Annotated in this window: 105 protein-coding genes, 2 tRNA genes and 1 other RNA gene (2 of these 108 running past the window's edge); 39 read left to right on the top strand and 69 right to left on the bottom strand. The window is 63.2% G+C overall.

The genetic code is table 11. The features are described from left to right. The 5 genes from IPM06_08730 to IPM06_08710 all read right to left on the bottom strand — a co-directional run. Positions 1-135 carry the start of a DNA polymerase III subunit gamma/tau gene (locus tag IPM06_08730; protein MBK8770499.1) on the bottom strand. 1,557 nt of this gene lie to the left of the window's left edge, so only the first 135 of its 1,692 coding nucleotides appear in the window; it begins with the start codon at positions 133-135; its stop codon lies beyond the left edge, outside the window. A gap of 366 nt (positions 136-501) precedes the next feature. Beyond that, an RNA gene (gene ffs / locus IPM06_08725) (signal recognition particle sRNA small type) lies at positions 502-599 on the bottom strand. 73 nt (positions 600-672) lie between these two features. Further along, complete coding sequence (locus IPM06_08720; protein MBK8770498.1) at positions 673-1,338, bottom strand: DUF3883 domain-containing protein; 666 nt, start codon at positions 1,336-1,338, stop codon at positions 673-675. A 32-nt stretch (positions 1,339-1,370) separates the two neighbouring features. Further along, entirely contained in the window at positions 1,371-1,514 is a 144-nt protein-coding gene (locus IPM06_08715) for a hypothetical protein (protein MBK8770497.1), read from the bottom strand. Then, positions 1,511-1,717 carry a hypothetical protein gene (locus IPM06_08710; protein ID MBK8770496.1) on the bottom strand — a complete coding sequence of 69 codons (207 nt, stop codon included), beginning with the start codon at positions 1,715-1,717 and terminating at the stop codon, positions 1,511-1,513. Before IPM06_08710 ends, IPM06_08715 begins: the two co-directional genes overlap by 4 nt. Positions 1,718-2,127: 410 nt before the next feature. On the opposite strand from IPM06_08710, the gene IPM06_08705 reads away from it, so the two are divergent. Then, entirely contained in the window at positions 2,128-4,098 is a 1,971-nt protein-coding gene (locus tag IPM06_08705) for a hypothetical protein (GenBank protein MBK8770495.1), read from the top strand. Positions 4,099-4,421: 323 nt separating this feature from the next. Continuing rightward, entirely contained in the window at positions 4,422-4,916 is a 495-nt protein-coding gene (locus IPM06_08700; GenBank protein ID MBK8770494.1) for a winged helix-turn-helix transcriptional regulator, read from the top strand. On the opposite strand, the gene IPM06_08695 is transcribed toward IPM06_08700, so the two are convergent. Next, positions 4,900-6,288: a PLP-dependent aminotransferase family protein gene (locus tag IPM06_08695; protein ID MBK8770493.1), complete on the bottom strand. Its 1,389-nt coding sequence runs from the start codon at positions 6,286-6,288 to the stop codon at positions 4,900-4,902. The two genes, IPM06_08700 and IPM06_08695, sit on opposite strands and share 17 nt — an antisense overlap. Before the next feature lie 115 nt (positions 6,289-6,403). Here IPM06_08695 and IPM06_08690 point away from each other — a divergent pair, with 115 nt between their 5' ends. Beyond that, entirely contained in the window at positions 6,404-6,667 is a 264-nt protein-coding gene (locus IPM06_08690; GenBank protein MBK8770492.1) for a DUF1127 domain-containing protein, read from the top strand. 144 nt (positions 6,668-6,811) lie between these two features. Here the strand turns inward: IPM06_08690 and IPM06_08685 are convergent, their stop codons facing one another. From IPM06_08685 to dnaK, 11 genes are all read right to left on the bottom strand, one after another. Beyond that, the gene (locus IPM06_08685; GenBank protein MBK8770491.1) at positions 6,812-7,657 is read right to left on the bottom strand and encodes a fumarylacetoacetate hydrolase family protein; all 846 of its coding nucleotides are present in this window, start codon (positions 7,655-7,657) and stop codon (positions 6,812-6,814) included. Position 7,658: 1 nt separating this feature from the next. Further along, positions 7,659-8,246: a hypothetical protein gene (locus IPM06_08680; protein MBK8770490.1), complete on the bottom strand. Its 588-nt coding sequence runs from the start codon at positions 8,244-8,246 to the stop codon at positions 7,659-7,661. Next, entirely contained in the window at positions 8,243-9,445 is a 1,203-nt protein-coding gene (locus IPM06_08675; GenBank protein ID MBK8770489.1) for an alpha-hydroxy-acid oxidizing protein, read from the bottom strand. The genes IPM06_08680 and IPM06_08675 overlap by 4 nt, the downstream gene beginning before the upstream one ends. 101 nt (positions 9,446-9,546) lie before the next feature. Next, positions 9,547-13,005, bottom strand: coding sequence for a TonB-dependent receptor (locus IPM06_08670; GenBank protein MBK8770488.1), 3,459 nt, complete (start codon positions 13,003-13,005; stop codon positions 9,547-9,549). Further along, positions 13,002-17,747, bottom strand: a complete 4,746-nt coding sequence (locus tag IPM06_08665) for a DUF11 domain-containing protein (protein ID MBK8770487.1) — start codon at positions 17,745-17,747, stop codon at positions 13,002-13,004. Before IPM06_08665 ends, IPM06_08670 begins: the two co-directional genes overlap by 4 nt. A gap of 18 nt (positions 17,748-17,765) precedes the next feature. Further along, positions 17,766-18,752, bottom strand: a complete 987-nt coding sequence (locus IPM06_08660) for a hypothetical protein (GenBank protein MBK8770486.1) — start codon at positions 18,750-18,752, stop codon at positions 17,766-17,768. Positions 18,753-19,248: 496 nt separating this feature from the next. Then, entirely contained in the window at positions 19,249-19,998 is a 750-nt protein-coding gene (locus tag IPM06_08655; protein MBK8770485.1) for a M48 family metallopeptidase, read from the bottom strand. Between the two features lie 5 nt (positions 19,999-20,003). After that, entirely contained in the window at positions 20,004-21,233 is a 1,230-nt protein-coding gene (locus tag IPM06_08650; protein ID MBK8770484.1) for a polyhydroxyalkanoate depolymerase, read from the bottom strand. 160 nt (positions 21,234-21,393) lie between these two features. After that, the gene (locus tag IPM06_08645; protein ID MBK8770483.1) at positions 21,394-21,918 is read right to left on the bottom strand and encodes an SCO family protein; all 525 of its coding nucleotides are present in this window, start codon (positions 21,916-21,918) and stop codon (positions 21,394-21,396) included. A gap of 83 nt (positions 21,919-22,001) precedes the next feature. After that, positions 22,002-23,177 carry a molecular chaperone DnaJ gene (gene dnaJ / locus IPM06_08640; GenBank protein MBK8770482.1) on the bottom strand — a complete coding sequence of 392 codons (1,176 nt, stop codon included), beginning with the start codon at positions 23,175-23,177 and terminating at the stop codon, positions 22,002-22,004. Positions 23,178-23,340: 163 nt separating this feature from the next. After that, complete coding sequence (dnaK, locus tag IPM06_08635) at positions 23,341-25,251, bottom strand: molecular chaperone DnaK (protein ID MBK8770481.1); 1,911 nt, start codon at positions 25,249-25,251, stop codon at positions 23,341-23,343. Positions 25,252-25,413: 162 nt separating this feature from the next. Between dnaK and IPM06_08630 the strand changes: the two genes are divergently transcribed. The 3 genes from IPM06_08630 to IPM06_08620 are packed head-to-tail and all read left to right on the top strand — an operon-like array spanning position 25,414 to position 27,089. Continuing rightward, entirely contained in the window at positions 25,414-26,055 is a 642-nt protein-coding gene (locus IPM06_08630; GenBank protein MBK8770480.1) for an alpha-ketoglutarate-dependent dioxygenase AlkB, read from the top strand. 57 nt (positions 26,056-26,112) lie between these two features. Further along, positions 26,113-26,688 (top strand): DUF4893 domain-containing protein, encoded by a 576-nt coding sequence (locus IPM06_08625; GenBank protein ID MBK8770479.1) that lies wholly within the window; start codon positions 26,113-26,115, stop codon positions 26,686-26,688. Positions 26,689-26,705: 17 nt separating this feature from the next. Further along, the gene (locus IPM06_08620) at positions 26,706-27,089 is read left to right on the top strand and encodes a hypothetical protein (GenBank protein ID MBK8770478.1); all 384 of its coding nucleotides are present in this window, start codon (positions 26,706-26,708) and stop codon (positions 27,087-27,089) included. An 88-nt stretch (positions 27,090-27,177) separates the two neighbouring features. On the opposite strand, the gene IPM06_08615 is transcribed toward IPM06_08620, so the two are convergent. The 3 genes from IPM06_08615 to hrcA form a co-directional block, all read right to left on the bottom strand. After that, positions 27,178-27,483, bottom strand: coding sequence for a DUF1508 domain-containing protein (locus tag IPM06_08615; GenBank protein ID MBK8770477.1), 306 nt, complete (start codon positions 27,481-27,483; stop codon positions 27,178-27,180). Between the two features lie 120 nt (positions 27,484-27,603). Next, positions 27,604-28,197: a nucleotide exchange factor GrpE gene (gene grpE, locus IPM06_08610; GenBank protein ID MBK8770476.1), complete on the bottom strand. Its 594-nt coding sequence runs from the start codon at positions 28,195-28,197 to the stop codon at positions 27,604-27,606. Positions 28,198-28,321: 124 nt separating this feature from the next. Further along, positions 28,322-29,410 (bottom strand): heat-inducible transcriptional repressor HrcA, encoded by a 1,089-nt coding sequence (gene hrcA / locus IPM06_08605; GenBank protein MBK8770475.1) that lies wholly within the window; start codon positions 29,408-29,410, stop codon positions 28,322-28,324. Positions 29,411-29,490: 80 nt separating this feature from the next. Here hrcA and rph point away from each other — a divergent pair, with 80 nt between their 5' ends. Genes rph through IPM06_08585 form a run of 4 tightly spaced genes read left to right on the top strand, consistent with a single transcriptional unit; the run spans position 29,491 to position 32,358 of the window. Continuing rightward, positions 29,491-30,204, top strand: coding sequence for a ribonuclease PH (rph, locus tag IPM06_08600; GenBank protein MBK8770474.1), 714 nt, complete (start codon positions 29,491-29,493; stop codon positions 30,202-30,204). Continuing rightward, positions 30,204-30,602, top strand: coding sequence for a VOC family protein (locus IPM06_08595; GenBank protein MBK8770473.1), 399 nt, complete (start codon positions 30,204-30,206; stop codon positions 30,600-30,602). Before rph ends, IPM06_08595 begins: the two co-directional genes overlap by 1 nt. After that, the gene (gene rdgB, locus IPM06_08590; GenBank protein MBK8770472.1) at positions 30,602-31,222 is read left to right on the top strand and encodes an RdgB/HAM1 family non-canonical purine NTP pyrophosphatase; all 621 of its coding nucleotides are present in this window, start codon (positions 30,602-30,604) and stop codon (positions 31,220-31,222) included. The genes IPM06_08595 and rdgB overlap by 1 nt, the downstream gene beginning before the upstream one ends. Beyond that, positions 31,219-32,358: a coproporphyrinogen III oxidase gene (locus IPM06_08585; GenBank protein ID MBK8770471.1), complete on the top strand. Its 1,140-nt coding sequence runs from the start codon at positions 31,219-31,221 to the stop codon at positions 32,356-32,358. Before rdgB ends, IPM06_08585 begins: the two co-directional genes overlap by 4 nt. Here IPM06_08585 and IPM06_08580 read toward each other — a convergent pair. The 5 genes from IPM06_08580 to IPM06_08560 form a co-directional block, all read right to left on the bottom strand. Next, a complete protein-coding gene (locus IPM06_08580; protein ID MBK8770470.1) occupies positions 32,355-34,010 on the bottom strand; it encodes a dihydroxyacetone kinase subunit DhaK in 1,656 nt (551 codons plus the stop codon). The genes IPM06_08585 and IPM06_08580 overlap by 4 nt on opposite strands. A gap of 140 nt (positions 34,011-34,150) precedes the next feature. Beyond that, the gene (locus IPM06_08575) at positions 34,151-34,351 is read right to left on the bottom strand and encodes a hypothetical protein (GenBank protein ID MBK8770469.1); all 201 of its coding nucleotides are present in this window, start codon (positions 34,349-34,351) and stop codon (positions 34,151-34,153) included. A gap of 267 nt (positions 34,352-34,618) precedes the next feature. Beyond that, positions 34,619-35,596, bottom strand: a complete 978-nt coding sequence (locus IPM06_08570) for a hypothetical protein (protein ID MBK8770468.1) — start codon at positions 35,594-35,596, stop codon at positions 34,619-34,621. 73 nt (positions 35,597-35,669) lie between these two features. Next, positions 35,670-35,744, bottom strand: a tRNA-Gly gene (locus IPM06_08565). 13 nt (positions 35,745-35,757) lie between these two features. Continuing rightward, a complete protein-coding gene (locus IPM06_08560) occupies positions 35,758-36,894 on the bottom strand; it encodes a 2'-deoxycytidine 5'-triphosphate deaminase (protein ID MBK8770467.1) in 1,137 nt (378 codons plus the stop codon). Between the two features lie 87 nt (positions 36,895-36,981). Between IPM06_08560 and apaG the strand changes: the two genes are divergently transcribed. The 3 genes from apaG (at position 36,982) to IPM06_08545 (ending at position 39,164) form a co-directional block, all read left to right on the top strand. Further along, positions 36,982-37,374 (top strand): Co2+/Mg2+ efflux protein ApaG, encoded by a 393-nt coding sequence (gene apaG, locus IPM06_08555; protein ID MBK8770466.1) that lies wholly within the window; start codon positions 36,982-36,984, stop codon positions 37,372-37,374. An 8-nt stretch (positions 37,375-37,382) separates the two neighbouring features. Further along, positions 37,383-38,531 carry an acetylornithine deacetylase gene (gene argE, locus IPM06_08550; GenBank protein ID MBK8770465.1) on the top strand — a complete coding sequence of 383 codons (1,149 nt, stop codon included), beginning with the start codon at positions 37,383-37,385 and terminating at the stop codon, positions 38,529-38,531. A 153-nt stretch (positions 38,532-38,684) separates the two neighbouring features. Then, complete coding sequence (locus IPM06_08545; protein MBK8770464.1) at positions 38,685-39,164, top strand: YccF domain-containing protein; 480 nt, start codon at positions 38,685-38,687, stop codon at positions 39,162-39,164. Here the strand turns inward: IPM06_08545 and IPM06_08540 are convergent. Genes IPM06_08540 through IPM06_08530 form a run of 3 tightly spaced genes read right to left on the bottom strand, consistent with a single transcriptional unit; the run spans position 39,142 to position 42,190 of the window. Continuing rightward, positions 39,142-40,074: an Hsp33 family molecular chaperone gene (locus IPM06_08540; GenBank protein ID MBK8770463.1), complete on the bottom strand. Its 933-nt coding sequence runs from the start codon at positions 40,072-40,074 to the stop codon at positions 39,142-39,144. The two genes, IPM06_08545 and IPM06_08540, sit on opposite strands and share 23 nt — an antisense overlap. Further along, a complete protein-coding gene (argF, locus tag IPM06_08535) occupies positions 40,071-40,991 on the bottom strand; it encodes an ornithine carbamoyltransferase (GenBank protein ID MBK8770462.1) in 921 nt (306 codons plus the stop codon). Before argF ends, IPM06_08540 begins: the two co-directional genes overlap by 4 nt. A 17-nt stretch (positions 40,992-41,008) precedes the next feature. Then, complete coding sequence (locus tag IPM06_08530; GenBank protein MBK8770461.1) at positions 41,009-42,190, bottom strand: aspartate aminotransferase family protein; 1,182 nt, start codon at positions 42,188-42,190, stop codon at positions 41,009-41,011. A gap of 376 nt (positions 42,191-42,566) precedes the next feature. On the opposite strand from IPM06_08530, the gene IPM06_08525 reads away from it, so the two are divergent. Both IPM06_08525 and IPM06_08520 read left to right on the top strand, forming a co-directional pair. Then, the gene (locus tag IPM06_08525; protein ID MBK8770460.1) at positions 42,567-43,100 is read left to right on the top strand and encodes a GcrA cell cycle regulator; all 534 of its coding nucleotides are present in this window, start codon (positions 42,567-42,569) and stop codon (positions 43,098-43,100) included. Between the two features lie 84 nt (positions 43,101-43,184). Further along, positions 43,185-44,162 carry an alpha/beta hydrolase gene (locus IPM06_08520; protein ID MBK8770459.1) on the top strand — a complete coding sequence of 326 codons (978 nt, stop codon included), beginning with the start codon at positions 43,185-43,187 and terminating at the stop codon, positions 44,160-44,162. A gap of 80 nt (positions 44,163-44,242) precedes the next feature. Here IPM06_08520 and IPM06_08515 read toward each other — a convergent pair whose 3' ends face one another. The 4 genes from IPM06_08515 to gap all read right to left on the bottom strand — a co-directional run bounded on the left by IPM06_08515 (position 44,243) and on the right by gap (position 49,021). Continuing rightward, positions 44,243-44,848, bottom strand: coding sequence for a L,D-transpeptidase (locus tag IPM06_08515; protein ID MBK8770458.1), 606 nt, complete (start codon positions 44,846-44,848; stop codon positions 44,243-44,245). 140 nt (positions 44,849-44,988) lie between these two features. Further along, positions 44,989-45,654, bottom strand: coding sequence for a ribulose-phosphate 3-epimerase (locus tag IPM06_08510; protein ID MBK8770457.1), 666 nt, complete (start codon positions 45,652-45,654; stop codon positions 44,989-44,991). 68 nt (positions 45,655-45,722) lie between these two features. After that, positions 45,723-47,846, bottom strand: a complete 2,124-nt coding sequence (locus IPM06_08505; GenBank protein ID MBK8770456.1) for a hypothetical protein — start codon at positions 47,844-47,846, stop codon at positions 45,723-45,725. A gap of 161 nt (positions 47,847-48,007) precedes the next feature. Beyond that, a complete protein-coding gene (gene gap, locus IPM06_08500) occupies positions 48,008-49,021 on the bottom strand; it encodes a type I glyceraldehyde-3-phosphate dehydrogenase (GenBank protein MBK8770455.1) in 1,014 nt (337 codons plus the stop codon). A 140-nt stretch (positions 49,022-49,161) separates the two neighbouring features. Between gap and IPM06_08495 the strand changes: the two genes are divergently transcribed. Then, positions 49,162-50,487 carry a DUF3422 domain-containing protein gene (locus IPM06_08495; protein ID MBK8770454.1) on the top strand — a complete coding sequence of 442 codons (1,326 nt, stop codon included), beginning with the start codon at positions 49,162-49,164 and terminating at the stop codon, positions 50,485-50,487. Between the two features lie 21 nt (positions 50,488-50,508). Here IPM06_08495 and IPM06_08490 read toward each other — a convergent pair whose 3' ends face one another. The 12 genes from IPM06_08490 to IPM06_08435 form a co-directional block, all read right to left on the bottom strand. After that, on the bottom strand, positions 50,509-52,101 hold the full coding sequence (locus tag IPM06_08490; GenBank protein ID MBK8770453.1) for an NAD(P)/FAD-dependent oxidoreductase: 1,593 nt from the start codon (positions 52,099-52,101) through the stop codon (positions 50,509-50,511). A gap of 84 nt (positions 52,102-52,185) precedes the next feature. Next, positions 52,186-53,367 (bottom strand): Gfo/Idh/MocA family oxidoreductase, encoded by a 1,182-nt coding sequence (locus IPM06_08485; GenBank protein ID MBK8770452.1) that lies wholly within the window; start codon positions 53,365-53,367, stop codon positions 52,186-52,188. 12 nt (positions 53,368-53,379) lie between these two features. Continuing rightward, a complete protein-coding gene (locus IPM06_08480; protein MBK8770451.1) occupies positions 53,380-54,438 on the bottom strand; it encodes a sugar phosphate isomerase/epimerase in 1,059 nt (352 codons plus the stop codon). A gap of 23 nt (positions 54,439-54,461) precedes the next feature. Then, positions 54,462-55,769 carry a xylose isomerase gene (gene xylA / locus IPM06_08475; GenBank protein ID MBK8770450.1) on the bottom strand — a complete coding sequence of 436 codons (1,308 nt, stop codon included), beginning with the start codon at positions 55,767-55,769 and terminating at the stop codon, positions 54,462-54,464. Further along, positions 55,766-57,226, bottom strand: coding sequence for a xylulokinase (gene xylB / locus IPM06_08470; GenBank protein ID MBK8770449.1), 1,461 nt, complete (start codon positions 57,224-57,226; stop codon positions 55,766-55,768). Before xylB ends, xylA begins: the two co-directional genes overlap by 4 nt. A gap of 30 nt (positions 57,227-57,256) precedes the next feature. Beyond that, positions 57,257-58,279, bottom strand: a complete 1,023-nt coding sequence (locus IPM06_08465; protein ID MBK8770448.1) for a LacI family DNA-binding transcriptional regulator — start codon at positions 58,277-58,279, stop codon at positions 57,257-57,259. A gap of 143 nt (positions 58,280-58,422) precedes the next feature. After that, positions 58,423-59,349, bottom strand: coding sequence for an erythrose 4-phosphate dehydrogenase (locus IPM06_08460; GenBank protein MBK8770447.1), 927 nt, complete (start codon positions 59,347-59,349; stop codon positions 58,423-58,425). Positions 59,350-59,358: 9 nt separating this feature from the next. After that, complete coding sequence (locus IPM06_08455) at positions 59,359-60,027, bottom strand: HAD-IA family hydrolase (protein ID MBK8770446.1); 669 nt, start codon at positions 60,025-60,027, stop codon at positions 59,359-59,361. Between the two features lie 66 nt (positions 60,028-60,093). Then, positions 60,094-61,392 (bottom strand): acetoin dehydrogenase dihydrolipoyllysine-residue acetyltransferase subunit, encoded by a 1,299-nt coding sequence (locus IPM06_08450; protein ID MBK8770445.1) that lies wholly within the window; start codon positions 61,390-61,392, stop codon positions 60,094-60,096. A gap of 14 nt (positions 61,393-61,406) precedes the next feature. Further along, positions 61,407-62,624: a hypothetical protein gene (locus IPM06_08445; protein ID MBK8770444.1), complete on the bottom strand. Its 1,218-nt coding sequence runs from the start codon at positions 62,622-62,624 to the stop codon at positions 61,407-61,409. A 33-nt stretch (positions 62,625-62,657) separates the two neighbouring features. Further along, on the bottom strand, positions 62,658-63,662 hold the full coding sequence (locus IPM06_08440; GenBank protein ID MBK8770443.1) for an alpha-ketoacid dehydrogenase subunit beta: 1,005 nt from the start codon (positions 63,660-63,662) through the stop codon (positions 62,658-62,660). A gap of 21 nt (positions 63,663-63,683) precedes the next feature. Then, the gene (locus tag IPM06_08435; protein MBK8770442.1) at positions 63,684-64,670 is read right to left on the bottom strand and encodes a thiamine pyrophosphate-dependent dehydrogenase E1 component subunit alpha; all 987 of its coding nucleotides are present in this window, start codon (positions 64,668-64,670) and stop codon (positions 63,684-63,686) included. Positions 64,671-65,043: 373 nt separating this feature from the next. On the opposite strand from IPM06_08435, the gene IPM06_08430 reads away from it, so the two are divergent. Next, a complete protein-coding gene (locus IPM06_08430) occupies positions 65,044-65,964 on the top strand; it encodes a MurR/RpiR family transcriptional regulator (protein ID MBK8770441.1) in 921 nt (306 codons plus the stop codon). Between the two features lie 79 nt (positions 65,965-66,043). Here the strand turns inward: IPM06_08430 and IPM06_08425 are convergent, their stop codons facing one another. The 9 genes from IPM06_08425 to IPM06_08385 all read right to left on the bottom strand — a co-directional run bounded on the left by IPM06_08425 (position 66,044) and on the right by IPM06_08385 (position 75,810). Next, positions 66,044-67,765 carry a carbohydrate ABC transporter substrate-binding protein gene (locus IPM06_08425; protein ID MBK8770440.1) on the bottom strand — a complete coding sequence of 574 codons (1,722 nt, stop codon included), beginning with the start codon at positions 67,763-67,765 and terminating at the stop codon, positions 66,044-66,046. A gap of 77 nt (positions 67,766-67,842) precedes the next feature. Beyond that, positions 67,843-68,124, bottom strand: coding sequence for a DUF2160 domain-containing protein (locus IPM06_08420; GenBank protein MBK8770439.1), 282 nt, complete (start codon positions 68,122-68,124; stop codon positions 67,843-67,845). Between the two features lie 13 nt (positions 68,125-68,137). Beyond that, positions 68,138-69,019, bottom strand: a complete 882-nt coding sequence (locus tag IPM06_08415; protein ID MBK8770438.1) for a carbohydrate ABC transporter permease — start codon at positions 69,017-69,019, stop codon at positions 68,138-68,140. A 9-nt stretch (positions 69,020-69,028) separates the two neighbouring features. Then, positions 69,029-69,895, bottom strand: coding sequence for a sugar ABC transporter permease (locus IPM06_08410; protein ID MBK8770437.1), 867 nt, complete (start codon positions 69,893-69,895; stop codon positions 69,029-69,031). 2 nt (positions 69,896-69,897) lie between these two features. Then, positions 69,898-70,968: an ABC transporter ATP-binding protein gene (locus IPM06_08405; protein ID MBK8770436.1), complete on the bottom strand. Its 1,071-nt coding sequence runs from the start codon at positions 70,966-70,968 to the stop codon at positions 69,898-69,900. Between the two features lie 10 nt (positions 70,969-70,978). Next, entirely contained in the window at positions 70,979-72,082 is a 1,104-nt protein-coding gene (locus IPM06_08400; protein MBK8770435.1) for an ABC transporter ATP-binding protein, read from the bottom strand. 96 nt (positions 72,083-72,178) lie between these two features. Then, positions 72,179-72,976, bottom strand: a complete 798-nt coding sequence (locus tag IPM06_08395) for a DeoR/GlpR transcriptional regulator (GenBank protein MBK8770434.1) — start codon at positions 72,974-72,976, stop codon at positions 72,179-72,181. A gap of 164 nt (positions 72,977-73,140) precedes the next feature. Continuing rightward, positions 73,141-74,685, bottom strand: coding sequence for a carbohydrate kinase (locus IPM06_08390; GenBank protein ID MBK8770433.1), 1,545 nt, complete (start codon positions 74,683-74,685; stop codon positions 73,141-73,143). Between the two features lie 246 nt (positions 74,686-74,931). Next, positions 74,932-75,810 (bottom strand): SDR family oxidoreductase, encoded by an 879-nt coding sequence (locus tag IPM06_08385; protein MBK8770432.1) that lies wholly within the window; start codon positions 75,808-75,810, stop codon positions 74,932-74,934. Between the two features lie 248 nt (positions 75,811-76,058). Here IPM06_08385 and IPM06_08380 point away from each other — a divergent pair, with 248 nt between their 5' ends. Continuing rightward, the gene (locus tag IPM06_08380) at positions 76,059-76,460 is read left to right on the top strand and encodes a hypothetical protein (protein MBK8770431.1); all 402 of its coding nucleotides are present in this window, start codon (positions 76,059-76,061) and stop codon (positions 76,458-76,460) included. A gap of 178 nt (positions 76,461-76,638) precedes the next feature. After that, a complete protein-coding gene (locus IPM06_08375; protein ID MBK8770430.1) occupies positions 76,639-77,481 on the top strand; it encodes a hypothetical protein in 843 nt (280 codons plus the stop codon). Between the two features lie 46 nt (positions 77,482-77,527). On the opposite strand, the gene IPM06_08370 is transcribed toward IPM06_08375, so the two are convergent. From IPM06_08370 to IPM06_08340, 7 genes are all read right to left on the bottom strand, one after another. Beyond that, positions 77,528-78,520, bottom strand: a complete 993-nt coding sequence (locus IPM06_08370) for a TIM barrel protein (protein ID MBK8770429.1) — start codon at positions 78,518-78,520, stop codon at positions 77,528-77,530. 28 nt (positions 78,521-78,548) lie between these two features. After that, on the bottom strand, positions 78,549-78,995 hold the full coding sequence (locus IPM06_08365) for a fucose-binding protein (protein ID MBK8770428.1): 447 nt from the start codon (positions 78,993-78,995) through the stop codon (positions 78,549-78,551). Between the two features lie 9 nt (positions 78,996-79,004). Continuing rightward, complete coding sequence (locus tag IPM06_08360; protein MBK8770427.1) at positions 79,005-79,883, bottom strand: ribokinase; 879 nt, start codon at positions 79,881-79,883, stop codon at positions 79,005-79,007. 88 nt (positions 79,884-79,971) lie between these two features. Then, positions 79,972-80,048 (bottom strand) — tRNA-Arg (locus tag IPM06_08355). A 94-nt stretch (positions 80,049-80,142) separates the two neighbouring features. Then, positions 80,143-81,609, bottom strand: a complete 1,467-nt coding sequence (locus IPM06_08350) for a HAMP domain-containing histidine kinase (GenBank protein MBK8770426.1) — start codon at positions 81,607-81,609, stop codon at positions 80,143-80,145. Positions 81,610-81,622: 13 nt separating this feature from the next. Further along, positions 81,623-83,029, bottom strand: a complete 1,407-nt coding sequence (locus IPM06_08345; GenBank protein MBK8770425.1) for an FAD-dependent oxidoreductase — start codon at positions 83,027-83,029, stop codon at positions 81,623-81,625. After that, positions 83,026-83,829: a TVP38/TMEM64 family protein gene (locus IPM06_08340; GenBank protein ID MBK8770424.1), complete on the bottom strand. Its 804-nt coding sequence runs from the start codon at positions 83,827-83,829 to the stop codon at positions 83,026-83,028. The genes IPM06_08345 and IPM06_08340 overlap by 4 nt, the downstream gene beginning before the upstream one ends. Positions 83,830-84,085: 256 nt before the next feature. Here IPM06_08340 and rpmH point away from each other — a divergent pair, with 256 nt between their 5' ends. The 9 genes from rpmH (at position 84,086) to dapE (ending at position 91,316) form a co-directional block, all read left to right on the top strand. Then, the gene (gene rpmH, locus IPM06_08335; GenBank protein MBK8770423.1) at positions 84,086-84,220 is read left to right on the top strand and encodes a 50S ribosomal protein L34; all 135 of its coding nucleotides are present in this window, start codon (positions 84,086-84,088) and stop codon (positions 84,218-84,220) included. A 15-nt stretch (positions 84,221-84,235) separates the two neighbouring features. Then, a complete protein-coding gene (rnpA, locus tag IPM06_08330; protein MBK8770422.1) occupies positions 84,236-84,592 on the top strand; it encodes a ribonuclease P protein component in 357 nt (118 codons plus the stop codon). Positions 84,593-84,609: 17 nt separating this feature from the next. Next, positions 84,610-86,400, top strand: coding sequence for a membrane protein insertase YidC (gene yidC, locus IPM06_08325; GenBank protein MBK8770421.1), 1,791 nt, complete (start codon positions 84,610-84,612; stop codon positions 86,398-86,400). A gap of 3 nt (positions 86,401-86,403) precedes the next feature. Next, on the top strand, positions 86,404-87,042 hold the full coding sequence (locus tag IPM06_08320) for a YihA family ribosome biogenesis GTP-binding protein (GenBank protein MBK8770420.1): 639 nt from the start codon (positions 86,404-86,406) through the stop codon (positions 87,040-87,042). 116 nt (positions 87,043-87,158) lie between these two features. After that, a complete protein-coding gene (gene argB, locus IPM06_08315) occupies positions 87,159-88,055 on the top strand; it encodes an acetylglutamate kinase (protein ID MBK8770419.1) in 897 nt (298 codons plus the stop codon). Beyond that, a complete protein-coding gene (locus tag IPM06_08310; GenBank protein MBK8770418.1) occupies positions 88,052-88,747 on the top strand; it encodes a pyrimidine 5'-nucleotidase in 696 nt (231 codons plus the stop codon). Before argB ends, IPM06_08310 begins: the two co-directional genes overlap by 4 nt. Continuing rightward, positions 88,744-89,580, top strand: coding sequence for a 2,3,4,5-tetrahydropyridine-2,6-dicarboxylate N-succinyltransferase (gene dapD / locus IPM06_08305; protein ID MBK8770417.1), 837 nt, complete (start codon positions 88,744-88,746; stop codon positions 89,578-89,580). The genes IPM06_08310 and dapD overlap by 4 nt, the downstream gene beginning before the upstream one ends. Positions 89,581-89,661: 81 nt before the next feature. Then, positions 89,662-90,072, top strand: coding sequence for a DUF805 domain-containing protein (locus tag IPM06_08300; GenBank protein MBK8770416.1), 411 nt, complete (start codon positions 89,662-89,664; stop codon positions 90,070-90,072). 77 nt (positions 90,073-90,149) lie between these two features. Further along, positions 90,150-91,316 carry a succinyl-diaminopimelate desuccinylase gene (gene dapE, locus IPM06_08295; protein ID MBK8770415.1) on the top strand — a complete coding sequence of 389 codons (1,167 nt, stop codon included), beginning with the start codon at positions 90,150-90,152 and terminating at the stop codon, positions 91,314-91,316. 15 nt (positions 91,317-91,331) lie between these two features. Here dapE and truA read toward each other — a convergent pair whose 3' ends face one another. The 4 genes from truA to IPM06_08275 all read right to left on the bottom strand — a co-directional run bounded on the left by truA (position 91,332) and on the right by IPM06_08275 (position 96,526). Further along, entirely contained in the window at positions 91,332-92,072 is a 741-nt protein-coding gene (gene truA / locus IPM06_08290) for a tRNA pseudouridine(38-40) synthase TruA (protein MBK8770414.1), read from the bottom strand. Beyond that, a complete protein-coding gene (locus IPM06_08285; GenBank protein MBK8770413.1) occupies positions 92,072-92,977 on the bottom strand; it encodes a methionyl-tRNA formyltransferase in 906 nt (301 codons plus the stop codon). The genes truA and IPM06_08285 overlap by 1 nt, the downstream gene beginning before the upstream one ends. Before the next feature lie 5 nt (positions 92,978-92,982). Next, positions 92,983-93,501, bottom strand: a complete 519-nt coding sequence (locus IPM06_08280; GenBank protein ID MBK8770412.1) for a peptide deformylase — start codon at positions 93,499-93,501, stop codon at positions 92,983-92,985. A gap of 97 nt (positions 93,502-93,598) precedes the next feature. Next, complete coding sequence (locus IPM06_08275; GenBank protein MBK8770411.1) at positions 93,599-96,526, bottom strand: M10 family metallopeptidase C-terminal domain-containing protein; 2,928 nt, start codon at positions 96,524-96,526, stop codon at positions 93,599-93,601. 251 nt (positions 96,527-96,777) lie between these two features. On the opposite strand from IPM06_08275, the gene IPM06_08270 reads away from it, so the two are divergent. From IPM06_08270 to IPM06_08250, 5 genes are all read left to right on the top strand, one after another. Beyond that, on the top strand, positions 96,778-98,790 hold the full coding sequence (locus tag IPM06_08270; protein MBK8770410.1) for a CocE/NonD family hydrolase: 2,013 nt from the start codon (positions 96,778-96,780) through the stop codon (positions 98,788-98,790). Positions 98,791-98,858: 68 nt separating this feature from the next. Then, positions 98,859-99,434, top strand: a complete 576-nt coding sequence (locus tag IPM06_08265) for a sigma-70 family RNA polymerase sigma factor (GenBank protein MBK8770409.1) — start codon at positions 98,859-98,861, stop codon at positions 99,432-99,434. Further along, the gene (locus IPM06_08260) at positions 99,431-100,084 is read left to right on the top strand and encodes a cupin domain-containing protein (GenBank protein MBK8770408.1); all 654 of its coding nucleotides are present in this window, start codon (positions 99,431-99,433) and stop codon (positions 100,082-100,084) included. The genes IPM06_08265 and IPM06_08260 overlap by 4 nt, the downstream gene beginning before the upstream one ends. 3 nt (positions 100,085-100,087) lie before the next feature. After that, positions 100,088-100,843, top strand: coding sequence for an SDR family NAD(P)-dependent oxidoreductase (locus IPM06_08255; protein MBK8770407.1), 756 nt, complete (start codon positions 100,088-100,090; stop codon positions 100,841-100,843). A gap of 6 nt (positions 100,844-100,849) precedes the next feature. Next, positions 100,850-101,287, top strand: coding sequence for a DedA family protein (locus IPM06_08250; GenBank protein ID MBK8770406.1), 438 nt, complete (start codon positions 100,850-100,852; stop codon positions 101,285-101,287). On the opposite strand, the gene IPM06_08245 is transcribed toward IPM06_08250, so the two are convergent. Genes IPM06_08245 through IPM06_08235 form a run of 3 tightly spaced genes read right to left on the bottom strand, consistent with a single transcriptional unit; the run spans position 101,288 to position 104,610 of the window. Then, a complete protein-coding gene (locus IPM06_08245; protein MBK8770405.1) occupies positions 101,288-102,478 on the bottom strand; it encodes a class I SAM-dependent methyltransferase in 1,191 nt (396 codons plus the stop codon). A gap of 30 nt (positions 102,479-102,508) precedes the next feature. Then, on the bottom strand, positions 102,509-103,243 hold the full coding sequence (locus IPM06_08240) for a DUF1365 domain-containing protein (protein MBK8770404.1): 735 nt from the start codon (positions 103,241-103,243) through the stop codon (positions 102,509-102,511). Beyond that, a complete protein-coding gene (locus IPM06_08235; protein MBK8770403.1) occupies positions 103,240-104,610 on the bottom strand; it encodes an FAD-dependent oxidoreductase in 1,371 nt (456 codons plus the stop codon). The genes IPM06_08240 and IPM06_08235 overlap by 4 nt, the downstream gene beginning before the upstream one ends. 253 nt (positions 104,611-104,863) lie before the next feature. Between IPM06_08235 and IPM06_08230 the strand changes: the two genes are divergently transcribed. From IPM06_08230 to IPM06_08215, 4 genes are all read left to right on the top strand, one after another. Next, on the top strand, positions 104,864-106,456 hold the full coding sequence (locus IPM06_08230) for an ABC transporter substrate-binding protein (GenBank protein MBK8770402.1): 1,593 nt from the start codon (positions 104,864-104,866) through the stop codon (positions 106,454-106,456). A 179-nt stretch (positions 106,457-106,635) separates the two neighbouring features. Beyond that, positions 106,636-107,616 carry an ABC transporter permease gene (locus tag IPM06_08225; GenBank protein MBK8770401.1) on the top strand — a complete coding sequence of 327 codons (981 nt, stop codon included), beginning with the start codon at positions 106,636-106,638 and terminating at the stop codon, positions 107,614-107,616. Next, positions 107,613-108,551, top strand: coding sequence for an ABC transporter permease (locus tag IPM06_08220; protein ID MBK8770400.1), 939 nt, complete (start codon positions 107,613-107,615; stop codon positions 108,549-108,551). The genes IPM06_08225 and IPM06_08220 overlap by 4 nt, the downstream gene beginning before the upstream one ends. Further along, entirely contained in the window at positions 108,541-110,193 is a 1,653-nt protein-coding gene (locus tag IPM06_08215) for an ABC transporter ATP-binding protein (GenBank protein MBK8770399.1), read from the top strand. Before IPM06_08220 ends, IPM06_08215 begins: the two co-directional genes overlap by 11 nt. Here the strand turns inward: IPM06_08215 and IPM06_08210 are convergent. Beyond that, positions 110,190-111,710 carry a cryptochrome/photolyase family protein gene (locus tag IPM06_08210; GenBank protein MBK8770398.1) on the bottom strand — a complete coding sequence of 507 codons (1,521 nt, stop codon included), beginning with the start codon at positions 111,708-111,710 and terminating at the stop codon, positions 110,190-110,192. The two genes, IPM06_08215 and IPM06_08210, sit on opposite strands and share 4 nt — an antisense overlap. Before the next feature lie 53 nt (positions 111,711-111,763). On the opposite strand from IPM06_08210, the gene IPM06_08205 reads away from it, so the two are divergent. Both IPM06_08205 and IPM06_08200 read left to right on the top strand, forming a co-directional pair. Then, a complete protein-coding gene (locus IPM06_08205; GenBank protein MBK8770397.1) occupies positions 111,764-113,152 on the top strand; it encodes a deoxyribodipyrimidine photo-lyase in 1,389 nt (462 codons plus the stop codon). Further along, on the top strand, positions 113,149-113,697 hold the full coding sequence (locus IPM06_08200; protein ID MBK8770396.1) for an NAD(P)H-dependent oxidoreductase: 549 nt from the start codon (positions 113,149-113,151) through the stop codon (positions 113,695-113,697). Before IPM06_08205 ends, IPM06_08200 begins: the two co-directional genes overlap by 4 nt. Positions 113,698-113,711: 14 nt before the next feature. Here IPM06_08200 and IPM06_08195 read toward each other — a convergent pair whose 3' ends face one another. Further along, positions 113,712-114,129, bottom strand: partial view of a tetratricopeptide repeat protein gene (locus IPM06_08195; GenBank protein ID MBK8770395.1) — the 3' portion only. It continues 395 nt past the right edge of the window; 418 of the gene's 813 nt are visible here — the last part of the coding sequence; its start codon lies beyond the right edge, outside the window — the gene reads right to left on this strand; its stop codon occupies positions 113,712-113,714.

Genomic DNA, 114,129 nt, shown 5'->3' with positions numbered 1-114,129 from the left:
GGTGAGCATGTAGGCCTGGGCCACGCGGCCGGTGGCGAAGGCATTGGTGAGGGTGCGCACCAGCGCCTCCTGCCCGATGAGGGCGGAGAAATCCGTGGGGCGGTACTTGCGCGCCAGCACACGGTAGGCGGGCATGGGAGAAGGAGAAGCCATCGGGAGAGGATTTAGGGATTTTCGCCGCCGGATGAAAGCGCAGAAGCGCCGCTGTTGCAGGCCGGGGAGAAATAGTGCGGGATGGATGGCGACCCGGTCAAATTGGGCTGGTTGGGGTGAGACAAGCGGCGGACCGGTCCGGCACATCATGCCGGGCGATGGGAGCTTGAACGCCTGAGCGCCCCCGAAGGCCGGGGCAAACTCAAATGGGGGAAAGTGGGGAGGACGGCAACCCGTCAAAAGCTCGTTGGGGTGAGGCGGGTCCCGCACAGCCAGTGGCATGATGTGCCGCTGAACGCCTGAGCGCCCAGGCGAAGGCCGGGGCGGACAAACTCAAGGCTGGGGGACAGTGGAAGGCTGGACGGCAACCCGTCAAAATCTCGTTGGGGCTGCTACCTTCCGGTCCTGACCCGGTTGGCGAGCACGACGCCTGCCACCAACCTTCCGCCGCCGCATATGGGGGAAGGAGGGGGAAAAGGCAAGTGGGGCGGGGTGCTCCTGCCCCAACGGGAGTTTCGGCTATCGAAAAGACGCCTGATAAACAGCGGGCGACAAATTAACCCATTCTTCAAGAGGAGGAGCAAGCTCGAAAGCTTTGGGTTGCTTCGCAAAGTCATAAAGTCGCAACAGGCGATAATGTTTCTGACGTTCAATAGAAACCGCACGTTCGTTGGCTGTTACAAAGAAGGGTGTTGCTATTGATCCAACAGTTGTCTTGACTTCAATGAGGCGATCCGAGCCGCCTTCATCATATGAATGGATATCATACCCTAAGCCATCACCGTCTTCTTTAGCGACGTGCCTTACCTTCTTGGCAAAGTTTTTGTATCCCGCGTTCCAGAGTCTGGAAATTTCGCTCTCCAAAACCAATTCCTCGCCCTTCAGACCAAGTTCTCTGTTGCGCGCATCTCGCGTAGCGGGGTCAAACTTTCTCAGGAGACTGCCCATGTCAGCAATAAGCCGCGGCAGCTTGCTCAATCTCTGCGGCGGCGCTCCAACCAGCAATGGACGCTGTTCTGCCATACCGATCTGCAGAATGTTTTTCATGTCTGGCAGTCCGTGTATCGCGAGGTAGTTCTCGACGCCGTCAACGAGTGCTTGTTGGAAATTGGAAAGTGGCTTGTAGCCTTCGATGTAGGGCAGCCCCAGCAAGTCCAGAACCGCACTTAGATTCTGACGCTTCATTTCAATGGAACCATCAGTGCGTCGGACCACCTTCAGGAGCAACCGGCGACGCTCGGATTTGTTATAGGCTTGCCCGCCAACTCAAGATTCAGCATGTGGAAGTAGTCATCAATTACCAGCAAGACCTCTTCCATATGCCAAGCGCCAGTGATTGAATTGAATGTGGCATCATTCATGGGAAGTCTTCCAATAGGCCAAACTTCTCGCCAAACCAATCAACGAATTCCCGTGCCGTTTCCCCATTCTTGAAACATGAAAGCAAGCGATCTTCGTCGATTCCGGCCATATTGATATCGATAAGATACTTTTTCAACAGCTGGGCATCCACTGCTGCACGCCAGACAGAATAATCTCGTTCTGCGTTTTCGATAGCCACCATTGATGTTGCCCTTCTTTGACTCGAATCTTGAACTCAATTCCCTTCGGTTTCAACTGTTGCAAGACTCGGATTGAGCGTCGCACGGCATCTGAATTAGGCGCTCACGAGTCTCCGAATTGACCGCCTCGTGCACTCCACCAGACGTACCGCGAGGCGCAGCTGGCTTGGCTTTGGGAACTTTCGCAGCTCATTGCGCTAGTCAAGCATCGGGATGCGTATTGATCCGCAAAGGCGGCAAGCAGGGCGATGAGAAACACAACCATCCCCCAGCCCTAGCACCTTCCCCTCCCCGCTGTCAAGTTTTTATTCCTAACACAGGACTTTCAATATTTTTCCCGCCCCATTCTTGCCTTGCGGCATTTGCTATTGCAGGGCGCTCCTGCAAGCCTTGAAACGGGACGGTGGTTGACGTGCGGACGGTTGTTTTTCTTTTGCTTTCTCTCCTGGCGCTCAGCCCCGCTGCCGGGGCGCAGACGCTCACCTCCTCCAACGTGCAGATCAACTGGCAGGTGGAGAACCGCTTCCGCCTGTTCGCCGAGCCGCGCGATTTCCAGGCGCATGAGCGCGCCTGGCGGCAGTATCTCATCCATGTGGACGGCCAGCACCTCAGCCCGCCGGAGACGGAGCGCCTCGTGGCCAACTCCTCCGTCCTCGGCAGCGAGCATGTGCTGAACGACCGCTACATTCCGTTCACGCGCATCCTGCGGCGGACCTATGACTGGAAGGGCTGGGCGGCGGGCATGGTGGGGCGGCTGTGCTGGAGTCCGTCCACGCGCCTGCATGATGCCTGCGGCGGCGTCGGGAACTATGTGGTGCCCGTCAGCCACCGGGTGAAGCTGTGGCTCAAGCCGCGCAGCAAGGATACGCTGTTCGCCGAATACAATTGCGAATGGCGCGCCGGCGCGGCGGCGCCCGTGGTGGCGCCCTGCGATGAACCGGTGAGCCTCGACATTCCCTGGCCCGCGGGTGCGACCATCTCGGTCGCGGCGGAAGGCGAAGCCGGCATTTCCACCGACATCGCGGTGAAGGACCTGCTGATCGCGGGGCTGGGCGACAGCTTTGCCTCGGGCGAAGGCAATCCGGATGTGCCCGTCGCCTTCTCGGCCGAGGGGCGTTTCCGCAACCTCTATCCGCGCCGCGCCCGCAATGATGGCAGCGGCAGCGCGCAGTGGATGGACGAGACCTGCCACCGCTCGCTCTATGGCCACCAGTTGCGCGCGGCCCTGCAGATCGCGGTCGAGAATCCGCACAGCGCCGTCACCTTCCTGGGGTATTCCTGTTCGGGCGCATCGGTGGATGAGGGCATCATCGGGCCGCAGGAGCATGTGGAATACGAGAGCCGCAACGGCCAGGTGATGGCGGTCACGGGCGGCACCAAGGATACGCAGTTGCGCTGGCTGCTGCGCGAATTGTGCGTGGTGAAGCCCAAGCAGAAGGATGGCTACTGGGTCTGCCCGGGCAACCAGTTCCGCCGCGACGTGGACCTGCTGTTCCTCTCGATCGGCGGCAACGACATCGGCTTCTCCAGCCTCGTCACCTGGGCCACACTGCGCGACAACGTGACCTCGAAGCTCGCCAAGTATTTCGGCGCCACGGTCTCGCCCAAGCAGTTCGCGGCCAACATGAAGAACGACCTGCCGCGCGACTATGCCCATCTCGCCAAGGCGATCGAGCTTGCCGTGCCGGTGCGCGATCCGCAGTCGGGGTTTGATCCGTCTCGGGTGGTGCTGAGTGCCTATCCGGATATCCTGGAAGACGAAAAGGGCCAGGTTTGCCCGGCCGGCGAGGAAGGAGCGGATGAGGATCTCTATGCCGCCAACCAGTCGCTCGATGTGTGGTCGTCGTGGCTGGTGGTGACGCCCGGCCGTCTGGCGGCGGCGCATGACCAGCTCACTGGCCTGCACCGGCGCATGGGCGAACTCGCCGAGGATTACGGCTGGCGCTTTGCCGGCCGTGCCTATGAGGACCGTCCGTTCCGGGGCCACGGCTTCTGCGCCCGCAACGCCGGGGCGGGGAATGATCCGGCGGAACAATTGATGATGCCCTGCATCGGCAAGGCGGAACGGCCGACCGCCACCTGCACGCAAAGCTGGTCGGGCAAGCAGCGCGACTGGCGGCCCTACAATCCGGCGACGGAAAACTATCCCTATGCGCTCCGCCAGCGCTGGGTGCGGAGCTTCAACGACGCCTATCTCGCCATCAACCAGAAGGTCATCACCCGCGACGGCTTCGTCGATGCCGGGGCTTCGGAATCGGTGTTCGTGGAAACGACGGGGGCCATGCATCCGTCCGCGGAAGGCCATGCGGCCATGGCCGATGCCATCCTGATGGATGTGCGGCCGGAAGTGGCGAAGCTGCTGGGCAATACGGGCGAGGAATAGCCGCCAGGTGGACCGATGATGTCTAGGGAACATCACCGGTCCGGGCCCGTCCGCAGAGCGCCCCTTGCGACCGGGCCACTGACATGTTCCCAAAACAGACCCACCATCGCCGCCGTTTCTGGGGACGGCCGCAAAAAAGATCCGCGTTGAAGGAACAGCAAGTCAACTCAAGTTGACAGGCTACATATGGTGCACCGCAACGCATCTGTCAACCGAAATTGCCGGAAAATGAGGGTTATTTTAACCCACAGCGCTTTGAATTGAGGTTTTTTGTGGTTTTTCCGCATCTTGACTGTTCAGATCGCGCGGACTATGTGTCAATCATGGTTGATATAAGTCAAGGCCTCGCACCCGGATCGATGGGCGAAAACATCCGCACCCTGGTCTACCTGTTCGGCCAGGAACTGGATGAACGCATTAGCCTGTTCCGCCAAGGCACCGCCTACGAAAACGTGCGGGCGTCCGACATCCGGGTTTTCGTGCACGCCGCCGACGGCGGCAGCAGCATTTCCGAAATTGCGCGGCGGCTCGGCATATCCCGCCAGGCCGTGCACATGTCGGCGCAGCGCCTGAAGGAACTCGGCGTCATCGAGATGCAAGCCCTGCAGACCAGCCGCCGCGACATGGCGGTGAAGCTGACCCAGCACGGCCGCGATGCGATGCGGCTCGCCAATACGCAGATCAACAGGCTCGAATCCGAACTGGCCGAAATCATCGGCGCGGAAGGTCTTGAGGTGTTGCGCAAGACCCTTCGGGTGCTCATCACCCATACCAAGGGCAAGTCCGCCAATGGCGGCACATTCACGCCACCGGCGTGAAATCGTCTTCCGGTTCGGAATTCATCAGTTCACGGATGATCTCGAAACCCTTGCGGGTGAGGTGGCCTGATTGCGGCCCGCCGAAACAGACGCGCACGTGGCGGCTCGGCTTTCCGGGCGTCAGATTGAACGAGGTGCCGGGCGTCACCCGCACCTGCCGTGCAGCAAGCGCACTGGTGAAACGCCCCGCTGACCAGGCTTCCGGCAATTCCACCCAGGCATAGGGCGCGCCCGGTTCGCAGCGCCAGGGCATGCCCTTGAAGATGTCGACAAAGGCCGCGCGGCGGGCCGCCAGTTCATTGCGGGAGCGGGTGAGGATGGTGCTCGCCGTATCGGTCTCGATCCAGTAGCGGGCCAGCTCCCCGCTCAGGCCCACGTTCCGCGAGGCCATGCCGCGGATATGGGCGCGCAAGGCCCGGTCCTGCCCCGGCGGCGAGACAACGATGCCGAGGCGCAATCCGGGCGCCAGCGTCTTTGACAGGCTGGTGATGTGATAGGTGCGTTCCGGCGCCAGCGCCTGGAATGTGGGTGGCTGCACGCGTTCATCGAGCAGGCGGAAGATGTCGTCCTCGATGATGGTGATATCATGGGCGCGGGCAATGGTGACGATGGCGTCGCGGCGGCGGCGGCTCATGGTGTTGGTGGTGGGGTTCTGCAGCGATGGCACGAGATAGAGCAACTTCGCCTGGCCGGCGCGCGCGGCCTTCTCGAAGGCATCGGGGACAAGGCCATCCTCGTCCATGGCGAGTGGCACGGGCGTCAGGTGGGCGTTGCGGAAGGTGGTGCGCAGAAGCGCGTAGTTCACCTCCTCCGCCATCACGCCTTCGCCCGGTGACGTGAGGGATTGCAGCACCGTGACAAGTCCGAGGTGGGCACCCGCGGTGATGAAGACCTGCGCCTCCGGCACGTCGATGCCGCTTCGTTTCAGCCATTGGCTCGCCATGGCGCGATGCTGGGGAAAGCCATCAGGTGGAGCATAGTCGAGAAGATCGAGTTTGCGCGGATCGCGCATCACGGCGCTGAGGGCTGCATCGAATTCTTCGGCCGTCACCACGGGCGGCGCAATTGCCGTGCCGAGGTCGATGGTGCCTGCCTCGTCGGCCTGCGGCATGGAGATCGGTGCCGCGGCCTTGTGACGGCGGATGTAGCTGCCGCGCCCCACTTCTCCTGCCAGCAGCCCGCGTTCCTCCGCCTCCCTGTAGGCACGCGTGACGGTGCCCAGCGTCACGCCCAGCTTCCAGGCCAGTTCGCGTTGCGGCGGCAGGCGCGCGCCATCCGGCAATGTGCCGCCATCCACATCGCGGGAAATTGCATCGGCAATGGCGAGGTAGAGCGGTTTGGAGCGATCGAGAACGGGAGTCCAAATTGTCATGGTGACAATGTTCCGATTGATTGGCTTGAGGCCTCATTGTATCTATGAATGAGCAGGAATCAAGGGGGCAATTGCTGCCGATACACAGATACAATAGATACAAATGAGGTTCACCATGCGCGAGTACATTCTGGAACAGTCTCAAGGCCGCCTTCCCTACGGCAGCTTTTCGATGCTCGTTCGCATGGTCAAAAACTGGCGCGCCCGCCGGCAATTGCGCCAGCTCCGCAGCCTCGATGACTACCTGCTGCGCGACATCGGCCTGTCCCGCGAGGAGTTGGATGTGTTGCGCAAGCAGCCCCTGACCCTGGACCTGCAGTGGGAGGCGGACCGCTTGCGGCTTATCTCCGAGCGGTCGCCGGGCACGCGGGTCGGGTAATTCCCACAGGCCCGGATCTTGCTGTCACCCCGACGGCGGGAGCATCCAGATTTCAAACTGCACAACAGTTGAAAGTCCGGATGACGCCCGGCGCCGGGTGACGGTTGTCACTTGATATTGCCTCGGGGATCTCCGGCCCACGGCTCACTTGTCGCGGAGCACGACCTGCTGCTGGGTGCCCAGTCCGTCGATGCCGATCACCATGCGGTCGCCGGGCTTGAGGAAGCGTTGCGGCTTCATGCCCATGCCGACACCAGGCGGCGTGCCGGTGGTGATGATGTCGCCGGGCATGAGGGTGAAGAACTGCGAGAGATAGGCCACGATGTGAGCCACGCCGAAGACCATGGTCTTGGTGCTGCCGTCCTGCACGCGCTTGCCGTTGAGTTCGAGCCAGAGATGCAGGTTCTGGGGGTTCTTCACTTCATCGGACGTCACCAGCCACGGCCCCACGGGACCGAAAGTGTCGTAGGACTTGCCCTTGGTCCACTGCCCGGCCCGCTCGGCCTGGAATTCGCGTTCGGAAAGATCGTTGATGGTGCAGTAGCCGGCGACGTGCTTCAGCGCGTCCGCCTTCTTGATGTTCTTGGCGCGGGTGCCGATGATGACGCCCAGTTCGACTTCCCAATCCGACTTCTTCGACTTGGGCGGAATGGTCACGTCGTCATTGGGACCGGAGAGACAGGAGACCTGCTTGGTGAAAACCACAGGTTCCGGTGGCACGGCGAGGCCGCTTTCGGCGGCGTGGTCGGAATAGTTGAGGCCGATTGCAATGAACTTCTGCGGGTTCGCCACGCAGGCGCCGATGCGCGGCCTGCCCTTCACCAGCGGCAGTTTTTCCGGATTGAGCTTGCGCAGCTTGTTGAGGCTTGCAGGCGAGAGCACGTCTCCGCCGATATCTGCGACGACCTTCGACAGGTCGCGGATGCGGCCCTCCCCATCCAGCATGCCGGGCTTTTCCTTGCCCTTGGGTCCGTAGCGGAGAAGTTTCATGTCAGTCGTCCCATTGTTGTGCGGTCGGATGCCAGCGCGGTTGATAGCCTTGCGCCAAGATGGCGGTGATTGCGGGCGGTGTCAAAAGCTTCGCCTTCATATCAGGCGTGATGTGCACAGGATCGCTGTAGCCAGCGAAACTCCAGCGCAGCAGCTTGCCGCCGCGGCGGGCATGGGCCGCACCCTGCCATTCCACCATGGCGCCCGGCGGAAGATCGCGCACCATCACGTCTGACGCAGGTGCCTTCCGTTCGGCGTGAAGCTGGCGGTCGAATGCTGCAAGGGGGCGGTCGCCGAGAAAGGCCTTTGCCTCGGCCCGGCGGCATTCGAAACAGGGCCTATGGCCTGCTGCAAGGGCCGTCACTTCATCCAGGAAAAAAAGTTCGGTGTAGCTGCTGCCCCACACGTGCCTTGGCGGCCGATCCCTGAACGCCAGTTCGCAGGCAATCCAGCGGTTGCCCGCCCAGCGGCGGCGCCCCAGCGTCTGGTCATCGCGATGAAACCGCCCGCCGCGGTTGCCCATCAGCGTGCCCTTGGCGTCGACCGCGTGCAGGTTGCCCCGGGGATCGACGCGGTTCTGCAGCGTCATCGGCTTTTCTTTGCAGCCTTGCGTTCAGGTGCTGGCACGGTGAAGGGCGGCGGCGGCATGAGGAGATTATGGCGGCCGACCTTGGTGATGTCGGTCTCGCCGCACAGTCCCAGCGTCGTGTCCAACTCGCTCTTCAAGATTTCCAGGGCGCGGGTCACGCCGGACTGGCCACCCGCTCCCAGGCCATAGACATAGGCGCGGCCGATGAAGGTGCCCTTGGCCCCCATGGCCATGGCCTTCATCACATCCATGCCGGTGCGAATGCCGCTATCGATGTAGACGTCCGTCTTGTGGCCCACGGCATCGACGATGGGCGCCAGCATGTCGATGGTGGCGGGGGCGCCATCGAGCTGGCGGCCACCGTGGTTTGACACGATGATCCCGTCCGAGCCCAGTTCGGCAGCCGTGATGGCATCATCAACGTCATTGATGCCCTTGAGCAGCAACTTGCCGCCCCATTCCTTGCGGATGAACTCCACCGACGACCAGTCCAGCGTCTGGTCAAACTGGCTGTTGGCCCAATGGGAGAGGTCGGCGATGTTGGCCACGTCTTTCACGTGGCCCATGATGTTGCCGAAGGTCCGGTTGCGTGTGCCCATCATTCCCAGGCACCAGCGCGGCTTTGTCATCATGTTGATGATGTTGGCTGCCGTCAGGCGCGGCGGGGTGGAGAGCCCGTTGCGGATGTCCTTGTGGCGCTGGCCGAGGATTTGCAGATCGAGCGTCAGCACGAGGGCCGAGCATTTCGCATCCTTGGCGCGCTGCACGAGGCGCCGGACATAGTCGCGGTCGCGCATTACATAGAGCTGGAACCAGAAGGGTTTCCTGACCTTGCTGGCGACCTCTTCCAGCGAACACACGCTCATGGTGGAGAGCGTGAAGGGTACGCCGAAGTCCTGCGCGGCGCGGGCCGCAAGGATCTCTCCATCGGCATGCTGCATGCCGGTCGATCCCACTGGTGCCAACGCCACCGGCATGGTCACCTCTTCGCCGAGCATTTCGGCCTTCAGCGACCGCCCTGAAATGTTGCGGGCCACGCGCTGGCGCAGGCGGTACCTGGCGAAGGCGGTGCTGTTCTCGACAAAGGTGCCGGTGGTGTAGGAGCCGGTCTCGCAATAGTCGTGGAACATGCGCGGCACGCGGCGGCGGTAAAGTTCGTAGAGATCGGCAATCGAAGGGGCTTGCGTGGGGGTCAGCATGGGGTCCTCAAAGCTGGAGGTGGTCTATCACACAGCCGCGCAAGTCTCCAGATTCAATGACCACCGCTCCGGCGCAAGCCGGTGTGCGTGCTGGACAAGCCTCAGAACTTGCCGATGACGTTCATGAAGATGCCGTGGTCATCCTGGGTGAGATCGCGCAGGTCATCGCTGAAGCGGCCGAAGTTCCAGCCCACGCCCAGCTTGAGGTTGTCGCCGAACTGGCGGTACAGGGCGGCGACGGCGCCGAAATCCTTCTGGTCGGTGGTCGGCGACCACATCAGGCGGCCTTCCAGCACGGCATCCCATTCCTTCACGATATGCATGTCGGCGCGAACGATGCCGAGGTGCACCTGCGAGTCGATCCAGCCGGAACCGGCGGCGCGGTCCTTGGTCTCGCCGATGCGCACGCCATACTTGGCGCCCAGGGTGAGTTGCGGCAGCACGTCGTAACTCGCATCGACCGAGGCGATGTGCGAGCGCTGCGCCGGGCTCGAGGTGGTGCCATCCACGCTCACCTGGTCCTTGCCGGGCAGGTCGTAGAGGTAGGTGTACTTGGCGAGCATGTTGAGACGGTCGCCCTCGGCCGGACGGTAGGCAAAGCCCAGCGATCCCTCGGCGTAGTCGCCGTCACGGGTCGTATCGGTGGCATCGGTCAGCACGCCATCGAAACTTGCCAGTGCGCGCCAGTCCTCGTCGATCTTCACGCCGGCGCTGGCCTGCAGCAGATAGGCCTGCATGTCGCGCGTATCATCCTGGCTGTCGTCGATGCGGTATTCGCCCTTGACCTTGCCTTCGAGGCCGTTGTCCGTCTTGTAGGCGACGGCGAGCGACAGGGCGACGCGGTCGAAATCGGGATTCTTCAGCAGCGTGGCCGGATCGATGGTGTTGTCGAAGACCTGCCCCACTTCCGTGCCGGCGGTGATGTTCCAGGCGGCGTCGGGCGTGTAGGTGACGCCATAGACCTGGGCGAGCGAACGGTGTTCGCCAAAGGCATCGAAGTTGTCTTCGGAATACATCAGCCACTGGTCATTGAAGCGGTGGCGGGCGCCTGCGACGAGCGTGCCCATGTCGTCACCCACCAGCTGGAAGGGCCAGTTCTCGGCAAGGTCACGGTCGGGATCGAGGGTGTAGCCGATGTAGTATTTGTCATCCGCCGTCGGTTCGTAGGTCAGGCGCGCATCGGCGCCGATGCCTTGCGTGCCGTAGGAGACCTCGCCATCGGCTGTCACTTTTTCGCTGAGACGGAAGGTGCCGCCCGCGCCAGCGCGATGATCCTTGTGCATGGTGCCGGTGTGCGTGGCCGTGCCTTGCCCGAAGATGAAGGCTTCCTGATCTTCGTTCCAGGCATAGAGTACCTTGATGCCGGCATCGGCGCGGTGGCCCTGCTCGGCTGTCGACGTGCTGTTGCCGGTCTTGCGCGTGTAGACGCCGTAGGGCTGCACGGTCACGTGTTCGCCGGTCTTGACGCCGATCTTGGCCAGCACTTCCGAGGTGTGCGTGCCATCGCCCACCTTCTCGTCGCTGAATGTTGCAGCTGCCGTAACCGAATCCGTGACTTCGAAGTCCGCATCCGCGCCCATCAGGCGCTTCGTGTCCTTGGCGTCGACCTCGAGGGAGGAGAAGCCCTTGCCGTGATGCTCGTAGCGCGCACCCACATGACCCTTGGCGGACGAGGTGATGTCTTCCAGCGCCACGCGGCCTTCGACGCGCCAGGCTTCCGCTGTCTTGTTGGGCACGCCCGAGGAGGCATTGTCCTGAATGGTGAGGCCGCCATCAGCAGAATAGGAAGAGCCGAAGCCGGGGCCTTCCGAGCGGGCCACTTCGCCTTCGAGCCAGGTGCCTTCCGAGTGCTGTACGTGAACGTCGGCACCGTAAAGCAGCTGGTCAGCGCCTTCGGTGTTTTCCTTGAGGCCGGTAACGCCGACGCGGATGTGATCACCCACCCATTGCTGGGCGCGGCCACCGGTGACGTAACCGTTCACATCGCGGGCGGCGGGTGTGAATTCGTAGCTGGCCACGAGATAGTTCTCCGTGCCCACGCCACTGGTGGAGGGCAGCGGGTTGCGCAGGATCACCACGCCCTGCACGTAGTCGAACTCATAGTCGGTGCCGTAGGTGAGCGTGCGGCGCTCCACCACCCAGCCCGTGACCGTGTTGCGGACCTCGATGGTCACGGTTTCCGAACCCGGCGTCACGTCCTGGTGCTTGATGAAATAGGCCGAACCGCCGGTGCCCCGGAACACGTCGCGCTGCGGCACGGTGCCGGGCATGGCGGCATGGATTTCGACATTGGTGCGGGCACCGCCATCGGGAGCGGCTGTCCCGGACTTGTAGACGCCTTGCGCACCATACAGGGCGCGCTGATGGCGCAGGAAGGTGGTGCCGGTGATGTTGGACTTGAAGTTGCCCCACATCACATGGCTCGGGCCGCGGTCGAGGCGGACGTAGAACTTGCCCTTGGTGGGCGCGTCCTCGATGGCCTCGGAGTCGTCGCCGTAGACGGGATAATAATCGTCGGGGTCGAGGCGCTTCAGGAAGGTGCGCGGGTCCTTGTCGTCCAGGCCCTTGAAGATGGACTTGAGCTTCTGCTCGCCCGTATCGGCGGCGGCGGTGAGGATGTAGCGGCCCTGGATCTTGCCCTTGAGATAGAAGGCGAGACGGCCACGCGTGTAGACGTCATCGCTGAATTCGCCAGGACGAAGCGCTTCCACGTGCTTGTTGAAATTGCGGCCGGCGGTGAAGTCGGCGAGGCCGACGTAGAACCATTCGTTCTCCGGAATGGTGACGTCGCGGGTGAAGTCGAGGCCCTCGCCGCCGTCTTCCACCTTGACGTTCACCGCGTGGGAACCCTGCGGCAGGATGCGCTCGACGACGAAGCTGCCATCGCCATCCACGGGCACGGGTTCACCCATGACGTAGACGTCGTGGCCCGCCGGCACGTTGCGGCCATAGACGGTGATGGCGCCGCCATGCACATCAATGTTGCGGATTGCCGTGCGGTCTTCGGAATAGCCCGGTGCGGCTGCCTTCAGACCGAAGTCGTGGGTGGGCAGGTCGAGGGTGGTGCGCGAGAGCGGCAGCGGTTCGGTTTCGTCGAAGCGGCCTTCCTCGTCATAGACGCGCACGACATATTCCATGTCTTCCGGACCGTCCGCAGGCATCACCCAGTCGGCGGTCGCGAGGTTGGAGAGCGGCAATATGCTCACCATGCCGTTCTGGGAATTGTCGCCACGCTTGAAGATGCGGACCTCGCCGCGTTCCACCCAAGCGGCATAGTTGAGCGAACCGAGGAACTCGATCTCGTCGCCTGCCTTGAACGAGGCGCGCATGGGCACCGTCGAGACGTTCAGCATGGGGCGCACACCGAGGCCATCGAACTTCACGTCCACCTGCACGGCATCCGCGTCGGGCAATGCCGGCAATGTCTCACCCGCCACTACCTTGCCGTCCACCTTGATCTGGAACGGCAGGGTGGCATCCTGCGCCTGAACGCCGCTTGCCAGCGTGATGGCGAGGAGGCTTGCAGCGGAGGCGGCACGGAGAATGAGGCGCTTCATCATTTGCCGCACTCCACACGCGTGCTGATCTTCAATGGCTTGCGATGGCCCGTCTGCTGCCAACGCTGCGCGACGAGATCCTTCACCACCAGCACGCGGTCTTCGGCGACCGGGTTTTCCTCACCGCAGCGATAGACAATCGAAAGCTCGCCGCGGCCCTGTTCAAGAAGGCCAACGAGGCGGTCCACGCCGGTGAGCCACTCATCCTTCAGGTCCACGCCCGTGCCCACGAAGGCATCGCGCCGGAGTTCGAGTTCGAGGTCGCGGTTGCGGGCCGCACCGAAATTGAGCTTGGTCATCTTGCCGCGCGTCAGGCGCACGTCGCGCGGGTTTTCCGTGGTCAGGCGATAGCCCACGGGCAGTGTGCGCGGATCCAGCTTCATGAGGAAGTTGGAACCGATGGCCGCATTGGGCACGTCGGCGCAGGGCACGTGGAAGCGGCCATGCTTGTCGGTGGTGACGAGGAGACCCTTGACCGTGACCACGCGCACGCCCGGCAGGCCCGGCTCGCCGTCATCCGGATAACCGTTGGCGTTGAGGTCGTCGAAGACGCGGCCGATGATGTCGCCGCAGTCGAAGACATGCTCTTCCTTGATCGTCACGCCGACCTGGGCCGTGGCGAGAACGCCACTGGTGGCGGGGTCGATGAAGCGGGCGCGGTTGATATAGGTGCCCGTGTTCAACTGCGCCGGTGCCGTGAGATAGAGCTTGATGATGATGCTGTCGCTGACCGGATCAGGCATCAGGCCGGCGAAGGTGAGGACATTGCCCGCCGCCACCGGAGCCGTGGCGACGCCGTTCACGGTCGCGGTGCCGCTCACATAGGTGAAGCCGGGCGGCATCACGTCGGCGATGTCGTAGGGGCCGTTCCGCACGTTGTTGGCCGTGATCGTGTATTGCACGCGCTCGCCGCGATAGATTTCCGACTTGGCCACCGTCTTGGTGAAGGCGGGTGGCGGCGCGGAAACGGCCGTCACTGTATTGGCATTGCCCATGACATCGGACGGATCGGACAGATCAGCCACCGGGTTGTCAGATGGATCGTTGCCCGTCGCTTGCGCCTGGTTGACGACCTGCTCGACGTCCTGGTCGGCCAGCGTCACGATGTGGGTTGCGGTGAAGGTGGTGGAGTCCACCGCACCGGCTGCAAGCGCCGCCAGCGGACCGCCCGCCATCGTGGCGTTGCCATCTGTCACAGCGATGTTCGTGAGGGTGACGTTGCCGATGTTGTGGACAGCAAAGCCGTAGTGAATGACGTCGCCCGCATCGACCAGCGCGTTGCCATTGACGTCTTCCAGTTGAGACACGGTCTTGATCAAGGCCAGGCGCGGCACCTGGGTGAGCGAGGTGAAGGTCGGGTCGTTGTCGGTGAGGTCGGATTCATCCGACAGGTCGGTGATGTCGCCTGCAGGGCCGGTCGCGGTCACGCGCGCCTGGTTGCTGACGCCGCCAACGTTCACGTCATTGGCGGTGATGACGTGCTGGCCCGTGAAGGTGGTGCTGTTCGTGGCACCGATGGGCAATGTTGCGATCGGGCCGCCGGCAATGGTGGCGTTGGCATCGTCAACCCGCACATTGGTGAGGGCCACGTTGCCCATGTTCACCACGTTGAAGGCGTAGCTGATGATGTCTCCGGCGTCATTCATGCCGTTGCTGTTGACGTCAGTGATCGAAGAGACGGTCTTGACCAGGCCGATGGCGGGGGCGTTGGCGATGTAGGTGATCGTCCAGTCATCATCGGTGAAGTCGGATTCATCCGAGACGTCGGAGAGGTTGGTGCCGTTGGCGGCGGTGCCGCGGACGGTGGCACTGTTCGCCACCTGGCCCGCTGTCACGTCAGCCGGTGTGATGACATAGCTTGCCGTAAAGGTCGTGGTGTCGGTGTCGCCCGCGTCCATCTGGGCGATGGGTCCTCCCAGCACCGTCACGCCAGCCAGGGCATCATCGAGGGTGACATTGGTCACGGGGATGTTGCCCGTGTTCTTCACGGTGAAGCGGTACTCGATGGTGTCGCCTGCATCCACCATGGCGTTGCCGTTGGTGTTGGTGATGCCGGTGACTTGCTTGATGACGGCAATGGCCGGCTGGACGACGGTCGGTGTCACCGTGGCGTCGTTCTCGTCAGGATCGTTGGTGTCGGAGAGATCGGTCACGGGGCCGCTCGACGGCGTGTTGGCGGTGGCGGTGGCCTGGTTGGTCACGCGTCCGGCCAGCATGTCGCCCGCGTTGATGACGTGCGTTGCGGTGAAGGTCGTGTTGTTGAACAGGCCGGGATCGAGCTGCGCCAGCGAGCCACCCGCCATGGAGGCGTTGGGATCGGAGACGTTGATCCCGGTCAGCGTAACGTTGCCTGTATTGATGACCGTGAAGGCATAGTGGATCACGTCGTTGGTGTCGTTGATGCCGTTGCTGTTGACGTCGTCGATGCTCTGGACGGTCTTCAGCAGGGAGACAGCGGGCTGGGCGGGAATGTCGAGTACGGTCGGCGCGTTCTGCGTGAGCACGCCGGGGTCGGATTCATCCTGCACGATGGTGCCGTTGGGATCGGTGCCATAGGTGTCGGCGGTGTTGTTGAAATGGCCCGCGTCCACATCGGCCTGGGTCAGGGTGTAGATTGCGGCGAAACTTGCGGTGTCGGACGCACCCGGGGCCAGCGAGATGCCCGTGGGCGGCAGCGGCGTGGTGATGATCGAGGGATTGCGATCCTGGACATAGACGTTGTTCAGGGTGACGTTGCCGACGTTGTGGACCTCAAAGGCGTAGTGCACGCGGTCGCCCGCATCATTGAGGCCGTTGCCGTTCACGTCTTCCACGGCGGTGGGATAGGTGGAGGTGTCGAGCGTCTTGAGCAGCGCGATCTTCGGTGCCGCCGTCAACGGAACAACCGTCACCTGGTCTTCCGTCTCGCTGTTGTCGTCGGAGAAGTCGGAGACGGTGCCGCCGCCCACGGGAACCGTGCCCGTCACCTTCGCCTGGTTGTCGGCGTGACCGGCGTCGAGGTCAGCCTGCTGCAAGGGATAGGTGGCCGTGAAGGTGGTGGAGTCGACCGCACCCGGTGCCAGCGAAGCCAGTGTGGCAGGAGCGAGCGTAAGGCCCGGCACCGGATCATCGAGGGTAATGTTGGATAGCGTCACGTTGCCGGTGTTGTGGATGGCGAAGGCATAGGTGACGACGTCACCGGCGTTGGCCACGCCATCGGCACCCGGATCAACAGTGCCCTGCTTGACAATGGCGATGGCCGGCACGGCCGGAATGGGTGTCGAAGCGCTGCCGGGCGCGGTGATTGTCGCGTTGAAGGGATCGGTGCCCGTGGCGATGGCGGAGTTGTTGACGACTCCCGCATCAATGTCCGCCTGGCTCAGCACCAGCGTTGCATTGAAGGCCGTGGAGGCACCCGGCGCGAGGCTGGGGAAATTGGCGGGCGTGATCGTGGCTGTCGCCAGTTCTTCCATGCCGGAGATGGCAGCGAGCGGCATGTCTTCCGTTAGTGCGAGGGTTGCACTCCGGCCGCGGGCATGGGCCCGGACAGTGGCAGGTGCGCTGATCTGGCCGGCGGTGATGTCGTCGTCGGTCAGGGTGCGCGAGAAGATGATGGAGGCCGCGTCCTTGCTGTTGGCCGGCAGAATGTCGAGGGCGCTGCCGAAGGCTTCGGCGCCGGTCTGGTCGACGGTGATGGCGGTGAGCGGTCCCTCGCCCGTGTTGATGAGTTCGAAGTAGATGCCGAGCAGATCGCCCGCCTTTGGCGCACCCGGATCGCCGGAGAGCATCACGAGCTTGCGTTCGGCATGGAGCGACACGGCCAGCTGCGGCACGTCGCGGGCCGGCGTGTAGGCGGCCGCCGTACGGGTCGCCACCGGCGCATAAAGCATGGACGCGCCCTCGAACACCTGCGCCGGGTCGAATGGCTGGGAGGTCGAGGCGGTTGTCATCATGTCGGCGCCGGACGCGGCAGCGGCCATCATCTGGAAGGCCTGGGCACGGCCCGGCAGGCTGGCGACGTTCAGCAGCGGATCCGACACCGAGACATTGTTCTGCGTCACGGTGCCGGTGTTGGTCACGGTGAAGGCGTAGGAAATCGTGTCGCCCGCGTTCACCACGCCATCACCGCCATCGTTGATGGTGGCGACCTTGGCGAGGGAGAGGGAGGAGACGACGTTGAGCAGCGTCGTTTCCGTGTCGGTGCCGGTGATGGGCGCGCCGGGAACCGTCGTCGCCGTGGCGGTCGCGGTGTTCACGACCTGGCCTGCATCCACGTCGGCGGGCTGGAGAATGTATGTGGCGGTGTAGGTCAGCGTATCGCCGGGGCCGAGGACATCCCAGCCGGCAGAGAGGATGCCGTCGCTTGAGTCGCCGCCCACGCCGCTGTCGGTCAGGGTTGCGGCAGACAGGGTGACGCGGGGATCGGTCAGCACCACGTTGTTGAGAGTGACGTTGCCGCCGTTGGTGACGGTGAAGCTGTATGAAATCGTATCACCCGGATCGTCGGTGCCATCGCCGCCATCGTTGACGGTGGCGGTCTTGACGACGGTGAGCGTGGGATTGGCGTCGATCAGGTCGACGCTGACGGTGTCGCTGGCCGAGATGGGTTGGCCGTTGGCGAAGCCCGTGGCCGTGGCGGTGTTCACAAGTGCCGCCGAGGCCGGAGAAACGAGGCCCCACGCGAATGCGCATGACGCAAGGAGGCCCACAAGCTTGCGCTTGTGTCCTCTTGCATCCGGCATCCGCGTGGCGGCGTTTTGTGTCATCGACGCGTCCGGTTGCGCTTACTGCAACGTGTTCACGTCAGACTGCGTGACGGTGTAGGTCGAGGAGTAGACAGCGATCGAACCCGGATTGAAGGTGTTGATCGTGTTCCCCGTCACCGACGAGCCATTCTGCGTGGTCCAGGACGCGAAGTTCGGGCCGGTCAGAGAACCGGAACCGTTTTCCACGTCAGACACCGTGACCGCTGTGATCGGCACGTTGCCCGTGTTGGTCAGCGTGTAGGTGTATGTCACCACATCGCCAATCGCACGATCGGTCGTGTCGTCGGCCACCTTGTCGAGGGTGAAGCGCGGCGTGTTGTCGAGCGGCACGAAAGTGCTGCCCGTCGAAGCCGTGACCGGCGAGCCATTGTACAGCGACGCCACCGTTGCGGTGTTGTCGATGTCGCCATCGCTCGATGTGCCGGAGGTGAAGTCACCCGCGCCGACCGTATAGGCCGACGTGTAGGTGATGACGTCACCCGGGCCCAGCACGTCCCAGTCATTGTCGGTCCAATCGACGTTGCTGGAATCACCGGTGGTGCCCGTCACGTCGCCCGCCACCGTGCCGTCGGTCGTGACGACCGTCGGCTTGGTGAAGACAAGCGCGCCGTTCACACCGTCATGGGCGTCGGTCAGCGACACGTCTTGCAGCGTGACGTTGCCCGAGTTGGTGACGGTGTAGGTGTAGACGACAGCGTCGCCGGGATCGACGTTGCCGTCGCCATTCACGTCGCCGCCGGGGCTTGCGAAAGCCCAGGACTTGGCGACGGTGGTGGCGGGAGCGGCATCGATCACGTCAACACTTACCGAGTCAGTGACCGGCGTCATGGGGCCCGAAGGACCCGTGCCGTTCGCCGTAGCGGTGTTGTCGATGGTGGCGAAGGCCGGTGAGGCCTGCGTCACTGCGAGGGCGGCGGCGACTGCCACCGATCCCCAGAGCCTGGTCCGCAACTGCGGGCCCGGCCAAGACCGCGCGGACTGGCGCGGCAGGTTGTAGACGTCCATATCAATTCTCCGTCGAGAGTTGCAAAACACGTTTCTTGGTTTTGATGGGCTGGGTTGAACACAATTGGAGCGCACTCCGGTTCGCAGCCGCGCAACCGGCGGCCACAGCGCCTCCCGAAAGAGGGTTGCTGTTACTGCAGTCTTCACAAGGCGGGTCGCAGGCCTCCCAGCTGTCGAGCTTGCCCCACTTTGCGGACGTGATTCTCCGCCACCACAACCCGCGAGGGTTCCGGAGCGAAGACCAGCCTTCATATTTTGACTGCGCGTCAAACCTGAGTTTCTCCAAAAAACTCACGCAAAAACAAACATTTGATGGAGAAGTGCGGACAGGGTGATGAACCCTGAGTATGCAAGTGCCCCGATCTTTCCTGGACGCGCGACAGCACAAGGCTGCGCAACAGGAGTACGCTCAGGCTTAGGTTTTGCTGGTTAATGATGCGTTAAGGTTGTGCCAAAAAGGGCCACGCTATTAAGCACTTGTACCGTTTACGGCGGGTCAGCCCAGGGCGTGCAGTCGCGTACCGTGCAGCTTCAGCCAGGTTTTGGCGCTGCGGCTTCCGGGACAATGGCTGAGGACCAGCCGCCAGAAGCGCGTGGAATGGTTCATCTCACGCAGGTGGGCCACCTCATGGGCGGCGACATAGTCCAGCACATAAGGTGGTGCCAGCACGAGTCTCCACGAATAGTTGAGCACACCATCGGTTGAGCACGAGCCCCACCTGCTCTTCTGGTCGCGGATATTGATCTTGCGGAATCGCGCCGCCATGGCGGCAGCGTATTTGGTGGAGGCGACGTCAAGATCGTGGGCCGCTTCGGCTTTCAGCCAGTCCAGAAGGCGGCGCCTCAGATGTTGCGGGGCGCCGGGCACATGAAGGATGCGTTCCCCGGCATCGTGAATCACCTGTCCACGGGCCTTGCCGGTGGCGGCAATCACGTGTTCGACGCCGCGCAGCATGATGACGGCACCGGGGGCCACATCGACCTTGGGCACGCGTCTCGCGAGAACCCTGAGCATCCAGCTTTCCGACTTGAGGGCGAAGGCGCGCGCATCGGCCATGCTGGCGCGGCGCGGCATGGTCATGGCAAAGCCCGCTCCATCGCGCATCAGGCGCAAGGTGAAGCGGCGGGCGGAGGCGTGGCGCTTGAAGGTGAGCTGCACCTGCTGGTCGGCCACCAGCATCATTTCCGTGACGGGCGGGGGCAGCGGTGAAGTCTTGCGTTGGGTGAATGCGCGCAAGAGGCGCATCGGCGTCAATCCTTGTGGCGGGCAATCACGTCGGAAATCACCGGTACCACATCCTTGCGGAATCGTGAACCCGAGAACACGCCGTAGTGCCCCACACCCAGCTGGAGATGATGATGCTTCATCTCCGCCGGCAGGCCTGCGAGGATCGTGTGTGCGGCATGGGTCTGGCCGACGCCCGAAATATCGTCTTTCTCGCCCTCGACCGTCAGCAGCGCGGTGCGCTTGATCTTCTGCGGCGCGATGGTGTGGCCGCGGTAGGCATAGGTGCCGGACGGCAGGTCGTGGTGGATGAAGACGCGCTCCACCGTCTGCAGGTAGAAATCGGCGTCGAGATCCATGACCGACATGTATTCGTCATAGAAATCCTGGTGCTTGTCGACGCTGTCACCGTCGCCTTCGACCAGGTGCCAGAACAGCTCGCGATGCGCCGTCATGTGGCGGTCGAGGTTCATGGTCATGAAGCCGGTGAGCTGCAGGAAGCCCGGATAGACCATGCGGCCCATGCCCGGCAGCGGGAAGGGCACGGTCATGATCACGTTGTTGCGGAACCAGTCCACGCCCTTGTTTTCGGCCAGCTTGTTGACGCCGGTCGGGTTGCAGCGCGTGTCGATGGGGCCGCCCATGAGGATCATGGTCTTGGGCACCAGCGGATCATCGCGCTCGCTCATCAGCGAGACGGCGGCCATCACGGGCACCGAGGGCTGGCACACCGCCATCACATGGGCGCGTTCGCCGAGGTGATGCAGCATGTTGATGACGTAGTCGGTATAGTCGTCGAGGTCGAAGCTGCCTTGCGCCAGCGGCACATTGCGCGCATCCGCCCAGTCGGTGATGTAAACATCATGGCTGGGCAGCATCGCTTCCACGGTGTTGCGCAGCAGCGTGGCGTAATGGCCCGACATGGGGGCCACAATCAGTACCTTCTGCTGGTTTTTTCCCAGGCGGCCATCTTCCTTGCGGAAATGGAGGAGGTTGCAGAAGGGCATTTGCCAGATCACGTCCTGATGGATCGCGACCTGGCGGTTGCCCACGAAGGTTTCATGGATGCCGAATTCCGGCTTGCCGTAGCGGCGCGTCATGCGCTCGAAGAGGTGGAGCGAAGCGGCAGCCGATCGGCCGAAAGGGGTCTGCGCAAAAGGATTGGCGGTGCTGTCCCAATAGGCCATGCCCGCCTCCACGGCGGTCCGCCAAGGTGCCACGGCAGCGTGGTTCATCTCATAGAAATGGTAGAGCATTTTGTGGTCGCCCGTGTTGGGGCGCCCCCAAAACCCTGCGCCCTGCTGCCTATGATGCACCGCAATATAGCTCTTTATGCAACATTTCTCAATGGCGCAGCGAATTGGACCATGGGAGGGGGCGGTTCTGGCCGGGACGCAGCGCTGCCCGAGACGGGGGTTACCGCCCCAAGGCCGCCGCTATACCGTCCGCCAGGGCCTTGGCATCGGTGGAATAGGTGAAGTGTTTCAGGAACTTCCCGTCTGCGCCCATGAGGTAGATGATGGAGGAGTGGTCCATCAGGTAGCCCGTGGGATCGTCCTTGTTCTCGACCTTGGCGTAGAAGACGCGATAGGCATCGGCGATCACCTTGACCTGCTCGGGCGTGCCGGTGAGGCCCACGAACTGGTCGCCGAAATTGCTGACATACGAGGCGAGCACCTCAGGGGTATCGCGGGCGGGATCAATGCTGACGAGGATGGGCTCGATATCCTTGCCCTTGTCGCCCAACTGTTTCAGCGCCTCCGCCATCACCTGTAATTCCGTGGGGCAGACGTCCGGACAGTAGGTGTAGCCGAAAAAGAGCAGCATGGGCTTTCCGGCGAAGCTCTTCTCGGTCACGGTCTCGCCCTTGTGGTTCATCAAGGTAAAGGGACCACCCACCAGCGCTTCACCCGTGGATACCGGACCATGGGGCCGCGACATCAGGGCGTAGGTGCCAAGTGCTGCCGCAGCAAGAATGATGAGCGCAGCAATGGCGATCCGGCGGGTGAGGATGTGGGGGCTGTTCACCCGCCAAATCCATCCCAGAAGGCCTTGGCCTTGGCGAAGAAGCCTTCCGACTCGGGCGAGTTGTTGCGCGCCTCGGTGTCGAACTCCTTCAGCAGTTCACGCTGGCGGCGGGTCAGGTTGACGGGTGTTTCCACCGCCACCTGGATATACATGTCGCCCGCCTGAGAGGAGCGCAGCACCGGCATGCCCTTGCCCTTGAGGCGGAACTGCTTGCCGTTCTGGGCCCCTTCGGGAACGTTCACGCGCGCCTTCTTGCCGTCGATGGTGGGCACTTCGATTTCGCCGCCCAATGCGGCCGTCGCCATGGAAATCGGCACCTTGCAATAGAGGTCGGCACCGTCGCGCTGGAAGAACTCGTGCGGGCGCACGGAAAGGAAAATGTAAAGATCACCGGAGGGCCCGCCGCGCAGGCCCGCTTCGCCTTCGCCTGCAAGGCGGATGCGCGTGCCATCTTCCACGCCCACGGGAATGTTGACGGAAAGGGTGCGCTCCTTGGTGACGCGGCCCTGGCCACCGCAGACGTTGCAGGGATCGCTGATCACCTGGCCACGGCCCTGGCAGGTAGGGCAGGCCCGTTCCACCGTGAAGAAGCCGGACTGCGAGCGCACCACGCCGGCGCCGGCGCAGGTGGTGCACTGTTTCGGGGCCGTGCCGGGCTTGGCGCCGGAGCCCTTGCAGTTGTCGCATGTGACTGACGACGGCACGCGCACCTGCGCGGTCTTGCCGGTGAAGGCTTCCGTCAGATTGATCTCGAGATTGTAGCGGAGGTCGGAGCCGCGCTGGGCGCCGCCGGCACCGCGTCCGCGCTGCTGGCGTCCACGGCCACCGCCACCGCCACCCATGAAATCTCCGAAGAGGTCTTCGAAGATGTCGGACATGGAGGAGGAAAAGTCGGGGCCGAAGCCCGCGCCGCCCGGTCCGGGGCCGCGTCCGCCGCCCATGCCATTCTCGAAGGCCTGGTGGCCAAAGCGGTCGTAGGCGGCCTTCTTCTGCGGATCCTTGAGGACATCATAGGCTTCGTTCAATTCCTTGAACTTGGCCTCGGCCTCCTTGTTTCCGGGATTGGCGTCGGGATGAAACTTCTTGGCCTGATTGCGAAAGGCGCTTTTCAACGCCTTTTCATCGGCACCCTTCTGGACGCCCAGTATTTCATAGTAGTCGCGCTTGGCCATGGTGGTGTTACAGGTTCCGTTACCCAGGGGTTCCGATCACCCCAATTCTCGCCATGACCGGCCTTGCGCCGGTCACCCGTTTCAGATGTGACCAGTCTGGATGGCCGGGTCAAGCCCGGCCATGGAGAGTGTGTGTGGTGTGAGGTTGCGCAAGACCGCGACCTTACTTCTTGTCGTCGTCCCGGACTTCCTCGAAGTCGGCGTCGAGCACGTCATCGTCAGGCGACCCGCCACCGTCACCGGCGCCAGCGTCGGCGCTTGAGGCACCGCCTGCCTGCTTGTACATGGCTTCGCCGAGCTTCATCGCAGCCTGCGCCAGCGCCGTGGTCTTGGCGGTGATCTCGGCGGCATCGCCCGCCTCGATCGCTGCCTTCACGTCGGCCATGGCGCTCTCGGCCGCAGACTTGTCGGCTTCGGACACCTTCTCGCCCATTTCGGCAAGCTGGCGCGTGGTCGAGTGGATGAGGCCTTCGGCCTGGTTCTTGGCTTCCACCAGATCCTTGCGCTTCTTGTCTTCGCCGGCGTTGGCTTCGGCGTCCTTCACCATCTTTTCGATCTCGGCGTCGGACAGGCCGCCCGAGGCCTGGATGCGGATCTGCTGCTCCTTGTTCGTGGCCTTGTCCTTGGCGGACACGTTCACGATGCCGTTGGCGTCGATGTCGAAGGTGACTTCAATCTGCGGGATGCCGCGCGGCGCCATGGGAATGCCCATGAGGTCGAACTGTCCCAGCATCTTGTTGTCGGCAGCCATTTCACGCTCGCCCTGGAAGACGCGGATGGTCACGGCCGTCTGGTTGTCGTCAGCGGTCGAGAACACCTGGCTCTTCTTGGTGGGGATCGTGGTGTTGCGGTCGATGAGGCGCGTGAACACGCCACCCAGCGTTTCGATGCCGAGCGACAGCGGGGTCACGTCGAGAAGGAGAACGTCCTTCACTTCACCCTTGAGAACACCGCCCTGGATCGCGGCACCGATGGCCACGACTTCGTCCGGGTTCACGCCCTTGTGGGGCTCCTTGCCGAAGAACTGCTTCACCACTTCGATGACCTTGGGCATGCGGGTCATGCCGCCCACCAGCACCACTTCATCGATCTGGCCGGCGGTGACGCCCGCGTCCTTCAAGGCCTGGCGGCACGGCTCAACCGTCTTCTGGATGAGGTCATCCACAAGGGCTTCGAGCTTGGCGCGCGTCAGCTTGAGGGCAAGATGCTTGGGGCCGGAGGCGTCCGCCGTGATGAACGGCAGGTTCACTTCCGTCTGCATGGACGAGGAGAGTTCGACCTTGGCCTTTTCAGCGGCTTCACGCAGGCGCTGCAGGGCGAGCTTGTCCTTGCGGAGGTCGATCGCCTGTTCCTTCTTGAACTCGTCGGCGAGGTAATCGACGATGCGCATGTCGAAGTCTTCACCGCCGAGGAAGGTGTCGCCGTTGGTCGACTTCACTTCGAAGACGCCGTCGCCGATTTCGAGAATGGAAATATCGAAGGTGCCGCCGCCAAGGTCATAGACCGCGATGGTGCCTGCCTGCTTCTTGTCGAGGCCGTAGGCCAGCGCCGCCGCCGTCGGTTCGTTGATGATGCGCAGCACTTCGAGGCCGGCGATCTTGCCGGCATCCTTGGTGGCCTGGCGCTGCGAGTCGTTGAAGTAGGCCGGAACGGTGATGACGGCCTGGGTCACGGGTTCGCCGAGATAGCGTTCCGCCGTTTCCTTCATCTTGGTGAGGGTGTAGGCCGAGATCTGCGAGGGCGCGAACTTCTGGCCCCGGCTCTCGACCCATGCGTCGCCGTTGTCGGCCTTGACGATGTTGTAGGGGACGAGCTTCTTGTCCTTGGCCACCATGGGGTCTTCCATGCGGCGGCCGATCAGGCGCTTGATGGCGAAAAAGGTGTTTTCCGGGTTGGTGACACCCTGGCGCTTGGCGGGCTGCCCCACCAGATTTTCGCCGTCCGCCGTGAAGGCGACGATCGATGGCGTGGTGCGCGCACCTTCCGCGTTCTCGATCACCTTCGGGTTCTTGCCTTCCATGACGGCAACGCACGAGTTCGTGGTGCCGAGGTCGATGCCGATCACTTTAGCCATTTCAGTCCTCCTGTGGCAGGCGGCTGTGGACTGCTCCTTGGAGCCTCCGTCCGGTGCCGCCTCCGATACCTAAATCTCCGAAAAATCCGCGGGGTTTTCCCGCCTCTTTCCGGCGTTCGGGGCGTATATAGTGAGGGGTTCCCGGCCTATCAAGGATTCGTGATGACGGAAAGGCAGCTGCATTCACGCCATGGACTGCGACCGGGTGTCACCATCTGGCCGGGCCGCTTTGACCGGGCGGAACAGGAATCCCTCCTCGCCCTCCTGCGGGCGTCGGTGGCGGAGGCGCCGCTGTTCACGCCAGAGATGCCCAAGACGGGCAAGCCCTTCAGCGTGCGCATGACCAATATGGGGTCTCTGGGCTGGGTTTCCGACCGCGCCCGTGGCTACCGCTACCAATCCGCCCATCCGGTGACGGGTGCGCCCTGGCCTCCCATTCCGCAGATGCTGCTGGACCTGTGGGCGGAGGTGGCGGACCACCCCCACCCGCCGCAAGCCTGCCTCGTCAATTTCTATGCGGACACCGCAAAGATGGGCCTGCACCAGGACCGTGACGAGCAAGACCTCTCCGCCCCGGTGGTTTCCGTGTCGCTGGGCGACACCGCCCTCTTCCGCATTGGTGGAACGGAGCGGGGCGGCAAGACGCAATCGGTGAAGCTGGAATCAGGCGATGTCCTCACTTTCGGCGGACCGGCCCGCCTCGCCTACCACGGCATCGACCGCGTCTACCCCGGCACGTCAACGCTGCTGAAAGATCGCGGGCGGATCAATCTGACACTGAGAAGGGTGACGCCGCCGGAATGATTGCGCGCGAGGAACCAATCCTGCACACTGAACGTCCTGTTCTGTTTGGAGATCGTCATGCGTCTTGCCGGCATCGTCGTCCTGATTTCCTGCCTCACCGTCGCGGCTCACGCCGATGGCGTGCTGCCCACGATCATCACGGTTGATGACACGGCGCGGCTTGCCCAATTCGATCAGGTCAAGGCCGCGACACTTGCCGAGGCGCGGGCCAAGGGTGCGCCTGCGGATGTGAAGGTTCTCGATGCGGCACTGGCCGGCACGCCGCTCAAGACCGAAGACGGCTTTGATGCCACGGGCAAATGGACGTGCCGCACCATCAAGTTGGGTGGCGGCTTGCCGCTCGTGGTCTATCAGCCGTTCAAATGCGTCATCAGCGATGATGGCGCGGGCTGGTTCCTGAAAAAGGTTTCTGGATCACAGCGTACGCAAGGACGGTTCTATACGGACTCCGCCACGCGCATGATCTATCTCGGGGCGGGGCATATCTGGGATGAACCCCCACGCAAGTATGGCGAGAAGGCCGAGGAGAACCAGGTGGCGGTGGTAGAACGCCTTGGCAAGGACAGGCTGGTGCTGCAGTTCCCCAAGCCGGTCCTCGAATCCGATTTCGATTTGCTGGTGCTGGAGCGCTAGGGCAACGGTACGGCGAGATGAATATCCTGGAGAAACTCAGGGCATGGGTGCAGCGCACCGGTGCCCCACCGGACAGTGACCATGAACTCCGCATCACCACGCCCGTGGCCGCACCCACCGATGAGGCAGCGGCGGCGCTGGTGAAAGCCCTGACGCAAGCCGTCAACGCGTCAGGCGCGGGGCGTTTCGATGAGTCTGAGATGATCGGCGATGACTCGCTCCTGTGCCTCTATTTCCTCGGTCCCAGCGCCGATGCGCTGCTCGATGCCGTAACCCCGGTGTTGCGGGCGGAACGCTGGACGCACGGTGCGGAGATCTATCAGGTCTACGGCAATCCCATGGACCCGGCGGCGAAGGAAGTGATCCGTACATTGACCTTTGATGCCGGGGCCAGCGCATGACTCCAGCTTGACAATCGCAAAATGGCCCGCGTGGGGCGGGCCATGATGATTGAGTTGTGAAGCTGATGCGAAACGGGCCGCGGGGGCCTCAGCCCTTCCAGCCGTTCATCTTCGCGTTGTTCTTGGCGTTGGCGGGAGAGGAGAAGGCCTCCGTCGACTTGCCGACCTGCTTGCCGTTTGCCGTGGAGAAGCAGCGCCAGCGGCTCTTGCCGGCCTTGTCCTTGTAGAATTCCCACTTGTCATTGGCGGTGTTGCGGTTGGCGTTGGCCTCGCAATCCTTCCTGGCGGCGTAGCTTTCCGACGAGGCGCCGACGATTTCGCCGTTGGAGGCGGTGCGGCGCCAGCGGAATTCGCCCTTCTTGTCCTTGTAGATCTCGAGCGTGTAATCAGCCATGGTCATTCCCCTGATGTGGATTTTTGGCCCCCGCAACAGTGTTCGGGCCGGCAGCGCACACCTGTCCAGCGGGGTTCATCAGGTTCTCAACAGGAAAAAGGGATAACGGAGAAGTGCCCTTCAGGAGGCCTTGGCCACGCCGACGAGGGCGGGACGCAGGCAGCGTTCGCCCACGGCATAGCCCGCCTGGACTTCCTGCATGACCGTGCCCGGCGGCTTTTCAGCCGTCGGTACTTCGAACATGGCCTGGTGGAAGTTGGGGTCGAACTTGGCGCCCACTGTTTCCAGCTTGCGGATGTTGTGGCGCTGGAACACCGAGAGCAATTCGCGCTCGGTCAACTCGATGCCTTCGAGGAAGCGCTGGGTCTTGTCGTCCATGCCGAGGCGGTCGTCCGGCGCCACGGTGGCCAGGGCGCGGCCCAGGGTATCGGCAACGGACAGCAGGTCGCGGGCGAAGTTCGAGGCGGCATAAAGGGTTGCCTCAGCCTTCTCGCGCTCGAGACGCTTCTTTGTGTTCTCGGATTCAGCGGCAAAGCGCAGCAGGCGGTCCTTGCCTGCAGCCACTTCTTCCTTCAGCGCCACGATTTCCGCATCGCGCGGATCGGCTTCCGGCTCCAGCAGCGTATCAGCCTCGGCGCGGGCCAAAAGTTCATCGGCCGCAGCTTCGAGATCGGCGCTGGCCTGTCCGTTGGCCTGAGAAGGAGTGTCGTTCATGTCGTCTTCCGCAATGTCGTGGAATTTGGCCGCATATCGGGGTTTGCAGCGCAAAAATCAAGAGAGGAGCTTGCCTGCCGCGTGGCGGCAACACGCGCCGAAGCTCCGGCAGTGGACTTTCACGTCAGGAAATCAGGCGTCCCACCACCTTGGCGGTATAGTCCACCATGGGAATGATGCGGGCATAGTTGAGACGGGTTGGCCCGATGATGCCGAGCACGCCCACGATCTTTTCCTGTTCATTGCGCAAGGGGGCGGCCACGAGCGAAGAACCAGACAGCGAGAACAGCCGGTTTTCAGAGCCGATGAAGATGCGCACGCCATCGGCATTCTCGGCGAGGCCCAGAAGTTCGGCCAGATCACGCTTGTTCTCGATGTCGTCGAACAGGCGGCGCATGCGGTCGAGGTCGGTGACTGCGCTGGCGTTCTCCAGGAGGTTCGCCTGTCCGCGCACGATGAGCGAACGGTTGTCGCTCGCCGCATCACCGCCCCAGACGGCGAGGCCATCCTGCACGAGGCGGGCGGAAAGCTCGTCCAGTTCGGCGCGGAGATTCTGCACCTCCTGCGTAATCAGCAACTGCACCTCATCCAGCGAACGCCCTTGCGCCACGCTGGAGAGATAATTGGTGGCGCGGATGAAGGCGGCGGCCGGCAGGCCCGTGGGCACATTCACGACGCGGTTTTCCACCGTGCCATCCTCACCCACCAGAATCACCAGGGCGCGGCCCGAGCCGAGGTTGACGAATTCGATGTGCTTCAGCCGCGTGTTGAGCTTCGGCGCCAGCACGACGCCGGCGCATTGCGACAGGCCCGAGAGCAGCGTCGTCGCCTCGCCCAGCACGTCTTCGGTGCGGCGCTGGCGGTTGGAGGCGCGGATCTGGGCATCGATGGAGGCCCTCTCGGAGGGACTGATCGCCCCCACTTCGAGAAGCGAGTCCACGAAGAAGCGCAGGCCCACCTCCGTTGGCACGCGGCCTGCAGAGGTGTGCGGGGCATGGACAAGGCCCGCCTCCTCCAGGTCGCTCATGACGTTCCGCACCGAGGCGGGCGAGAGCGAGGTGGGCAGGACCTTGGAAATGGTGCGCGAGCCCACGGGTTCGCCCGTCTCCAGGTACGTGTCGACCAGACGCCGGAAAATGTCGCGGCTACGCTGGTCCAGGCCAGCGATGCCGCTCAGTTTTTCATCCAGGGGTTTGGCCGGAAGCAGGGTCATGCCGGGAAAGATAGAAAGCGGCTTGGCCTTGGTCAATGTTTGAGGCTAAACCGCCGCTTTCATCGAAAGGGAAGTCCATCATGCGTCCATCGGGGCGGAAAACAGACCAGTTGCGCGCCGTGAGTTTCACGCGCGGATTCACCAAGCATGCGGAAGGTTCGTGCCTCGTCAAGTTCGGCGATACCCATGTGCTGGTGACAGCCTCGCTCGACGAAAAGGTGCCCCCGTGGCTCAAGGGCCAGGGCAAGGGCTGGGTCACGGCGGAATACGGCATGCTGCCGCGCGCCACCCATGACCGCACCCGCCGCGAGGCGGCGAGCGGAAAACAGTCTGGCCGCACACAGGAAATCCAGCGCCTCATCGGCCGCGCGCTTCGTGCCGTCGTTGATCTCAAGGCACTGGGCGAACGGCAGATCACGCTGGACTGCGACGTGCTGCAGGCCGATGGCGGCACGCGCACAGCCGCCATCACGGGCTCGTGGGTGGCCCTGCACGATTGCATCGGCGTGATGATGAAGCGTGGCCTTCTGCCGGCCTCGCCGCTTCGCGACCATGTCGCGGCGATCTCCTGCGGCATCCATGGCGGTGAAGCGGTCCTCGACCTCGACTACATCGAAGATTCCTCGGCCGGAACCGACGCCAATTTCGTGATGACGGGCACCGGCGGCATCGTGGAGATCCAGGGCACGGCGGAAGGTGAACCCTTCAGCGAAGCCATGCTGCACGACCTTCTGGCGCTGGCCAAGCAGGGCATTGCCGACCTCGTGGCATTGCAGAAGCTGGCGATTGCGTGATGCGGGCCGGGCCTCTCCTTGAAACTGTTCTGTATGCGGATGATATACCCGCCGCGCAGCGGTTCTATGGAGAGGTTCTCGGTCTTGAGACCTATCGTGCCATGGCGGACCGGTTTGCCTTCTTCCGCTGCGGGGCGCAGATGCTGCTGGTGTTCAACCCCGCCTTCACCCGGACGCAAGCGGGCGACGGTCCGCCGGCGCATGGTGCGTCAGGAGCGGGGCATGTGTGTTTTCGCGCCAGCCCCGCTGAACAGGCGGCGTGGAAGGAGCATCTCGCAGTCCGCGGTATCGCCACCGAGAGAGTGATGGATTGGCCGGGCGGCGGGCAATCCTTTTATGTGCGCGACCCGGCGGGCAATTCCGTCGAGTTTGCCGAAGCGAGAATCTGGAAGCTGTGATGACGAAAAGCCTCAAGGGGGAAACCCTGCTCATTGCCACCCACAACAATGGCAAGCTCGACGAGTTCCGGCAGATTTTTGCCCCGCTGGGCGTTTCCGTGACGAGTGCCGGTGAACGGGGGCTGGTGGAGCCTGCTGAAACGGAGAGCACCTTTATCGGCAATGCGCGCATCAAGGCCAAGGCGGCGATGGAGGCCTCGGGCCTGATCACGATCGCCGATGACTCCGGATTGTGCGTCGATGCGCTGGATGGCGCGCCGGGCGTCTATACCGCCGACTGGGCGGGGCCTTCGCGTGACTGGACCATGGCAATGCGCACGGTGGAGGAGAAATTGCAGGCACGCGGTGCGACATCGCCGGACAAGCGCGGTGCCACCTTCAACTGCACGCTCGTGGTGCTGTGGCCTGATGGCAGCGAGCGGGTGTTCGTGGGCCAGGCGCCTGGCCACCTCACCTGGCCGCCGCGCGGGGCGCTGGGTCATGGCTATGATCCGATGTTCGTTCCCGACGGACAGGCCAACGGTGGCGCGAAGACATTCGCCGAGCTGACTTCAGCCGAAAAGAATGCCATCTCGCACCGGGCGCGGGCGCTGGCCTTGCTGATGAAGGATCTCTTGTGAGCGCCTTCGGCGTTTATGTGCACTGGCCCTTCTGCAAGGCCAAATGTCCCTATTGCGATTTCAACAGCCATGTGCGGCACGCGCCCGTTGATGCAACGGGCTTCGCGCAATCCCTTGTGGATGAATTGCGCTGGATGAAAGCGCGCACGCCTGGGCGCACCGTCACCAGCATCTTCTTCGGCGGGGGCACGCCATCGCTGATGCCACCGGCCGCCGTCGGCACCGTACTGGATGGGATTGCCGCCCTCTGGCCCGTTGCACCTGATGCCGAAATCACGCTCGAGGCCAATCCCACCAGCGTGGAGGCCGAGCATTTTCGCGGATATCGCAGCGCAGGCGTGAACCGTGTGTCGGTTGGCGTGCAGGCGCTCAATCAGGATGATCTCACGGCACTCGGCCGCCAGCACACTCCCGAGGAGGCACTGGCCGCATTCCGTCTTGCGGCGTCGATCCTCCCGCGCGTGTCCTTCGACATGATCTATGCAAGGCCTGGCCAGACGCTGGAAAGCTGGCGGGAAGAGTTGGGCCGCGCGCTCACCGAGCAGCAGGGCCACATGTCGCTCTATCAGCTGACCATCGAACCCGAGACGCGCTTTGCCGACCTTCACGCGGCGGGAAAGCTTCTGGTTCCCGGCGATGACCTGGCGGCGGACCTCTATGATCTCACGCAGGAGATGACGGAGGCGGCGGGGTTGGCGGCCTATGAAGTTTCCAATCACGCGCGTGCCGGAGACGAGAGCCGCCACAATCTTCTCTACTGGCGCTACGGCGAATATGCGGGGGTCGGTCCCGGCGCGCACAGCCGCCTCATCGATGGCGGCAACCGTCTTGCGCTCGCAGCCGAAAAACATCCGGAGACGTGGCGCAGTCTCGTCACCGCGCGGGGGCATGGGATCGCGCATGAAGAAACTGTTTCGCCCGAAGAGCAGGCGCGCGAGATGCTGCTGATGGGCTTGCGCATCAGCGAGGGCATTGACCTCCAAGCCTATGCGCGGCTCAGCAACCGGCCGATTTCATCCGGGCGAATTGCAGCGCTCATTGATCTCGGCCTGGTGCGGCACGAAAACGCCCGGCTGAGGGCAACCCCAGCCGGGCGGAAAATCCTGAATGCGGTGATTGCCGAGTTGGCGGACTAGCCCTTCGCCAATCCTTCCAGCAACAAGGCCACAGCCTCCGCGCCCGGATCGGTGACGCCCGCGAGGTTCGACGCGGAGACGTATGTTGAGCGTCCGGCGCGGGCTGACTTCATCCTTGCGGTTGCATCGGCACCCACACGCGCCGCCGCGGCGGCGGCATCCACGCCCTTCACCAGGGCTGCGAGGGCCGGCTGCAGCGCATCGATCATGGTGCGGTCGCCGGGCTTGGCGCCGCCATAGGCCATCATCTTGTCGAGGCCTGCGACGAGCGACCTCTGCCAGCTTGCGCCCCCTGCGGCGGCCTGGCTTGCGGCGGAGAAGAAGATCGCCAGCAGCACACCCGACGAGCCGCCCATGGTGCGGGTCAGCGCTTCACTGGTTGCGTTGAAGAACTGATCGAGTTTCGCCAGCGGCATGAGCGGCAATGCCGTCTGCACATGGCGCGCGGCGGTGGCCATGGTGGAGCCCGTATCGCCGTCGCCCACCTTGGCATCGAGTGCGTTGAGGGTGGCCTCCGACTTGATGATGATGCCGCAAGCCTTCGTCACCAGCGCCGACAATGCCGGGTTCTTGCTGGCCTTGGGCGACTTCGTCTTCATCTCCTTCGGCAGCTTGATGAGCTTGGGCTTCACATGGCTGCGGACCGCGGGCCAGACCAGCGGTGCGGCTGGCGAGAGCAGCGCCTTCTCGAAATCAGGCGTGAGCGGAAGCAGCGACAGGGAGAAGCCGTGCATGTCGAGCGACGAGACGAGCATCGCCGGGCCGAGGACCAGCTTCACCTTGGCGCCGTGCTTGCTGGCCAGCACCTCGTTGGTGAGGAGACTCATTTCCAGCGCGGTGGTGGAGCCGAGGTTGTTGACGAGAAGCGCGTAGCTGCGCGCGGGCTTCGCCGCCGCAAAGAGACGGTCGGCGACAACAAGTGCGGCCTGGCGCGCGCCTTCGAAGTTCATGAGGTCGACACCGGGCTCGCCATGAAGGCCAAGGCCCAGTTCCGCCTTGCCCTGCGGCACACGATCCTCGCGGCCAATGCCCGGCAGCGTGCACGACGAGAGCGAGATGCCGAGCGAGACGAGACCATCGGCGGCCTTCTGAGCCATGGCCGCAACCGTCTTCAGGTCCGCGCCCTTCTCGGCATAGTGGCCTGCAACCTTCTCCACGAACATGACGCCCGCGATGCCGCGCGGCTGCGGAATGTCGGGCAGCGCGATGTCGTCCTTGACGATCACCACTTCGACCTTCTTGCCAAGGGCGCGGGCGCGCTCCACGGCGAGGCCAAAGTTGAGACGGTCCCCCGTGTAGTTCTTGAAGATGACGAGGCAGCCGGCCTTGCCGGTCACCGCCATGATGGCGGCGAAGACGGCATCGATGGCAGGTGAGGCAAAGACCTCGCCGCACACGGCGGCGGTCAGCATGCCCTTGCCGACGAATCCGGCATGTGCCGGCTCATGGCCCGATCCGCCGCCGCAAATCACCGCCACCTTGCGGTTGGGATTGTGATCGGAGCGCAGGACAACCTTGATTCCGGGATAACCATCCAGCCGCGCCAGGTTGGCGCCGCCGCTTGCCCGCAACAACCCGTCGATGGCATCGACGACGAGGCTTTCCTTCTTGTTGATGAACTGGACCGCTGTCTTGAGCGCGTGCGTGGACATGTGACGTTTCCCATATTGATCTGTCGTGCGATCACAACTCTACGCAGGCCAGCGGGATTGGCAAGTCTGGCAACGTGCATCCGCAACGGAAAAAGGCGCCGCAAGCGGCGCCTTTCCCGTTCCGTACCGTGCACGGATAATTATTCAGCGTCGGCCGTGGCCTCGACTTCCATGCGGTAGTTGCGATCATTGTTTTCGTTGTTCTGGTCCTGCACCGGACAGGTGAAGCCCGAGGCATTCACCCAGTTCTGCTGGGCCGGCGTGCAATTGGCAGGCGTGTCGGCGAAAGCCGAAGCAGCGGAGAGAGCGGTGAAGGCGAGAGCAAGAGCGAAGCGTGTCATGGATCATGTCCTTGTTTGATGTTGCAGTCGTTGAATTCTGGCCGCCGCCGTGCGGACAGGCCGGTCACACCAACGTCTTTCCCTCACGCCCCGAAGAAGAAGACCTAACGCGTTGGACCGTCATCACTGACAGTGAGCGGGATATGGCCCCTGCCGGGCACGTTTCAATTGCACAAAATCGTGTGCGGGCCATGCACCCCAACCGTCCCGGCGTTCATCAGGCATTCAGTTTGCCGGACGGTCGCGGCGATCAAATTGCAGGCCCTGTCACAGCCATTTGCGCCAGCCCGCGAGCAGCGTGAGGCTGGCAAGAAAAAGAGCGACAGCGGTGAGCACCGCCCAAAATCCCGCTTCGCCCATGTGGGCAATGCGGGTGTCGAAGTTCATTCCGAAGATACCAGCGACCGCGCCCACGATGCCCAGCATCACGCTGAGGAAGGTCAGGCGGCGCACCAGCGCGTTGGTGTTCTCGGCGAGGCGCGCAGTGTGGAGGTCAAACGAGCCGCGAATGAGATTGCGGCCACCCTGAATGACATCGAAGGTGCGTTCAAACCGCCGCGCCAATGATTCCACGTGGGACTTGGCATCTTCGTCCAGCGCCACCTCGATGTCGGCGCGCGCAAGGCCGTAAAACACCGGGCGCTGCACTTCGAGCAGGCGCAGGAGAAAGGCAACGTGGCGGCGTGCCGTGACGATTTCGCGCAACACCTCTTCTCCGGCGCGCGCGCCCGCAAGGATGCGCACGTCGATGTCATCGCAAAGCGTCTCGATGGAGGCTGCCGCCGTGAGGAAAGTATCAAGATGCCAGTCCAGCAGCGATGACACGAGGCCCGCTCCGGTAAGGCCGCCGATCAGCGTTTCACCGCGGTCCTGCTGGCGGAATTGTTCGAGGTACGGGAGTTCGCCCTCATGCAGCGTCACCACCCACAGGCCGCCGAAGACATAACTCACCTTGCGGGTCACCGGTGTTCGCGCGGTCTTGTCTTCCGGGGCCTGGATGGCAACGAGGTCGAAGGCGATGCAGTTGCCGAATGTGGCGAGGCGGGTCTCGTGGCGTTCGCGCGGCTCCTCGAAGACCGCCGCATCTGTGATCTTCAGGAGATTGCGCAGCCGGGTCTTGTCCTCCGCCGTCGGCGAGGTGACGTCAATCCACAGGAGTTTCTGGCGTGACAGGCGCGGCAGCGTTGCTCCCAGCGTCACTTCGCGGTCATGCCCTTTGCCGTCGTACAGAAAGGCGTTCAACATCAAGGACTGCAAATGCGCGGCAGCGGATTTTGTTCCGCGCCGCCGAGATGCAATTCTTGCTGTTTGGGAAATTTGGAGCGGGCGATGGGAATCGAACCCACGACATCTTGCTTGGGAAGCAAGAGTTCTACCACTGAACTACGCCCGCGCCTGAAAAGACCCTAACCGAGCTTGCCGCCAAGGTCAAAAGGCTTGAAGTGCTTGGACAGCTTCAAACCCTGTTTCTGGTAGTTGGAGGCAAGCTGCCCGTAGACGCGGTCGGGCCGTTCGGTGAGCGGTTCATAGACGAGACGGCCGATGATCTGCCCATCTTCCAGAATGAACGGCACCTCATGGGAGCGCACTTCGAGAACAGCGCGGGCGCCTTCTCCGGCACCGGAGGAATGGCCGAATCCCGGATCGAAGAAACCTGCGTAATGCACGCGGAACTCTCCGACCAACGGATTGAAGGGCACCATCTCGGCCGCATGGGTGGGCGGCACGCGCACGGCTTCCTTCGAGGCGAGGATATAGAACTGGTCGGGATCGAGGATGAGTGAACCCTGCTGCCAGATCGGTTCCCAATAGTCGAGCACGTCGAGAGCGCCCTTCTTGTCCACGTCCACCAGGGCGGAGTGGCGCTTGGCGCGAAAGCCCACGGGGCCGCCCGGTATCATCGGCGAGAGATCGACGGTCAGCGCAAGTCCGCCATCGATATTGGCCTCGCCCTGCGCGATGAGCGGTTCGGCGGCATGGAGCGCATGGATCAGCGCGTCGGTCGCCAGAGACGGGCCGGAGCGGAAGCGGATCTGCGAGAGGCGCGAACCCTGGCGTGCAAGAATGGGGAAGGTGCGCGGGCTGATTTCGGCATAGAGCGGGCCCTCGTAACCATCCCACACCTTGTCGAATTCCTGGGCGCGGTCGGCGATGACCCGGGTGAAGATGTCGAGGCGGCCGGTGGAGCTTTTCGGGTTGGCAGCGGCGGCGACGCCCTGCGGCAGCGACAGGCTTTCCATCAGCGGCACGATGTAGACGCAGCCCGTTTCCAGCACCGCCCCATCGGTCAAGTCGATGCGGTGAAGGGCGACGGCCTTCAGTTTTTCTTCCACCGTCTGCTTTGGTCCCGGCAGGAAAGAGGCGCGCACGCGGTAGGCCACCGGCCCAAGGCGGAGGTCGAGGCTCGCCGGCTGGATCTGCTCGTCGTCCAGCGGACGGTCGAGGCGGATGAGGCCCTTCTCGCAGAACGAGGCAATCACCCGGGCAGGGAGGATGCCCTGCGGCAGGGCGACATCGGGTCGGGCGGCGGATTTCTCAGACATGACGGCCTTTTGGCGGTTTTGCACTGGACCGCGCAAGCCCGGTGACATGGCAGTGGAAAACCTCCAGCGATGGCCTAGATTGGGGGGATGTATGAGGCCATCAGCAACAGGTTCCGGGTGACAGTCCGGCCGCAATATCTCGAAGGGCAATCCAAACCCGACGAGGACCGCTATGTCTGGGCCTATACCATCACCATCGAGAACCTCAGCGGGCAATCTGCGAAACTGGTGTCACGGCACTGGATCATCACCGATGCACGCGGCCACAAGCAGGAAGTGGTGGGCGAAGGCGTCGTGGGCGAACAGCCCACGCTGGCACCGGGCGAGAGCTTCCAATACACATCGGGCTGCCCGCTCACCACGCCTTCCGGCATGATGGTGGGGACCTATCACATGCTCGGGCCCGACGGGCACACCTTCGCCATCGAAATACCCGCCTTCTCGCTCGACTCGCCGCACGAGCGTCCCACCTTCAATTGACAGAGATCATGTTTCCCACCACCTCCGAAGACATCCTCGCGGCGCTCATCGCCTTCGACACCACGAGCCGCGACAGCAACATTCCGCTCATTGCCTGGATCGAGGACTTTCTCGACAGCCATAAGGTGCCGCACCTCCGCGTGGACTATGAGGCTGGTAAGACCAATCTCTACGCCACCATCGGGCCTGATGTGGAAGGCGGCGTTGTCTTGTCGGGACATACGGATGTGGTGCCCGTCGATGGTCAGGCGTGGTCGTCCGATCCCTTCACGCTGATGGAACGAGACGGCCTGCTCTATGGGCGCGGCACGGCTGACATGAAGGGTTTCATCGCCGTGTGCCTCGCCATGGTGCCGCAATTCAAGGCGATGAAACTGGCCCGCCCCATCCACTTCGCCTTCTCCTGCGACGAAGAAGTGGGCTGCCGGGGTGTCGTTCCGCTCGTCGAGCACATGCGCGATCACCTCAAGCGCCCCTCCGCCGTGATCGTGGGGGAACCCACGTCCATGCAGGTGGTGAATGCTCACAAGAGTGCGGTGCGCTACGGAACTGAGGTGACGGGGCATGAATCGCATTCGGCCCTCACCGACCAGGGCGTCAACGCCATCATGGTGGCAGCGGAACTCGTGTCCGAACTGAACCGCGTGCGCGAGGACCTGATTGCAGAGGGCGATCCCACCGGCCGTTTCGACCCTCCCTATTCCACCGTGCATGTGGGCGTGATCAAGGGCGGCACGGCCAACAACATCGTGCCGCGCGCCTGCAGCTTCTCGTGGGAGACGCGCCTGCTGCCCACCGCCGACAGGCAGGCAGTGCCAAGGCGCATCGCCGAACTGGCGCGGAAGCTGGAACCTGCCATGCAGGCGGTCGCTCCCGGCACCGGCATCGCCACGGAGAAGATGACCGACGTTCCCGGCCTTGCACCGGAACAGGATTCACCTGCGGAAATCCTGGCTCTTCACTGTGCCCACGCCAATTCCACGCACACCGTTTCCTATTGCACGGAAGCGGGGCACTTCCAGTCCATCGGCATTCCGGCGGTCGTGTGCGGACCCGGCTCCATCGAACAGGCCCACAAGCCCGACGAGTTCATCGCGGTGGAGCAGCTGCGGAAATGCGAGACGTTCATGCAGCGCCTCGCAGCGAGGTGCTGCTGAGAGTTTTGCGCGCAGGGCAACCATCTCACCGCCCCCTCCGCCCCCAGATCAAGTCCGGGTTCACCTCTTCAGCGAAGCTGGGTGAGGGGGAATGAGGCGAATTGAAATTCGCCGGCGCTCTTCCCATATGTTTCGGCGCTGAAGGAGTTTTCCATGCCGCTGATCATGTTCATTCTCAATGTGCTCTGGTTTGTGACCGGGGGCGTCATCGCCGGCCTGGCCTGGGCTTTGGCGGGCGTACTGATGGCGATCACCATCGTGGGCCTGCCGTGGGCGCGCTCGTGCTTCATGCTGGCGCGCTTTTCCTTCTGGCCCTTCGGCTATGACATCGTCGCACGCGACCAATTGACCGGCCGTGAAGACCTGGGTACCGGCGCGCTTGGTGCCGTGGGCAACGTGATCTGGTTCGTGCTGGCCGGCTGGTGGCTGGCGATTGGCCACATCGCGGCGGCGATCGGCTATGCCGTCACCATCATTGGCATCCCCTTTGCCTGGCAGCATGTGAAACTTGCCATCGCCTCGCTCTTCCCCGTGGGCAAGACCGTCGTCAGCGTGGACCGCATCTTCGCGCCCATGGGTGGCACGATGGGTGCAGGCGCGACGACTGCCGTCAGGCGAATTGGTCCGGCGTGAAGGTGTAACGCGTCGAACAGAATTCGCACGTCACGGTGATCGCACCGTTCTCCACCATGTCGCTGCGTTCCTGCGGCGAGAAGCTCCGCAACATCGTTTCCACGGCCCCTGCCGAACAGGTGCAGTGGCGGGCCAGCTGTGTTGCGGGGTAAACGGTAACGCCATCCTCGTGGTAGAGGCGGTACAGCAATTCTTCCGCACTCACCGTCGGGTCCAGAAGCTCGTGATCTTCCACGGTGTCGAGCAGCAGCTTCGCCTTCACCCAATCATCGTGCTCGGTCACGGGCGTTTCGCTGCCTTCGGGAGCATCACCTGATGAGTGCTGAATGGCCGACATGCCACCTTCGCGCGGCAGATGTTGCACGACGATTGCACCGGCGCGCCAGTGCGCCGCCTTGTCGCCCTTCACGGACAGGGGCCCCGCTGCAAGACGCAGCCGCGTGGGGATCTGTTCCGACTGCTTGAAATAGGTGTGTGCGGCTTCGGCCAGCGTGTTTTCGCCCAGCGGCACAAGGCCCTGGTAGCGGTCCATGCCCTCGCCCTGATCCACGGTCATGCCAAGGTAGCCCGATCCCAGCAGCGACTTCTCATCACGGCCCGCGAGGTCCGCCGCCTTGTCGAAGCGGGTGGTGCCGCGCACCCCGTTCGGCGCCACATAGTCGGCGACGATCATGGAGACGGGACCATCGGTCTTGGTCTGGAGGATGAACTTGCCCTCGAACTTCAGTGCCGATCCGAGCAGCGCCGTCAGGGCCACGCCCTGCGCCAGAAGCGCCGAAACAGGTGGCGGATAATCGTGGCGCGAGAGGATATCGTCGATGACGGGTCCGAGCCGCACGATCCGCCCGCGAATGCCGAGCGGCTTCACCTCGAAAGGCAGGACGAAATCCGGCAGCGCGTCCGTGCTCATCGGCCGCCCAGGCAATGGAGCAGGATGCTCTTCTGGATGTGCAGACGGTTCTCCGCCTCGTCGAAGACCACCGACTGCGGGCCATCCATGATCTCGTCGGTCACCTCCTCGTTGCGGTGCGCGGGCAGGCAATGCATGAAAATGGCATCGCGCTTGGCATGGCCCATCAGCGCGGCGTTGACCTGATAGGGCTTCAACAGGTTGTGACGCGTCTCGCCATCCTTGTCGTGCATCGAGACCCAGCAATCGGTGATGACGCAATCAGCATTCCTGACCGCGCCTTCGGGCGACGCAATGAGGGTGACATCGGCGCCCGCCTTTTTCGCCCAGGCCATCACCTCCGGTGCAGGGTTCAACGGTTGGGGGCAGCCGAGGGTGAGCTTGCCGCCCATGACGCCCACCGCATGAATCCACGAGGCGGCGACATTGTTGCCATCGCCCACCCAGGACACATGCTGCTGCGCGATCGGGCCCTTGTGTTCTTCCAGCGTGAGGATGTCGGCCATCACCTGGCAGGGATGCGACAGGTCCGTGAGACCGTTGATGACCGGAACGGTGGCGTGGGCCGCGAGGTCGGTGAGATTGCTATGCTTCGAGGCGCGCAACATGATGCCGTCGACATAACGCGACAGCACGCGCGCCGTGTCGGCGATGGTCTCGCCACGGCCCAGCTGCATGTCGTGGGCGGAGAGCACGATCACGTCGCCGCCCAGCTGCTTCATGGCCATCTCGAAGGAGACGCGGGTGCGCGTGGAGGGGCGTTCGAAGATCAGCGCGAGGGCCTTGCCCTTGAGCGGCTCATCCTTTTCGAGCAGTCCCTTCGGCTGTCCGGCGCGGGCGTCCTTCATGGCGCGCGCAGTGGCGACGATGCCGTTCAGCGTGCGGGCGTCGAAATCATTGAGGTCGAGAAAGTGCATGATGGAGGTCCGAGATTTCAGGAAGCGGCGGGCGTGAGTGCGCGGCAGGCCCGGTCGAGTTTGCCAAGCGCCTCGTCCACGTCGGCGCGGGTGATGACGAGCGGCGGCAGCAGGCGGATGACGTTATCGCCGGCACCGATGGTGAGGAGTTTCTCCCCAAGCGCTGCTGCCTGCAAGGCCGTGTTCTGCACCTTGCACTTGATGCCGATCATCAGGCCTTCGCCGCGGATGTCGTCGATCACAGTGGGGTGGGAGTCCTTCAGACCGGCCAATTTCTGTTTCAAATACAGCGCGGTATCGCGGACATGTGAGAGGAAGCCTTCGGCGAGGACAACGTCCAGTACGGCGTTGCCGACGGCGGTGGCCAGCGGGTTGCCGCCAAAGGTGGAGCCGTGCATGCCCGCCGTCATGCCCTGTGCCGCCTTTTCGGTGGCAAGGCAGGCGCCCAGCGGAAAGCCGCCGCCAATGCCCTTCGCCACCGCCATGATGTCGGGCGCCACGCCCGACCATTCATGGGCGAAGAGCTTGCCGGTGCGGCCGACCCCGGTCTGCACTTCGTCAAGAACCAGAAGCAGTCCATGGGCATCGCAGAGGTCGCGCAGCGCTTTCAGTTCGCCGTGCGGCAGGGGGCGGATGCCGCCTTCACCCTGCACGGGTTCAATGAGGATTGCGGCTGTCTCCGCCGTGATGGCCGCCTCCAGCGCCTTGCGGTCGCCGAAAGGCACCTGCACGAAGCCCGGCATGCGGGGCGCAAAGCCTTCCAGGTATTTCTCCTGACCGCCAGCCGAGAGTGTGGCCAACGTGCGGCCGTGGAACGCGCCTTCGAAAGTGATGATGACGTTCCGCTCCGGCGCGCCCGATACGAAGTGATAGCGCCGTGCCATCTTGATCGCACACTCCAGCGCCTCGGCACCCGAGTTGCAGAAGAACACGGTGTCGGCGAAGGAGTTCTCGATCAGGCGCTGTGCCAGTTTCTCCTGGCCCGGCATCTGGTAGATGTTGGAGGTATGCCAGATCTTCTGCGCCTGCTCGGTGAGGGCCTTCACCAGATGCGGATGGGCATGGCCGCAACTGGTGACTGCAACACCAGCGCCGAAATCCAGGTAGGCCGTGCCATCTTCGGTGAAGACATGGGCACCCTCGCCCCGCACGAACGAGACGGGGGCACGATTGTAGGTGGGCAGCACAGGTGTGATCATCGGCCAATCCAAATGAAAAACGCCGGTCGGTGAGACCGGCGCGCAACAGGCAACATATAAAGTGCAGTTACCCACCGGTCAATTGTGCCCATATCCACACCTGAGTCAAAACAGCACATGGACGCTGGAGTCAGCGGGGGCTTAACTCCCCGTTAACCATAAGGCCAACGTCCAAAACTGGGGAAAACCCTGCGAAAGATAGTCCGGTTGGTTGCGGTCGAGTCACTCAGCATAGTAGTCAGTAACTCATCGGGCTACGAGATGTAGCGTTCCAAGTCAGGCGTAACGGTTTCAGCGTGGGGGTTCAGATTCCCGCGAACTTAGAAGGATTCAGGTTTTGAGCGAACTCGTGCAAGCAGCAGCCGGTACCGACAAGATGCCCTGGACCGACGAACGTGTGGAACTTCTCAAGAAACTGTGGACCGACGGATTGAGCGCCAGCCAGATTGCCGCCCGCCTCGGCATGGGCGTCACGCGCAATGCGGTGATCGGCAAGGTCCACCGCCTCAACCTCTCGGGCCGCCAGCCTGTGCAGCGGAATGCAGCACCGCGCGCCGCCCGCAAGGGTCCGCGGGAACCCAGCGCGCCTGGCGTGCGGCCCACGGGTACGCCGTCCATGCCCACCGCCGGCAGTGCCGCTCTCAAGGCCTATGCCGCGCCCCAGATGAATCCGCGGCCGCAGCCGCTCCCGGAGCCGAAGCCGCTCCGCCTCGTCGATCTTCCCAAGGACGGCCGCATCACCATTCTTCATCTCTCCGACAAGACCTGCAAATGGCCGATCGGCGACCCGACGCATGAAGACTTCTGCTTCTGCGGCCACGGTCCGCGCGATGGATCACCCTATTGCGAATATCACGCCCGCATCGCCTATCAACCGGCGCAAGACCGGCGCATGCGCAGGGCCGGCTGAGCCTCCTGCAGCAAGCCCCTCGCACCGCCACTCTGGCGAACCTTCGATCCTCCGTGATACAGGCCGTATCACGGAGGATTTTTCATGAATGACCCGGTTGCTGACGATCCGCATGCCTCGCTCGATCCGGGGATGCGGCATTTCTACAAAAAGCTGACGGAAGCAACGCCACCGGGTGCGGAAAGCTGGCCGCTGGACCAGCAGCGCGCGGCGTGGAACGCGCTCTGCCAGTCCTTCCAGGCGCCGCGGCCCGCTGGTGTCATCGTCTCCGACATCGTGTGCAACGGCGTGCCTTGCCGCTTCTACAGGCCGGAGGGTGCCACACTCTCTCCCGGCGTGATCTATGGCCATGGCGGCGGCTGGGTGCTGGGCGGACCTGCCACCCACGACGACATGTGCGCCGAACTTTCCGCGGCGACTGGCACCGCCGTGCTGCTGATCGATTACCGCCTTGCGCCCGAACATCCCTACCCTGCGCAACTCGAAGACTCCCTCAAAGTGTGGCGCTGGGCCCGGCAGGAAGGCCGCGCCCACGGCATCGATCCGGACAACCTGATCGCGGCGGGCGATAGCGCCGGCGGGCAGATGTCGGTGGCCCTCGCCATGGCGCTCAGCGAATTGAGCTTGCCACAATTGCAGGGACTCGTGCTCATCTATCCCGTGCTCGGCGCCAACATGGATACCCCCTCCTATCTCCGGAATGCGGATGCGCCGTGCCTGACGCGCATGGAAATGCGGTTCTATCTGGAGAGCTTCCTCGGGCCCGAAGGAAGTGCAGCGTGGCGCGACCCCAAGGCCGCGCCGAACCTCGCAGGCGATGTGTCCTTCCTGCCGCCCACCTACATCACGGTGGCGGCACATGATCCGTTGCGCGACGACGGCGTGATCTTCGCCGGGAAACTCAAGGCCGCCAACGTGCCCGTGGGTCTGCGGGAGGAACCGGTGCTGGCCCATTCGTACATGCGGGCGCGGCATCATTCGGCTCCGGCGATGGAGGGGTTCAAGGCCATTGCGGCGGCGCTGAAGGCTTTGGCAGACGGCGCTCCGCCCCCGGCAAGATAAAAAACTCCGGCCAGATGTTCATCTGGCCGGAGCTTGCTTCACTGGCACGAGGGGGCGGGAAATGCCAGTTCAGTCCGTGATCAGTTGACCGTCACCTCGGCGCCGACCTTTACCAGCTGGTAGAGTTCGGTCACGTCGGCGTTCAGCATGCGGATGCAACCCGAAGAGGCGGCCTTGCCGATGGACTTCGGCTCGTTGGTGCCGTGGATGCGGTAGATGGACGAGCCCAGATACATGGCGCGCGCACCGAGCGGGTTCTTCGGGCCACCTGCCATGTAGGCGGGAAGCTCAGGATGGCGGACGCGCATTTCCACCGGGGGGCGCCAGTCCGGCCATTCCGTCTTGGACGAGACCTTGTGCACGCCGGCCCATTCGAAGCCCTTGCGGGCGGTGGCGACGCGGTACATCACCGCCTTGCCATAACCGAGGACGAGGTAGAGTTCGTTCTTGCGGGTGGAGATGACGATCGAGCCGCGCTTCTTGGCGCTCTGGAAGGAGATGATCTTGCCGCGCTTCACGCTCGGGAAGGTGGCGGTGGCATCGACTTCCGACATGCTGGTGGAGGCCGGGACGATCACGGCACCGTCGTTGCCGTAGAGGCTGTCATCGGCCTTGGCGGTCGAAACGAACGCGGCGGCCATGGTGATACTCAGCGCGGCGGCGGCGATTTTCAGGATCTTGTTCATGGTTTCCGTTCCCTCTGGAAAAGCATTTGATGGTGCCTTTCTAGGGGAGCGGCCCTGAACCGATGCTGAGGGGGAAATTTATCTGCCGTTCAGGTTGGAATTCGTGACGCGACCTCCAAGCCTCGCGCAACCCATTGAAATCAAGCCGTGATTCCTGCGGCTCCACGGATGGCGCGGATGTTGGCGGCGTAGTCACCCTTGAACACGGCAGAGCCCGCAACCAGCACATTGGCCCCGGCGCGGACAACTTCACCGGCATTTTTCGCAGTCACGCCACCATCAACTTCGAGATCAATGGGGCGGCCGCCGATCAGGGCGCGGGCCTGACGTATCTTGTCGAGCATGGCGGGGATGAAGCTCTGACCGCCAAAGCCCGGGTTCACGGTCATCACCAGGATGAGGTCGAGTTCATCAATCACATGTTCCAGCACAGACACCGGCGTGCCCGGATTGAGCGACACGCCCGCCTTCCGGCCCAGGGCGCGGATGGCCTGCAGCGAACGGTGCAGGTGTGGACCGGCCTCGGCATGGACGGTGATGACATCGGCACCCGCCGCCGCGAACTGCGCCAGATAGGGATCAGCCGGGGCGATCATGAGATGAACGTCGAAGGGGAGCTTCGTGAGCGGCCGCAGGGACTGCATGACCGGAAAGCCGAAGGAGATGTTGGGGACGAAATGTCCGTCCATGACGTCGATGTGCACCCAGTCGGCGCCTCCCGTTTCAATGGCACGGACTTCCTCGCCCAACCGGGCAAAATCGGCGGCGAGAATGGAGGGGGAAATCAGGAGGGGGCGGTTTTTCATGGTGGCGCACTCTCAGGGAGCAACCCGCCGTTCGCAAGGGGCCATTTGTAGCATTGGAAAACCAACCATCAGCCGTGGTTGACTTCCGCCTGACTGACCGTGTGGGAGTAGGTGAAATGCACTGTGGCGCCGGGGGCGAGGGTTGTCCACACGCCGTCATTTGGCGTGCTGTCCGGGGAAGCACCCGCACCCAAGGGACCCGCCACGACGAGGCTTTCGCCCGTGATGCCGCCGCTACCGAGCGGGATGGGCAGCGCCGGGCTTCCGTGCATGTCGGCAACCGTGATGTTTCCAATGCTGACGTTGCCCGTGTTGGTGATGGTGTAGCCATAGACGACCACCTGTCCCACGGTGAAGGGGCCGGCGCTGCTGGAGGTCTTGTCCAGGGTCACGGTTGCGATCACCGGCCTGTTGGTGATGACACAGCTGATGCCGTCGCCTTGTGCGGGCGTCACGCTCACGGGGATCGTGGTCAGGGACGAGACATTGGTGCCCAGGGTGTTGCTGTTGGCGCAGGCAACCGAGGTCAGATATTTGGTGAGGGCGGACGGCGACCCGGCGGCCATGGTTTCCGTCAGGGTGTAGGCACTTCCGGCCACGGCAGCAAAGGACACGGGCGATGAAGTGATGGCCGTGCCCGTGCCTGTGGTCGTGACGGCAGCGGGCGCGCCTGAGCCTGTGGCGCGCAGGGAAAACTGGTCGGCGGCGGCCACACGTCCCGTTCCGGCAAGTGCCTTCTGCAGGCTGAGGCGCGGGGCATTGGCCGTATTGGTGAGGCTGCAGGTGATCTGCGCCGCAGCGCGCACGTTGGCAGCGGGGATGGTGACGGTGGTGCCGGCAAATGTGCCGAAACTTGCGGGATTGCCCGTGACGGCCGCATTGGCGTCGGTGCAGCTTGCCGCCGTCAGGGTGAAATTGGGATCGACGGCCTCAATGATCTGCACGTTGGTATTGAAGGCGGTCACGGTGATGGGCGCTGGCGATGCAGGGGCCGGAACGCCCGCCGTCACCGTGCTGATGGGGGGCGGGTTGGAGGCGAGGTTTGTCTGCGTGAAGGTCGTGACGCCAAGGGCGCCGACTGTGGTCTTGCGGATGGTGACCGTTGCGGGAATAGGCGTGTTGGTGAAAGTGCACTGTATGGCGTCGCCATAGGCGATGGTGGCGATGTTGTAACTGGTGACAGGCTGGTTGACGGGCAGCACCGTTGGCGATCCGGCGGTGCCGTTGGTGCAGGTGAGCGAGGTTGTATATTGCCCCAGCACGCTGGCGCTGCCCGTGGCCATGCTTTCGAAAACGGTGGTTGGCACGCTGGAGGAGACGGTGGCAACGGAGCCCGCAAAGGGCCCGAGACCGCTGCCGGTCGTCGTGTTCTGCGCAAAGATGCTGCCCGTCGAAGTGACCTTGGCACCGTAGGTAAACTGGTCGGCGGCATTGGCGCGGCTTCCGGAGATCACCTTGCGGGTCGAGACCGTGGCATACTGGATGGCGAACATGATGCCCTGCAGGCCACCCGCCACCAGTTTGGCCGTCACAGTCGTCGGGCTTTGCGTGCCGACGATGTAGGCACCGACCGTGCCGGCCACGCCCGTTTCCGTGAAAGTCGAGCCGGTATTGGTGATCGTCGGATAAATGGCGCCCGAAATGGGATCGACCTGGTCGATCACTGTCCAGTTGCCGCCGTTGGTGGTGTAGGTGAGGGACTCGCCGTTGTTGCTCGACTCGGCATCCGCAATGATCACCTTGAACAGGCCCGTGGTGGCACCGCCCGGTGGCGGCGTGAGGACGATGCTGCTCATGGTGAGCGTGATGGTGCCGGCAGCGGTGGTGTAGAGGATCGGCTTGTTGGGAATGCCGAGGAAGGCCGTGTTGCCCACCGCCGAGCCGGACCACGAGGGTGGCGCAATGGCGGTCAGGCCTGCCGTCGTGGGCGTGCGAACGCCGGTGAGCTTGAAACTGAACACCGAGCCATCGGACAAGGTGATGGAGAAATTCTGCCCCGCACCCATGACGGTGGTGTTGTTGTAGCTGGTCATGTCGATCCAGCAATAGGTCTGCCAGGACGGCGGTGCGGTGCCCGGCGATGTGGCGGGCCCGCATGTGGCCGCATGGCCTGCGGTGGCAAGACTGCACAGCGCGGCCCACAGCACGGCGAGGGCACACGCCAGCCGCTTGCATGGTGTCGTTCGCCGCATCTCCCCCAGCCACATCCCTGACGCCCCGCATGATCAGGGTTCCGTCCAGCCTCAACCGATAATTCGGTATGGTTAGCAGCGGGTTAAGTGGGTGATGGCCCCCACCCAAAGAAAAACCCCGGCGCAAAGGCCGGGGTTTTCACGATCGGTATGCGATCCGCTCAGGCGATGAGCTTGCCGAAGTGGACAGCGGTGTCGCCCATGCGGTTGGAGAAGCCCCACTCGTTGTCGTACCAGGTGAGGATGCGCACGAGCGTGCCTTCGATGACCTTGGTCTGGTCCATGTGGAAGGTGGACGAATTGGGATTGTGGTTGAAGTCGATCGAGACGTTCGGATCGAGGGTATAACCGAGGATGCCCTTGAGCGGGCCATCAGCGGCGGCCTTGATCGCGGCGTTCACTTCTTCAACCGTGGTCTTCTTCTTGGCCACGAACTTGAAGTCGACGACGGACACGTTCGGGGTCGGCACGCGGATCGAGGTGCCGTCGAGCTTGCCCTTCAGTTCCGGAATGACGAGACCGATGGCCTTGGCGGCACCTGTCGACGTCGGGATCATGGACATGGCGGCCGCACGGGCGCGGTAGAGGTCCTTGTGCATGGTGTCGAGCGTCGGCTGGTCGCCGGTGTAGGCATGGATCGTGGTCATGAAGCCGTGATCGATGCCGATGGCATCGTTCAGCACCTTGGCCACGGGGGCGAGGCAGTTGGTGGTGCACGAGGCGTTCGAGATCACCATGTGGTCCTTGGTCAGGCCTTGGTGGTTCACGCCATAGACGACGGTGTAGTCAGCGCCATCAGCGGGGGCCGAGACGATGACGCGCTTGGCGCCGGCGGTGAGGTGGGCCGAAGCCTTGTCCTTGGCGGTGAAGATGCCCGTGCATTCCAGCGCGATGTCGATGCCGAGGTCCTTCCACGGCAGCTGCGACGGATCCTTGATCGCCGTCACCTTGAAGGTGTCGGTGCCGATCGAGATCGAGTCACCCTTGGTCGTGACCTGATGGGGGAAGCGGCCATGGACAGAGTCGTAGCGCAGCAGGTGGGCATTGGTTTCGACCGGACCGAGGTCGTTGACGGCCACGACGTCGATGTCCTTGCGGCCCGATTCATAGATGGCACGGACGATGTTGCGGCCGATGCGGCCGAACCCGTTAACTGCGACGCGGACTTTTGCCATGGAGAGTCTCCAAACCTTTCTGTGGGAATGATGGGCGCCCTTATAGCCATTCCTGTTGCGCTGGGAAGAGGATATGTGCGCGCACCTCAAAATATGAGGGAAGCGCTTCGCCGCTGGCACATTGGCGGAGAGCAGCGCTGATGCGGCGGATTGCAGGTGGCGGGCTTGCCTATGGCGGCGCTACATGCCTGCCCATGAACGACCATCCCCTCCGCCACGCGCTGAACGACGAGGTGCACGGCAGACCGGGCCTTCCCGTGACTGCTCCGGCCCGCATCAGCCACCTCGCCTTCACGCTCGCCCCCGGCGACGGTGATCCCCTGCCCGCCATTCAGGCGCTGTGCCGGATGAAGAACATTCCGCCACCGGACCTGGGCGCGCTGCATGTGGGCGCGGTCGTGAAGGACGGACTGTTCAAGTACGAACGCCACGGCGAGTTCTACCGGGTGAGTGTCACCTCCTTCAGTCCGGCAAAGGCGGCGGAGGGGGTGGACTGGTTGCCGGAGGGATGGCTGGAAGGCCTCCCGGGCCATCGGCTGGTCGCCATACACACCCATGTGCTGGGGCGGGATGACAAGCCGCCCACGGCGGCCCGCATTGCAGCCCTGTTCGATTCCGAGGAAATCGCCTGTTCGCGGGTGAACCAGGGCAAGACGACGGTGTGGAGCGACTTCCGCATCGGTGACGATGGCTACACGCGGCTGCTGATCCACGACGGCAGCGGTTCGCCGCACCGCCTGGGACGGCTCACACGGCGGCTACACGAGATCGAAACCTACCGCATGATGGCGCTGCTGGCGCTGCCGCTGGCGCGTTCCGCACAGGGCACGCTGAAGCGCCTCGAAACAGATCTGAGTGCCATCATCGACGGCATGGCCGGACATCCGCGCTCAGAGGATGCGAACCTTCTGCAAAAGCTCATCGGCCTGTCGCGTGACATTGAAAGTCTCTCCGACCAGACGAGCTATCGCTTCGCGGCGGCGCGGGCCTATTCGGCGCTGGTGAGCAAGCGCCTGGCGGAACTGGGCGAGGAGCGGGTGCAGAACCATCAGCGCCTGGGCGTGTTCCTTGAGCGGCGCTTCATGCCGGCGATTGCCACCTGTGCCGCGGTTGAATCCCGCATCGCCGGATTGGCGCAGCGCTGCGAACGGGCCAGCAACCTGTTGCGCACGCGCGTCGACATCGCACTGGAAGGACAGAACCAGTCGCTGCTGCAATCCATGGAAAAGCGGGCGCGGCTACAGCTCATGCTGCAGGAGACGGTGGAGGGCCTGTCGGTTGCGGCGATCAGCTACTACGTGATCGGCATCGTGGGAAAGCTGATCGAAGGTGCCGGAAAGTTCGTGTCCTTCGACGAGAAGCTGTTCCAGTTCTTCTCCATTCCCCTGGTGATCCTCGCGGTGTGGCTGACGGCCCGCCACATCAAGAAGAAAGTGCAGAAAGCGGCGGGAGACGCAGGCCACTAGGCCCTGCACCATGCCGCAGGTTCACCTCAAATCGCGCAACATCTCGCGGGCCGCATTGTGTCCGGGGGCGCCGGTGACGCCGCCGCCGGGATGGGTGCCCGAGCCGCATTGATAGAGCCCCTTCACCGGGGTGCGGTAGTCGGCATAGCCCAGCATGGGGCGGGCGGAGAACAACTGGTCGAGACCCAGGGCACCGTGGAAGATGTCGCCCCCGACCAAACCAAAGGTGCGCTCGAGATCGAGCGGGGAATTGATCTGGCGGGCAATGACGGATTTCTTGAAACCGGGCGCAAACCTGTCCACCGTCGCGATCATCAGGTCCGCAACTTCCTCACGATGGTCATCCCATGATTTGCCGTCAGGCAATGTGGGTGCGACGTGCTGGCAGAACAGGCTGGCGACATGGGCGCCCTTGGGGGCGAGTGTCTCATCAAGCGTTGAGGGAATGAGGATTTCCACGATGGGCTGTTTCGACCAGCCGTCGCGGCGCGCATCCATCCACGCGTCTTCCATGTAGGCGAGGCTCGGCGCAATGATGATGCCGGCGGTGTGATGTTCGGCGCGCGTCTTTCCCGGGAGACAGGTGAAGCCCGGAAGCTCCGACAGTGCCACGTTCATGCGAAAGGTGCCGGAACCGCACTTCCAGCTTTCCATGCGCCGGGAAAAGGGCTGGGGCAGGACGCCCTGCTCGATCATCCGTGTAAAGAGCAATTTCGGATTGAGGTTGGAGACGACGGCGCCGGCCTTGATGACCTCGCCGCTGCTGGTCTCGACGCCCGTCACGCCAAATTTGTCGGTGAGTACGCGCTTCACGCCGGTTCCGGTGCGGATGGTGACGCCCGCCTCGCTACAGGCGCGGGCCATGGCTTGCGTGATCGCGCCCATGCCGCCGATGGCATGACCCCAGGCGCCCTTCTTGCCATTCACCTCGCCGAAGACGTGATGCAACAGCACGTAGGCCGAGCCTGCCGCGTAGGGAGAGGCATAGTTGCCGACGATGCCATCAAAGCCATAGGCCGCCTTGATGGGAGCGCTCTCGAACCACTGGTCGAGATAATCGCCCGCCGACTGGGTGAAGAGATTGAGCACTTGCTGCTGCATGGCGGCAGGAAGCCTGGCGATGCGACGGCCCAGCGTGCCGGCCTTGAAGAGTTGCGGCAGCACGGCGAGAAGGCCGCGGCCTGAAACCGCATTGGGCGGCGTTTCCAGCACCAGATCGCGCAGCAGGTCCGCCACCACATCCAGGTGTTCGCCATAGGCATCGAGGCGGTCTGCGTCCCGTGCAGAAAATTTCGCCACTTCCGACTTTGTCTTGCCGCCGCCCACCTTGAGGTATTCACGATCGTTCAGCGGCAGGAAGTTGGATATTTCGCGCTCCACCACGGTCAGGCCATGGCGCGGCAGGTCCATGTCGGCAATCACCTTCGGATTGAGCAGCGAAACCGTGTAGGCGGCCACGGAATTGCGGAAGCCGGGGTGGAACTCCTCGGTGACGGCGGCACCGCCCACCACGTCGCGCTTCTCCAGCACCGTGACCGCATGGCCGGCGCGCGCCAGGTAATAGGCGCACACCAGACCATTGTGGCCCGCGCCGATGACGATGATGTCAGCCATGTAAGAACGCCCCCTTGTGCCTCTGGGCGCTCTCAAACCACAGTACGGGGCGGAGCGAAAGAGGCCGAAGGGCGCAGGACTGGTTTACAGCTTCGTCCACCTGCCGTTGGCTTTGGAGGATTTCACGCAGGCCTCGATGAAGGCCATGCCGGCGATGCCGTCGGCGATGCCGGGGAAGGTCACGTCCTTGTCCGCCTTCTTTCCGGCGCGGGCAGCTTTGATGGCGCGGGCAACCTCGGTGTAAAGGTTGGCGAAGCCCTCCAGATAGCCTTCGGGATGTCCCGGCGGCACGCGCGTCACGCGGCCTGCGGCGGGACCGGAGCCTGCGCCGCCCCGGGTGATAAGCCGCTTCGGTTCACCGAAGGGCGTGTACCACAGGAGGTTGGGATTTTCCTGCGACCATTCCAGCCCGCCCTTGGTTCCATAGACGCGGATCTTGAGGCCGTTCTCGTTGCCGGGTGCCACCTGGCTCGCCCAGAGCATGCCCTTGGCGGATGTGCCGTCCTTGGCCTTGAAACGCAGCATCACGTTGGCGTTGTCGTCGAGCGCGCGGCCCTTGACGAAGCTGGTCAGATCAGCGGCGAGTTCCGCGCCCGCGAGGCCCGAGACATCGCACATCAGCTGATAGGTGTGCGTGCCGATGTCGCCGACGCAACCGCCAGCACCGGAGCGCTTGGGATCGGTACGCCAGGCCGCCTGCTTCTGCCCGGTCTTTTCGAGAGCGGTCGTCAGCCAGTCCTGCGGGTATTCGCCCTGCACGAGGCGAATGTCGCCCAGTTCGCCCGCGGCCACCATGGCCTTGGCCTGACGGATCATGGGATAGCCGGAGTAGTTGTGGGTGAGGGCGAAAATCACATCCTTCCTCTTCGCCAGCAGTGCCTCGAGGCTCTTTGCTTCCTTGAGCGAGAGCGCCAAAGGCTTGTCGCAGATCACATGGATGCCCGCGTTGATGAAAGCCTTCGCCGCCGGAACGTGCACATGGTTCGGCGTGACGATGGCCACGGCCTCGATGCCGTCGGCGCGTTTTGCTTCGGCCTTGGCCATCTCCTCGAAGGAGCCATAGCTCCGCGACGGGTCCAGTCCGAGATCCGCGGCGGAGGCGGCGGCCTTTTTCGGATCAGCGGAGAGTGCGCCTGCGACGAATTCATATTCGTCGTCCATGCGCGCGGCGAGACGGTGCACGGCGCCGATGAACGCTCCCTGCCCGCCCCCCACCATGCCGAGCCGGATGCGGCCCGTTTTCTTTTCGCGTGTGCCTGTGACCATGGTGCCGTCCTCCTATTCCAGCCCGAGCATGCGGCGCGCCTTGCCGGTGTCCTTGTTGCCGGCGGCGAAGTCGTCGAAGGCCTTCGCCGTGGTCTTGATGATGTGGCTTTCGATGAAGGGGGCACCTTCCCTGGCACCTTGGCTCGCGTCCTTCAGGCAACATTCCCATTCCAGCACGGCCCAGTGGTCGTAGTTGTGCTGTGCCAGCGCCGAGAAGATGGAGGAGAAATCCACCTGTCCATCGCCCAGCGAGCGGAAGCGGCCGGCGCGTTTCGTCCAATTCTGGAAGCCGGAATAGACGCCCTGCTTGCCGTTCGGGTTGAATTCCGCGTCCTTCACATGGAAGGCGAAGATGCGCTCGTGGTAGATGTGGATGAACTCAACATAGTCCATCTGCTGCAGGAGGAAATGCGAGGGATCGTAGTTGATGCCGCAGCTTTCATGGTTGCCGGTTTCGGCGAGGAACATTTCGAAGGTCTCGCCATCGAAGGTGTCTTCGCCAGGATGCAGTTCGAAACCGACCTTCACGCCATTGTCCTTCATGGCATCGAGCAGCGGCGTCCAGCGCTTGCCCAGTTCCTTGAAAGCTTCCTCGACAACGCCCGGCGCACGCGGCGGCCATGGATAGAGGAAGGGCCAGGCCAGCGCGCCGGAGAACGAAACGTGACGATGGAGCCCCATGTTCTTCGACGCCTTGGCGGCGAGCTTCACCTGCTCGCAGGCCCAGGCCTGACGGGCCTTCGGATTGCCATGCACCTGCGGCGGCGCAAAGGCATCCACCGCTTCGTCGTAGGCCGGGTGAATGGCAACGAGGTGGCCCTGCAAGTGGGTGGAGAGTTCGGTGATCTCCACGCCATTCTTCCTGGCGATGCCCTTCAGTTCATCGCAGTAGGTCTTGGATTCCGCCGCCTTCTTCAGATCGATCATGCGGCCATCCCACGAGGGAATCTGCACGCCCTTGTAACCGAGCGAGCCCGCCCACTTGGTGATCGAGTCAAAAGAGTTGAACGGGGCCGCATCGCCTGCGAATTGCGCCAGGAAAATGCCCGGTCCCTTGATGTCTGTTGCCATGATGTTGTGTCCTCCCGAGGCGTTCAGCAATAGCGGTTGATGAGATTTTCGAGGCGTTCCTGCTGCCCGGACCGGGGCTGCGGGTTGATGTTCTTCTTTTCCACGCGGGCGGCGATCTGTTCGAGGCTCTCCTTGCCCGCGAGCATGGCCTTGTTCTGCGCCGTTTTCCAGCCGCTGTAGCGTTCGTCGACGATGGTCTGCAGCTTGGCATCCTCCATCATGTCGGCGGCGTTGAGCAGCGCCTTGGCGCAGGCATCCATGGAGCCCACATGGGCGTGGATGATGTCGTCCGGGTCGATGGACTGGCGGCGGATCTTGGCGTCGAAGTTCATGCCGCCCGTGGTGAAGCCGCCGGCCTTGAGGATTTCATACATGGCAACGGTCAATTCCGGCACGTCGACAATGAACTGGTCGGTGTCCCAGCCGGACTGATAGTCGCCGCGGTTCAGGTCGATGGAGCCGAAGATGCCCAGCGCTGATGCGAGCGCGATTTCATGCTCGAAGGTGTGGCCCGCGAGGATGGCATGGTTCTGCTCGATGTTGACCTTCACGTCCTTCTGCGCGCCAAGCGACGAGATGAGCGAATAGACAGTGGCGACGTCGTAGTCGTACTGGTGCTTGGTCGGCTCCTGCGGCTTGGGTTCGATCAGGATCGGGCCCTTGAAGCCGATCTTGTGCTTGTACTCGATCACCAGCGCCAGCATGCGCTTGGCCGCTTCCAGTTCATGGCCGATGTTGGTGTTGAGCAGCGTCTCGTAGCCTTCGCGGCCGCCCCACATCACGTAGTTGGCGCCGCCCAGGCCCTTGGTCACGTCCATGCAGTGCTTTACCTGCGCGGCACAATAGGCAAACACATCGGGATCCGGATTGGTGGCGGCACCGGCCATGAAGCGGCGGTTGGAGAACATGTTGGCCGTGCCCCAGAGCAGCTTCTTCTTGCCCTTGGCCATCTTCTTCTCGATGTAGTTGGCAATGGCCGTGACGTTGGCATTGCTTTCCTTCAGCGAGTTGCCTTCCGGGGCGATGTCGCGGTCGTGGAAGCAGAAGAGGTCGATGGAGGAGAGGTCCATCGCTTCGAACATCACATCGGCCTTCTGGCGTGCGGCCGCCATTTCATCGGCGCTGTGGTGCCACGGGCGCAGGAACGTATCGCCGCCGAAGGGATCGCTGCCCGGCCAGCAGGTGGTGTGCCACCAGCACATGGCAAAGCGCAGGTGCTCCGCCATGGTCTTGCCCATCACCTTCCTGTTCTTTTCATAGTGACGGAAGGCCAGGTCGGCCTTCGATTTGGGGCCTTCGAATTTTGCCTTCTTCGCGCTGAAGAATGTCATGTGAGCCTGATCTCCTTGATGGCAGGATAAATTTGCGTGTAGCGATGGTAGTGGTCGTCATAGGCTGCGGTTGCGGATTTTTCCGGCGTGAAGGTCTTCGCCGTCTTCGGCCTTGTGAAGACCTTGCGGAAGTCTTCGCCCGTTGCCGCGACAAGTCCCATGCGGGCCGCACCAAAAGCGCCGCCCACTTCACCCGATGCCGGAAGATCGATGGGAAGGCCCATGGCCGTGGCCATGATCTTCATCCATATCTCCGACTTGGTGCCGCCACCCACGGCCATGAGGCGGTTGATGGTGGCGCCACCGGCGCGCAGGGCGACGAGCGAGTCCCGGAAGGCGAATGCGATCGAGTCCAGTACGGCATGGGTCATGATCTTGCGGTCGGTCTCGTGGCCGATCCCCATCATCAGGCCACGCACTTGTGCGTCACCGACAGGCGTTCTCTCGCCCGAGAGGTAGGGCAGGAAGAGTGCCGGTGAGTGCCCGTTGAGCTTGGTGCCCAGCGCCTTGGTCAATTGCGGGGCGGGGGATTGCAGCACGCCCGAGAGCCATTCGAGGCTTGCCGTTGCCGAAACGATGACACCCATCTGGTGCCAGGTGTTGGGCACGGCATGGCAGAAAGCGTGCACGTAGCGTTCGGCATTGGGGGAGAATGTGTCGTTGGAGACAAACATCACGCCGGATGTGCCAATGGAGAAGAAGCCCGCGCCGTCGGTGACAGCGCCGATGCCGCAGGCAGAGGCCGCATTGTCGCCGCCGCCACCCGCCACCACGGGGCGCTTGGGCATGCCCCAGGCTTTCGCGACGGAGGGCGTCAACTGCCCTGTCGGGTCGGTGCCTTCAAACAGTTCCGGCATCTGGTCGCGGCGCATACCGGAGGCAGCCAGCAGCATGTCCGACCATTTGCGGCCCGCGATATCGAGCCAGTAGGTGCCGGAGGAATCCGACATGTCGGAGCCGTAGGTGCCGGTCATGCGGTAGCGGATGTAGTCCTTGGGCAGCAGGACCTTGGCGACTTTCTCGAAGACCTTCGGCTCGTGCTTCTGCACCCAGACGAGCTTCGGTGCAGTGTAGCCCGCGAGCGGAATGTTGCCGGTCAAGGGCACGGCCCGCGGCTCCCGCGCCATGATCTCCTGACATTCGACAAAGGAGCGTGCATCGTTCCACAGGATGCAGGGGCGCAGCACCTTGCCGTCCTTGTCGAGCAGCGTTGCGCCGTGTTGCTGGCCGGAGAGGCCGATCCCTTCCACCGCCGCCATGGCCTTGGGCTTTGCCGCCTTCAATTGGGCGATCACCTTGTTGGTGGCCTTCCACCAGTCCTCCGGGTTCTGCTCGCTCCAGCCGGAATGGGGCCGGGAAACCTTGAGGGGCGACGAGGCGATGGCGATGATCTTCTGCTTTGCATCGATGAGGACGCCCTTCACCGAGGACGTGCCGAAATCAAGACCGAGATACATGGGGCCTCACTTTGCTCTGGGCTGCGGGGGTCATGGCAAGTTGTCCCGCAGGAAGACGTCGATGGAAATGCGCTCCTGTGCCGCAAGGATGGGCTGACGGTCGCAGCGCGCCATGAGCACGCGCATGGCACTGCGGATTTCGTGGCCGGGGTCCTGGGCAATCACGGCGGAGAGCGTGCCGTCCATCAGTGCGGCGCGGGACATGTCGCTCAGTTCATGGGCGATGACGACAAGGTTCTGCTTCGGCTGGACCCGGCGCAGGGCCGCCACGATGCCGTCGGTGCCGGCGCCCACATTATAGAGGCCGATGAGATCGCGGTGTGCTGCAAGAAGATCGGTGGTGGCCTGGCCGGTGCGCGATGCGCTGTCGCGCTCTTCTCTCAGGGGCAGGAGCGTAAGACCGGCGTATTCCTGCCCCATCACCTGCACGAAGCCGAAGTGGCGTTCGGCATGATCGCGCAGCGCCAGTGAACCGGCGATGAGGCCGACCTTGCCTTTTCGCCCGCCGAGGAAGCGGCCCATGAGGGTTGCCGCCGTGCGGCCGGCGGCAGAATTGTCGATGCCGACGAAATGGGCGCGGGCGGCACCCGGCACATCAGAGACGAGCGTCACCACTTCCGTGCCGCGCGCGATCAGGCCGTTCACGGCCTCGCGCACGCGCGGGTGGTCGAGGGCCACGACGGCGACGCCATCATAACCGTGGATCGAGTCGAGGGTGGCCGCCAGCGCCGCGGCATCGAAGACATCGGTGTGGCGCACGTCGGCCTCCACCCGTTCAGCGGCAAGGTGCTGGGTGTGGGCCGCTATTTCGTGGGCCAGGCCCTTCATGAAGACGTTGTCGCCTTCGGGGAGCACGAAGCAGAAGCGGTATTCGCGGCCACGGGCGAGGCGCGCGGCCAGACGGTCCGGGTGATAGTTGAGCGCACGGATCGCCGCTTCGACGCGCTTGGCATTGAGAGGCCGAACCGTGGTGCGGGCATTCAGCACACGGTCCACCGTCGCCACGCTCACTCCAGCGCGCGCCGCGACATCCTCAATGGTTGCCCGTGCCATGGGAGAGTTGAATCCCATGGACGGGATTTTGTCAAGAACTGAGAGGCGCATGTCAGTTCTTGCAGCGCAACATTATCAAGGACTTGCCCGGTGCAGCGCACAATGTTGCAAAGGATGAGGTTTTGGAGAAGGCGGGCGGACCGTCAGCGCCCGTTGAACCCGGTATCGATGTGCGGCTCCCAGAAGGCGACGGACTCGCGGATGGCGTCCACGACAGTGCTGTCGGTGGGCTCGCGTTCGCGGAAGGAGAGTTCCATGCAGATTTCCGTATCGGTGCCGCCGGCGTTCTTCACCGTCTCGATGAGCTTGGCCGGCTGGATGCGGCCATCCTTGTTGTGCTGGGCGGTGAAGGGCCAGTGACCGCCCTTGTTCATGGATGACTGCTTCACATGGATGATGGGACTTTCCACCGGGAAGGCCGCGGCCCAGGCATAGGGGTCCGTGTCGGCGGGGTTCGATGACGTCACGTCGCCGTGGTCGATGTCGACGATCATGCGGAAGGGAAGAGCGAGCTTCGCATCGGCGAGGCGCTTGTCGAAGCGGCGGCACTCTTCAATCGTGTGGCCGAATTCGCGGCCCACGGACATGGGCTCCCAGAACACGTATTTGAGGCCCGCTGCCTTGGCGTGTTCCGCAACCTCCCGCCAGCAATCAATGACGATGTCGATCAGTTCCTCGCGGCGCTTGGGGTCGTTGTAGTCCTTCTGCGTGAAGATGGCGAACTGCGAGCCCATGGAGTCGGCCCCGATGGCACCCGCGATGTCGGCCAGCGTCTTGAACCAGTTCACGTAGTAGCGGCGCACGTCCGGGTCCGGATGGCCCATGTGGTTCAGGCGCGTATAGGTGGAGGTCATCACCGAGGTGGCGCGCATGGCGTTGCGGGCGAAGGCGGCGCGAAACTGGCGCTCACGCTTGGCAATCACCGCCGAGGGCCATGACGGGTTGAGGAATTCGGGATTGAGCTGGATGTAACCCGCCCGGATCTTCTGGGCGATGGTATCGCAGAGGTCGTCCACATCGGCGAAGCGATTGACCAGCGGATTGACGTTGAGGGAGAGGCGAAGCGGCATGACGTGTCCTCAGGCTAGGGCGAGAATGCGGCCGAGCGCCGCCGGGATTTCGGGAAAGTTTCCAAGAATGGCGTCGGGCGCCAGGTCGGCCAAGGGAATTTTTGTGTAACCGTAGGCCATGGCGATGACCGGGCAGCCGGCGGCCTTGGCCGTCTCCACGTCCACCTCCGAGTCGCCCACAAAGACCAACGGCGAGCCGCCATTCACGGCCTTCGCGGTTTCAAGCAACTGGCGCGGGTCGGGCTTGGCGACATTGAAGGTGTCGGGGCCGCTGGTGAAGGCGATGAAGGGTGTGAGCTTCAAATCCACCACGATCTGCCGGGCGAAGGCCTCGCGCTTGTTGGTGCAGATGCCCATGCGCCAGCCCTCGTGGGCAAGATGCGCGAGCGTGTCCTCTACACCCTGGTAGGGTCTTGTGATGCGGGTGAGGCGCGCGCCGTAGATTTCGGTAAAGCGGGCGGTGAGCTTGGGAGCGGCCTCCTCAATATCCGTCACGCCACGCAGCTTGAGGGCACCCCTCACAAGATTGGCGATGCCGTGGCCGATGAGCTTGCGGCCCTGTTCGAGACCGAAGGGAGCAAGCCCCTGCTCCTGCATCAAGGTGTCGAGCGAGCCCGCGATGTCGCCCGCACTGTCCACCAGCGTCCCGTCGAGATCGAAGATCAGGGTGCCGCGCATTGCCATTCCGTCAGTGCCTTTCATCGCGGAGGGACATAGCGAGTGGCACGCGGACCCGCAACGGGATCACCCGGCGCTGCGGATGTTTTCGCTGGCCAGGCGCGCAACAAGGGGGGCAGCCTCCAACTGCGGCAGATGGCCAACCTGGGGCAGGCGGTGCACTGCGACATGGGCCGGCAGCGCAACAGCGTTGTCCGGCGGGATGATGTGGTCGTTCATGCCGACGATCATGCGAACCGGTCCCTCGTAGCGCTGCAGCGCATGGCGGATGGAAAACAGCTGCGTGGAGCCTGCGAAGACGGCGGCAGCAATCCGGGCCTGCTGGGCGGCGAGGCTTGTGCCGTCGCGGCCCGCGAGCGTGGCCCGGAGAAGTGCGCCCGGCAGCTTGGCCGCATCGTGAACCAGCACGTCGAGCCAGGCGCGCAACGGCGCTTCCATTTGGGCCGACAGAAAGCCTTCCACAAAATCCCCGTTCACCTTGGGTCCGAGGCCCGCCGGTGACATGAGCGTGAGCGAACGCACGTCCAGTGTGCCGCCACCCGCAAGTTCCGTTGCGACCGCTGCTCCCAGCGAATGGCCGATGAGATGAAGCCGCGTCAGTCCCGCCGCTTCCAGTTGGCCGCGCACATGGCTCACGATGCCGTCAAAACTCGATGCCGTTGCGGCCTGGCTGATGCCATGTCCGGGCAGGTCCAATGCGAGAAGCGGGTTCTTCACGTTCATCAGCAGCACGAAAGGCCGCCACGACGACAGGTCCGCCCCGAAACCGTGGATGAACAGAACGGGGTCGCCTTGCCCCGGCTGCAGCGACTTGATGCCTTGGGCACCGCCAGCAGCAGAGGCTGTGGTGGACGGGAAATTCAGCACCCTCGCTTCGCCCGGTGCGGTGTGGCGATAGGATTCGACGTCCTTCATGACGACCGCGCCACCGGGCCCCGTTCCCGGAATCTGGCGAATATCCAGGCCCGCCTCGCTGGCAAGCCTGCGGGCCAAGGGCGATGAACGGCCCGCGCCAGGTCCTGCGGGCAGGGAGACCCCCGAGGACCCGGCGGCGGACACGTTCATCGATGCGGAAGCTGGCGCAGCGGCTGACACGGTTTCCGTGGCGGGGAGCACGAGTTTTTCACCTTCGTCACCCACCAGCATGAGCGGCTGCAAGACGGTCGCCGTGTCGCCTTCCCTGTGACGGATCTCGAGTATCGTTCCGGTTTCGAAGCTCTCCACGTCAAACGTGGCCTTTTCGGATTCCACCTCGGCGACAATGTCGCCCTTCTTCACCTTGTCGCCCACCTTGACCTTGAGGGTGACGAGCTTGCCTTCAGTCAGGTCCTGTCCGACCTGCGGCATCAGAATGGGGCGAGCCATGGTCTGCGTTCTCCTCAGGCGGCTTGCTGGCTGGCTTCGACGGCCTGGGCCACGAAATCCACGGTCTTGCGCGTGGCACCGGCGAACTCCGTCGCCGTGGCAGCAAAGGCGCCGAAGCGCGAGAATTCCTCGGGCTTCATGCCGTCGAACTCGTAGGCCTGGCGGAAATAGGGAATGCGCATCAGCTTGGCGATCACTTCCTTCGGCGCTTCCTCATTGATGGCATTGGCATCGAAGACGGGCAGCCTGTCTTCCGCCTGCATCAGCTGGGCGATGTATCCGGGCGGACAGGTGTAGACGAAGTCGCCACCGGCAATTTGCGAGATGTGCCCGGACGAAGCCTTGCCGCCGGGTCCGGCATCGGTGACGCGCATGGAACACTGCAGCATCTTGCTGGGGTGGCCGGTGTTCTTGCCGTGGAAATAGGCGCGCTTCATCACGGCCATCTCGCCGTGGAGGATGTCATCGGGCGAGAGCGCGATGCCGCGTGCATCGGCCTGGGCCTTGAGATCGCCGACGTTGCCGAGGCGCGCCGACATGTGGGTGATGACCGAGCGCCAGCTCTTCAGGTCAATGCCCGCCTTTTTCGCCCGTTCCAGGCCGCGCGAGACGGCGTTCATGCAGGCGACATATTGGGGAACCGTGAAGGAGGTGGTGTTGTTGGTGGAGATGCCGCGCGCGGTCAACTCCTCGATCACCTCGTAGCCCTCCTTGGAGCCGGGAATCTTCACCATGACGTTGGGTGCGATCGCTGCCAGTTGGAGGCCCTGGGCCAGCATGATCTCGCCTTCGGTCACGAAGCGCGGATCGACCTGGCCCGAGACGAAACCGTATTTGCCCTTCGATGTGTCATAGACCTTGCGGATCAGGTCAGCGCCACGGCGCACCACGTCGAGATAGGTTTCCCAGTAGATGCCTTCGACGTCGTTCCGGTCATGCTTTGCCGCGATCTTGCGGATTTCGCCGGCCCAGAAGCCGGGGTTCGCCTGGATGGCCTGCAGAGACAGCGGCGGGTTGGTGGTGACGCCGCGGAAACCCATGGTGCCCCTGGACTTCACCGTGTCCTCGTCGAAAAGGCGCGTGAGCTGTTCGGTCCACGCCTGCTTCTTCTCGGGCGGGGCATCCTTGATCATCTTTTCCTTCCAGCCGGCATAAACCAGCGGCGAGGAATCCCACCAGATTTCACATTCGGGATTGGTGGCGGCGAGCTTCTCGAGGACATGAAGGGACATGATCGTTCTCAATTCTTGCGAGGGTGCGTTGACTTATTGTGCTGCAATGGCGCGGGGCTGGAGATGGAGCGTGCGGCGAACGGCGGACATGATGTCCGGCACCTGTGGCACGCTGGCCTTTTCCAGTTCGAGATTGAAGGGGATGGGGATGTTGAGGCCGGCGACGATCTCGATGGGGGCATCGAGGCTGTAGAAGGCTTCTTCCTGGATGATGGAGGCGATGTCGGAGGCAACACCGCCGCGGCGCACAGCCTCCTGCACGATCACCACGCGGTTGGTCTTGGCAACGGAGGCGAGGATCGCTTCCTTGTCGAGCGGCACCAATGTGCGGGGATCGATCACTTCAACATCGATCCCTTCTTCGGCGAGCCTGGCTGCGGCTTCCAGCGTGCGCGGCACCATGTTGGACCAGGCGATGAGGGTGACGTCGTTGCCGGGACGCTTGATGTCGGCCTTGCCGAACTCGATCACATATTCACCCTCGGGCACCGGGCCCTTGGTCATGTAGAGGTGCTTGTGTTCAAGGAAGATCACGGGGTCTTCCTGGCGCAGGGCATACTTGAGCAGGCCCTTGGCGTCGGCCGGCTGCGAGGGCATCACCACCTTCAGCCCCGGGATATGATAGAACAGGGCTTCAAGGCTCTGCGAATGCTGGGCCGCGACACCGCCGCCCGTGCCGCCCTGCGTGCGCATGATGAAGGGCACACGGCCATTGCCGCCCGTCATCAGGCGGAACTTGGCGGCCTGGTTCACCAGCATGTCCATGCCGAGCATGGCGAAGTCGACGTAGAGGATTTCGACGATGGGACGGGCGCCCGCGATGGCCGCCCCCACGCCGACGCCAATCATGCCGGCTTCGGCGATGGGTGTATCGCGCACGCGCTTGGCACCATACTTGGTCAGCAGGCCTTCCGTCACCTTGTAGGAACCCCCGCGTTCAGCGATGCCTTCGCCGATGATGAAGACAAGCGGGTTTGCTGCCATCTCTTCATCGATCGCTTCCCGGAGCGCGTCGCGGTACATGATTTCGCGTGTCATTGTCGTTGCTTTCTCTTGCGCTCAGTAGTTGTCGATGAACTGCTGGAATTCGGCGAGCGTGATCTCGCGGCTGGCCTTGGAGAATTCCACGGCGTCCTCGAATTCCTTGCGGATCTCTTCCTCGATGGCGTCGATCTGCGACTTCTCGATGCCCGACATCTCGCTCAGGGCATTGCGGGCGCGGTCCACGGGATCACGTTCCTTGTAGTGAGCCAGTTCCTTTTCCGGCATGTACTTGCCAGGGTCGTTCACATGGTGGCCCATGTGGCGGAAGGTCTTGGCCTCGATCAGGATGGGGCCCTTGCCTTCGCGGCATTTCTTCACCGCATCACGCATCACCTCATAGACGGCGAGCGGATCATTGCCGTCGACCTGATGGCTTTCGACACCGATCGCCGTGCCGCGCTTGTAAAGGTCGGGCTCGCGGGTCGAGTCCTCGATGCGGGTCGAGACGGCGTAGTGGTTGTTCTCGATCACCAGCACGTAGGACAGGTTCCATATGGCGGCGAGGTTGAGGGATTCGAGGAAGGTGCCGTTGTTGCTGCCGCCGTCCGACGAGAAGGTGACGGTGACGGCATCATTGCCCTTGATCTGGTTGGCGAGAGCGGCACCAACGCCCAGCGGCGTGCCGGCGCCGACAATGCCATTGGCGCCGAGGTTGCCCTTGGAAATGTCGGCGATGTGCATGGAGCCGCCGTAGCCGCGGCAGTAGCCGGTTTCCTTCTGCAGGAGTTCGGCGACCATCTTCTTCACGTCGGCACCCCAGGCGATGCAGTGGCCGTGGCCGCGGTGCGTGGAGGCGATGATGTCACCCTCGGCAAGGGCCGCACACACGCCGGTGGCGATGCCTTCCTGGCCGAGATAGGGATGGAAGTAGCCGCGGATGAGGCCCTGGCGATAAAGCTTGATGCCCTCGGTTTCGAAAACGCGGATTTTGTAGGCGGTGCGGAAAATCTTTTCCAGAAGTTCGCGGGGCGGTGCGTTGGCGTGTTTGGCTGTAGCTGGCATGATGTAAAAGACCCCGTTGACGGCAAGGAATGGGCGGTGGAAAGTCTGTAACATCGGCTTTTGCAGCTGTCGAGTAAAATTTTCTTCACGACAGCAAGGACGGACGCCGCAAGTGAATTCCCGACCTGCCTATTCTATTCTATCTCATTGTTTTTGAAATTGTTTTTTATTCTTTAAGGATCTGGTTGAGAGTGCATTCAGGGGTGCGGGCTGGGGATGCCGGACTCGAATCCCCTTGATATTTCCCCGTTTCTTGAAAATTTCTGTCACGCCCGCGGCAAACCTTCCTGCCCTTCCCCGCCTGATCATTGATGTGGAACTTTTTTCCGGATGTGACAGTGTGGTCTTATCCAATCACCTGTAGACACCGGCCATGACCGAACTCACCTCCGAACCTACCGTTCCGCCGCGCGGCACGCTTCTGGAGCGCATCCAGGAACGCTATGGCAGCTTGCGCAAGTCGGAGCGCGTGGTGGCCGACTTCCTGCGCGAGAATGCGGGGGCGCGACTGGATTCCTCCATCACGGAACTGGGGCGCAAGCTCGGTGTCAGCGAAGCCACCATCAGCCGCGTCAGCCGGGCGCTGGGCTATGAAGGCTTTCCGGATCTCAAGCTCTCCGTCGCGGAGGGCAGCAGGCCGCCCGGCACCTACGCCAATATTCCCGTCGAGATCGCCGCCGGGGACTCGCTCATCCAGACCAGCGGCAAGCTCATGTCCTTGCTGGTGGCCGGGCTTGAAGGCACGCAGCGGATGCTTGATGCGCAACGCCTGGAACAGGCTGTCGATGCGCTGAGCAAGGCGCGCAAGATCATCTTCGTCGGCGTGGGCGGTGGTGCCGCCATCTGCGACGAGGCGGCCCATCTGTTCCTCAAGGCGGGCTTCGACGCGGCGAGCTATCGCGATGGTTACACGCAGACGATCATCGCGGCAAAACTTTCACCCGGGGATGTGGTGGTGGGCATCTCGCACACCGGCACCACGCTCACGGTATCGGAAACGCTGCTGCTGGCGCGGGAGAATGGGGCGACCACGATCGCCATCACCAGCGACCTCGATTCCGACGTGGCCGAGGCGGCGCAGGTCTGTCTCACCACATGGGGTGCCACGCAACAGGTGGTGCCGCTGCACGGCGATTTCCTCGAAGGCCGCATCAGCCAGCTGTTTCTCGTGGACCTGCTTTATGTGGGCGTCCTCTTCCGCATGGGCGAGACTACGGCCCACAACCTCCGCCTCACGGGCGGCGCGCTGGTGAAGCACTATCTCCACCACCGGGGCGTGGCGGGAAAACCGTAGGCCCGCCTTTTCACTTCACCATCTCAAAACAGAACCGCCCGGACTTTCGTCCGGGCGGCGTTGGTTTGTTCGGACTGGCTTACTTCTGCCAGGACTTGATCAGCTCGTCGTAGTTGATGGTGACCGGCTTGTCCTTTTCCGGCTCGATCTTCAGCTGCGGGGCAAGGCCACCGGCCTTCACAGCTTCCGCGTTCCAGGTGGCAAGGTCCTTTTCCTCACCGAGGACTGGGCCCTTGTCGCCCTGCACGCCAGACTTCTCGATGCGTGCCAGCACCTTTTCCTGGTCGGCGCAGAGCGCGTCCATGGCTTCCTGCGGCGTCTTGGCGCCGGAAGAAGCGTCACCGATGTTCTGCCACCAGAGCTGCGCGAGCTTCGGATAGTCAGGAACGTTGGTGCCGGTCGGCGACCACTGCAGGCGGGCCGGCGAGCGATAGAACTCGATCAGGCCGCCGAGCTTGGGCGCACGGTCGGTGAAGTGCTGGTGGTCCAGCGTCGACTGGCGGATGAAGGTCAGGCCCACATCCGACTTCTTGGCGTCGACGGTCTTCGACACGACGAACTGGGCATAGAGCCAGGCCGCCTTGGCGCGATCGTCGGGCGTGGACTTCAGGATCGTCCAGGAACCGGCGTCCTGATAGCCAAGCTTCATGCCTTCCTTCCAGTACACGCCGTGGGGCGAGGGGGCCATGCGCCACTTGGGCGTGCCATCCGCGTTCACGACCGGGATGCCTTCCTTCACCATGTCGGCGGTGAAGACGGTATACCAGAACATCTGCTGGGCGATGTTGCCCTGGGCAGGCAGCGGACCGGCTTCGCCGAAGGTCATGCCCTGCGCTTCCGGCGGAGCATACTTCTGCAGCCACTCCAGGTACTTCGTGATGGCGTAGACCGAGGCCGGGCCGTTGGTGTCACCACCACGCGCCACGCAAGAGCCCACGGGCTGCGACTTCTCGTTCACACGGATGCCCCATTCGTCGACCGGAAGGCCGTTCGGGATGCCCTTGTCGCCGTTGCCGGCCATGGAGAGCCACGCATCGGTGAAGCGCCAGCCGAGCGACGGGTCCTTCTTGCCGTAGTCCATGTGGCCGAAGACCTTCTTGCCTTCGATTTCACGGCCGGTGAAGAACTCGGCGATGTCTTCGTAAGCAGACCAGTTCACCGGCACGCCGAGGTCATAGCCGTACTTCGCCTTGAATTCGGACTTGTTCTTCTCGTCGTTGAACCAGTCGTAGCGGAACCAGTAGAGGTTCGAGAACTGCTGGTCAGGCAGCTGGTAGAGCTGGCCGTCCGGCGCGGTGGTGAAGGACTTGCCGATGAAGTCATCGACGTCCAGCATCGGGTCGGTCACGTCCTTGCCGGTACCTGCCATCCATTCCGTCAGATTGCGGGCCTGCTGGTAGCGCCAGTGGGTGCCGATCAGGTCGGAGTCGTTGATGTAGGCGTCATAGACGTTTTCGCCGGACTGCATCTGCGTCTGCAGCTTTTCGACGACGTCGCCTTCGCCGAGCAGGTCATGGGTGACCTTGATGCCCGTGATGGCGGTGAAGGCCGGAGCCAGCACCTTCGATTCATAGGAGTGCGTGGTGATCGTTTCCGAAACGACCTTGATGTCCATGCCGGCGAAAGGCTTGGCGGCATCAACGAACCACTGCATTTCCTTTTCCTGGTCGGCGCGGTTCAAGGCGGAGAGACCGTTGACTTCCTGGTCCAGGAACGCCTTTGCCTCGTCCATTCCGGCATATGCCGGACCGCACAATGCCAGTGCAAGCAAAGTGCTCGTCGTCAAAAGGTGCTTTCGCATTAGGATCCTCCTCGGTGTTGCGATTGCATTTTTATTGGAGTGGTCCGGTTGCCGCCGGGCCACTCGCCGGTTCCCGCCTAGACGAACTTGAACACACCAACGGCGTAGACAAGGGACAAGGCAAGAGCCCACCACAGGCTGAGGTCAGTCAACCCCAGCCACGCGATATGAATGTATGCGGCGCCCAGCAGCGATATGAACAACCGGTCGCCGCGCGTCGTTTCGATGCGCAGGATGCCGACGCGGGGATTGCCGCCCGGCGAATAATATTCCCACACCCCCATGCCGATCAGCATGGCGAAGATGACGCAGAAGAACAGCGCCGTCGGGAGTGTCCATGCCATCCATGAGAAATCCATGTGCGAGACCTCCTCAGACGCGGCCCAGGGCAAAGCCCTTGGCGATGTAGTTGCGGACGAACCAGATGACGAGCGCGCCCGGGATGATGGTAAGGGTACCGGCCGCCGCCAGGAGACCCCAGTCGACGCCCGTTGATGAGACAGTGCGTGTCATGGTGGCGACGATGGGCTTGGCGGCGGTGGTGGTGAGCGTGCGGGCGAGCAACAGTTCCACCCAGGAGAACATGAAGCAGAAGAAGGCCGTGACGCCGATGCCCGAGGCAATCATCGGCACGAAGATCTTCACGAAGAATTTCGGGAAGCTGTAGCCGTCGATATAGGCCGTCTCGTCGATCTCCTTCGGCACGCCGGAGATGAAGCCTTCGAGGATCCAGATGGCCAGCGGCAGGTTGAAGAGGCAGTGGGCCAGCGCCACGGCGACGTGCGTGTCGATCAGGCCGAAGGCGGAATAGAGCTGGAAGAAGGGAAGCGCGAAGACCGCCGGCGGCGACATGCGGTTGGTGAAGAACCAGAAGAAGGCATGCTTGTCGCCGAGGAAGCGGTAGCGCGAGAAGGCATAGGCCGCAGGCAGCGCCAGCACGATGGAGATCACCGTGTTCATGACCACGTAGATCGCCGAATTTATGTAGCCTGAATACCACGATTCATCGGTGAAGATGTTGGTGTAGTTCTTCAGCGTCCAGGTGTTGGGCACGATGGAGAAATTGGTCATGATCTCCAGATTGTCCTTCAGGCTGGTGATAATCAGCCAATAGATCGGGATCATCAGGAAGATGATGTAGCTGGTGGAGACGATGATGCTTGTCCAGTTCCGTTTCTCACCGGTGTGAGCGAGGCTCACATGCGGCGTGTCGGCGGGCTTGCTGGCAGCGGGGGTTGCGGTATCCGTGCTCATGGCGTGACCTCAGGCCGTTTCGTCATTGCTGGTCATCACGGTGTAGAAGATCCATGACACGAGCAAGATGATGAGGAAGTAGATGATGGACATGGCCGCCGCCGGACCGAGGTCGAACTGGCCGATGGCGCGCTTCACGAGGTCAATCGACAGGAAGGTCGTCGATGTGCCTGGTCCGCCGCCCGTCACCACGAAGGGTTCGGTGTAGATCATGAAGCTATCCATAAAGCGCAGCAGGAAGGCGATGATGAGGACTCGCTTCATCTTGGGAAGCTGGATGTAGCGGAACACCGACCAGCGCGAGGCGCCGTCGATGCGGGCCGCCTGGTAATAGGCATCGGGAATGGAGACGAGGCCTGCATAGGCGAGAAGCACAACGAGGCTCGACCAGTGCCAGACGTCCATGACCACCACCGTGATCCAGGCATCCTTGGGGTCTGCGGCATAGCTGTAGGGGATGCCGAGGCTCGCAATGGCATAGCCCACGAGGCCGATGTCGGTGCGGCAGAGAAGCTGGAAGATGGTGCCCACCACGTTCCACGGAATGAGCAGCGGCAGCGCCATGAGCACGAGGCAGATGGAGACGCCAATGCCCTTGCGCGGCATGTTGAGGGCGATGAAGACGCCCAGCGGGATTTCAATGGCGAGGATGGTGGCGGAGAATGCGAAGTTGCGCACCAGCGCGCCCCAGAAACGGTCCGACTTCAGCACTTCAGTGAACCATTCCGTGCCGTTCCAGAAGAACTCGTTGTTGCCGAAGGTGTCCTGCACCGAATAGTTGACGACGGTCATCAGCGGAATGACCGCCGAGACCATGACCATCAGCATGGCGGGCAGTACCATGAACCAGGCCTTGTTGTTCCAGGTCTTGTTCATGCTCAGCCCTCCTGTCCGACACGCCAGGAATCGGCGTAGATGTTGATGCCCTTGTCCTGGAAGGTGACGCGGGGTTCGGCCGGAATTTCACTGTCTTCCTTCACCACGATGGACACGGCCTGCCCTGCCAGCGTGCCGCGCACGATCTTCTGGCGGCCGATGTCCTCGACCTTGCGCACGGTGAGCGGAATGCCCTTGCGGCCGATCTCCATGAACTCTGGCCGGATGCCGAGTTCGGTCTTGCGGCCGGCGGGAATATGCGGTGCAAATCCCAAATCGATCGCCGTGTCGCCCAGCTTCGCCTTCCTGCCGGCGACGTCCACGGGGAACACGTTCATGCCGGGCGAGCCGATGAAGTAGCCCACGAAGGTGTGCTTGGGTTTCTCGAACAGTTCGGCCGGCGTGCCGATCTGCACGATCTGACCCTCGAACATCACCACCACCTTGTCGGCAAAGGTGAGGGCTTCGGTCTGATCATGGGTCACGTAGACCATGGTGAAACGCGAATGGCGGTGCAGGCTCTTCAACTGCGAACGCAGAACCCACTTCAGATGCGGATCGATCACGGTGAGGGGTTCGTCGAAGAGGATGGCGTTGACGTCGGAACGCACGAGGCCGCGGCCCAGTGAAATCTTCTGCTTCTGGTCGGCAGTGAGGCCCCGGGCCTTCTTGTCGGCGCGGTCAGTGAGTTCCAGCATCTCGAGGATGTTCTTGACGCGCGTCGCCACCAGGTCTTCCGGAACCTTGCGGTTGCGCAAGGGGAAGGCGAGGTTGTCGTAGACGGTCATCGTGTCATAGACGACGGGGAACTGGAACACCTGCGCGATGTTGCGGTCTTCCGTCGGCAACTGCGTCACGTCCTTGCCGTCGAACAGGATGTGCCCCTCGGAGGGGCGGACGAGTCCCGAAATGATGTTGAGCAGCGTGGTCTTGCCGCAACCGGATGGACCGAGCAGCGCATAGGCGCCGCCATCGGCCCATTCATGGTGGACCTCGCGGAGGGCGTAATCCTGCGGGGCCGACGGACGGATACCGTAGGCGTGGCGGATGTGATCGAGCGTGATTCTGGCCATGTCCCTGCCCTCAGCCTGCGTTGCCGGCCAAAGCCGCGCCGTCCGCGCCAAACGCCATGAGGTGGCGCGTGTCGAGGTAGATGTCGATATCTGTCTCCGGCTCCAGTTCGCAGACGCCATGGGCCAGCATGACCCAGCGCTTGTCGCCGAAGAGCACGTGCACGAAGCTTTCGGAACCTGCGATTTCCGAGACCTGGGTTCGCACCTTGACGGCAGGTGCCTTGGCGAAGGGCTCCGCCAGCGAGAGGTGATGCGGCTGCACACCCAGCGTCACGGGGCCATCGGCCACGCCCGCAAGATGTTGCGGCACGGGCAAGGTGATCTTCGCAGGCTTGCCCTTTCCGCCGGCGGCCTTTTCCGCCAGCACGAAGGTCTTGCCGTCCTTGACGGCTGCGTGGGTGTTGATGGGCGGATCGGAGAAGGTGCGTGCGGTGACGAGGTCGTGCGGATTGCGGTAGACGGAAATCGTCTTGCCGAACTGGCTGACGCGGCCTTCGTGCAGTGTTGCGGTGTTTCCGCCGAGCAGAAGCGCCTCCGAAGGTTCTGTCGTCGCATAGACGAAGATCGAGTTCGAGGCGGCGAAGATCTTGGGCAGCTCCTCGCGCATTTCCTCGCGCAGCTTGTAGTCGAGGTTGGCGAGCGGCTCGTCGAGCAGGATGAGGCTTGCCTTCTTCACGATGGCGCGGGCCAGCGCGGTGCGCTGCTGCTGTCCGCCGGAGAGGCTCAGGGGCTGGCGTTCGAGAAAGGGCGTGAGCCGCATGAGCTCAGCCACCTTCTTCACTTCGGTATCGATCACCGCGCTCGCTTCACCCGCGACCCGCAGGGGCGAGGCGATGTTCTCATACACCGTCATGGCGGGATAGTTGATGAACTGCTGGTAGACCATGGCGACGTTGCGCTTCTGTACGGCAACGCCGGTCACGTCCTTGCCATCGAAGCGCACGCTTCCGGTGGTCGGCTTCTCCAGCCCCGCCATCAGGCGCAGCAATGTCGTCTTGCCCGACAGCGTGGGACCGAGGAGCACGTTGAGCGATCCCCGCTGCAGCGTCAGGCTGGTCGGATGGATATGGACCTGACCTTCCTGGACTTTGCTGACATCAACCAGTTCAAGCATATTTGGCCACACCCCTTGGCGACACGGAAATGGAGGAATGGAAGCCACCGGTGTGGTGCTTCCGGATTGCAGAAAAATGCCGGGCGCGGGTGCGGCTCATGCAGCCTCCTCGCCCTGGCCGGCCTGCGCTGGGCCGGCGATTTCCAGTTTCACGCCCTTGCTGCGGCAGAGTTCCGAAACGGGTTCCGGCGGAGGCTGATCGGTTACAAAGACGTTGACGTCGCTCAGATGACCGATCCGCACCGGTGCCGACCGGGCGAACTTGATGGCATCCGCCACCAGAATGACATTGCGGGAATTTTCGATGATGGCCTGGGCGGCGCGCACTTCACGGTAATCATAGTCCAGAAGCGCGCCATGCTCGTCGATTGCGGAGACACCCATCACCGCATGATCGAGCTTGAACTGGCGGATGGTATCGACGGCCGCCTCGCCCACGATGCCGCCGTCGGTCTTGCGCACGGCGCCGCCCACGACAATCACCTCGATCTTGGGAACGGGCGAGAGGATCGCAGCCACATGGATGTTGTTGGTGACGACGAGCAGGCCCTCGTGGCGGACGAGGGCGCGCGCTACCTCTTCCGTCGTCGTGCCGATGTTGATGAAGAGCGAGGTGTTGTCAGGAATGAGGGCCGCGGCGCGGCGGCCGATCAACTGCTTTTCAGACGAGGCCAGGGAGCGGCGGGACTCGTAGGCCACGTTCTCCACGCCCGACGACAACATGGCGCCGCCATGGATGCGCGTGAGGTGGCGGGCATCGCAGAGTTCGTTCAAGTCCTTGCGGATGGTCTGGGGTGTCACATCGAAATGCGCCGACAGCGCGTCCACGCCCACGTTGCCGGACTTCCGGGCAAGGGCGAGGATCTGGAGTTGTCGCGGCGTCAGATCAAGCATCAATCGTCGTCCCGAGAATTTCGGTCACTCTTTCTATTTTCTTCGTTTTTGTCAATTAGGACGTAGAAATTCAGGAAAAAGTTCATTTCGCAGGTGCGAAATAAGCGTTTGCGCTCATTCATTTTCGCTTTTCCTTTCACGCGAAAGTCCTGCCGGGATCGCCATCATGCCGCTTCGCCTTGGCTGCGGGGCGCTTCCTGCGCGGCGCGCCAAGCCGCGACGCTGGTGTCGATGGCAGCGCGGAAGCGCTTGTATTTCTCAGTGAGGACGGCACCTCTGCTGCGGTCCGGTGTGAAGCGGTGTTCGAGCTTGACCATGCCCTTCATGGCGTCGCTCATGCTGCTGTAGGCACCCGCCGCCACGGCACCGCACATGGCCGCGCCCTTGGCACCAAGTTCGCTGCCGTTGGTGATTTCCAGTGGCAGGCCGAGACAATCCGTAAACATCTGCGCCCAAACCGCGCTGCGCGAGGGGCCGCCGGCAAAGCGGATCACATCTGGCCTCGCGGCGCTGGGGCCGGTGAGCAGGTTCGTCATGTCGAGGCGGTGCACGCAAGCGACGCCCTCGTAAACCGCCCGCAGCATGTCGGCCATGCTGGTCGACATGGTCATGCCGGTGAAGCCCGCAGGCGCGCCACGCGGGCCGTCGAGCAGGAAGGGGAAGAAGAGAATGTCATTGCCGCGCCCCATGGTGCTGCCGACAAGATCATTGCAGACGTCATAGACACTGACGCCCTTGGCTTTCGCCGCGCTGCGTTCCGCCGCCATGAATGTGTTGACGAACCATTCGAGATTGCTGGCCGAGGTGGGCGTGGCCATGGTGGCGAGCACGAGGCCATCCACGGGATAGGGGGTCTGGATCGTCGGAAGCGGATCCAGTGTCGGCTTGCGGTGCAGTGTCGAGTGAATGCTGAAGGTGCCGGCCACAGCCGCCAGCTGGCTGTCCCGTTCCACACCCGTTGCAAGGGCGCAGCCCACGACATCATACACGCCGCGGCAGACGGGTGTTCCTTCCTTCAAGCCCGTTTCGCGCGCGGCTGCCGCCGTGATGCGGCCTGCGATTTCCACGGCGTTGCGGACTGGCGCCAGTTTCGGCAGCCACTCCTTCATGCCGGCAATGGCGAAGGCGTCCTGGGAGATATCCGAACGGGTGACATTGATGATGCCGGCACAGCCGCCGTCAGTCGGATCCGTCGAGACGTCACCACAGAGGCGCAGGCGCAGGAAATCCTTGCACGACAACACATGGGCGGTGCGGCGCAGCGTGTCGGGTTCATGTTCCTTGAACCAGCCCAGCAGCGAAAAGGTCTGGCCGGGCCAGAGGTTGGATTCAATCTCGGGAATGATCTGCCTTGCCACCCCCGTGGCGTGCCACTTGTCGAGCACCGGAATGGCGCGCGTGTCGGGCGAGATCACCCCGTTCCGCACGTTGATGCCGTCCTTGTCCACGAGGTAGACGCCGCCGCCATAGCCTGAGGGCGTCACTGCAATGATGTCGGCGGGATCGGTGCCCGTCTTTTCCAGCAAGGCTTTCAGGGAGATGCAGACCGCCGTCCACATGGCCTCGCCATCACGCTCGACCCAGCCTGCATGGGGCAGGAGCACATGATTGGGTTGGCGCTCACAGGCCAGTTCATTGCCCGCGACATCGAACAGCACGACCTTCGTCATGGTGCCGCCGGCATCAATGCCAATGAGCCGTTCCTTCATCGATCCTCCCTGCGAACGGTGCACGCTGCGTATTCGCAGTCTGGAAACCGCCCTCAAGGACGTCCGGCCCGATCACATGAAGAGTGAGGCTATTTCACTGACTGGAATTGTCAATCCGCCAGCAAGAAAATTTTTTTCAGATTTTATTTTATTGATATGATTACATAAAAAATATCTCCCACTGTTGCTGCGTCAGTTATGTTCGCTCCACAGGTAATATACTGCCACTCGGCTCAGGCGCCGGGATCAAACGATCTTGCCCCCGGTGACGGGGAAGAAGCTGCCGGTGATATAGCTCGCCTCGTCGCAGGCCAGCAGAACGTAGATGGATGCAATCTCCGCCGGTTGTCCGGGGCGACCCAGGGGTGAATCCTCGCCAAAATGCTGCACGCGTTCCGGGCTCTGTCCGCCGCTCGGTTGCAGCACGGTCCAGAAGGGTCCCGGTGCCACCACGTTGGCCCGCACGCCCTTGCTGGCGAGATTCTTCGCAATGGCCAGCGTCATGGTGGCAATGGCACCCTTGCTCGCGGCATAGTCAATCAAGCCATCCGAGGGTTCGCGCGCATTGACCGAAGCAGTGCTGATGAGGCTGGCGCCAGGGCGAAGATGCGGCAGGGCCGCGCGAATAATCCAGAAGGGCGCATAGACATTCACTTTGAAGGTGTCGTCGAACTGGCTTGTCGAAATGTCCGCGAGATCTTCCTGATAAACCTGCCGGCCAGCGTTGTTGACGATGATGTCGAGCCCGCCCAACTCCCGCACGGCATCTTCGACGAGGCGCGCGCAAAATGACTCGCTCGTGAGGTCGCCAGCCAGTGCCACAGCCTTGCGGCCCACAGCCTCGATATATCCGATCACCTCGCGGGCGTCGTCCTCCTCCTCGGGAAGATAGTTGAGGGCAACATCGGCACCTTCGCGTGCAAATGCGATGGCGACAGCGCGGCCGATGCCCGAATCGGCGCCCGTCACCAGCGCCTTCTTGCCCGCCAGCCGGCCATGGCCCACATAACTTTTCTCGCCATGGTCGGGAACAGGCAGCATCTGCTGGGCGAGACCGGGATAAGCCTGCTCCTGACGCGGAAACGGCGGGCGCGGATAGGACTGCAATGCGGTGTCTTTGGGCATGATGATACTCCGTTTGTCATGAACCTAATGGCGCGTGCAGGCCACATGTTCCCGCGACTGCCCTGACGCGTGTTCACAAACCGATTCCGCCTCACGTTGAGAGACGCGCGGCCCTGCTTCCCGCCCCGATTCCAATACGTTCAAATTCCCCGTGCGACAGGAACCGCCCAGAAGAGGGTGCGTTGGAGAAGATGCGAAAGCAGTCACCCCACTTTCGACAGTCAACATGCATCACGGAGTATACAGCGATGAATTCTTCCCGTTATTCACGCAACGACGACCGCTTCCGGCAGGAGGAGGAGTTTCGCGGCAACCGGAATCGCGACCGGGGCGGACGCTCTGGCGACGGTCAATTCGAAGGGCGCGGCGACTACCAGGGCCAAGGCCGCAATCAGAACTCCATGGACGACAACCAGCGCTCGGGCCGCCATGGCGGCGACGATCATTTTGAACGCGCTGACTCCCGCCTCACGGCTTATGACGAAGATTATGCCAATTTCCGCAACGACCACCTGACGAAGCTCGACGACGACTATCAGGAGTGGCGCAGCGAACGGCGCAAGCAGTTCCAGCAGGAGTTCGACAAGTGGCGGACGGACAAGTCGGGCAAACCTGCGGCCTCGGGTACGTCCGGCAAATCGGGCAGCTGAGCCACTACACCCGCCTTCCTTGAACAAGGATCCTGGCCGCCTCCCGGGTCCTTGTTTGCGGCGATGCCGATTGCATGCGCCGCACTGACGGCAGCGGACCAGCCCTCGCGTCCCACGGGCCGCCTCCGCTTGATCTCTTGGACGCGACATCCCACCGCAATCACAGGAGTATTGCATCATGAACAGGAACTATCAGGATCGCGACGAGCGTGGCCGCTTCGTCAGCGATGACGATGACGATCGCGGAAATTCGAACCGGTCGCAGCAGTCGCGCCGCGACGATGATTACGGCTCGCGCGGTTCGTCCGGCCGCCAGGGTTCGCGCTACGGCGAGAACGAGTCTTCCTATGGACGTTCGCAGGGTGGCTACGGCGGGTCTCAGGGCGGTTATGGCGGGTCGCAGGGTGGCTATGGCCGCAATGATGATGACGACCGAGGCAACTACGGCAACCGCTCGGGTGGCGGTCAGGGCGGCGCTTCCGGTGGCGGCTACGGCGAACGTTTTTCCGGCGGTTATGGCGACCGCGAAGGAGGACGTTTCAGCAACTCCGGGGACGACCGCCGCGGCGGAAACTACGACGACCAGCGCTCGCAGTCCCGCAACCGCGATGATGATGACCGCAACCAGGGTGGATGGTTTGGTGACTCCGAGGGTCACTCGCAGGCGTCCCGCCAGGGCTGGGAAAACCGTGGTGGTGACGACAGCCGGGGAGGCAATCGTGGTGGCAATCGCGGTGGTGGTTCCTCATTCTCCAACCTGTCGCGCGGCGGTGGCCGCTTCGACGAAGATGATGATCGCAGCCAAGGCTGGTACGGCGATTCCGAAGGGCATGCCGACGCCGCCCGCAAGGGCTGGCAACATCGTTCCGGCGGATCCGGAGGTGGTTCCGGCAACCGCAGCGGCTCGTCCGGACGTTCCTCGGGCGATGAGGACCGCGGCGGCAGCAACCATGGCGGCTGGTTCGGCGATTCCCGTGGACATGCGCAAGCCGCACGCCGCGGCTGGGAAAACCGCCGCTGAACCCAACCGTTGAACTTGCGTCTCCCGGCTACGGCCGGGAGACGTCTTATGCCGGGGTCGCGTAGAGCGCGGCGCGGACGATGTTGTTGCTCGTCACGGCGTCCTGGGCCGCAATCGCGGTGGCGAGGCGGTTGTCGCCGCGCAGTTTCCGCACGACGGTGCGCAAGGTTTCCACAGCTGCTATATTGGCGCTGCATTCGGCCACGGGATCGAGACCCGTCGTGTCGGGGAAGGTGTCGAAATAGATGGGGCGGTCGTAGCCGATCCGGTCGAGGGTGTAGAGCAGTTCCAGTGTCTGCACGGGATGCACTGTTCCCACCATCAGGCCGTCGTCGCGCTTGCCGTAGCCGTCGTTGAGGTGGACGCCGAAGAGCTTGGCACTGCGCGCCGCCAGGGCCACGGCGTAAGCCGGCATCTCATCGGCATAGAGCACATGGGCGAAGTCGATGGTGACGCCGACATTGGCGCGTGCGACTTCGCGGATCGCCAGCATCGTGGTGCCGATGTCGGGCATGAGCGAGAAACTGCGCGGTTCGTTTGGCTTGTATTCGATGCTGATGTCGCAAGACGGAACATGGTCTGCCACCTCCGCCACGGCTTCCAGCGTCTGGTCCCAGAGGCGGGCGTAGTCCGCCTGGAAGGAATAGTCGAAACCGTCCTGTCCCATCCACAGCGTCATGAGCGAGCCGCCCAGCTCCAGCATCTCGTCGATGCCGCGCTTGGTCTGGTCGATGGCGAGGCGGCGCAACCGCGCCTCCGGATTGGTGAAGGCGCCCAGCTTGAAACCGGGATCACCATAGAAGCGCATGGCGAAACCATTCACCGCAAGGCCCAGTCCTGCGAGGTGCTGTTTCATTTCGCGGCGGTCGGCGGCTTCGAGGTGGTCAGGGAAGTTCAGGTCCACGGCATTGAGCCCCGGCACCGCGGCGGCACGGGACAGGAGATTGAACACGGCCGGCCGTTTCGCTCCATCCTGCCCTGCCCCGATCTTGAAGGAGTTGAGGCGGGCGGCATAGGCGTAGGGTTTGTCGTTGGTCATATCGGGCATCGGGTTGGTCCTTGTTCGATCAGAGCGTGATCACGCCCTTGCGCAGGATGAAGCAGCCATAGGGACCGGGGTCCGAGGTGCGGACGATGGCAAAGGATTTGCGCGCCGCGGCATAGAAATCAAAACGGTCATAGGCACCCATGGCAACGTCGCGTCCCTCGCTGGCGGCGAGCGTGGCGCGCACCTTGGCGAAGATCGGCACCTCGGCTTCCGGATCACCGACGACGCGCATGCGCATCACGGGTTCGGGTACGAAGGTATCGAGCGGCATGAGCGAGAGGATGGCCTTCAGGGCGCGCGGAATATCGCAGCCGGGCATGTCGATGAGCTTTCCGTAAGTCGTGTGCTTGGCGATGGTGACGGCGGGATGGTTCACGTCGCAGACGACGAGATCATCGCCATGGCCCATGAGCATCAGGACGTAGAGAAGTTCGGCAGAGAGAACGGGATCAAGGGTCTTGAGCATGTGTACACTTCATGTGATGCGGGAAACATGAGCCGCGGCCCGCCTGTTGGCCGTTGCGCAGGCGACTGGCAAGGCGGTACCGCGCGCCAGTTCGGCGGCCACTGTGCCCACAAAGCAATCGCCGGCGCCATGGGCGGAGGTGACGCGGACGGGCAGGGCGGAAATGAACGCGGGCGCTGCGCCCCGTTCCACCATCACGAGGCCATCGCCACCCAGTGTCACGATGACTGCAAGGGCCTGTTGGGCCAGCAGGGTGGCGGCCTGTTCCGCGCTGGCCCTGTCGTGGACCGTGAGGCCCGAGAGATCCGCGGCTTCCACGCGGTTGACGACCAGCACATCCACAAGGTCCATAAGGTCCCGTGCCTGCGCCCGCGAAGGCGCGGCATTGAACACCACCTGCGCACCCCGTTCTCGCGCCTGGCGCGCGATGGCGAGATTGGTGGCGTGGGGAATTTCGTTCTGCAGCACCAGCACGCGCGCCCCGCCCAAGCCCTGCCACTGGTCCATCGCCTCTGTTCCGCCCAGCGACAGGTTGGCGCCCGAGACGATGACCGCGCCATATTCTCCCTGCGCCTCCACGATGGCGACGCTCATGCCGGAGCCTTGCGTCTCATCCCGACTGATGGCGGAGGTATCAACGGATTCGCGGGCGAGGTTGGCGCGCAGCATGTCGCCGAAATCATCGCGGCCCACACGGCCGATCATCGCGGCGCGGGCGCCCGCACGCGCGGCCTGCACGGCCTGGTTCCCGCCCTTGCCCCCGCATACCTTCTTCCACGACGAGCCGACGGCCGTTTCATCAAGGCGCGGCAGGCGCGGCGCATCGACAACAATATCGAGGTGCAAACTGCCGCACACGATCACATCCCACCCTGCAACCCCGACCATCCGTCATTCCCTCACGCAAACGGCGCAGACGGCCCTAACACATCCGCGCCACGGACGTGAAGGACCTGGAATTGCGAATGGAAAAGAATGGCGCGCCCGAAAGGATTCGAACCTCTGACCCCCAGATTCGTAGTCTGGTGCTCTATCCAGCTGAGCTACGGGCGCTTATGTTTCGACGCGGTGTGTTGCGGAAACGGCGTGTCCATATCCGCTCATTGCGGCAAAGGCAAGCGGGTAATTCCGCGGCCTTGGGGCGGGCTCAATTCACCGGCTGGCGGCGGTTCTGGCGGGCGGCCAGTTGCACCGGCGGATCCGGCAGGGTGAGGGTGAAATGGGTGCCGCCGGGGCCGGTGCGGGCCACTTTGAGGCTGCCGCCGTGGGCTTCCGCCAGTTCCGCAGAAATGGCAAGGCCCAGGCCGGTGCCACCGCTCTTGGCGGCTGACTGGAAGGCGGCGAAGAGCCGCCCGCGCACCGCTTCCGGAATGCCGGGTCCGGTGTCGCTCACATGCAGCAGTGCCACGCTGCCCTGGCGTTCACCGGCAATCGTCACAGTGCCGGAACCGTCGCCCTGCTCCAGCGCCTGCACGGCGTTGCGCACCAGGTTGGTGAGGATGCGCGTCACCTGCTCGCGGTCCGCCTCGGCCACGGTGCCTGCCGGCACATCGTTGCGATAAGTCACGGACTTGCCGCCGAGAAAGGCGAAGGCATCGATCACGTCGGCGGAAAGAGCGCGGAGATCGAGCCGCTCGCGCTGCGGCGGCTGTTCACGGGCCTGGCCATAGGTGAGGGTGCGGGTGAGGAACTGGATGGCCCGGTCCAGCGAGCCGATGAGCTTGGGGGCGAAGCGCTGCACCTGCGGATCGCGCACTTCGCCGAGGCGGTCGGAAATGAGCTGGGCCGACGTCAGCATGTTGCGCAAGTCGTGGCTCACCTTGCTCACGGCGAGGCCGAGTGCCGCGAGCCTGCTCTTCTGCTGCAGCATGGCGTGCAGCTGTGTCTGCATGTGGTGCAGTTCCTGTTCGGCCACGCCCAGTTCATCGCGCCGCGACGAGGGCGAGATGATGCGCGAGGCATCTTCCGGGTTTCCGGCGAAATGCGTGATGTTGGCAGAGAGCCGTTGCATCGGCCGCACCAGCAGGCGGCTCAGGGCGGTGAAGATCGATGCGGCAACGATGATGGAGAGCACCACCGAAAGCAACAGAACGCGCAGGGCATAGCTCCGCATGGCCTCCGACAGGGGTTGCTCGTGCAATGCGATTTCGATCAGGTCGCCGGACATGTTGGGCGGCACATCGACGACGCCGATGGTGCGGTCGCCGGTGCGCACGAGGGCCTGGAGCGCCGCAAAAACCGTGTTGTAATACATGCCCGGACGGAGATCGAAGCTCTCTTCCACCATATGCAGGCTGTCGTCGCGCAGCATGAGCTGGCGCTTCTCCCCCTTCTTGAGCGAGACGGCGGACACGCCGGCCCCCTTGAGGATCTCGGTGCGCAGGTCGTCGTTGAGGATGCGGTCGGGGGCGGCTTCGGCGGCAAGGGCGGCGATTTCCGCCTGGGAGATGCGCGACTTGAACCACTGGATGCGGAAGTTGGCGATGGAGGGCAGGAAGATCAGGACTTCGCCCAGCATGACGAAGATGACGGTCAGGGCCAACACCTTGCCGGAGAGGCTCGTGATGAACGGCGTCCTCTCGCTCACATCGGTCTGCTGGCGCTTGTCCGGCATTCCCTTCACATCCTCAACCAAACCATTTCAGCATGGCAATCAGGGCACGGGTAAGGCGGCGTTTCGGCAGCGCGGCGTAGTAGCTGATGGCAGCCCGCTTTCCGGCTTCCGCCAGCGTCGGATAGGGTAGCACGGTGCCGGCCACGGCCGAAACGCCGAGGCCCTGCGCAATGGCGAGGGCCCAGAGTGCGATCTGCTCGCCTGCCTGCTGTCCGACGATGCTGGCGCCGAGAATGCGTCCGCCCCGCCCCGTGACGATCTTCACCATGCCGCGGGCATGGCGGGAGGTCTGGGCACGGTCATTCTGGGCGAACTCGTGGCGGAGAACGGTGACGCGCCTGCCGTGGCGTTCGCGGGCCTGCGCTTCGGTGAGACCCACATGAGCGAGTTCGGGATCTGTGTAGGTGACCCAGGGCAAGGCGTCGTAGCGGGTACGGGCACGCAGGCGGAACAGCACGTGGCGGATGATGTTGCCGGCATGGTAGCCCGCCACATGGGTGAACTGCGGGCCGCCCGCTACATCGCCCGCGGCATAGACATTGCGGTTGCTGCTGCGCAGGAGCGAATCGACCGTGATGCCCTTTGCGGTGTGAGCGATGCCCGCCGCTTCAAGGTTCAGGCCTTCGATGTTGGGTTGCCGCCCCGCCGCGACGAGGAGGTGGGAGCCGACAATGCGCTCGTCGCCTGCCAGCGTCAGGCGGACACCGCCTGCCGTCTTGTCCACCTGTTCGATCTTCGCCTGCGCGCGGATGGTGACGCCTTCCTTGCGCAGGGCGTCGAGCACGATGGCGGCCAGTTCGGGATCGTCACGGCCCAAGGGTTCAGCGGCCTCCAGCACCGTCACCTGTGCGCCGAGGCGGCGGTGGGCTTGCGCCATCTCGAGGCCGATCGGACCGCCACCGATGATGATGAGATGGCTCGGCAGCGTGGTGTTGCGGAAGATCGTCTCGTTGGTGAAGAAAGGGACCGCCTCCAGTCCGGGGACAGGCGGAACGGCGGGGCGCGAGCCCGTGGCCACAACAATGCGGCGCGCCTCATAGATTTCGCCGCCTGCTTCCAGCGTCTGGGGCGCGATGAACTTGGCGGCCGCGCGTACAACCGTCACCCCGAGGCTTTCGAAGCGCTCGACCGAATCATGGGGTGCAATCGCTGCGATGACACGCTGCACGTGAGCCATGACGGCGGTGAAATCAACGCCGGGCTCGTGGCCCGCGATGCCGAAGGCGTCGCTGCTGCGGTGGCCTTCCGCCGCGGAGGCCGCCGCCAGCAGGGCCTTGGATGGAACGCAACCAGTGTTCAGGCAATCGCCGCCCATGGTGTCTTTCTCGAAGAGCACCACCGTCTGGCCGAACTGGGCCGCGGCCGCCGCCACGCTGAGGCCGGCGGAACCGGCGCCAATGACGGCAATATCGAATTTCATACGCGGCCTTTCCAACGTTTCAGGACAACAGGCAGCAAGGCTACCAGACCGAGTGCCGAAAAGGCCAGAAGCAGTTGCGGCGTGACCAGCGAGGAGAGGCTCGGTTCCGGCGGACAGGATGCGGCAGCGCCCGTGGCGACGCAGGCTTGCCAGGAGGCCTCCACCGCCAGAACGCTGTCGAGGCCTTGTCCCAGGAACGCGAAGGCAAAGGTTCCGGGAATGATGCCGAGCGCCGTGGCCGAGGTGAAGGCGCGCAAGCTGACGTTGGCGAGTGCGGCGGCAAGGTTCACCAGCCAGAAGGGGAACAGCGGCACCAGCCGCAGGAACAGCATGTAGTTGAAGGCATCCGCTGCGAAGCCCTGCTTCACCCGTTGCACGGCAGGACCGGCGCGGCGTTCCAGCGCGTCACCAAAGGAAGAACGGGCGATGAGGAAGATCGCAATCGCCCCCAGGGTTGCTGCTACCACGGCGGCCGATCCGCCCAGCAGCCAGCCAAAGAGAAAGCCGCCTGCCATCGTGAGCAGCGATGCGCCCGGCAGCGAGAGGGCAACGGCACAGACGTATATGACGACGAAGGCCGCGAGAGCCAGCGCGCCATGTTCGCTGGTGAAGGTCTTGAGGAAGGTGCGGTGTTCGGCCAGGCTCGCCAGCGACACATAGTGGTGGAGGCCGAGGGCGTATGCCAGCAGCATCAGGCCGACCACCGCAGCAGGCGCAAGCCAGCGGCGCACGGCGCGAGAGTGACCGGCGGAAGGTTCGGGGCCAGAAGGTTCGGGGCCAGAAGGTTCGGGGATGGACATCACGCTCTCCATACGCCACAGCCCCGTCCATTGCAGCAGGCCCTCACCGGAAGTTGAGAAGGCTTCAAGCGGCGTGTTATGCAATGAGCGGAGCAATTTCCGCCCGGCGTTGACTTTTCCCGGGGGATTGACCATAAGCCGCTCAAATTCCTGACATCCCCCGCCTTACCGGGGGCAGTACGATCTGCCCCGGACAGGTGTTTGACCTTGAATAACAAAGGGTTGGGGCTGGCAGCAAACCTTACGGAGATTGCTCGTGAAGCGCACTTACCAACCTTCCAAGCTTGTTCGCAAGCGCCGCCATGGTTTCCGTGCGCGCATGGCCACCGTGGGCGGCCGCCGGGTGATCAACCGCCGCCGTGCGCGTGGCCGCAAGCGCCTCAGCGCCTAAGCGATCCTGTTCCTCATGAAACGGCTCTTGCGCCGGCGGGATTTTCTGTCCGCGGCGAAGGGCCGTTTTGTGCCAAAAGCCGGTGTGTTGCTGCAGGCCCGCGACCGCCACGACACCGACACGGCGCGGGTGGGATTCACCTGCACCAAGAAACTCGGTAATGCGGTGATGCGCAACCGCATCCGCCGCCGCCTCAAGGAAGCTGCCCGCCTCGCCCTGCCCGGCGTTGCACGCGATGGCTTCGATTATGTGCTGATCGGCCGCGAGGCGAGTGCCACACGCAGCTTTGAAGACCTGCAGAACGACATTATATCCGCTGTTTCCAAACTCCACGCCGCACCGCATGCGGGCGACACCAGGACCAGACCATGACCCCCAACCAGAACCCCATGAAGCCCGACAGCAAGAATCTGATTCTGGCGATCGTGCTGTCCATGGCCATCGTCTTCGTCTGGCAGTATTTCTTCGTGACGCCGAAGCTGAACCAGCAGGCCGCGCAGCAGGCCCAGCAGACGACACAGCAGACAACGCAGCAAACGGGCGCAGGCCAGACAGCGCAGCCGCAGGCGCAGGTTCCCGGTGATCCCGCCGCGGCCAACGCCGTCACCCGCGATCAGGCGCTTGCCACGACGTCCCGCGTGAAGATCGACACGCCGCAGCTTGAAGGCTCGATCAATCTCACGGGCGCGCAGCTCGACGATCTCAAGCTCAAGGACTATCGCGAACAGGCCAATCTCACGAGCCCCATCATCACGCTGCTCTCGCCTTCTGGCACGCCCAATGCCTATTTTGCCGAGCAGGGCTTCGTGACACCTGCCGGTTCCACTGTGAAGGTGCCGGATGCGAAGAGCGTGTGGACGGTTTCCTCAGGCACGGCGCTCACGGCCGACTCGCCTGTCACGCTGTCGTGGGACAACGGCGAGGGCCTTGTCTTCACGCGCACCATCTCGCTCTCGGACACCTACGTGTTCACCATCAAGCACGGCATCCAGAACAAGTCGGCGGCGGCCGTTTCGCTCATTCCCTATGCCCGCGTGCAGCGCCAGGATACGCCGCAGGTTGCCGGCTACTATGTGTTCTTCGAAGGCATGCTCGGCGTGCAGGACGGCAGCCTGACGGAAGCCAAGTATCACGACGTGGCCAAGGAAGACGGCAAGCTCGTCAAGGACTCCAAGGGCGGCTGGGTTGCCTTTACCGACAAGTACTGGGCGACCGCCCTCATTCCCGACCAGAGCCGCGCCCTCACCTCGACCTACCAGCACTTCAAGATCGGCGAGCGTGACGCCTACCAGGTGGATTGGCTCGGCAAGGAAGCCGTGACCGTCGGTCCCGGCGCCGCCACCGAACTCACCGACCACATCTATGCCGGCGCCAAGATCGTCAACAGCATGTATGCGATCGGCGAGAAGTACGGCATCGACAAGTTCGACCTGATGATCGACTGGGGCTGGTTCTATTTCCTCACCAAGCCCATGTACAAGCTCGTGCACTTCGCCAACGGCTTCCTCGGCAACTTCGGCCTCGCAATCCTTTTCGTGACGGTGCTTGTGAAGCTGGTGCTCTTCCCGCTCGCCAACAAGTCCTACGCCTCGATGAGCAAGATGAAGAAGCTGCAGCCCGAGATGGAGCGCATCAAGAAGGAAAATCCGGAAGACCGGATGAAGCAGCAGCAGGAAATCATGGAGATGTACAAGAAGGAGAAGGTTTCGCCGCTCTCCGGGTGCCTCCCCATCTTCATCCAGATCCCCATCTTCTTCTCGCTCTACAAGGTGATCCTGACGACGATCGATTTGCGCCACGCGCCGTTCTACGGCTGGATCCACGATCTTTCGGCGCCGGACCCGACGAGCCTGTTCAATCTCTTCGGCCTCATCCCGTGGACGCCGCCGCACATGCTGATGCTGGGCGTTTGGCCGATCCTCATGGGCATGACCATGTGGGTGCAGATGCGCCTCAACCCCGCACCCGCCGATCCGGTGCAGGCCTCCATGTTCAACTGGATGCCGCTCATCTTCACTTTCATGCTGAGCTCGATGCCGGCCGGTCTCGTCATCTACTGGACGTGGAGCAACCTTCTCTCGATCATCCAGCAGAGCTTCATCATGAAGCGCAACGGCACAGACCTCGATCTCTTCGGCAATATCCGCGACAGCCTGCCCTTCCTGAAGAAGAAGGCCTGAGGCATGGCGGAGAGCCGCTACACGGACGAACAGATGACGGAGGGGCGGAGACTGTTCTCTGCCCCGGCGTCGTTCCGGCTGGGCGTGGCGAAGCTCGAGCAGCTGCCGCCACTGGCGGGCACCGAGATCGCCTTTGCCGGGCGCTCCAACGTGGGGAAGTCATCGCTCATCAATGCGCTGACCGGCGTGCGCGGCCTCGCCCGCGCCTCCAACACACCGGGGCGCACACGCGAACTGAATTTCTTCGACATCGACGGCCGCATCACGCTGGTGGACATGCCGGGCTATGGCTATGCCAAGGCGCCCAAAACCGAGGTGAAGCAGTGGCAGGACGTGCTGAAGGGCTACCTGCGTGGCCGCGTGGGGCTGACCCGCGTCTTCGTGCTGATCGATGCACGCCATGGCGTGAAAGCGGAAGACCGCGAGATGTTCGACATGCTGGATGAAACGGCTGTCGCCTACCAGCTGGTGCTCACCAAAACGGACAAGATCAAGGCCTCGGAACTGGCGGCGGTCACGGCGGACACACTCGCCATCGTCAAGAAGCGCGCCGCCGCCCTGCCTGTGCTGTTCGTCACCTCCTCCGACAAGGGAACGGGCTTCGAGGAGCTTCGCGCCGAGATTGCCGGGCTGATCCGCTGAGGAGCGTGCTCCCGGCTCCGGCATCGCCGGAATGACGGTGCTGCCTTGGTGCTTTCCATCGCCGCAGAATCCCCTATAAGGCGCGACGGTTTTCCTCTGCTTCCGGGACTTCGCCCATGACCGAACTCACCGTCAATGAAACGGCCCGCATCCTTTCGGAGGCGTTGCCTTTCCTGCAGCGTTACGACGACCAGATCATCGTGGTGAAATACGGCGGCCACGCCATGGTGGACCCGGAGCTGGCCCGCATGTTCGCCCGCGACATCGTCATGCTGAAGGTCTGCGGCCTCAACCCCATCGTCGTGCATGGCGGCGGCCCCCAGATCAACAAGATGCTGGACAAGCTCGCGGTGAAGGCAGAGTTCCGCGAGGGCCTGCGCGTCACCGACGATGAAACCATGTCGGTCGTCGAGATGGTTCTCGCCGGCTCCATCAACAAGGCGATCGTCGCCTCGATCCAGCAGGCCGGTGGCCGCGCCATCGGCATCTCCGGCAAGGACGGCAATCTCCTCATCGCCGAGCGCTACGTGAAGGAAAAGACCGATCCCGTTACCGGCAAGACGGTGAAGATCGATTTTGGCCAGGTGGGCGAGCCGGCGCGCGTCAACGTGGAAATCCTCCACACCATCATGAAGAGCGATGCCATTCCCGTGGTTGCTCCCGTGGGCGTGGGCTGGGAGGGCGATACCTACAACGTGAACGCCGACACGGCGGCGGGTGCCATTGCCGCCGCGACAGGCGCCAAGCGACTCCTGCTCCTGACCGATGTGGCCGGCGTGCTCGACAAGAACAAGCAACTCATCAGCGAACTCAAGATCGGCGACGTGCCGCAGCTTGTGTCGGAAGGCACCATCACCGGCGGCATGATCCCCAAGATCGAGAGTGCCGTGTCGGTGGTCGAGTCAGGCGTCGAGGGCGTCATCATCCTCGATGGCCGCGTGCCGCATTCGGTGCTGCTCGAACTCCTCACGCCGCACGGTGTCGGCACGCGCATTTCGCGCTCGGGCGTATGAGCGCGCAGGTTCCGGACTTTTCCCACGTGAATGCCTGGGTCTTCGACCTGGACAACACGCTCTATCCGGCCTCGTGCCGGCTGTTCGACCAGATGCATGTGCGCATGGGCGAATATGTGATGCGGCATTTCAACGTGGCGTTCGACGAGGCCAAGCGCATCCAGCGCGACCTCTTCCTGCGCCACGGCACGACGCTGCGCGGGCTGATGGTGGAGCATGGGCACGCGCCGGAAGATTTCCTCGAGCGGGTGCACGACATTGAATACGACTCCGTGCCCGCCAACCCGGCGCTTCTTGCCGCACTGGAGCGGTTGCCGGGGCGCAAGATTGTCTACACCAACGGCACAACAAAACATGCGCGCGCCGTCATGGAACGGCTCGGCGTGGCTGACGCTTTTCACGGCGTGTTCGACATCGTGGATTCGGATCACATTCCCAAGCCCGCGCCCGAGCCCTACGCCAAGTTCCTGCGCGAGCACGGTGTCGATCCGGTGCGTGCGGCATTCTTTGAAGACATCGCCAACAATCTCAAGGTGCCCCACGAACTGGGCATGAAGACGGTGCTGGTCGTGTCGGAAGATGATGCGGATGTGAAGGACTGGCAGGGCGATCCCAATTCCCCCTGGGTGCAGCACGTCACCCGCGACCTTGCCCGTTTCCTGTCGGAACTGAAGTTTGGAGACCACTCATGAAGAACGCACAAGACATCATCGAACAGGCCTGGGAAGACCGGGCCAATGTCACGCTCAAGACCAAGGGTAACATCCGCAAGGCGGTGGAATTCGCGCTGGACCAGCTCGACAGCGGCAAGCAGCGCGTGGCTGAAAAGCAGGGCGAGGCCTGGCATGTGAACCAGTGGCTGAAGAAGGCCGTGCTGCTGTCCTTCCGCCTGAACGACATGGAACTGATCAAGGGCGGTCCCGGCACGTCGAAGTGGTGGGACAAGGTGCCTTCGAAGTTCGAGGGCTGGACGGCGAAGAAATTCCGTGCCGCCGGCTTCCGCGCCGTGCCGAATTGCGTGGTGCGCAGGTCGGCCTATATCGCGCCCGGCGCCATCCTCATGCCGAGCTTCGTCAACCTCGGCGCCTATGTGGATACCGGCACCATGGTCGATACCTGGGTCACGGTCGGGTCGTGCGCACAGATCGGCAAGAACGTGCATCTCTCGGGCGGCGTCGGCATCGGCGGCGTGCTGGAACCGATGCAGGCGGGACCGACGATCATCGAGGACAACTGCTTCATCGGGGCGCGCTCGGAAGTGGTCGAGGGCGTCGTTGTAGGCGAGGGCTCGGTCATCTCCATGGGCGTGTTCATCGGCCAGTCCACCAAGATCGTGGACCGCACCACGGGCGAAGTGCACATGGGCAAGGTGCCGCCCTATTCGGTGGTGGTCTCCGGCTCGCTGCCGCAGAAGCCCTTCGCCGACGGCTCGCCCTCACCCTCGCTCTATTGCGCCGTCATCGTGAAGCGGGTGGACGAGAAGACCCGCGCCAAGACGTCTATCAACGAACTGTTGCGGGACTGATCACAGCCGGGGATTGAGCAGACGCCGTTTTCAAGTGATACTGGCCCCGGGGGCTCAGAATCACTTGAGCGGAGACTGTGCATGAACCTTCAGACCTTTACGTCCTTTGACGGACGCATCCCTCGCAAGACCTTCTGGCTTGCCATCCTGGTGATGATCGTCATCACCTGGATTCTCGAATTCATCCTGTTCGCAATCTTCGGCGTCAGCATGATGTCGGTCGACCCCACTGCCACGCCGGAAGCGCAGGCCATGGCCATGCAGGAATCCTTCGGCCGGATGACCGTGCCGCTCATCATTCTCATCCTGCTCACGCTTTGGCCGTCACTCGCCATCTATGCCAAGCGCTGGCATGACCGCGACAAGTCGGGCTGGTGGTCGCTGATCATGCTGGTGCCATTGATCGGCGCGCTGTGGATGATTATCGAACTCGGCTTCCTGCGCGGCACGGAAGGCCCGAATCGCTTCGGCCCGGACCCTATCGCGGACTAGGCCGGGACAGCGTCCACACACCTGCGATGCCCGGCCCCATGGACCGGGCATTTGCTTTTGAGATAGAAGTGCCCACCATGAAAAATACGCCGCACGATCCCGTCGCCATGTTGCAGCAGCTGATCCGCTGCCCTTCCGTCACGCCGCATGAAGCAGGCGTGCTGACCTTGCTGCAGGGCTGGCTGCAGTCGTCGGGCTTTGCCTGCGAGCGCATCACCTTCTCCGACAAGGACACGCCTGATGTGGACAATCTCTTTGCCCGCATCGGCACGGGGGGCCCACATTTCTGTTTTGCGGGACATACCGACGTGGTGCCGCAGGGCGACGAATCGATATGGTCGTCTCCGCCTTTCGCGGCCGACATTCGTGATGGCCAGGTGTGGGGCCGCGGCGCCACCGACATGAAGGGATCGGTTGCCGCTTTCGCGGCCGCTGCCATGGATTTCGTGCGCGAGCGTCCGGCGTTCAAGGGCTCGATCTCGTTCCTCATCACCAACGATGAGGAAGGCCCGGCCATCAACGGAACCGTGAAGGTGCTGGATTGGATGAAGGCGCGCGGCAGTGTGCCGGACCATTGCCTGGTCGGCGAACCGTCCTGCGCCGAGGCGCTGGGCGACACGATCAAGATCGGGCGGCGCGGCTCGCTCTCCTTCATCGTGCAGGTGGATGGCAAGCAGGGTCACTCCGCCTATCCACACAAGGCCGACAATCCCGTGCCCAAGCTCGCGCGCCTGGTTGACCGCATGGCCCAACGGAAGCTCGATGATGGCAATGCCCATTTCGATCCGTCGACACTGGCCTTCACCAGTTTCGACGTGGGCAATCCGGCGGGGAACGTGATCCCGTCGCGCGCCACGGCCAAGTTCAACATCCGCTTTTCCACCGAACACAGCTTCCAGTCGCTCAAGGAACTGGTGCAGATGGAAATCGAGGCGGTGCGCAAGGAATTGGGCGGGGCATGGTACATGCGCGCAATCGAAGGCGCTGACGTGTTCATCACCGAGCCGGGCGACTTCGTCTCCCTTGTGCAGAATGCCATCAGAAGCGAAACGGGCATCATGCCCAAGCTCTCCACTTCCGGCGGCACGTCCGATGCGCGCTTCGTGAAAGACTACTGCCCGGTCCTGGAATTCGGCCCCACCAACGCGACAATCCACCAGACGGACGAGCGCATCTCGGTAGAGGAACTGAAAGCCACGGCAAAGGTGTACCGGCGGATTCTCGACGACTATTTCAAGGTCTAGGTGCTGGCGCGGGACTTAACCGTACCCGACGCTCACCAGATAGAGACCGTGCGGTGGGGCCACGACGCCACAGGCGGCGCGGTTGCGGGCTTCCAGCGCCTTTCTCATCTTCACCGGCGGCCACTTGCCTTCGCCCACATACTTGAGTGAGCCGACCATGGAGCGCACCTGATGGTGCAGGAAGCTCCGCGCCTCGGCCCGGATTTCGATCTCCTCGCCGTAGCGCGCGACCTCGAAGCGGTCGAGCGTCTTCACCGGCGACAAGGCCTGGCAATCAGCGGCGCGGAACGTCGTGAAATCGTGCTTGCCGATGAGGTGCTGGGCGGCTTCGTGCATCGCCGCTGCATCCATCTCCACTGGCACATGCCAGACGCGATTGAGGTCCAGCGCGGGCGGGGCGCGGCGGTTGAGGATGCGAAAGAGATAGTTGCGCTTCGTCGCCGAGAAGCGGGCGTGGAAATCATCCGCCACTTCCTCGGCCTCCAGCACGCAGACGGGATGGGGCCGCACGTTGCCGTTGATGGCATTGCGGAGCACGAAGGGGTCCCATGATTTCGGCAGGTCCACGTGGGCCACCTGCTCCAGTGCATGCACGCCCGTGTCGGTGCGGCCCGCACCCTGCACCAGAATGTGCTGGCCATGGATGTGGGAGAGTGCTGCTTCCAGAACACCCTGTACGGTCACATGCGCGGCCTGCATCTGCCAGCCGTAGAAACCGGTGCCGTCGTATTCTATGGTGAGCTTGTAGCGGGGCATCAGATCAGCCTCGTGCCTGGGGGAACGGCGAGGCCGCGCAAGAGCGCTTCCGCTGGCATGGCGCCCTTGCCTTCGCGCTGCACCTCGAGAAAGCGGATGGCGCCGGTTGCGCAGGCGATGGTGAGCCTGTCGTCCAGCGCCGTGCCCGCCTCGCCGGCGCCGGCAACAGCCTCGGCCTTGAGGACCTTGACGCGGGATTGTCCGATCATCGTCCATGCGCCAGGAAAGGGCGAAAGCCCGTGGATGTGATTGCGCACGTCGGCAGAGTCCCGGGCAAAGTCGATCCGCGCCTCGGCCTTGTCAATCTTGCGGGCATAGGTCACGCCATTGGCCGGCTGCGGGGTTCCGGGCTGCTGCGGATCACGGAGCGCCTCCACCATGAGGGCCGCACCCGCTTCTACCAGTTCATCGTGAAGTGACGCCGCCGTCGTCTGCGGCGTGATGGCGACCCGGGCAATCTTCACCATGGGGCCGGTATCCAGCCCCTCTTCCATGCGCATGATGGTGACGCCCGATTCCGCATCGCCCGCCATGATGGCGCGCTGGATCGGCGCTGCGCCCCGCCAGCGCGGCAGGAGAGAGGCGTGGATGTTGAAGCAGCCGAAACGCGGTGCATCCAGCACGGCCCTGGGCAAGAGCAGGCCATAGGCCACGACCACCGCGGCATCTGCCTTCAGCGCGGCGAAGGCCAGTTGTTCCTCGGCGCCCTTCAGGGACACGGGCGTGCGGACAGGAATGCCCAGCTGTTCACCCAGGGCATGCACCGGCGATGGCTTCACCCCGTAGCCACGGCCAGCCGGGCGCGGTGGCTGCGAATAGACGGCAACGATCTCGTGGCCCGCCTCCGCCAGTGCGCGCAACGCATGGGTGGCAAAATCCGGTGTGCCCATGAAGACAATCCGCATGGGATTCACAGCTTCCCCAGCTTGGCGGCCTTCTGGAATTTCTTGATGACGCGGTCGCGCTTGAGCTTGGAGATGTGGTCGATGAAGAGGACGCCGTTGAGATGGTCGATTTCGTGCTGGAGGCAGGTGGCGAGCAGGCCGCCCGCGGTCAGTTCCATCGCCTCGTTGTTGCGGTCGAGATAACGCACCTTCACCTCCCTCGGGCGCTGCACCATCTCATAATAATCAGGGATGGACAGGCATCCCTCCTCGTAATCCGAAAGCTCCGCCGACTGGGCCACGATCTCGGGATTGGCGATGAAGAGAGGTGTGCGCTGTTCGCCTTCCTTGGCGAGGTCCACGACCAGCGCCCGCAGCGGCACACCGATCTGGATGGCGGCGAGTCCGATTCCGGGCGCGTCGTACATCGTTTCCAGCATGTCGTCGAAAAGCGCGCGCGCGTCCGCATCCACCTGGGTAAAGGGCTTCGAAACCTGGCGCAGGATCTTCTCGTCCGGCAGGGTGATGATGGGGCGGGTCGACATGGGGAGGGAGATAGTTGTCCCTCCGCCAAAGGTCAACAAACGCGCTGGGGTGCAGCCCCTGGGCGGCTTGAGCCTGTTCTTCCCCGTCCTTGCCCGCCTAGAGCACGAAGTCCGTGGCGTGCAGCGCGTGGCTTCCCGTGAGGGCGAGCTTGAAATCCACCAGGCTGTCGCCGTTGGTATCGGCAGTGATGTACGTCATCCCCCCGGACTGGCTGACCAGCAGCGATCCGCCAAAGGTGAAAGCATCATTCACGCCGCCCGCAATGGCATCAATGGCGCTCAGGTTGATCTTGTCCACGCCTTCGGTGAAATCGGTGATGGTGTCGAATTGCTGCGGATTGGATTCGGCCAAAGTGTAGAAATAGAAGATGTCGGCGCCCGTGCCGCCCGTCAGGGTGTCGGCTCCATTGCCGCCGATGAGGCGGTCCGCGCCGTCACCACCGGAAAGGGTGTCGTTGCCGTCCATGCCATAAAGATAGTTGGAGAGGGTCGACCCCGTGAGCGTGTCTGCAAAGGCCGAGCCCCGAATGCTCTCAATGCCTGTCAGCGTATCGCTGCCGCTGCCGCCGGTCGCCTGCTGCACGGTCAGCGCGAGGTTGACAGTCACGGCTGCCGTGGAGTCGCTGTAATTCACGGTATCGGTGCCGAGGCCACCGTTGATCGTATCGTTGCCATCTCCGCCATTCAGCGTGTCGTTTCCGGCATCGCCATTCAGGGTGTCATCTCCCGCTCCGCCCAGAATCGTGTCGATGCCGTCGCCGCCGTTCAGCACGTCGTTGCCCGCGAGGCCGCTCAGCGTGTTGTTGGTGAATGACCCGGTCAGCGTGTCATTGAAGGCTGATCCAGTGAGATTCTCGATGTTCGAGAGCCTGTCGCTGCCGCTTCCGCCCGTTGCCTGGGCCACTGAAATCGCAAGGCTCACCGTTACGGCCGCGGTGGCGTCGCTATAGGTTGCGGTGTCGATACCGGTGCCGCCGTTCAGAACGTCATCGCCGGCGCCGCCGTTCAAGCTGTCATTGTCCGCGTCCCCGTTGAGCGTGTCGTTGCCTGTGCCGCCGAGGATAGTGTCATTGCCGGCATTACCGCTGAGGACGTCATTGCCGTTCAAGCCTTCCAGCTTGTTCACGACGCTGCTGCCGCTCAATATATCGTCGTATCCGGAGCCACGCAGGTTCTCGATGCCGATGAGGGTATCACTTCCACTTCCGGTGAACTGGGACACGAGGAGTGACAGGTCGACCGTTACGGCGACTGCAACATCACTGTACGAGGCAGTGTCTGTTCCTGCTCCGCCGTTCAGAATGTCGTCGCCCGCACCACCATAGATCACGTCGTTGTCGGCATCACCGTTCAGTGAGTCATTGCCATTGCCGCCATAAAGGGTATCGGCTCCCGCACCGCCACTGATCACGTCGTTGCCATCCAGGCCTTCCAGCTTGTTGGCAACCGCGTCGCCTGTCAGCGTGTCGTGGAAGGCGGATCCCCGGAGATATTCGATGCTGTTCAGCTTGTCGCTGCCGCTGCTGCCTGTGGCCTGCGAAGTGGTGATCGCGAGACTGACGGTGACCGCCGCTGTTGCGTCGCTGTAGTTGGCGGTGTCAATGCCAATGCCCCCATTGAGGCTGTCGTTTCCCACACCGCCGTTCAGTGTATCGTTGCCGGCATCGCCATTGAGTACATCGTCGCCAGCTCCGCCGTTCAAGGTATCGTTTCCGTCGAGGCCGTTGATGATCTCGCTGACGCTGCCACCAGTGATCGTGTTCGCTGCGCTGCTTCCGTTGAGCGTCACCAACGCAGGAGGCGGTGGTGGTGGGGGCGGCGGGGGCGGCGGCGGCGGGGAATCGGTCAGGACCAGTTCCTCGATGCCGTAGGCCAGATAATTGTAGGTGATGGTCTGGGTGCCGCTGAGATAGAGGATGTCGTAGCCCGCGCCGCCATCGAACTGGAGCAGGAAGTCGGCGATGTCGGCGTAGAAGATGTCGTTGCCATCGCCGCCGATCAGGATGTCGGCTCCGGTGCCGCCCGTCAGCGTGTCATTGCCAGCGCCGCCATTCAGCGTGTCATTGCCTGCATTGCCGTTCAGGATGTTGGCGAGGGCGTTGCCCAGGATGGTGTCATTGCCCGCGCCGCCAGCGGCATTCTCGATGTCACAGCCATAGGCGATGGCGATGTTGTTGGTCATGGCATCGCAATCGGAGAAGGCGCCAGGATTGAGGTCGATGCGCGAGGCCGTGGTGAAGCCAGAGAGATCCAGCCAGTCATTGCCGGCCGAATCCCACAAGGTCATGACCGGATGCTTGTTCTGGGTGAAATCATAGATCGCGCTGTCGGCGGTGGAGTTGAAGCCATAGCGCGTGTCGCCGGTGCGGGTGGTTGTCTCGGCGCCGTAGAGGGCCTGGATGGCAAGGATGTCGTGCACCATCGGCGTCTGCGCATAGTAGGAGCGGTTATCGCTCGCGATCCAGTCAGCACCGGTGTTGCTGGCACCGAAATAGGACATGATCGTGTACTGGATCGTGTCCATCGAATAGAGCGCGTTGGCGGCATAGGTGGGGCTGCCACCATTGTACTCGCCGGGATGATCAAGCCCCAGCGCGTGGCCGATCTCGTGCATGTAGGCGAGCGCGCCCCAGCTGCCGATCTTGGGTGTGACGAGGTCGTTCGTGCCTGTTGTGGAATTGTAGTTCGGGTTGAACCACACGGAACCGCCGGGCGATCCGCCCGGCATGTAGGCGTGCGCGTAGCTGACATTGGTGGTGGAGTTCTGCAGCGTGATCTGGGGGGCGGCGTTGTTCTCCACAAAATCGACGGTGATCAGGTCGTCCCACAGTTTCAGCGCCAGGACGGCCATGTCCTTCTGGGCCTGGGAGAACTGGCTGAAGCCGTTGCCTTCGCCATACCAGGCATTGAAGGAAATGGCGGGGGCCACTGCGGAGAACGAATAGTTGACGGTCTGGCCACTCCAGCTTGACCCGTCGCGCAGCAGATTGCTGACGATCTGATTGTTCGTCCAGACAGCTGGCATGTGGAAACTCCCCAGTTTCAGAAATTGCCGTGGGGAGCCTTATGCGTTCCTGCGGTTGCGGGGCGGCTAACGCGAATGGTTGCATTTTCATGAAAACTGCACGCAACGCCGGAATGCTCCCGTTAACCCTAACGGGGCCGGGATAGCCCCTTTTCAAAGGGTGCTTCGGGCAGAGACGTGGCGCAGGTTGCGGTTGCCCCTGAACTTAAGGCATAACAGCCCCAACAGACGGAATTTTCATGAGCAAAGACATCAAAGTCATCTCCTCCTTCCCACGCAAGGTGAAGGAAATCGAAAACCTGTTCATTCCCCTCTCCGACGGCACCAAGCTGGCGGCGCGGCTCTGGCTTCCGGTGGATGCCGAGAAGAACCCGGTTCCCGCGCTCCTGGAATTCCTGCCCTACCGCAAGCGCGACGGCACCATCGTGCGCGACCAGCTCACCCACCCCTATTTTGCCGGGCACGGTTATGCCTCGGTCCGCGTCGACATGCGCGGCAATGGCGACAGCGGCGGGCTGATGGATGATGAGTACACCCGCCAGGAACAGGAAGATGCCCTGGAGGTGATCGCCTGGCTTTCCCGGCAGAAATGGTGCTCGGGCAATGTCGGCATGTTCGGCATTTCGTGGGGCGGCTTCAATGCGCTTCAGGTCGCGGCCCTCCGCCCGCCAGCCCTGAAGGCCATCGTGTCGCTCTGCTCCACCGACGACCGCTATGAGGATGACGTGCACTACAAGGGCGGCACCGTCCTCAACGAGATGCACGGCTGGGCCGCGACCATGCTGGCCTATTCGTCGCGTCCGCCCGATCCCGAGATCGTGGGCAAGGGATGGAAGAAGATGTGGCTGGAGCGTCTTGCGCACGAGCCTTTCCTGCTCATCGACTGGCTGAAGCATCCGCATCGCGACGCCTATTGGAAGCACGGCTCCATCTGCGAGGACTGGAACAAGATCCAGACTCCGACGCTGCTGATCGGCGGGTGGAACGACGCCTATTCCAATGCCATTCCCCGCATGATGCGCAACATGCGTGTGCCTCGCAAAGCCATCATCGGGCCGTGGGCGCACAAGTATCCGCATTTTGCGGTGCCGGGTCCGCGCATCGGGGGCTTGCAGGAAATGCTGCGCTGGTGGGATTTCTATCTCAAGAACATCAACACCGGCGTGACGCTCGATCCGGATTACCGCGTCTACCTCATGGACGCCTACCCGCCCGGCTCGTTCCCGGAGGAGATCTCCGGGCGCTGGATTGCGGAAAGTTTCTGGGGCCACGGCACGGTGGACAACCGCACCTGGAACCTCACGGCCAGCGGCATCGCCCCCAAGCCGGGCACGGAAAAGGACCTGAAGATTTCGTCGCGGCAAACGTGTGGCTTCGACGGGGGCGAATACTGCATCATCTGGCTCGGACCGGAATTTCCCGGCGACCAGCGTGATGACGATGCGCAATCGATCACCTTCGATTCACCGGAATTGACGGAAGACATGGAGATCGTCGGTCAGCCGTCGATCGACCTCCATTTCACCTCCGACAAGCCGGTGGCGCATGTGGCGGTCCGTCTCAATGACGTCTGGCCCTCGGGCGAGACGACGCGGATCACCTATCACCTGCAGAACCTCTGCATGAGCGCCAGCCGCGAGACGCCAAAGCCGCTCGAACCCGGCAAGCGCAGCAAGATGAAGATCAAGCTGGACGACATTGCCTGGAAGGTTCCCAAGGGCCACAAGATCCGTGTCTCCATTTCCACGACCTACTTCCCGATGATGTGGCCCGTGGCGGAGGCGCCGGAACTCACCATCCATGCCGGACCCTCGACGCTGACGCTGCCCATCCGCAAGCCGCAGAAGAACGAGAAGGAAGTCGTGTTCGCCGGACCGCAATCGGCGCCGCCACTCAAGCAGACGACCATCAGCAAGCCATTCCACAAGCGCGAGAAGACGATAGATCCCGCCACGGGCGAGGTGCGGCTGGAGATCATCGACGATTTCGGAACTTCGAAGGTCACGTCGCACGGCCTCGAAATCGGCGGGGTGGGACGCGAATACTACACGATCCTGCCCGACGATCCGCTTTCGGCGAAGATGGAGACGCATTGGACCGAAACCCGGAAGCGCGGACGCTGGTCTGTCCGCACCGAGACCAAGGGGCGGCTCACGGCCAGCAAGACCCATTGGATCATCTGGGGCCAGATCGAGGCCTTTGAAGGCAAGAAGAAGGTTTTCTCGAAGGAGTTCAATGAGGAAATCGAGCGCAAGCTGCAGTAATCCGCTTTGGCAACCGTGCCGTAATCTCCCTGCAGGAGAGACGGTACATGACAGCATTGGCTTTGGGCATGGTGACGAGCGGAAAATCGCCTGATTTCGCCGCCCGCGAACATGCCGCGTTGCTGGCGAAGGTGGCCGCGTCCAAGGACCGGCAGGCTTTTGCAGCGCTGTTCGACCATTTTGCCCCGCGGGTAAAAAGTTTCATGATGCGCAAGGGTGCCTCGGCCGAGCAGGCCGAAGACCTGGTGCAGGAAACCATGATCGCGGTGTGGTCGAAGGCCATGCTGTATGCAGCAGACCGCGGTTCGGTTGCCACCTGGATCTTTACCATCGCCCGCAACCTGCGTATCGACCGGCTTCGCCGCGAGCGCAGCAGCCAGTTCACCGACCTCGACGACTACGACGTCGCCAGCGATGAACCGGGACAGGACGAGGCCTTGCGCCGCGTCCAGGAAGACAGCGCCGTGGCCAAGGCGCTGGCACAGATTCCGCCTGAACAACGCGAGCTTTTGGTGCTCAGCTACGTGGAAGACCTGCCGCAAAGTGAAATCGCGGCGCGGCTCCACATTCCGCTCGGCACCGTGAAGAGCCGCATGCGGCTGGCCTACCGCAGGCTCAAGAAGATACTGGAGACACTGACGTGACCATCACCCATCACCTCGATGATGCGACGCTCATGGGTTATGCGGCGGGAACGCTGGGCGAGGCGCACAGCGTGATCGTGGCCGCCCATGCGGCCATGTGCCCCGAATGCCGGGCCGCCATCCGCGTGGCCGAGAGCCTTGGCGGACTGGCGCTGGAAGACCTCGATGCCAGCGGCGTGAGCGACACCTGCCGCGCCGCCACCCTTGCCAGCCTCGACGGTGTGGTGCGGGCAAGCCGTCCGACGCGCGCCGCGACCGTGGGCGAGGTGCCGGCACCGCTGTGCAATCTCATCAACGGCACGTCGCTGTCCAACCTCAAATGGAAGACCAAGGCGCCGGGCATCGCAAAGTTCGATGTGCCGCTGACGCCCGGTGCACGGACACGGCTGCAACTCCTGCGCATTGCACCGGGGAAGGCGCTGCCTGACCATGGCCATGGCGGCGAAGAACTGACGCTCATCCTCAAGGGCTCCTATTCCGATCACACCGGGCGCTATGGTGTGGGAGATGTGGCGGACCTCGACACGGAGACGGAACACGCCCCCCACGTGGATTCGGATGTGGAATGCATCTGCGTTGTCGCAACGGAAGCGCCGACCCGGTTCAAGTCCTTCTGGGCGCGGCTGGCGCAGCCTTTCGTCGGCATCTGAACCATGTCCCTGCCCTGGCAGGTGGCGTGGATCACGGGAGCATCCTCCGGCATCGGGGCGGAGATGGCCCGGCAACTTGCGGACAGCGGCGTCACCGTGGCCATCACCGCCCGCACACGATCCGCCCTTGATGAGATGTCCAAAGCCCAGCCCAACCTGCGCGCCTATCCCGCCGATGTGACGGATGCGCAGCAACTCAGCGAGGTGCTTGCGCGGATCGAGCAGGAGTTGGGTGCGGTTGATCTTGTCGTCGCAGGTGCCGGCACATACCGGCCGGTCGCACTCGACACCTTCTCTCCCGATCCCTTCCGCAGGATGGTCGATACCAATTACATGGGCGTCATCAATGTGCTTTCCGCGGTGCTGCCCGTTTTCAGGGGGCGGCGCAAAGGCCATGTGGCGTGGATTGCCTCTGTTGCGGGCTATCGGGGGCTTCCGAAGGCGGCGGCCTATGGGCCAACCAAGGCCGCGCTCATCAACCTTGCCGAAAGTCTCAAGCCTGAACTGGAGGCCGACGGCATCACGGTGAGCGTCATCAACCCGGGCTTCGTTCGGACACCCCTCACCGCGCAGAATGATTTCGAGATGCCCTTCCTCATGGAGGCGCCGGAGGCGGCCCGGCGGAGCATCGCCGGCCTCGCCAGCGGGCGCTTTGAGATCGCTTTCCCGGCGCGCTTTGTTGTCATCTTGAAGCTGGCCCGCCTGCTGCCCTATCGCTTGTACTTCGCGCTCATCCGGCGCGCCGTGCTCAAGCGATGACAGGACGTGCCAGAATTCATTGCCCATCTTGCCCTGGCGGCTTCCGCCTTCCTATCGGCCACTTTGCTGCCCGGCACGTCGGAGGCGACGTTTGTAGCGACGGCAGCGGAATGGCCTGACGCCGCCTACTCCCTTTTCGCCGTGGCAGCGCTCGCCAACACGGCGGGTTCCATCGTCAACTGGTGGATCGGCCGCCATGTGGAGCGTTTTTCGGAAGCGCGCTGGTTTCCGGTGTCCAAGGAAAAACTGGCGCGGGCGCAGGAAATCGCGGGCCGCTACGGTGTGTGGACACTGCTGCTCGCCTGGGTCCCGGTGCTGGGCGATCCGCTGACGCTCGCGGCCGGCCTGATGCGCGTGCCGTTCCTTCCCTTTGCGCTGCTGGTGGGAACGGGCAAGGCACTGCGTTACGCGCTATTGCTGTGGGGGCTGCAGGCCCTCACCTGATCAGGCAGGTTTGCGGAGCTTGTAGATGCCGACGTCAATGATGCCTTCCGTGAAGCCCGCCTCGCAGTAGCAGAGATAGAGTTTCCAGAGCTTGCGGAAGCGCTCGTCGAAGCCGAGCGGTTCGATGCGCGGCCAGGCCTCCTCGAAGCGGTCGTGCCACATTTTCAGGGTACGCGCATAGGAGAGGCCAAAGCATTCCATCTTTTCGAAGATCAATCCGGCCTTGCGCGTCTGCTCGCGGATGATCTCCTTGGTCAGCAACATGCCACCGGGGAAGATGTAGCGCTGGATGAAATCGACGCCGTTCTTGTAGGCGTCGAAGTTCTCTTCGGCGATGGTGATGCCCTGGATCGCCGCTGCACCGCCAGGCTTGAGCCGGTCGAAGAGGGTCTTGAAGTAGACGGGCCAGTGGGCTTCTCCCACGGCCTCGATCATCTCCACCGAGGCGATGCCGTCGAAGGTGCCCTTTGTATCGCGGTAGTCCTCGAAGACAAGATCGACCTTCTCATCCAATCCCTCGCGGCGCATGCGTTCGCGGGCAAATTCGAGTTGTTCTTTCGAGAGCGTGATGCCGCGCAGGTGGCCGCCAGCCTTGCCCACCGCTTCGGCGACACCACCCCAGCCGCAGCCGATCTCGAGGATGGATTTGCCCGGTCCTGCTCCGGCGGCTTCCAGGACCTTTTCGATCTTGCGGCGCTGGGCGGCTTCCAGGCTGTTGCCCGTGCCGTCGAACACGGCGGAGGAATAGCTCATCGTGTCGTCCAGCCAGAGCTTGTAGAATTGATTGCCCAGATCGTAGTGGGCGGAAATGTTTTCCTTCGAGCCGTCCTTGGTGTTGTCGCGCAGGCGGTGCCAAATCTTGTCGAAGAGGCTGGCGAAAAAGACACCGGTGGATGCCTTGTCGAGGCCGGAGCGGTTCTGCAGGTAGAAGCGGAAGAATGACGTGGGATCGCGGCTTTCGATATCGCCGGCGAGATAGCGTTCGAAGAAGCCCAACTGGCCGCGCCGGATGGAGGCCCAGATCACCTTGAAGTTGGTGAGATGCAGATCCGCGTCGAGGCCCGAGCCTTTTTCACCGAGCAGCACACTCCGCCCCGACGGCAGCGTGAGTTCCAGTGAGCCCTTGTAGTCCTTGGGCAGCAGCCGACGTGCTGCCGCCAAAATGAGATTGCCGAGAATGCCCTCACTCATGGTTCCCCACCCGCCTCGATGTCCCTTCGTTCACGAAGGCGATTGCAGATTGAGGCCCTTCAGCCAAAGTTTCAAGGCCTCCCAGTGGATGCCGCCGATGACCTTGAGGGACTGGAACGGCAGGCGGGCGAAGATGGCGAGCAGGCCTATGGAGGTGAGGGGGCGGCGCGCTCCCCGGAACCATGCCTTGAGCAGCGGGCCTTCCGCTGTCGTCAAAGACACACCCACCGCTACCGTCTCGCCGGGCGGCGAGGCACGCAACCCGTAGGTGCCTTCCACGCCATTGAAGGGCGAGACGCGGAAGACCTTGTCCACCGTCCCGAAACTCGCCCCTGCATCGCCATCGGGCCCCACCACATAGGTGTGGCGGCCACCGAAGGTATTGTGCACCTCGTAGATCATCAGGCGCACGTTGCTCGCGGCATCGAGCGCATAATAGGTGGTGAGCGGGTTGAAGGCGTAACCCAGGATGCGAGGATAGGCGAGCATGACGATGCGTGACACCTCACCTTCCAGGCCGGCCTTCCTGACCTCGCGCCAGGCATAGTCACGGATGCTCGCCGCGCCGCCCTGATCGCCGTGATCCTTGTCGTGGATGGAAAAGAGATTGAAGCCGTTGTGGGAGAGAAGGAGCGGCGTGCGGCCCGTGGCGAGATCATCGACATCGACGAGCAGGGAGGCGACATCGTAGTGGAGCGCGTGCGGCACCGGGCGCAGGCGGCGGTGCGTGACGGTTCCCACGTAGATGGCCGGGACCACGCTCATTCAGCGGCCTCGCGGAAGGGATAGGGCTGGGACTCTGCTAGTGGCGCCGCATGGATGCGGCCTGACGGTTCGGCCACCGTCCAGGGCCGGGCCACGCCGCCCAGTTGTTCCGCGACGGCGAGGCCCGCCTGCAAGCCGTCCTCATGGAAACCGGAACCAAACCAGGCGCCGCAGAACCAGGTGAGGTTCACGCCCTGCAGTGACCAGAGTTCGCGCTGGGCCGCGAGCGTCTCGACGTTGAACAGCGGATGGCGGTACTGGAATGTGCCATCGATGAGATGCGCCGCCGGGTCCTGCTGCGGATTGAGTGAAACAAAGTGCTGGGTGGAGGTTTCCAGCTTCTGCAAGGCATTCATCCAGTAGGTGACGGCGAGGCGCGAATCCTGACCGCCCTCGTCGCCCCGGTAGTTCCAAGCCGACCAAAGCCGCCGCGTACGCGGCATGAGGGAGGTATCGCGGTGGAGAAGGACGCGGTTGGGTGATGTCTTGAACGGCCGCAGCAGGGCCCGCTCTGCCGGCGAAGGATCAGAGAGCAGGCCCAAGGCCTGATCGGCGTGGGTGGCCAGCACCACGGCATCAAAGGATTCGGTTTCGCCCCCGGCCAGCGTGAGGTGCGCCTCACTGACTCCGCGGCGGAGGGCGGCAACGGGCGAGGAGAGGCGCACGGCAAATCGGCCGTCGGCGACGAGGCGTTTCACATACTGCCGGGAGCCGCCCGTCACGGTGCGCCAGTCTGGCCGCTGGCCGAGGGCAAAGAGCTTGTGGTTGGCAAAGAAGCGGACGAAGGCCCGCAACGGATAGGCCGCCACCTGTTCCGGCGTCGAAGACCAGATCGCCCCGGCCATGGGCAGGATGTGACGGCGCATGAAGGTCTCGCCGTAATTTTCGCGGTGGAGGAATTGGCCGAGCGTCATGGACTCCGGCATTTGGGGGGCGAGGCGCTCGGCCGTGCGGTAGAAACGCACGAGATCGGCAATCATGCGCCAGTGCCGGGGAGAAGCCCATTGCCGCGGCGTGCCCAAAAGCGTTGCGAGGTTCTCGCCGGCGTATTCATAGCGGCCATTCTCGGCGCTGACGGAGAAGCTCATGGCCGTATTGGTCATGGCCACGCCCAGGTGGTCCATGAAGGCGGAGAAATTGGGATAGGTCCAGGTGTTCGAGACGATGAAGCCCGTGTCGATCGCCGTTGTCCCGCCCGCAACGCTCACGTTGACGGTGTTGGTGTGACCTCCCAGGCGGTGGTCGGCCTCGAACAATGTCACATCATGGCGGCGCGACAGAAGCCAGGCCGCCGACAGCCCGGAGATGCCGCTGCCGACGACGGCAATACGAATTTTTTTCACGTGTGTGGGAGCCCTGATGTGCAAACGACTCTTTTACGACGCAAACCGTCAATCCGGATCACAGGCGCCATTTTGCTTCACATCATAGAGAATTGACGGCGGGACAAGGCCATGCAAGGCTTGCATCCAAGTCCGGCAAAAACGGATGGGCCTCGTTTGGAGCCATAAGAAAAATATGTGGGGAGCGTTTCGCGAGACGAGAGCGGCACAGGGTTCGCCAGCTTTCTTGCGCCGTCCACTTCCCCCAGCATCACCCACACCAATAACGGAGTGAAACATGACTGAATTTGAATATAAACTGGAGCTCGCGAAGCGGGCGGTCACGAAGGGAAAGCTCTCCCGCCGTGACTTCACCAAGTTCGCGCTGGCCGGCGGCCTGACGCTGACCTCCGCGAACGCGCTGTTCGTGCGGGCGGCCCGCGCCGAAGCCAAGCCGGGCGGCCACTTCCGCGCCGGCCTCGGCCATGGCGCCACGACCGACACGTTCGATCCGGCGACCTGGGCCCACGGCATGAACTTCGCCTGGGGCAAGGGCCTCACGGGCGCTCCGCTCGTGCGCATCGACCCCAAGGGCAACATTGTTCCCTATCTCGCCGAGAGCATGGAACCGGCCGACGGCGCCAAGAAGTGGGTGTTCAAGCTCCGCAAGGGCGTGGCCTTCCACAACGGCAAGTCGGTGACGGCTGATGACGTCGTGGGCACCGTGAACTACCACATCGGACCCGACTCCAAGTCGCCCGGCAAGGCTTATCTCGCCGGTGTCGCTTCGGTGAAGGCCGACGGCGCTGATACGGTTGTGTTCGAACTGAAGGGCCCGGATGCGGACTTCCCCTACAATTTGTCCAACTACCAGTTCCCGATCCTTGCCATCGTCGACGGCAAGCCGGACCTCTCTGGCAACGGCGCTGGTCCGTTCGTGCTTGATGGCTTCGAGCCGGGCGTGAAGGCGCACTTCAAGCGCAATCCGAACGCCTTCGCTCCGCCGAACTTCGACGAAGTGACGCAGCTTTCGATCGTCGATCCTGCGGCCCGCACCAACGCCTATCTCGCCGGTGAAGTGGACTTCTCCGACAAGGCGGACCTCAAGACCATCGACATGCTGAAGTCGGCGCCTGATACCGAGCTCTACAACGTCTCGGGTTATCAGTACTACAACGCGCCGATGCTGGTGGACCAGGCACCCTTCGACAAGCTCGAAGTCCGCCAGGCCATCAAGTGGGCCATCAACCGCCAGGAACTGGTGGACAAGGTCCTCTTCGGCTACGGCAAGCCCGGCAACGACTCGCCGATCGCTTCGGCCATGAAGTTCGCGACCAACCCGGAACCGGTCTACACCTACGATCCGGACAAGGCGAAGTCGCTGCTCAAGAAGGCCGGCATGGAAAACCTCAAGGTCAGCCTCTCGGCGGCCGATGCGGCCTTCGCCGGTTCCGTGGACTGCGCGCTGCTGATGGCCGAACAGGCCAAGGCCGCCGGCATCGAGATCGACGTGGTCCGCGAGCCGAACGACGGTTACTGGGACAACGTCTGGATCAAGAAGCCCTGGTGTCACTGCTATTGGGGCGGCCGTCCGACGGCTGACGCAATGCTCACGGTTTCGCTTGCCGGCGATGCCGCGTGGAATGACACGCACTGGAAGAACCCGCGCTTCAACGAACTGCTGCCGATGGCCCGTGCGGAAACGGACGATGCCAAGCGCGCCGCCATGTATGCGGAGATGCAGCAGCTCGTCCATGACGACAGCGGCCAGATCGTGATGATGTTCGCCAACTATGTGGGCGCGTTGTCGACGAAGGTTGCCCATGGCGACCTCAACGCCGACAACGATCACGACGGCGGCTACATGTACGACCGTTGGTGGTTCGCATAATCACCACCCAAGGTTAGTCACACCATGCACCCCGCCGGAAACGGCGGGGTGTTTTGTTTTGAGTGTGTCGCAAACGTGAAAGCCCAACCGAAAAACCGCTGGCAATGACGTATCAGTCTGCTAGCATTTTATGGACCGGGACACAGAAGACCGGCCCAAGAAAAGTGGGGAGTGAGCCAATGCATCCGGTTGTCCGAACCGTGCTGCAGCGTCTGGGATTGGGGTTGCTGACATTGCTTGCGGTGTCGGTCATCATTTTTTCGACGCTGGAAATGTTGCCCGGGGGTTTTGCCCAGGCCATCCTTGGCCAGGGCGCGACGCCTGAGGCCGTTGCCAATTTCAATCACTCCCTCGGCCTCGACCGGCCCGCGACCACACGCTACGTGGAATGGGTGACGGGTGCCGTTCGCGGCGATTTCGGCAAGTCATTTGCTGGCGCCGGTGGCTGGCGCTCGGAGAACGTGCGCACCGTGGCGGGCATCATTGGACCGCGCCTGTACAACACCTTCTTCCTTGCCGCCCTCACAGCCATCATTGCAGTTCCACTCGCCCTCGGGCTTGGCCTTCTCACTGCGCTGTACCGAAACACCTGGTTTGACCGGGTGGCAAACGCCGCCACGCTTACCACAATTGCCTCGCCCGAATTCTTCGTCGCCTACATTCTCGTCTTCTTCCTCGCGGTGAAGATGCGCTGGTTCCCGCCGCTCTCCACCATTTCCGCCAACACGCCCTTCGGCGAACACCTGCACAAGGCCATCCTGCCCGCGCTCACCCTGACGCTGGTCATCATCGCGCACATGATGCGCATGACGCGGGCCTCCATCATCTCGCTTCTCGCCAGCCCCTATATTGAAATGGCGCGGCTCAAGGGCCTGTCGCGCTGGCAGGTCATCGTGCGCCATGCGCTTCCCAATGCCTGGGCCCCCATCGCCACGGTCATCGCCTTCAACCTCGCCTATCTCGTCGTCGGCGTCGTGGTGGTCGAAGTGGTGTTCACCTATCCCGGCATCGGCCAGTTGATGGTCGACTCGGTGAGCAGCCGTGACATGCCCGTGGCCCAGGCCTGCGCACTGATCTTCGCCGCGACCTACATCCTGCTCAATCTTCTCGCCGACATCGTCGCCATCGTCACCAACCCTAGGCTGCTGCATCCCAAATGACAACGGAACCCGCCGATATCCGCTCCATCCGCAGCCGCCGCACATTCTTGCAGTCGGCTGTCCGGACCCTCAAATCGGCTCCGCCGAGCGCGCTCTTCGGCATGACCGTGATCCTCGTCTATCTCATCTGCGCGGTCTTCGCGCCGTGGATTGCGCCCTATGGCGAGGCGCAGATCGTCGGCAAGGCCTATGGGCCCGCTTCGGGGCAGAACCTCTTTGGCCTCGACCAGATCGGCCGCGACGTGTTCTCGCGCGTGATCTATGGCGCCCGCAACACAATCGGCATCGCCCTCCTGACCGTGTGCATCTCCTTCAGCATCGGCGGTGTGCTGGGCATCTACGCCGCAGTGACGCGCGGTGTGCTTGACCAGGTCCTGTCGCGCATCGTCGACATTTTCATGTCGATCCCGGTGCTCATCTTCGCCCTCATGCTGCTCGCCATGCGGCCTTTCGATGTCATTGAACAGGTGCCTGGCCTGCAGGGCGTGTTCAGCCAAGGCGTCAAGACGATCCTGAATCTTGTCTTCATCCTCGCCGTGCTCGACTCGACCCGCGTCTTCCGCCTGGCGCGCAACACCGCGCTGTCGGTTGCCGTACAGGACTTCGTTGAAGCGGCACGGCTGCGCGGCGAGGGCCTTGGCTGGGTTGTGCTGCGCGAGATCGTGCCCAACATCCTGCCGCCCCTCATCGCCGAGTTCGGCCTGCGTTTCTCCTTCGTCTTCCTTACCATCGCGGCGCTGTCATTCCTGGGCGTCGGCATCCAGCCGCCCACGGCGGACTGGGGCTCCATGGTGGCGGAGAGCAAGACACTCATCACCTTCGGCCGTCCGCAACCGCTCATCCCTGCCGCAGCCATCGCGCTGCTCACGGTGGCGGTGAACTTCGTGGTGGACTGGTTCCTGCACAAGACTTCGGGGCTGCGCGATGACAAGTGAGACCAAGACAACAGACAAATCCCGCGTCAAGGGTTCGACCCTCGTCGAAATCAAGGGTCTCAAGATCGAGGGCTACTCCGACGACAAGTGGCATCCCATCATCAAGGGCCTCGACCTCACGCTTAAGCGGGGCGAAGTCGTGGGCCTCATCGGAGAGTCTGGGGCCGGCAAGTCCACCCTCGGCCTCGCCGCCATGGGTTACACCAAGCCCGGCTGCAAGATCACGGCAGGCTCCGTGATGTTCGACGGCATCGATCTCGTGCACGCCTCGCAGGACAAGCTCCGCGACCTGTGGGGGTCGCGCATTTCCTACGTGGCGCAGAGTGCATCCGCATCCTTCAACCCGGCCCACAAACTGATGGAGCAGGTGACGGAAAGCGCGCTCAACCATCATGTGATGGAAAGGAACGCGGCCGAAGCCGACGCCAAGGACCTGTTCAAACGGCTGCAGCTTCCCAATCCGGACACGATCGGCGGACGCTATCCGCACCAGGTTTCTGGCGGGCAGCTGCAACGCGCCATGACCGCCATGGCCATGTCCTGCCGTCCCGACCTCATCATCTTCGACGAGCCGACAACGGCGCTTGACGTGACCACGCAGGTGGAAGTTCTCGCGGCCATGCGGCGCATCGTCGAGGAGTTCAACACCGCCGCCATCTACATCACCCACGATCTCGCCGTGGTGGCGCAGATGGCACATCGCATCATGGTGCTGCGCTACGGCAACCTGGTGGAAGAAGCCGAAACCCGCGCCATGCTGAAGGCGCCGACGCAGGACTACACCAAGTCGCTCTGGGCGGTGCGCAAGCTGGAGAAAAAGGAAGAGAAGAGCGACGACATCGCACTGGCCATCAGCAACGTGGATGCCAGCTACTCCGGCGTCATGAAGGTGCTGGACAACGTGACGGTGCGCATTCCCCGCGGCAAGACCGTGGCCGTGGTGGGCGAATCCGGGTCCGGCAAGTCCACGCTGGCGCGCGCCATCACGGGGCTGCTGCCGCCGTCCAAGGGGCGCATTTCCTTCAACGGCAAGGACCTTCCCGCCCGCCTGCAGGACCGCGACCGGGACACGCTGCGCCGCATCCAGATGATCTACCAGTCGGCCGATACGGCGCTCAACCCGCGCCAGACGGTGCGGGACATCATCGGACGGCCGCTCGAATTCTACCTTGGCCTCACGGGTGCTGCAAAGGATCGCCGCATCGTCAAGCTGCTGGAGTCAATCGAGCTGAGCGAAGACTTCATCGACCGCTATCCCGGCGAAATGTCGGGCGGGCAGAAGCAGCGCATCTCCATCGCCCGGGCGCTGGCTGCCGAGCCCGAGATCATCATTTGCGACGAAGTCACCTCTGCACTGGACCAGATCGTACAGGAGGAAATCCTCAAGCTGCTGATGAAGCTGCAGAAGGAAACGAAGGTCACCTACCTGTTCATCACCCACGACATCGCCACGGTGCGCGCCATCTCGGATGAGATCGTGGTCATGTACAAGGGCAAGGTGGTGCAGCAGGGGCTGAAGTCGGAAGTGCTGAACCCGCCCTATCCCGCCTATACGGAACTGCTTCTCTCATCCGTGCCGCAGATGGATCCGGACTGGTTGACGTCCCTGCTCAACAAGCGTGCCGGTGCGGCCGCGCGTTAAGCCCACGGCTTGAGGTTTGCGAGGAATTCATCCGCAGCCACGCTGATGCGTTTCTGCTCAGCGGCGTCGAAGCGGTCATGCCCACGGCAGATGTTGGCCATGCGGGGGTTGCGGCGGAAGCGCTGCTTGTGGCGGGCGATGAAATCCCAATAGAGGAAATTGAACGGGCATGCGTTCTCGCCGGTGCGCTGCTTCACGTCATACCGGCAGGTGGCGCAATAGTCCGACATACGGTTGATGTAGTTGCCAGACGCCGCATGGGGCTTGGAGGCCAGCAGTCCGCCGTCGGCATGGAGCGCCATGCCGATCGTGTTCGGCAACTCCACCCACTCATAGGCATCGGCATAGACGGCGAGATACCATTCGTGCACCTGCACGGGGTCAATGCCAGCCAGCAGCGCAAAATTCCCTGTGACCATGAGGCGCTGGATGTGATGGGCGTAAGCGTTGCCCCGCGTTTCACGCACCACCTGGGCCAGACAGTTCATGTCGGTTTCGCCGGACCAGTAGAGATCCGGAATGGGCCGCGTGGCGCCCAGCGCGTTGCGGTTCACATAATCCGGAGCCGTCATCCAGTAGACGCCGCGCACATATTCGCGCCAGCCGATGATCTGGCGGATGAAGCCTTCCACAGCGGCAAGCGGCGCACGGCCTGCGCGGTATTCGGCTTCGGCGCGGCGGCACACATCCAGAGGATCCAGCAATCCGGCATTGATATAGACCGAGAGGACGGCGTGATTGAGGAAGGGCTCGCCGGCGAGCATCGCGTCCTGGGTTTCGCCAAAACGCGGCAGGGCCTGCGTCAGGAAATGGTCGCGCGCCGTCTCCGCCAGTTCCGCCGTCACGGCAAACCAGAAGGGGTCGATCAAGCCGAAATTGTCGCCCGCCACCGTCATCACCATGCGCATGCAGTCTTGCGTGATGGCGTCCGGTTCAAAGCGTGGCGGCGGAGCAAAGCGCGTGCCGCTTTTCGCAGGCTTGCGGTTTTCCGCATCGAAGTTCCATTGCCCGCCCTCCGGTGCGTCGCCCTCCATCAGCAGGCCCGTCTGCCGGCGCATGTCGCGGTAGAAGTATTCCATGCGCCACTCCCGCCGCCCTTGCGTCCATTGCCGGAAAGAGGCGTGGGAGCAGAGGAAGCGGGTGTCCTCCAGCATCTCCACAGGTGCAAGTTCCTGCTTCAGGCGCCACTCGCCCGGTTCCGTCATCACCACATGCGAGATGCCGTGGCGGGCGCAGGCGCGTGCCACTTCGCCTTTCAGAGTCTGGGTGTTTTCGGGATCGGTGAGTGTCACGTAGTCGACGCGCCACTTCTCTTGCCGCAACCGTTCGGCGAAATGGCGCATGGCGGAGAAGCAGAACACCAGTTTTTTCTTGTGATGGCGCGCATAGGTGGCCTCGGCCATCACCTCCGCCATGAGGATCACGTCGCGCGCCTTGTCGGCGCGGCGCAGGCTTGGCAGTGTCATGCTCAGCTGGTCGCCGAGGATGAGGACGAGTGATTGATCCGATTTCGGCATGATGCGTATACGTATCTGAAGCAAAAGAGGATTTCGTGAGCGCACCTGTCATCATGTGGTTCCGGCAGGACTTGCGGATGTCCGATCATCCCGCCTTGTCCGCTGCGGCGCTCGCGGGAGCGGTAATCCCGCTGTTCATCCTCGATGATGAAACGCCGGGCGACTGGGCCTGGGGCGGTGCCTCGCGCTGGTGGCTGCACCGTTCGCTCGATGCCCTGGGCAAGGATGTGCCGCTGGTGCTGCGGCGGGGACGAAGCGATGTGGTGCTCGCCGAAGTGCTGCGCGACAGCGGTGCTGGGGCTGTCTACTTCACGCGGGATTATGCGCCGTGGGCGGGGGGACTTGAACATCGCGTGAAAACCGTGTGCGAGGCCGCGGGCGCGGATTGTCACCGCTACGGCGGATACCTGCTGCATGAACCGGAGAGCATCCGCACGGGCGCGGGCGAATTCTTCAAGGTCTACACGCCCTTTTCGCGGGCCTGCCAGGCCAAGGGCTCCCCCCGCACCGCAAAGGGCCGTGCGCGCGCCACCTGGGCCGCGCATCGGCTGGAGCGTCCGCCGCTGGCCAGTCTCTCGCTCCTGCCCACGCGGCCCAACTGGGCAAGCGGATTTGAATCGGCCTGGCAACCCGGCGAAGACGGTGCGCGGGCAGCGCTAGGCACTTTTCTCGACGAGGGCCTGAAGGGTTACGCGGAGGGCCGCGACCGCCTGGACCAACAGCATACGTCACGGCTCTCACCCCATCTGCATTGGGGCGAGATTTCGCCCCATCAGGTCTGGCAGGCAACGGAGCAGGCCATGGCAGCCGCAGGCGGCGTGCTCGACCACGACGGCGGCAAGTTTCTCAAGGAAGTGCTGTGGCGGGAATTCGCCTATCATCTGGTGCATCATGTCCCCAGCTTTCCGGAGCAACCGTTCCGGCCGGAGTTCGCGGACTTTCCGTGGCAGGCCAATGCTGCCGCCCTCAGGCGCTGGCAGCGGGGCGAGACAGGCTATCCGGTCGTCGATGCGGGGATGCGCGAGTTGTGGGCGACGGGCGTCATGCACAACAGGGCGCGCATGATCACGGCATCCTTCCTCATCAAGCACCTGCTGCAGCCGTGGCAGGATGGCGAGCGCTGGTTCTGGGATACGCTTGTCGATGCCGACATCGGCAACAATGCGGCGAGCTGGCAATGGGTCGCCGGGTGCGGAGCGGATGCGGCGCCGTACTTCCGCGTCTTCAATCCCTTTCTTCAGGGTGAGAAGTTCGATCCCCACGGCACATACGTGAAGCGCTGGATACCGGAGCTGCACGACGTTCCAGCCGAACTCATCCACAAGCCGTGGGAAATGTCGGCGCCACCCAAGGGTTATCCTCCGCCCATGGTGGACCACGCGCGGGCGCGGGCGCGGGCTCTCGACTCTTTTTCAGCGATCAAGAAGGAAACTGCGGCATGAAACTGGTCGGCATCAGCGGCGCGTTGCGCAAGGCTTCCACCAACACCGGCACATTGCGGGCCCTGCGGGACTTGCTGCCCGCCCATGCCACCATGGAGATCGTGACGCTGCACGGAATTCCCCTCTTCGATGAAGACCTGATTGCCGCGCATGGCAAGCCCGAGATCGTGCTGGCGCTGGCCGAGCGCATCCGTGCCGCCGACGGGTTGATCATTGCCACACCGGAGTATCAATTCTCGGTGCCGGGCGTGCTCAAGAACGCGACGGACTGGCTCTCGACCTGCAACAAGCCGTTCCGCTGGAAGCGGGCCGGCATCGTGGGGTCCAGCGAGGGCGCCATGGCGGGCACGGCGCGGGCGCAATATCACCTGCGGCAGAACCTTCAGGCGCTGGAAGCGATCACCATGCCGCGGCCTGAAGTGCTCATTGTCCACAATGAGGTGAAGTTCGACAAGACGACCGGCGATCTCACCGATGGCGAAACGCGCCAGCGCCTGGCGAAGTGGCTCACGGCCTTCCTGGAATGGGTGGAGAAGAAGCCTTAGGCGCGAGCTGCGGTTCAGCCCTGGCCCGGGTCCTGCAACTGCTTCCAGGTGTTGGGCTGCGAGAGCATCTGCTGGAGATAAGCGAGGTTCGCCTCCACCTCGTCGGGCGGCAGGTCTTCCGAGGCGATCTTGCGGGCTTCGTCGAAGCGGCCCTGCAACCCCACCACCAACGCGAGGTTCTGGCGCACCCGCGGGGCATCGGTGCCCGTGGTATTCATCAGTTCACGGAGCATCTTCTCTGCGTCAGGCAACTGTCCCTGCAGGGCGAATGACATGGCGTAGTTGTTGCGCACGGCAACGGCATCGGGCTTGAGGGCCAGCGCCTGCTTGTACCGGTCGCGCGCCTCGCCGTGGCGCGAGAGCTGGTCATAGGCCGAGCCCAGCGCCGAAAGTGATTGCCAATCCTGCGGGTTGACCGTGACGGCGCGCTCC

Source organism: Hyphomicrobiales bacterium (assembly GCA_016710435.1).
In the GTDB taxonomy this organism is placed as follows: Bacteria; Pseudomonadota; Alphaproteobacteria; order Rhizobiales; family Aestuariivirgaceae; genus Aestuariivirga.
Note: the sequence above shows the minus strand (reverse complement) of the source record. Positions and strands in the feature narration are given on the sequence as shown.

Coding starts and splice junctions, on each gene's coding strand:
- IPM06_08275 (MBK8770411.1), bottom strand. CDS start 96,526: ATGCCAGCTGTCTGGACGAACAATCAGATCGTCAGCAATCTGCTGCGC.
- IPM06_08715 (MBK8770497.1), bottom strand. CDS start 1,514: ATGAATGATGCCACATTCAATTCAATCACTGGCGCTTGGCATATGGAA.
- IPM06_08415 (MBK8770438.1), bottom strand. CDS start 69,019: ATGAGCACGGATACCGCAACCCCCGCTGCCAGCAAGCCCGCCGACACG.
- IPM06_08675 (MBK8770489.1), bottom strand. CDS start 9,445: ATGCTGACCCCCACGCAAGCCCCTTCGATTGCCGATCTCTACGAACTT.
- IPM06_08510 (MBK8770457.1), bottom strand. CDS start 45,654: ATGAAAAACCGCCCCCTCCTGATTTCCCCCTCCATTCTCGCCGCCGAT.
- gap (MBK8770455.1), bottom strand. CDS start 49,021: ATGGCAAAAGTCCGCGTCGCAGTTAACGGGTTCGGCCGCATCGGCCGC.
- IPM06_08685 (MBK8770491.1), bottom strand. CDS start 7,657: ATGAAACTTCTCCGCTACGGACCCAAGGGCAAGGAAAAGCCCGGCATG.
- IPM06_08645 (MBK8770483.1), bottom strand. CDS start 21,918: ATGTCGCGGCCCCATGGTCCGGTATCCACGGGTGAAGCGCTGGTGGGT.
- IPM06_08680 (MBK8770490.1), bottom strand. CDS start 8,246: ATGACGCTGCAGAACCGCGTCGATCCCCGGGGCAACCTGCACGCGGTC.
- apaG (MBK8770466.1), top strand. CDS start 36,982: ATGTATGAGGCCATCAGCAACAGGTTCCGGGTGACAGTCCGGCCGCAA.
- IPM06_08395 (MBK8770434.1), bottom strand. CDS start 72,976: ATGCTTGATCTGACGCCGCGACAACTCCAGATCCTCGCCCTTGCCCGG.
- grpE (MBK8770476.1), bottom strand. CDS start 28,197: ATGAACGACACTCCTTCTCAGGCCAACGGACAGGCCAGCGCCGATCTC.
- dnaK (MBK8770481.1), bottom strand. CDS start 25,251: ATGGCTAAAGTGATCGGCATCGACCTCGGCACCACGAACTCGTGCGTT.
- IPM06_08695 (MBK8770493.1), bottom strand. CDS start 6,288: ATGACAATTTGGACTCCCGTTCTCGATCGCTCCAAACCGCTCTACCTC.
- IPM06_08615 (MBK8770477.1), bottom strand. CDS start 27,483: ATGGCTGATTACACGCTCGAGATCTACAAGGACAAGAAGGGCGAATTC.
- IPM06_08420 (MBK8770439.1), bottom strand. CDS start 68,124: ATGGATTTCTCATGGATGGCATGGACACTCCCGACGGCGCTGTTCTTC.
- IPM06_08530 (MBK8770461.1), bottom strand. CDS start 42,190: ATGATCACACCTGTGCTGCCCACCTACAATCGTGCCCCCGTCTCGTTC.
- IPM06_08490 (MBK8770453.1), bottom strand. CDS start 52,101: ATGGCTGACATCATCGTCATCGGCGCGGGCCACAATGGTCTGGTGTGC.
- dapE (MBK8770415.1), top strand. CDS start 90,150: ATGAAAAATACGCCGCACGATCCCGTCGCCATGTTGCAGCAGCTGATC.
- IPM06_08480 (MBK8770451.1), bottom strand. CDS start 54,438: ATGGCAACAGACATCAAGGGACCGGGCATTTTCCTGGCGCAATTCGCA.
- IPM06_08625 (MBK8770479.1), top strand. CDS start 26,113: ATGCGTCTTGCCGGCATCGTCGTCCTGATTTCCTGCCTCACCGTCGCG.
- IPM06_08665 (MBK8770487.1), bottom strand. CDS start 17,747: ATGACACAAAACGCCGCCACGCGGATGCCGGATGCAAGAGGACACAAG.
- IPM06_08710 (MBK8770496.1), bottom strand. CDS start 1,717: ATGGTGGCTATCGAAAACGCAGAACGAGATTATTCTGTCTGGCGTGCA.
- IPM06_08380 (MBK8770431.1), top strand. CDS start 76,059: ATGAATTCTTCCCGTTATTCACGCAACGACGACCGCTTCCGGCAGGAG.
- IPM06_08560 (MBK8770467.1), bottom strand. CDS start 36,894: ATGTCTGAGAAATCCGCCGCCCGACCCGATGTCGCCCTGCCGCAGGGC.
- IPM06_08230 (MBK8770402.1), top strand. CDS start 104,864: ATGACTGAATTTGAATATAAACTGGAGCTCGCGAAGCGGGCGGTCACG.
- IPM06_08310 (MBK8770418.1), top strand. CDS start 88,052: ATGAGCGCGCAGGTTCCGGACTTTTCCCACGTGAATGCCTGGGTCTTC.
- IPM06_08545 (MBK8770464.1), top strand. CDS start 38,685: ATGCCGCTGATCATGTTCATTCTCAATGTGCTCTGGTTTGTGACCGGG.
- IPM06_08440 (MBK8770443.1), bottom strand. CDS start 63,662: ATGACACGCGAAATCATGTACCGCGACGCGCTCCGGGAAGCGATCGAT.
- IPM06_08540 (MBK8770463.1), bottom strand. CDS start 40,074: ATGAGCACGGACGCGCTGCCGGATTTCGTCCTGCCTTTCGAGGTGAAG.
- IPM06_08630 (MBK8770480.1), top strand. CDS start 25,414: ATGACGGAAAGGCAGCTGCATTCACGCCATGGACTGCGACCGGGTGTC.
- IPM06_08580 (MBK8770470.1), bottom strand. CDS start 34,010: ATGTCCACGCACGCGCTCAAGACAGCGGTCCAGTTCATCAACAAGAAG.
- IPM06_08220 (MBK8770400.1), top strand. CDS start 107,613: ATGACAACGGAACCCGCCGATATCCGCTCCATCCGCAGCCGCCGCACA.
- IPM06_08465 (MBK8770448.1), bottom strand. CDS start 58,279: ATGGCACGGGCAACCATTGAGGATGTCGCGGCGCGCGCTGGAGTGAGC.
- IPM06_08200 (MBK8770396.1), top strand. CDS start 113,149: ATGAAACTGGTCGGCATCAGCGGCGCGTTGCGCAAGGCTTCCACCAAC.
- IPM06_08210 (MBK8770398.1), bottom strand. CDS start 111,710: ATGCCGAAATCGGATCAATCACTCGTCCTCATCCTCGGCGACCAGCTG.
- IPM06_08445 (MBK8770444.1), bottom strand. CDS start 62,624: ATGTCCCTTCATGTCCTCGAGAAGCTCGCCGCCACCAATCCCGAATGT.
- IPM06_08340 (MBK8770424.1), bottom strand. CDS start 83,829: ATGTCCATCCCCGAACCTTCTGGCCCCGAACCTTCTGGCCCCGAACCT.
- IPM06_08375 (MBK8770430.1), top strand. CDS start 76,639: ATGAACAGGAACTATCAGGATCGCGACGAGCGTGGCCGCTTCGTCAGC.
- IPM06_08255 (MBK8770407.1), top strand. CDS start 100,088: ATGTCCCTGCCCTGGCAGGTGGCGTGGATCACGGGAGCATCCTCCGGC.
- IPM06_08400 (MBK8770435.1), bottom strand. CDS start 72,082: ATGCTTGAACTGGTTGATGTCAGCAAAGTCCAGGAAGGTCAGGTCCAT.
- IPM06_08365 (MBK8770428.1), bottom strand. CDS start 78,995: ATGCTCAAGACCCTTGATCCCGTTCTCTCTGCCGAACTTCTCTACGTC.
- yidC (MBK8770421.1), top strand. CDS start 84,610: ATGAAGCCCGACAGCAAGAATCTGATTCTGGCGATCGTGCTGTCCATG.
- truA (MBK8770414.1), bottom strand. CDS start 92,072: ATGCCCCGCTACAAGCTCACCATAGAATACGACGGCACCGGTTTCTAC.
- xylA (MBK8770450.1), bottom strand. CDS start 55,769: ATGACATTCTTCAGCGCGAAGAAGGCAAAATTCGAAGGCCCCAAATCG.
- IPM06_08205 (MBK8770397.1), top strand. CDS start 111,764: ATGTGGTTCCGGCAGGACTTGCGGATGTCCGATCATCCCGCCTTGTCC.
- IPM06_08455 (MBK8770446.1), bottom strand. CDS start 60,027: ATGCGCGGCACCCTGATCTTCGATCTCGACGGGACGCTGGTGGACAGT.
- IPM06_08575 (MBK8770469.1), bottom strand. CDS start 34,351: ATGACACGCTTCGCTCTTGCTCTCGCCTTCACCGCTCTCTCCGCTGCT.
- hrcA (MBK8770475.1), bottom strand. CDS start 29,410: ATGACCCTGCTTCCGGCCAAACCCCTGGATGAAAAACTGAGCGGCATC.
- xylB (MBK8770449.1), bottom strand. CDS start 57,226: ATGTATCTCGGTCTTGATTTCGGCACGTCCTCGGTGAAGGGCGTCCTC.
- argF (MBK8770462.1), bottom strand. CDS start 40,991: ATGCACTTTCTCGACCTCAATGATTTCGACGCCCGCACGCTGAACGGC.
- rdgB (MBK8770472.1), top strand. CDS start 30,602: ATGACGAAAAGCCTCAAGGGGGAAACCCTGCTCATTGCCACCCACAAC.
- IPM06_08430 (MBK8770441.1), top strand. CDS start 65,044: ATGACCGAACTCACCTCCGAACCTACCGTTCCGCCGCGCGGCACGCTT.
- rnpA (MBK8770422.1), top strand. CDS start 84,236: ATGAAACGGCTCTTGCGCCGGCGGGATTTTCTGTCCGCGGCGAAGGGC.
- IPM06_08520 (MBK8770459.1), top strand. CDS start 43,185: ATGAATGACCCGGTTGCTGACGATCCGCATGCCTCGCTCGATCCGGGG.
- IPM06_08390 (MBK8770433.1), bottom strand. CDS start 74,685: ATGAAGGAACGGCTCATTGGCATTGATGCCGGCGGCACCATGACGAAG.
- IPM06_08300 (MBK8770416.1), top strand. CDS start 89,662: ATGAACCTTCAGACCTTTACGTCCTTTGACGGACGCATCCCTCGCAAG.
- IPM06_08595 (MBK8770473.1), top strand. CDS start 30,204: ATGCGGGCCGGGCCTCTCCTTGAAACTGTTCTGTATGCGGATGATATA.
- IPM06_08370 (MBK8770429.1), bottom strand. CDS start 78,520: ATGACCAACGACAAACCCTACGCCTATGCCGCCCGCCTCAACTCCTTC.
- IPM06_08215 (MBK8770399.1), top strand. CDS start 108,541: ATGACAAGTGAGACCAAGACAACAGACAAATCCCGCGTCAAGGGTTCG.
- IPM06_08360 (MBK8770427.1), bottom strand. CDS start 79,883: ATGGTCGGGGTTGCAGGGTGGGATGTGATCGTGTGCGGCAGTTTGCAC.
- rph (MBK8770474.1), top strand. CDS start 29,491: ATGCGTCCATCGGGGCGGAAAACAGACCAGTTGCGCGCCGTGAGTTTC.
- IPM06_08570 (MBK8770468.1), bottom strand. CDS start 35,596: ATGTTGAACGCCTTTCTGTACGACGGCAAAGGGCATGACCGCGAAGTG.
- IPM06_08620 (MBK8770478.1), top strand. CDS start 26,706: ATGAATATCCTGGAGAAACTCAGGGCATGGGTGCAGCGCACCGGTGCC.
- IPM06_08435 (MBK8770442.1), bottom strand. CDS start 64,670: ATGCCAGCTACAGCCAAACACGCCAACGCACCGCCCCGCGAACTTCTG.
- IPM06_08245 (MBK8770405.1), bottom strand. CDS start 102,478: ATGAGTGAGGGCATTCTCGGCAATCTCATTTTGGCGGCAGCACGTCGG.
- argE (MBK8770465.1), top strand. CDS start 37,383: ATGTTTCCCACCACCTCCGAAGACATCCTCGCGGCGCTCATCGCCTTC.
- IPM06_08495 (MBK8770454.1), top strand. CDS start 49,162: ATGCGGCGGATTGCAGGTGGCGGGCTTGCCTATGGCGGCGCTACATGC.
- dnaJ (MBK8770482.1), bottom strand. CDS start 23,177: ATGGCCAAGCGCGACTACTATGAAATACTGGGCGTCCAGAAGGGTGCC.
- dapD (MBK8770417.1), top strand. CDS start 88,744: ATGAAGAACGCACAAGACATCATCGAACAGGCCTGGGAAGACCGGGCC.
- IPM06_08285 (MBK8770413.1), bottom strand. CDS start 92,977: ATGCGGATTGTCTTCATGGGCACACCGGATTTTGCCACCCATGCGTTG.
- IPM06_08385 (MBK8770432.1), bottom strand. CDS start 75,810: ATGCCCAAAGACACCGCATTGCAGTCCTATCCGCGCCCGCCGTTTCCG.
- IPM06_08650 (MBK8770484.1), bottom strand. CDS start 21,233: ATGCTCTACCATTTCTATGAGATGAACCACGCTGCCGTGGCACCTTGG.
- IPM06_08700 (MBK8770494.1), top strand. CDS start 4,422: ATGGTTGATATAAGTCAAGGCCTCGCACCCGGATCGATGGGCGAAAAC.
- IPM06_08405 (MBK8770436.1), bottom strand. CDS start 70,968: ATGGCCAGAATCACGCTCGATCACATCCGCCACGCCTACGGTATCCGT.
- argB (MBK8770419.1), top strand. CDS start 87,159: ATGACCGAACTCACCGTCAATGAAACGGCCCGCATCCTTTCGGAGGCG.
- IPM06_08690 (MBK8770492.1), top strand. CDS start 6,404: ATGCGCGAGTACATTCTGGAACAGTCTCAAGGCCGCCTTCCCTACGGC.
- IPM06_08345 (MBK8770425.1), bottom strand. CDS start 83,029: ATGAAATTCGATATTGCCGTCATTGGCGCCGGTTCCGCCGGCCTCAGC.
- IPM06_08460 (MBK8770447.1), bottom strand. CDS start 59,349: ATGCCGCTTCGCCTCTCCCTCAACGTCAATCCGCTGGTCAATCGCTTC.
- IPM06_08225 (MBK8770401.1), top strand. CDS start 106,636: ATGCATCCGGTTGTCCGAACCGTGCTGCAGCGTCTGGGATTGGGGTTG.
- IPM06_08350 (MBK8770426.1), bottom strand. CDS start 81,609: ATGCCGGACAAGCGCCAGCAGACCGATGTGAGCGAGAGGACGCCGTTC.
- IPM06_08485 (MBK8770452.1), bottom strand. CDS start 53,367: ATGGTCACAGGCACACGCGAAAAGAAAACGGGCCGCATCCGGCTCGGC.
- IPM06_08660 (MBK8770486.1), bottom strand. CDS start 18,752: ATGGACGTCTACAACCTGCCGCGCCAGTCCGCGCGGTCTTGGCCGGGC.
- IPM06_08720 (MBK8770498.1), bottom strand. CDS start 1,338: ATGAAGCGTCAGAATCTAAGTGCGGTTCTGGACTTGCTGGGGCTGCCC.
- IPM06_08655 (MBK8770485.1), bottom strand. CDS start 19,998: ATGCGCCTCTTGCGCGCATTCACCCAACGCAAGACTTCACCGCTGCCC.
- IPM06_08280 (MBK8770412.1), bottom strand. CDS start 93,501: ATGTCGACCCGCCCCATCATCACCCTGCCGGACGAGAAGATCCTGCGC.
- IPM06_08505 (MBK8770456.1), bottom strand. CDS start 47,846: ATGCGGCGAACGACACCATGCAAGCGGCTGGCGTGTGCCCTCGCCGTG.
- IPM06_08670 (MBK8770488.1), bottom strand. CDS start 13,005: ATGATGAAGCGCCTCATTCTCCGTGCCGCCTCCGCTGCAAGCCTCCTC.
- IPM06_08320 (MBK8770420.1), top strand. CDS start 86,404: ATGGCGGAGAGCCGCTACACGGACGAACAGATGACGGAGGGGCGGAGA.
- IPM06_08265 (MBK8770409.1), top strand. CDS start 98,859: ATGGTGACGAGCGGAAAATCGCCTGATTTCGCCGCCCGCGAACATGCC.
- IPM06_08425 (MBK8770440.1), bottom strand. CDS start 67,765: ATGCGAAAGCACCTTTTGACGACGAGCACTTTGCTTGCACTGGCATTG.
- IPM06_08450 (MBK8770445.1), bottom strand. CDS start 61,392: ATGGCTCGCCCCATTCTGATGCCGCAGGTCGGACAGGACCTGACTGAA.
- IPM06_08410 (MBK8770437.1), bottom strand. CDS start 69,895: ATGAACAAGACCTGGAACAACAAGGCCTGGTTCATGGTACTGCCCGCC.
- IPM06_08525 (MBK8770460.1), top strand. CDS start 42,567: ATGCCCTGGACCGACGAACGTGTGGAACTTCTCAAGAAACTGTGGACC.
- IPM06_08515 (MBK8770458.1), bottom strand. CDS start 44,848: ATGAACAAGATCCTGAAAATCGCCGCCGCCGCGCTGAGTATCACCATG.
- IPM06_08240 (MBK8770404.1), bottom strand. CDS start 103,243: ATGAGCGTGGTCCCGGCCATCTACGTGGGAACCGTCACGCACCGCCGC.